The following is a 115,343-nucleotide window of genomic DNA, read 5'->3' as shown; positions in this document are numbered from 1 at the left end:
GCTCGACCAGCCCTCCGGCTGCCAGGAATTTCAGATGATGCGCAAGCGTTGAGGGCGCGATGCCCGTCCGCTCCTGTATCTGCCCGACGCTCAGCCCCGGCTCCCCGGCGCGAACCAGGGTCTTGAGCACCAGCAACCGCGCCTCGGACCCCATGGCGGCAAACCCTGCCGCTGCCGTTTCCCACATCTGCCTTATCTCCATTAAACTAGAAATCTAGTTATATAGTGATGATCTCGCTGTCAAGACTTGCAAAACCGAACCAAACGTAATCCCCTCGGAGCCGAAGACTGTTTTCTACTTTGATTTGATGACGAACCTGCAAGCGGAGCCTTCGGATGTCCGACAAAAGAAATGCCAACCTTCTCGCCACATCGCTTCAATTGCAGGAGGCCGCGGACAATCTGTCGAACCAGACACGCGCGCTCGACACCGTTCGGGACAAGATCACCAAGCTGGAACGCCAGCGGGCCGATCTGATCGAGTCGCTGTTTGGCGGCAAGGACATTCAGGGCAACAGCCTCAACGTCTCGCTGAACCACAAGTTCAAGAACCAGAAGAACGCGCTGCTCAAGAACCAGAAAGAGTTCGAGGCCGCGTTGGGCGCCTATTCCCGGCAACTCACTGAATTTGAAGAGACAATCCTGCGATACAATCATCGCGAGGCCGACGATTTCGCCGATGCCATCTCGGCCCGGTTCTGTTCAGGCGCGCTGCACCGGGCATTCGAGGGAATAGTCAAACGGCTGGTGACCGAGGCGAAGGCCGAACTGCCCGACAGCGATTTCGAGCTGCCGGAGGATTCGCATGACTACATTCCATTTCCGATCCAGAAATATCTGGATGCGCTGATCCGGGTAGATGGTTACCTGTCGCTCGATCCCGATTATGTCGACCCTTCGCTGCGCTATCGCCCCGTGGCGTTTCTGGAAATGGGCTGCGCCACCGGGCGCAACCTGTTGCTGACGAAACTGTCGCAAGTGCTGCTGCTCGACCGTTGCGCCGGGTTCGACCTGAACGATCACCTGATCGCCATTGGGCAGGCCGCACTAGGGCTGGACGACGAGATCTTCGTGGCCGATGCATTCGAATTCGACTACTCGGGCTACGACATCCTGTTCTCTTACCGCCCGATCCGGACACCCGAGGTGCAGGCCGAACTTGAGAAATCCATGGTCGCCTCGATGCGGCAGAACGCCTATCTGATCGCCCCAATGGCCGAAAGCCTAGACCAGTTCCCCGAGCTTCAATGCCTGAACCGCAGCCTGGACATCTGGAAGAAAACCGCCTGACGACCCGGCTGGAATTTCTCCATAAGTCCAGATTGCACTCGGATTAAGGCCAGCATATGGTGGCCGCCATGGGGATTTCAGTCGACACCTTCTTTCTCAAGCCGGACGCGCAGGGCACGCTGCAGGCGCAGATCCAGCAGATGATCGCCGAGGGGATCCTCTCGGGCCGGTTCCATGTGGGCGAAAAACTCCCCTCGTCGCGCAAGCTGGCCACCCATCTGGGCGTCAGCCGGATCACGGTGACACTGGCCTATACCGAGCTTCTGGCCAATGACTACCTGACCTCGCGCGGGCGGTCCGGCTATTACGTGTCCGAGAACGCGCCGATCCCGCCAGTCTATTCGCCGACACAGCGAGGCGAGGAAATCGTCGACTGGAACCGGGCCATCGCGCGGAAGTTCTGTGGCGGTGACGTGCTGCACAAACCCAGCGACTGGCGCGACTTCCGTTACCCCTTCATCTACGGGCAGGCCGATCCGACCCTGTTCGATCACGCCAACTGGCGCCTTTGCGCGGTTCGGGCGTTGGGGCAAAAGGACTTTGCCTCGCTCACCGCCGATTACGTGGATCAGGACGACCCGCTGCTGGTCGAGTTCATCGCCCGCCACACCCTGCCCCGGCGCGGCATCACCGCCCGGCCCGAGGAGATCCTGATCACGCTGGGCGCCCAGAATGCGCTGTGGCTGGCCTCGCGCGTGCTGCTGAGCGGCAACCGCAAGGCCGCGATCGAGGACCCCTGCTATTATGCCCTGCGCGAGTTGCTGCTCCGGTCGGAATGTCAGCTCGCGCCGCTGCGCGTCGATCTGGATGGTCTGCCCCCGGATGCGATCCCCGAAGATACGGATGTGATCTTTACCACCCCCAGCCATCAATGCCCGACCACCGCGACGATGCCGTTCGAGCGCCGCCGCGCCCTGTTGCAGCGCGCGCGCGAAATTGGCGCGATGATCGTCGAGGACGATTATGAGTTCGAGATGGCCTTTCTGGGCGCGCCCTCTCCGGCGCTGAAATCGCTCGATAGGGGCGGCTGTGTCGTTTATGTCGGCAGTTTCTCGAAATCGTTGTTCCCGGGGCTGCGGCTGGGCTACATGGTTGGGTCCGAGCCCTTTATCCGCGAGGCGCGCGCCTTGCGCTCGCTGGTGCTGCGGCATCCTCCCGGCCACATCCAGCGCACTGCCGCCTATTTCCTGTCGCTCGGCCACTACGACGCCCAGATCCGGCGGATGTCCACCGCGCTGCTGGAACGGCGCCAGAGCATGGAAGACGCCATCGCGCGGCACGGCCTGACCATCGCGGGCCGCGGCGCCTATGGGGGCTCGTCCCTTTGGATGAAAGCGCCTGAGCACGTGAATACCTCCCAACTGGCCGAGACCCTGCGCCAGCAAAGCGTGCATATCGAACCGGGCGAGCCGTTCTTCAGCGGCCCGGAACGGCCGCACAATTACTACCGTCTGGGCTATTCCTCGATCCCCACCGACCGCATCCCCGCCGGTATCGAGCGCGTCGCCAAAGCCATTCAAACCGGTTAGCGGCGGATTCTGGACATAACCCGGAAACATGTCTGGCCCTAACGCCCGACTGCCCCTTGCGCCTACACCAAATGCAACACCTCGCCGGAGCCCCGCCCCGGCTTTCATTCATATTGCATGGAGTGCGCCCCAATGAAGATGACGACGGAAGAGGCCTTTGTTAAGACGTTGCAGATGCATGGCATTGAGCATGCGTTTGGGATCATTGGCTCGGCGATGATGCCGATCTCGGATATTTTTCCGGCGGCGGGGATCACGTTCTGGGACTGCGCGCATGAGGGGTCCGGGGGCATGATGGCCGATGGCTACACCCGTGCCACCGGCAAGATGAGCATGATGATCGCGCAGAACGGGCCGGGCATCACCAACTTCGTCACCGCCGTCAAGACCGCCTACTGGAACCACACACCGGTGCTGCTGATCACCCCGCAGGCGGCCAACAAGACCATCGGTCAGGGCGGCTTTCAGGAGATGGAGCAGATGCGCATGTTCGCCGACTGCGTCGCCTATCAGGAAGAGCTGCGCGACCCGAGCCGCGTGGCCGAGGTTCTGAACCGGGTGATCCTGCAGGCCAAGCGCGCCAGCGCCCCGGCCCAGATGAACATCCCGCGCGACATGTGGACCCAGGTGGTCGATATCGAGCTGCCGAAAATCGTCGAGTTCGCCCGCAACGCAGGCGGCGACGACGCGCTGCAGCAAGCCGCGGACATCCTGTCCGAAGCCAAGTTCCCGGTCATCCTGAACGGTGCCGGCGTGGTTCTGTCCGGCGCGATCCCGGCCTCGGCCGAGCTGGCCGAGCGTCTGACCGCCCCGGTCTGCGTCGGCTACCAGCACAACGACGCCTTCCCCGGCTCGCACCCGCTGTTTGCCGGTCCGCTGGGCTATAACGGCTCCAAGGCCGGTATGGAACTGATCGCGAAGGCGGATGTCGTTCTGGCTCTGGGCACCCGTCTGAACCCGTTCTCGACCCTGCCCGGCTACGGTATCGAATACTGGCCGACCAACGCCAAGATCATCCAGGTCGACCTGAACCCCGACCGCATCGGCCTGACCAAGGACGTCACCGTCGGCATCGTCGGCGACGCGAAGAAAGTGGCCGAAGGTCTGCTGGCCCGTCTGGGCGACAGCGCCGGTGACGCAGGCCGCGAGGATCGCAAGAACCTGATCGCCACCACCAAGTCGGCCTGGGCGCAGGAGCTGAGCTCGCTGACCCATGAGAACGACGATCCCGGCACCACCTGGAACGAGCGTGCCCGGGCCGCCAAGCCGGACTGGATGAGCCCGCGCATGGCATGGCGCGCGATCCAGGCGGCGCTGCCGACCGAGGCGATCATCTCGTCCGACATCGGCAACAACTGCGCCATCGGCAACGCCTACCCGTCGTTCGAAGAGGGCCGCAAATACCTGGCCCCCGGCCTGTTCGGCCCCTGCGGCTACGGCCTGCCCGCGGTGATCGGCGCCAAGATCGGCTGCCCGGACACACCCGTTGTCGGTTTCTCCGGTGACGGCGCCTTTGGCATCGCGGTGAACGAGCTGACCGCGATCGGCCGCGAGGAATGGCCCGCCGTGACCCAGATCGTATTCCGCAACTATCAGTGGGGCGCCGAGAAGCGCAACTCGACCCTGTGGTTCGACGACAACTTCGTGGGCACCGAACTGGATCAGCAGGTGTCTTATGCGGGGATCGCCAATGCCTGTGGCCTGAAAGGTGTGGTCGCCCGCACCCAGGACGAGCTGACCGCCGCCCTGAACCAGGCCATCGCGGACCAGAAGAGCGGCATCACCACGCTGATCGAGGCGATGATCAACCAGGAACTGGGCGACCCGTTCCGCCGCGACGCCATGAAAAAACCTGTCCGCGTCGCCGGTATCAACGCCGCGGATATGCGCGAACAGCAAGTGTAATCGACACAGGGGCCGGGGCGCATGACCAAGACACCCATCGAGTTGTTGGCGGCAAGCGCCCCGGCCTCCCGCCCTGTTGTTGCTCTAAGCGAAGGCAGCGATCCCCGCATCGTCGCGGGGGCGCTCGCTGCACATGCGGCCAATTTGGCCGATGTCATTCTTGTCGGACCACAGGCCGAGGTCGAGGCCGCGCTTCAAGCCGAAGGCGCAAGCGCAGGCAATGGCGTCGCGATCCACGATCCCGCCACATCCGACCTGACCGAAGCCTTTGCCGCCGAATACCATGCCCTGCGCAAGCACAAAGGCGTGGACGAGGCCGCCGCGCGTAAGGCCGCAGAGACTCCGCTGGTCTATGCCGCGATGCTGGTGCGGCTGGGCCATGCCACCGGCACCGTCGGCGGCGCCATCCACACTACCGGCGACGTCGTCCGTACCGCGATTCAGGTGATCGGCATGACGCCCGATGCGGGCATGGTGTCGTCGTTCTTTCTGATGTACCCGCCCGAGGACGCTCGTGAAGGCGCGCGGGCGATGCTCTATTCCGATTGCGGGCTGGTGATCGACCCGAACCCGGCCGAGCTGACCTCGATTGCCGCTGCCTCGGCCAATTCCGCCCGCGCCCTGCTGCGCGAAGAGCCCAAGATCGCCATGCTGAGCTTCTCCACCAAAGGCAGCGCCAGCCACCCGGCGGTGGACAAGGTGACCGAGGCCACCGACACCCTGCGCAGCCAGCACCCCGGATTGGAGGTGGATGGTGAGTTGCAGTTCGACGCGGCCTTCGTCCCCTCGGTCGGTGCGCGCAAGTCGCCGGGATCATCGGTGGCCGGGCAGGCCAACGTGATGATCTTCCCCAATCTGGACGCGGGCAATATCGGCTACAAGATCACCCAGCGTCTTGGCGGATACGCCGCCATCGGCCCGGTGATGCAGGGGCTGGCCAAACCCGCCAACGACCTCTCGCGTGGCTGCACTGCCGAGGATGTGACGCAGATCATCGCCGTCACCATCCTGCAAGCCATCGGAACGGAATAACAAAAAACGCCACTGTTCTCAGGAACGGTGTTCCAAATTCGGGCGAAAACCGACATCTTTTGCCCGGACCAACTGACAGGACCCGCCAATGACCCATCAGCAGCCGATCCTCAACACCTCGCCCAAGGTCTCGGACGAGATCCGGCGCACCACCTGCTACATGTGCGCCTGCCGCTGCGGGATCAACGTGCACATGAAGGATGGCAAGGTTGCCTATATCGAAGGCAACCGCGACCACCCGGTGAACAAGGGCGTTTTGTGCGCCAAGGGCTCGGCGGGGATCATGCAGGTCAACGCGCCCTCGCGGCTGAAGGCGCCGATGATCCGCACCGGCCCGCGCGGCTCGGGCGAGTTCAAGGAGATCAGTTGGGACGAGGCTCTGGCAATCGCCGTGGGCTGGATGGAGCCCGTCCGCCACGAGGCGCCGGAGCAACTGGCATTCTTCACGGGCCGCGATCAGTCGCAGTCTTTCACCAGCTTCTGGGCGCAGAGCTTCGGCACCCCGAACTACGCGGCGCATGGCGGGTTTTGCTCGGTCAACATGGCCACGGCGGGCATCTACACGATGGGCGGCGCGTTCTGGGAGTTCGGGCAGCCCGATTGGGACCACACCAAGCTGTTCATGCTGTTTGGCGTGGCCGAGGATCATGACAGCAACCCGATCAAGATGGGGCTTGGCAAGATCAAGAAGCGCGGCGCCAAAGTGATTGGGGTGAACCCGATCCGCTCGGGCTATAATGCCGTGGCCGATGAATGGGTGGGGATCACGCCCGGTACCGATGGCCTCTTCATCCTGTCGCTGATCCATGTGCTGATGAAGGCGGGCAAGATCGACCTGGACTATCTCAGCCGTTATACCAACGCGCCGGTGCTGGTGAACGCCGCCGAAGGACCGGACAAGGGCCTCTTCCTGCGCGATAACGACGGCAAGCCACTTGTGATCGACCGGGTGACCGGCGAGCTCACCGCCTTCGACAAGCCCGGCGTGCGCCCCGATCTATCGGCAACCTACGAAAAGGACGGAGTCACCCACCGCCCGGTCTTCCACCTGATGGCCGAGCGCTATCTGGCCGACGAATACGCCCCCGAGGCTATCGCCGAGCAATGCGGCGTCCCCGCCAAGCGCATCCGCGCCATCGCCGGGGAACTGGCCCGAGTGGCCTTTGACGAGGCGTTTGAGCTGGATCACGAATGGACCGACTTCCGGGGTGAAAAGCATACCAAGATGATCGGTCGCCCGGTCTCGATGCACTCGATGCGCGGTGTCTCGGCCCATGCCAACGGCTTCCAGACTTGCCGCGCGCTGCATGTGCTGCAAATCATCCTCGGCACGGTCGAGGTCCCCGGCGGCTTCCGCTTCAAACCGCCCTACCCCAAACCGGTCGAGGCGCACCCGACCCCGCACTCGAAATCCACGCCCGATACGCCGCTGGACGGCCCTCACCTGGGCTTTGTCCGTGGCCCTGAGCATCTGGCGCTGAAAGAGGATGGCAGCCCGGCCCGGATCGACAAGGCGTTCACCTGGGAAAACCCGATGAGCGCCCACGGCCTCATGCACATGGTCATCTCGAACGCGCATGCGGGTGATCCCTACAAGATCGACACCCTGTTCATGTATATGGCCAACATGTCCTGGAACTCGTCCATGAACACCAAGGGTGTCATGGAGATGCTGACGGATAAGGATGAGAACGGCGATTACAAGATCCCGCATATCATCTATTCCGACGCCTATTCCTCGGAAATGGTGGCCTATGCCGATCTGATCCTGCCCGACACCACTTATCTGGAACGCCACGACTGTATCTCGCTGCTCGACCGCCCGATCTGCGAGGCGGACGCGGCCGCAGACGCGATCCGCTGGCCGGTGATCGAGCCCGACCGCAATGTGCGCGGCTTCCAGACCGTGCTGATCCAACTCGCCAACCGGATGAAGCTGCCGGGCTTCACCAACGAGGACCGCTCGCCGAAGTGGAAGGATTACGCCGACTACATCATCAATCACGAGCGCAAACCGGGCATCGGCCCGCTGGCAGGTTTCCGCGGTGAGAACGGCGACAAGGAAGGCCGGGGCGAAGTGAACCCCGAGCAGCTGAACCGCTATATCGAGAACGGCGGCTTCTACGTGGCGCATATCCCCGAGGGCGCGGATTACTACAAGCCGTGGAACAGCGCCTACCAAGACTGGGCCGTGGGCATGGGCATCTATGATAGCCCGCAACCCTATCTGTTCCAGCTTTACGTGGAACCCATGCGCAAGTTCCAGCTGGCCGCCGAGGGCCATGGCGACCGCCAGCCTCCCGACCATCTGCGCGGTCGCATCAAGGATGTGATGGACCCGCTGCCGATCTGGTACGAAACCGATCAGACCGGCAACGAAGGCTTTACCGTCAACGCCCTGACCCAGCGCCCGATGGCGATGTATCACAGCTGGGGCACGCAGAACGCCTGGCTACGGCAGTTGCACGGGCGCAACCCGCTCTACGTGCCCACCAAGCTGATGCGCGAGCTTGGGCTAAAGGATGGCGACTGGGCCAAGGTGACCTCACCGCATGGTGAGATCACGGTGCCAGTGATGGAGATGGCGGCGCTCAACGACAACACCATCTGGACCTGGAACGCCATCGGCAAACGCAAAGGCGCCTGGGCGCTGGAGGAGGACGCGCCCGAAGCCACCAAGGGCTTCCTGCTCAACCACCTGATCCACGAGTTGCTGCCGCCCAAGGGCGATGGCCTCCGCTGGGCCAACTCGGACCCGATCACCGGTCAGGCGGCGTGGTTCGACCTGAAGGTAAAGATCGAAAAGGCCGCCAACCCCGACGAGATGACCGAAAGTCAGCCCGCATTCGACCCGCTCGAATCCCCGGTCGGCACGGGCCCGAAGAACCTGGCGTGGAAGGTCGGCGAATGACCCCGCTTCTTCTGTTCAAAAATATCCCGGGGTCTGGGGCAGAGCCCCAGTCTGCGCTCACCACATTCGCGGAGGTCTGCTGACATGACCCAGCTCCCCACATCCACCGACCGCAAGATGGGTCTGGTCATCGACCTCGACACCTGCGTCGGCTGCCATGCCTGCGTGATCTCGTGCAAAGGCTGGAACACCGAAAACTACGGCGCGCCGCTGTCGGATCAGGACGCCTATGGCGGCAACCCGTCTGGCACCTTCCTGAACCGGGTACATTCCTACGAGGTACAGCCCGAGCAGGGCGCAGCACAGCTCATCCACTTCCCCAAGTCCTGCCTGCATTGCGAGGACGCGCCTTGCGTCACCGTCTGCCCCACCGGCGCCAGCTACAAGCGGGCCGAGGACGGCATCGTGCTGGTCAACGAAAGCGACTGCATCGGCTGCGGGCTTTGTGCATGGTCGTGCCCCTATGGCGCGCGCGAGTTGGATCAGGCCGAGGGTGTGATGAAGAAATGCACCCTCTGCGTCGACCGGATTTACAACGAGAACCTGCCCGAGGTAGACCGCATCCCCTCCTGCGTGCGCACCTGCCCGGCGGGCGCGCGGCATTTCGGCGATCTGGGCGATCCGGAAAGCGATGTCTCGAAACTGGTCGCCGAACGCGGCGGCATGGACCTGATGCCCGAAATGGGCACCAAACCCGTCAACAAATACCTGCCGCCCCGGCCCAAGGACAAGATCGAGGATCAGATCGACATCCTCGCCCCTCTGCTCGCACCCGTGGCCGATGAGCCCAAGGGCTTCATGGGCTGGCTCGATAAAGCACTGGAGAAACTGTAATGCATCCGGCGCCATCCGTTATCATCTTCACCACCCTGTCCGGCCTGGGCTTTGGCCTGCTGTTCTTTCTGGGCCTCGGTCTTCCGGCCGTGTCCGGCACGGTGGCCTTCATCTTCTTCGCCATCGCCTTCGGCCTGGCGGTTGCGGGTCTGCTGGCCTCGACCTTCCACCTTGGGCATCCCGAGCGCGCGTGGAAGGCCTTCACCCAATGGAAAACCAGTTGGCTGAGCCGCGAGGGCTGGTGCGCAGTCATCGCGTTGGTGGTCATGGGGCTTTATGCCATCAGCGTGATCTTTCTGGACCAGCGCTGGGGCGTGTTAGGCGTGATCGGGTCACTGGCCTCGCTGGCGACGGTCTTTACCACCTCGATGATCTATACCCAGCTCAAGACCATCCCGCGCTGGAACATGAAGCTGACACCTGCGATGTTTCTGTCCTTCAGCCTCGCCGGCGGCGCATTGCTCGCCGGTCAGATGAGGCTCGCACTGCCATTTCTGCTGATTGCAGCGCTAGTGCAGATCCTCTATTGGCGGCAGGGCGACAAGGCGCTGGCGGCCTCGGGCACCGATCTTGGCACCGCCACGGGGCTGGGCAGTCGCGGAACCGTCCGCGCCTTTGAGCCGCCGCATACCGGCACAAACTATCTGCTGCGCGAGTTCGTGCACGTCGTAGGTCGCAAGCACGCGGAAAAACTGCGCGTGATCGCCTTTGCGCTCGCCTTTGTTTTGCCGGTTATCCTGCTTGTGCTTCCGTTCAGCCATTTCTTCGCCTTGCTTGCCATTCTTTCGCATCTGGCGGGCGTGGCAACCTCGCGCTGGCTGTTCTTTGCACAGGCAGAACATGTGGTTGGTTTGTACTACGGAAAACGCTAACATTCACCGGGGCGCTCAAACGAGCGCCCTTTCTTCTACCTGCATGTCACAAAACCGCTGGCTGCGTCGTCCTGTTCCTGAAATCAGAAAAAAGGAACAGAATGATGTCTCAGCGTCTCGATCACTTCACCATCGCCCCGGACCTCTTCAAGCCACTGCTTGAACAGGAAGAGCTGATCAAAGCAAGCGGGCTGGAGCATAGCCTTGTCGAGTTGGTGAAGCTGCGCGCCTCGCAAATCAACGGCTGCGCCTTTTGCATCCATATGCACACCCATGACGCCCGCGCCCATGGCGAAACCGAAGATCGCCTGCATCTGCTGAATGCATGGCGGGAGTCGGCGCTTTATTCGGAGCGCGAGCAGGCAGCGCTTTCCTGGACCGAAGCCTTGACCAGGATCGAAGCAACCGGCGCACCCGATGAGGATTACGACCGTGTTTCGCAACAATTCTCGCCCAAAGAGCAGGTCGCGCTTACCCTGCTGATCGCCGCCATCAATTCCTGGAATCGGATTGCCATCGGCTTTCGCACTCCGCATCCTGTTGCGCAGGAGGTTGATGCCGCGTGAGCGTGAGTTCTCATTCCGACCAGACCGATACGTTCCTGGCAGTGCGACCGCGGCTTTTTGCGGTCGCCTACCGTATGCTGGGCACGGTCAGCGACACCGAGGATATCCTGCAAGAGGCGTTTTTGCGCTGGCAATCCGCCCCTGTTTCGGAAATCCGCGACGCAACGGGGTATCTGGTGCGGGTCACGACCCGGCTGTGCCTTGACCAGTTAAAATCCGCACGCGCCCGGCGAGAAACATATCCCGGCGAATGGTTGCCCGAACCGCTGCTGACCGAGGATTCGACGGAACGGCTGGACCATGATGTGTCCGTCGCGTTGCTGCTCGCGCTGGAACGGTTGACCCCGCTGGAGCGCGCCGCGTTCCTGCTCCACGACGTTTTTGACAGCTCATACGAAGAAGTGGCGGCCGCGCTCGGGCGCAGCGCCGGAACCTGTCGGCAGCTCGCGGCGCGAGCGCGCAAGAATGTGCAACAGGCGCGGCCACGAGCACCGGTGCCCGCCGAGGAGGGTCAGGAAATCACGCTGGCTTTCTTTCACGCGGCCAAGACCGGCGATACCGGCTCTTTGGCCCGGCTTCTTTCAAAGGATGTGCGCCTCATATCCGATGGCGGCGGCAAGGTGATGGCCGCCCTGAACCCGATCAAAGGGCTGGATCGGGTCGTTCGGCTTTTGGAGGGGATCTCGCGGAAAACAGGAGCCGAGCCGCCTCGGCAGTGGCGGCACTGCGTGCTGAACGGCCTGCCCGCAATCCTGAGCCGCGAACCGGACGGCATATTGCAGGCCACGTCCGTGGAAATCCGGGACGGTCTGATTACCCACATCTACGTGACGCGCAATCCGGACAAGACCGCGCATCTGGTGCAGGCGCTGCCCTTGCCTGAATAATGAAAGGCGGCCTGCGCTACACAGATCGCCTTAATGTTCTAAGCAAGCTCCGATCAGAGCAGACCGGCGTGCCCCATCGCCGCGTCAATCGCCGCCTTGGTGACGTCTTCGAGCCCTGTCAGCGGCGAGCGCACCTCTTCCGTGCAAAGACCCAGTTTGCTGAGTGCGTATTTCGCACCGACCAGCCCGGGCTCGATAAAGATCGCCTCGTGCAGCGGCATCAGGCGGTCCTGATACTCCAGCGCCTTGGCATAATCGCCCTCCAGCGTGGCCTGCTGGAATTCGGCGCACAGTTGCGGAGCGACGTTTGCCGTCACCGAGATACAACCCACGCCGCCATGGGCGTTGAACCCGAGCGCCGAGGCGTCTTCGCCCGAGAGCTGGCAAAAATCGATGCCGCAGGCGGCGCGCTGCTGGCTGACGCGGGTGATGTCTCCGGTCGCGTCCTTGACCCCGACGATGCGCGGCAGCCCGGCCAGTTCACCCATGGTTGCGGGGGTCATGTCCACCACCGAGCGACCCGGGATGTTGTAAATGATGATCGGAACATTGGCACAATCGTGCAGCGCGGTGAAATGAGCCACCATACCCCGCTGGGTCGGCTTGTTGTAATAAGGCGTGACCACCAGAGCCGCATCGGCGCCGACCTTCTCGGCGAATTGCACGAATCGGATCGCCTCGATCGTGTTGTTCGACCCTGCGCCTGCGATCACCGGCACCCGACCCGCGGCGGCCTTGACCACCTCTTCGACCACGGTTTCATGTTCTTCATGGGTCAGGGTCGGACTTTCACCGGTGGTGCCCACGGGCACCAGACCGGTCGATCCCTCGCCGATTTGCCATTCCACCAGGTGTTTGAGCGTTTCCAGGTCCAACTCGCCGTTGCGGAACGGGGTGACGAGGGCTGGCATTGAGCCTTTGAACATGAAAAACGCTCCCTAGATATCAACGTGGACGGGCGAGGCCCGCAGGAAATGCGCGTTGGCGGGATTGTGTGTTGATCCCGACGACGCACGGTTTATCGTGAAAGGCTCTAGCCTTGGTTTGTTGGGAAATGCAAGGGATGACGCGCGTTCTGAAGGTCGTTGTGTCCGCGATAATGTGCTGCATGGCCCTGATGGCGCCTGCACGCGCGGATGCGGTGGATGATTTGCGGCAGGCGCTCGCCGAAATGCGGGACGAGAACTGGAACGAGGCGCTGCGCATCGCCGGGCAGCGCGGCTCGGTGGCGCGGGACGTCATCGTCTGGCACTGGCTGCGCAAGGGATTCGGCACCTCGGGCGATGTGCTGGTGTTCCTCGACCGGCGCCCGGACTGGCCCGGACTGGACTGGCTGCGCCGCAAAAGCGAGCCGTCCTTTACCAATGCCGATCCCGACCGGGCGCTGAAATTCTACGCCGACAACCCACCGCAGACCGCTGAAGGCGCGCTGAACCATGCGGTGGCCCTACTGGCCAAAGGGCAGCGCGGCGATGCCGAGGCCGATCTGGTCACAGCCTGGCGCACGATGGCGATGGGTGCCGGGCTGCAAAAGAACTATCTGGAGAACTTCTCGAAACTGCTGAAGCCGCATCACGAGGCGCGGCTGGACCGGATGCTGTGGGACGGCAATCTGATCAGCGCAAAGCAGATGCTACCTCTTGTCAGTGAGGGCCAGAAGAAGCTGGCGCAGGCGCGGATCGGGCTGCAGGAGCGCGTGCCGGGCGTGAACGCGCTGATCGACGCCATTCCGAGATCGCTGATGAACTCACCCGGGCTGGCCTATGACCGATTCGTGTGGCGCGACCGGAAAGAGCTGGACGACAGCGCCATCGACCTGATGCTGGAACGCTCGACCGGGCCCGAGGCGCTGGGTGAGCCGGACAAATGGTCCGAAGGGCGTCGTAGGCTCGCGCGGCTTGAGATGCGGAACGGCGACCCCAAGCGCGCTTATCGGATCGCCTCCCGGCACCATATGACGCCGGAAATGGGCTATGCCTATGCCGATCTGGAATGGCTTTCGGGCTTTCTCGCACTGCGCAGGCTGAACGACCCGGCCACCGCCGTGCGGCATTTCCAGCGCTTCAACGAGGCGGTGCAATCGCCGATCTCCAAAGGGCGCGCGGGGTATTGGCTGGGCCGCGCCTACGCAGCGTCGGGTGACGCGGAGAAGGCCTATGAGGCCTATGCGACGGGGGCTGATTATCAGACCTCGTTCTACGGCCTGCTGGCGGCAGAACAGATCGGGCGGCCCTTCGACCCTGACCTTGCCGAACCTCGCCGGGCGCCGCGCTGGCGCGAAGCGGCGTTCATGCAGTCGAGCGTGCTGGAGGCCGGAGTGCTGCTGCTGCGCGCGGGCGAGCGCGATCTGGCCGAGCGCTTCCTGACCCATCTGGTCGAGGGGCTGGACCAGATGCAGGCGGCACAGTTGGGCGATATGGCGCTTGAGATGAATGAGCCGCATCTGGCGGTTATGATCGCCAAGCGGGCGGCGCGCATCGGCGTGGTTCTGCCCGCCGCCTATTACCCGGTGCATCCGGTGGCCGATCTGCGCCTGCCGATGGCCAAAGAGATGACGCTGGCCATCGCCCGGCGCGAAAGCGAGTTCGACCCGGTGGTGATCAGCGGTGCGGGCGCGCGGGGCCTCATGCAGGTGATGCCAGCCACTGCCAAGCTGGTGGCACGGGATCTGGGCATTCTGGGTGGCTTTCAGACCGGGCGGCTGACCTCGGATTGGAAATACAACGCCAAGCTGGGCGCAAACTATCTTGCGGGTCTGGCTGCAGACTTCAACGGCAACATCGTGATGATGTCGGCAGGCTACAACGCCGGGCCCAGACGCCCGATATCTTGGATGGAACGCTTTGGCGATCCCCGCACCGGGCAGGTGGATATGATCGACTGGATCGAGCACATCCCGTTTTCCGAAACCCGCAACTATGTCATGCGTGTGGCCGAAAGCATGCCGGTCTACCGCGCCCGGCTCGGCAAACCGGCGTTGCCGGTGCCATTCTCGCAGGAACTGGTGGGTTCAACCCTGCTGGCGTTCGCGCCATAGGGTGAACAGCCCGGCGGCCACGATCAACGCCGCCCCCGCCACCACGGCTGGGCGCAGTACCTCGCCAAAGATCGTGATGCCTAGAATCGCGCTCCACAGCAGGTGGAAATAGGCGAAGGGCTGCACGGCGCTGGCCTCGGCCATCTCGTAGCATTTGATCAGCAGCCAGTGACCGGTCACCCCCAGCAGGCTGAGCGCACCCATCCAGTACCAGTCCTGCCGGGCCATCGGCTCCCAGAACCAGATGCCGACGGCGGTCATGGCGACGGCCCCGGCGATGCCGGTCCAGAAAAAGCTGGTCGCCGCACTGTCGCGCCGCGCGGCGTAGCGGGTCAGCAGCGCGTAGAGCGCGAACATGAAGGCCGAGATCAGCGGGATGATGGCCCATGGGTTGAACACGCCCATACCGGGCTGAAGGATGATCAGCACGCCGATGCAACCGACGCCAATTGCGCTCCACCGCCGCCAGCCGACCTGCTCGCCCAGCACCGGGCCGCTGAGGGCGGCGACCAGCAGCGGGTAGCAAATGAACACCGCAAGGCTCTCGATCAGGCCCAGCACGGTAAAGCTATAGACGGCCACGCAAATCTCGGTCACAAGCAGCACGCCACGAAAGACCTGCAACCGGATCTGGCTGGTTCGTGCGGCGGCCCCCAATCCGCCGTGTGCCCGCGCCGCAAGCGCCACCACGAAGGCGGCGAAGAACCAGTAGCGGATCATCACCACCATGTAGGTGTTATAGGCCCCCGCCAGATGGCGTGAGATCCCGTCCTGCAGGGCAAAGACGACGGTGGCGCCGATCATCAGGGCGATGCCCGCCGGAATGTTGTTCTTTTGCGTCACGCTTTGATGGCCCGCGTCATGTGTCTTTTGCGGCCAAAGCCGGGGGAGCGTGTGACGGTAAAACCGGCCTCTTCCAACCCCCGGCGGACAAAGCCCGCTGCGGTATAGGTTGCAGCGGTGCCGGATGGTGCTGTGTGGTTTGCGACCTCGTGCAACAAATCCGACTCCCAAAGTTCGGGGTTCTTGGCCGGAGAGAAGCCGTCGAGAAACCAGGCATCCGCCTGTCCCGCCCATGCGGGCAGGGTTTGGCGGGCATCGCCTTCGATCACCTCAAGCCGCAAGGTGCCTAGATCACAAGCGCCGCCCTGCCAGACGGCCAGAAACCGATGGCTCCACTCGGCCAGTTCCGGAAAGGCGGCCAGCGCGCGGCCCATGTCCGTGGGCGTCATGGGGAAAGCCTCGAAACTGGTGAAGTGCAGGGGACCGCTCTGCCCCGATCGCTCCCATTCCGACCACGCGGTCAGCATGTTCAACCCGGTGCCAAAGCCCAGCTCGGCAATCCGGAAGCCGGGCGCGAACCGCGCCGGCAGGTCGTTGCCCGCCAGAAACACGTGCCGCGTCTCCTCCAGCCCGTTCTGGAGCGAGAAATACGGATCGTCAAAGCGCTCGGACACCGGCACCTTGTCTTCGATCCATGTCAATTTGGCGCGCTGGTCTGCCATCGGGTAATCCTGTAGCTAGAGCGCAATCCGAAAGATGGGAACAGGTTTTCGGGGCAAACTGCGCGTGAGACTGACAATCCGCAACGGCGCGACACTGAACAAGGAAAAGGGGATTGGCAATGGTCGATGTGACGGTGCGCGGAGCAGGGATTTTCGGCTTGTCCATCGCCTGGACCTGCGCCCGACACGGCGCCAAGGTCCGTGTGGTCGATCCCTTTGGCCCCGGCGCAGGCTCAAGCGGCGGCCTGGTCGGCGCGCTGGCCCCGCATGTGCCCGAGAACTGGAATGAGAAGAAGGCGTTTCAGTTCGACAGCCTGATCATGGCCAAGCCGTTCTGGGCTCAGGTCGAGGCCACGGGCGGCGTTTCGCCCGGCTATGCCCGCCTTGGCCGCCTGCAACCCATCGCCGACGACCGCGCGCTGGATCTGGCCCGACAGCGCGAGGGCTCGGCGACTGAGCTGTGGCAGGGTCAGGCCGACTGGCGGGTGGTACCGGTGGCCGATCTCGGCCCCTGGTGCCCCCCCAGCGCGACCGGCTATGTGATCCACGACACGCTCAGCGCCCGCATGCACCCGCGCCGCGCCTGCGCTGCCTTGGTGGCGGCGCTGGGGGTCATGGGGGTCGAAGTGGAGGCCGAGGCCCCGGATGCCGGACAGGTCATCCATGCCACCGGTCTCGCCGGGCTCGAAGAACTCAGCCGCGCCATGGGCAAGACCGTTGGCAACGGGGTCAAAGGACAGGCAGCGCTCTTGCGCTTCGATGCCGGTGAGGCGCCGCAACTCTTTGCCGATGCGATCCACATCGTGCCGCATGGCGACGGTACGCTGGCCATCGGCTCGACCTCGGAACGCGAGTATGACGATCCGTCCAGCACCGACACGGCGCTGGAAGACGTGATCGAGCGCGCCATGCGGGCGGTGCCGGTGCTGCACGGCGCCAAGGTGATCGAGCGCTGGGCCGGGGTCCGCCCCCGCGCCAAAAGCCGGGCGCCGATGCTGGGGGCGCATCCGCTCCAACCCGGTCAGTTCATCGCCAATGGCGGCTTCAAGATCGGATTTGGCATGGCCCCGAAAGTGGCCGAGGTGATGGCCGATCTGGCACTCGAAGGCCGCAACAACATCCCCGACGGTTTCCGGCCCGAGGCTTCACTATGAGCGTTTCGGACGCGCCCCGCCGCATCCTTGCCGACGACCCAAACCTTGCCGGTGTTCTGTCGCTGATCCGCACGAGCTTTGCTTATATGGAGGGCCGGATCGACCCTCCTTCCTCCATGCACCGCCTGACCATGGAAACGGTGCACCAGCAGGCCACCGAGGGTGAGATCTGGGCCATCGGTGCCCAGCCCGACGCCGTGATCTTCCTGACCCCGCATCCCGGATGCCTCTATCTGGGCAAGCTGGCAGTGGCTGAAGCGCGGCGCGGATCCGGGCTGGCGCGGCAACTGGTGGAACTGGCCGAGGCGCGAGCACAGGAGATGGGATTGGATGCGCTGGAACTGCAGACGCGGGTCGAGCTTGTGGAGAACCACGCCACCTTCGCCCGCATGGGTTTTGTCAAAACCGGGGAGACCGCACATCCCGGTTATGACCGGGCGACGTCAATCACCATGCGCAAGCGTTTGGGCTGAGGCGCGCGCCTGCATCACCTGCCGCCCATCCGGGCCGCGCACCCACAAATCCGGACCGTTCCGGCACAGGGTTGCGGTCTCGAAATGCATCAGCGGTGAGGAGGCGCGGAACGAGAATTCGGCCAGCGGCCCCATCAACTCCTCGACCATCAGTATCAACTGCTGCGCCAGCAGCGGGCCATGCACCACCAGCCCGGAATAGCCCTCAACATCACGGGCATAGTCCAGATCGTAATGGATGCGGTGTCCGTTGAAGGTGAGGGCCGAGTAACGAAACAGCAGGGTTGAATCGAACCGCACCTCACGCCGGTCGGTCTCATCTGTACGCGCGGTCGGGGGCACGGGGCGTGGCGCATCCGATGCCGGGTCTTCGCGATAGACCAGATCCTGCCATTCGGTGAGACACAGCGCACCCTCCTGCCAGATCTCGTGCCGCAGGGTGACAAACGCCAAAGGGCCGGTGCGCCCGATCTTTGTGGCGGCACTTTCCAGAACTGAGCGTTTCTCGGCCGGAATACCGGCTCGCAGATCCTGTTCAAAGCGCAATCGCCCTCCGGCCCACATCCGGCGCGGCAGGCCCATATCGGGGATCAGGCCACCGCCGACCCGAGGATGGCCGTCGCGGCCCAGCGTGTCGGGCCGACGCGGTGTCCAGAAATAGAGCTGATGAAAGAACGGCGGCAGCGGAGAGCCCGGTCCGATAGATGCCGACTGCCCCAGCGCCACCTCGAACGCGGCGGCGCGGGCCGGGTCCATCACATCACTTTGACTTTCGGACACCACATCGTCTTTCATGCCGCCGACCCTAGGTAGACCTGCCAAAAAGGACAAGCCATGCCCGCCGTCTCGGCCCTCGACCATCTCGTTCTGACCGTTGCCGACCTTGATGCCACCGTCGCCTTCTATTCCGACGTGCTGGGCATGAGCGCAGTCCAGTTTCACCCCACCGACGGCTCGACCCGCTGGGCGCTGAGCTTTGGGTCGCAAAAGATCAATCTGCACCCGGCCAGCGCGCCATTTGCACCGATGGCCGCGCACCCCGCGCCGGGAACGGCGGATCTGTGTTTTTTGACCGACACCCCGCTGTCAGACTGGCAGGCCCACCTGGCCGCGAAGGGCGTGACCATAGAGGAAGGACCAGTGCCCCGCACCGGGGCAACCGGCCCGATCCTGTCACTCTATCTGCGCGATCCCGACGGCAATCTGATCGAGATCGCCACTGTCGCCAACAGCACTTCGTAAAACTCCTGAATCACCCAGCGCTGCGTGAAATCAAAGATCTCAACGCGCTGGTTGATGCTGGTTGTGTCAGGTTTTTCGCGAAGTGCATCAACGTCCGATCTCGGCCCGCAGCTTCTCCATCAGTGTCTGCAATGTCTGGGCATAGCGGTCACTGGTCAGGTGACCATTCTCGTCGAACGCGTTCGAGCTGTTGGCCAGATGCACCTCGGGGCCCTGCAGGATGCACGGCTGGAACGGCACCATGAAACCGCGCAGTACCATCTGTGCCCGCTCGCCTCCGGCGCGGCCTGCTGCTGCCGACATCACCGCCACAGGCTTGTTCGCCCACGGGCTGCCTGCAGTGCGACTGACCCAGTCGAGCGCATTCTTCAGCACGCCCGAGGGACCCTTGTTGTATTCCGGCGTCGAGATGACCACCGCATCCGCTGCCGCGATCTGATCCGCCAACGCCTGCGCCGAAGCAGGAATGCCATCCGCCGCTTCAAGATCCCCATCGTAAAGCGGCAGGTTCAGATCCGCCTCGATATAGGTGCAAGGCCCGAACAGCCGAGCCGCTTCACGCAGCAGCTTTCGGTTGGTGGCCTCGCGGCGCAGTGAACCGGACAGACCAAGCAGGGTGTGATCAGACATTCGTGCCTCCGAAATACATCATTCCGACCATACCTAGCGGGTGGATGCGCCGAGCCAAACCCCTGACCGCGCGCAAGGCGTGTGGATTTCTGCATATCCTTCCAACCAAAAAAGAGGCCGCATGGTGCGACCCCTTCTCTTCGTCAGTTCTGGTGCGATCACGCGCTGCGCGGGATGATCACGATCTCGACCCGACGGTTCTGCGCCTTGCCCGCCGGTGTCAGGTTCGAGGCGATCGGGTTGTTCTCGCCCTGACCGATGGTCGAGATCCGGCCATAGGTCACGCCGCCGGCCTGCAGGATATCGGCCACCGCGTTGGCGCGGCGCTCGGACAGGCCCTGATTGTACCCGGCATCGCCATCGCTGTCGGTGTGGCCGATGATCTGTACGCTGGAGTCAGGATAGCGCAGCAAGTTCTGCGCCACCCTCTGCAGGTCGGCCCGCAGCGCCGGGCGAACCGTGTAGCTGTCGGTGTCGAACGTTATGTCGTTGGGCACCGAGACCACCAGCCTATCGCCGGTATTGGTGATGGTGATGCCATCATTGGCCAGCTGCTGGCGCAACTCGGCGGCCTGCCGGTCCAGCTGGTTGCCCGCGATGCCGCCCGCTGCGGCACCGATGGCCGCGCCGGCCAGAGCACCCAGCCCCGGGTCGGAATCGTTGGCAATGGCGCCAACCCCGGCGCCGACAAGACCGCCCAGTAAGGCGCCCTGCCTTGCGTTCTGGTTCGGGTCGGTTTGCGTGCTGAGGGTCAGCGGATCGGTGCAGGCACTCAGAACCAGTACAGCGCTCAGACCACTTGCCAGCGCAAATTTCGAAATCGTCATGGATTCACCTTCTGCTCAGGGACCCGGTTGGTTCGGGTTTGTTTCATTCCTGTCCTGTATAACACGGCGGATCAGAGCGGGCTCAAGCAACAATGCGGTGATATCGGCAATTCCCCGCCCAAAACTCAGCCTACTGAACCGTGGGGCCCCATTCCTCCCACCGGTCCTGCTCCTGCCAGATTTCGCGCAAGGTATTGCCCTGCCCGGTAAAACGCATCTCAAGCGGTTCACAGCTCCAGATCCGATCAACCCGGAAATTCCGGAACGCCTGCCGTAATTCGCACCAACCCGCCAGCATGGTGCATTCCAGGTGATAGATGAGCGCCACGGGGCGCACCACGCGGTCTGTCTCATTATCGTCGCCGTCCCGATAGGTCAGCCGCAGCTTGCGCTCCTCCCGGATCGCCCCGCGCAGCAGCGAAACCGAGACGCAGCCCCGCATCGGGTCGTCAGCAGGCGCCCCCCATGGCGCGACCTGCAACCAGTCCGCGGGGTCATGCAGCGCCTCGATCTTGTGGCAAATCCGCTGGGCCGCCTGCTGCAACGCGCTGTCCCCGGTTCGGGCCAGCATCGACAGGCCGACGCGCAGTGCCTCGACCTCTTCGGCATCGAAATTGAGCGGCGGCAGGTCGTAGCCGCGACGCATGACATAACCCAGCCCGGCCTCACCTTCGATGGGCGTGCGCATGGCTTGCAGGGCCGCGATGTCGCGGTAGATCGTGCGCACCGAAACCTCAAGCTGTTCGGCCAGCACCTCAGCCGTGACCGGACCATCAGCGGCGCGCAGAATCTGGATGATTTCGAACAGGCGGGTCAAACGACGCATGGATGTCTCCGTCAAGCTGCTGACAGCCTAGCACACCCCACTGACAACGGGATGTCAGGAGGGCTTGGCCATTATGAGACTGAGCCGAAAAACTGGAGGGAAGCAAAAGATGACCTTCTACGACAACCATGTCCTCATGACCCTGAAATTGGACCGTTGGTCCCAGGATCACTCTCTGCGCGCATACGAGATCGAACGTGAACTGGCGGCTCAGCGCGCACCCCAGCCGGTCAGACGCAGACGGAAGTTCTTGCTGGCTCCGTTCTGGCGGCGGAGTGTGGCCTAGGCCTCGGCCCGCGCTGCCTCATAGGCCAGCATGGCGCGTTTGACGGGCAGGCCCCAGTGGTAACCGCCCAGACCGCCGGACTTGCGCAGGGCGCGGTGGCAGGGGATCAGCCAACTGATCGGATTGCGCCCGACAGCGGTGCCCACTGCGCGCACCGCCTGTGGATTGCCGATGGTCTGCGCGATTTCGGAATAGGTGGTGACATGGCCCGAAGGGATGTGAAGCAGCGCCTCCCACACCTTGATCTGCAGGGGCGCCCCGATGAGGTAGAGCGGGGTCGGTTCCAGCCGGTCGCTGGCACTGCCGAAGGCGCTGAGAGCCCAGGGGCGCAGTCGCATCGGATCCTCGACAAACTCTGCCTTGGGCCAGCGCGAAAACAGATCCTCCATCGCCGCTTTCTCGCCTGTTTCGGCGGCAAAGCCGACACCGCAGATGCCCTTGTCGGTGCCCATCACTATGGCCGGGCCAAAGGGGCTTTCGAACCACCGCCAATAGATGCGCAGCCCCTCGCCCTTGCGGGCGTATTCGCCGGGGCTCATCGCTTCCCATCGGACAAAAAGGTCGTGCAGGCGGCCAGTCCCGGATAGTCCGACGCTGTGCGCCGCCTCAAGCGTCGTAAAACGATCTGCAAGCAGTGCCTTGGCATGGCCCAGCGTCAGATATTGCTGGAATTTCTTGGGCGAAACCCCGGCCCAGCGCGAAAACAGGCGCTGGAAATGCGCGGGGCTCATATTCATCTGCGCCGCGAGTTCCTCGAGCGATAGCGTCTTGTCGTTTTGATCGATCAGCTCGATCGCCCGGCGCATGACGCCATAGTGATAGCCTTCCTCACCGGTTCGAATATTCATGACACACCTCTTTGCGATTTGAGGTCAGTCTACCCCCTGCCCCACCGGGCACGCGACCCGGAACTTGCGCAACCGCATTTCTTCCCGGATCACCCTGACCTATCCTGCCGCCAATCAACGAACATGCATAGAGGTGACAGGGTGATTTCGGCGGCCATAGACCGGACAGGGGCTGTTCTGCTGGATGAAGGCGGGCCAGCCCTGTTTCCCTGGTGGAGTTTCACCAAACCGGTGATCGCCGCGCTTGTGCTGAAAGCCAGTGAACGCGGCCTGTGCGATCTGGACGCTCCTTACGACGATCACCCCTTCACGCTGCGCCAACTGATGCAGCACCGCACCGGGCTGCGGGACTACGGCCCGCTTCCGTCTTATGGCGCGGCTGTGGCAGCGGGTGAGGACCCGTGGCCGGTAGAGCAGGTATTGAGCGAAACTCGCTATCGGGAGCTGGCTTATCCTCCGGGCGAGGGCTGGATGTATTCCAACCTTGGGTATCTGCTGCTGCGCCAATTTCTGGAGCGGCTGCATGATATGCCGCTGCGAGACATCATCGAAACGCAGGTTTGCGCTCCTCTGGGCCTGTCGGCAAAGCTGGCTGAGACGCGAGCGGATTTCGACCGGCTGCTCTGGGACGCGAAAGGCTACCACCCCGGCTGGGTTTATCACGGCTGCCTGATGGGAACTGCGCTGGATGCGCTGCATTTGCTGCAAGCGCTGCTGCATGGCGATGTGCTTTCAGAGGCCAGCAAGGCGCAGATGCAGGCCCATGCGATGAACGGCCCGGCCATTCCCAGTCGGGTCTGGCGCAAAACGGGCTATGGGCTGGGTTTGATGATTGGCGAGGCCGATCCTGTCGGGCGCATTCTCGGGCACGCGGGTTGTGGCCCGTTCTCCGCCAATCTGGTGGCGCATTTCCCGGATGTACCGGACGGGCCGTTTGTGGCTAGCTTCTGTCCGGGCGGGGATGAAACTCCGGCGGAATTTGCCGCCGTTGCTGTCGCAAAACGGCACATCTCCCAGGATTCGTAGGGCCCCTGCGCCTATTTTCAATTGCGGCTCGTTTCGCCGCACGGCATTAAGGCCCGGATGGCAAAGCAACTCGATTATCATACGATCCGCGAGATTTTCACGCGGTTTCAGGCAGCCGAGCCCGAGCCGAAAGGCGAGCTTGAGCATGTCAACGTCTACACGCTGGTCGTCGCCGTGGCACTGAGTGCGCAGGCGACGGATGCGGGCGTAAACAAGGCCACCCGGGCGCTGTTCAAGATTGCCGACACGCCGCAAAAGATGCTCGATCTGGGCGAGGACAAGCTGATCGAGCATATCAAAACCATCGGGCTTTATCGCAACAAAGCCAAGAACGTGATGAAACTGTCGCGTATTCTGGTCGAGGAGTACGGCGGCGAGGTCCCCAATTCGCGCGCGGCGCTGCAATCGTTGCCCGGCGTGGGGCGCAAGACCGCCAATGTAGTTCTGAACATGTGGTGGCGGCACCCGGCGCAGGCGGTGGACACCCACATTTTCCGCGTCGGCAACCGCACCGGCATCTGCCCCGGCAAGGACGTGGATGCCGTCGAACGCGCCATAGAGGACAACATCCCGGCCGATTTTCAGCTTCACGCCCATCACTGGCTGATCCTGCATGGCCGTTATCACTGCAAAGCACGCAAGCCGATGTGCGGCACCTGCCTCATCCGCGACCTGTGCCAATTCGAGGACAAGAATCTATGAAAACCTACCAGCTCGTCGGCATCGGCAATGCCGTCGTGGACGTCATCTCGCAGAGCGACGACAGCTTTCTCGACCTCATGGGGATCGAGAAAGGGATCATGCAACTGATCGAGCGCGAGCGGGGCGAAGTGCTCTATGCCGCGATGGACAGCCGGGTGCAGACACCGGGCGGTTCTGTGGCTAACACCATTGCGGGTGCAGGCGCGCTAGGGCTGGATTCCGCGTTCATTGGCCGGGTCCATGACGACGCTTTGGGGCGGTTCTACGCGGATGCGATGAACGAGGATGGGGTGGATTTCGTGAACCCGCCGGTCGCCGGTGGCGAGTTGCCCACATCCCGGTCGATGATCTTCGTCTCGCCCGATGGCGAGCGGTCGATGAACACCTATCTGGGGATCTCGTCGGAGCTATCGTCGAAAGACGTCTCCAAGGATGTGGCGGGGAACAGTCAGATCATGTTCCTCGAGGGCTATCTGTTCGACAAGGACAAGGGCAAGACCGCTTTCATGGAAGCGGCGCGTGATTGCCACGAAGGCGGCGGTAAAACCGGTATCGCGATCTCGGACCCGTTCTGCGTTGAGCGGCATCGGGCGGATTTTCTGTCGCTGATCGAGAACGATCTGGATTTTGTGATCGGCAACGAAGCCGAAATCCGATCGCTCTATGAAACCGACGATCTGGAAGAAGCATTGACCAAAACCTCGGCCATCTGCCCGCTGGTCATCTGCACCCGTTCCGGCGATGGTGTGACTGTGCTGAGCGAAGGAAAGCGGATCGACGTACCGGTGGAAAAGGTTGTGCCGGTGGACGCGACCGGCGCGGGCGATCAGTTCGCCGCCGGGTTCCTGTTCGGGATGGCAACGGGCCGCGATCTGGAGACCTGTGCCCGCATCGGCTGCGTCTGCGCCCGTGAGGTGATCAGTCATATAGGTCCACGGCCCGAGGCAAACATGCTGGAACTCCTGCGTACGGAAGGGCTGCTGTAGCTGCACCGCTAGGCCCCTTGGCCGGGGCCTGTCTGTCCGACGGGCCCTGTTGCAGGCCGACCCTGTAACGGCTCGCTATCCTGCGAAGGTCTGCGACAAAATCGCGGTCAGCACCTGGGCGTCCGTCTGGCTGAACGCATCCGCCTGATCGCTGTCGATGTCGAATACCGCGATGATATCTCCGCTCGCGTTTCGAACAGGTAAGACGAGCTCGGACCGGGTGGACGAGGCGCAGGCGATGTGGCCGGGGAAGGCATCGACATCCGGCACCAGTTGCACTTCGCCCGTGCGGGCGGCAGCGCCGCAGACGCCCCGGTCGAACGGGATCATCAGACAGCCATGGCCGCCCTGATAGGGTCCGATCTTGAGCAGGCCCGGTTCGGTGACGCGGTAGAAGCCGGTCCAGTCGAACCGGTCGTCGGAATGGTGCACCTCGCAGGCAACCGTGGCCATCAGGGCGATCTCATCGGTTTCGCCTTCGGTCAGCGCGGCGATGGTCTTGGCGAGCGTGTCGTAGTCGGCGGTCATGTCGGTGCCTTTGGTCGAGGTCGGCTGAGGGGGCTGTCTGCCCCCTCTTGACCCAAGGGTCAATTCACCCCCGAGGATATTTTCGAACAGAAGAAGTCATGGGCGTTCGATCGCGATGGCCGTGCCTTCGCCGCCACCGATACAGATGGCAGCGACACCGCGTTTGAGGCCACGCTTTTCCATTGCGTTGAGCAGGGTGACCATGATGCGGGCACCCGAGGCGCCGATGGGGTGGCCCAGCGCACAGGCGCCACCGTTGACGTTCACCTTGTCGCGGGGAAGGCCCATTTCGCGCATGAAGGCCATGGGAACGACGGCGAAGGCCTCGTTGACCTCCCACAGGTCCACGTCATCCTTGCTCCAACCGATGCGGTCGAGCAGTTTCTGCGCCGCCGGGACCGGAGCGGTTGTGAAAAGGCCGGGCGCCTGCGCGTGACTGGCATGGCCCATGATGCGGGCGCGGACGGTGAGACCCCGCGCGTCGGCAGCCTCGGCGGAGGCCAGCACCAATGCGGCGGCACCATCGGAGATCGAGGAGGAGTTGGCCGCCGTCACTGTGCCGTCCTTGCGGAAGGCCGGTTTCAGGGTAGGGATCTTGTCGGGGCGGGCGGATTTGGGTTGCTCGTCGGCTTCGTGAGAGAGGTCGCCCTTGCGGGTCTTGACGGTGACCGGGGTGATTTCGCCATCGAACGCGCCGTTTTCCTGAGCCGCCAGCGCGTTGGAGAGGGATTGCAGTGCGTATTCATCCTGCTCTTCGCGGGTGAACTGGTAGGATTCGGCGCAGTCCTCGGCGAAAGTGCCCATCAGGCGGCCCTTGTCATAGGCGTCTTCGAGCCCGTCGAGGAACATGTGGTCGATCACCTGACCATGGCCGATCCGGGCACCGCCGCGCATCTTGGGCAAGAGGTACGGGGCGTTCGTCATGCTCTCCATCCCGCCTGCGATCATAGTGTCCGCATGGCCCAGCGCGATCTGGTCGAAGGCCATCATCGCCGCCTTCATGCCCGAGCCGCACATCTTGTTGAGCGTGGTTGCGGGCACCCCTTCGCCCAGACCGGCAGCAAACCCCGCCTGCCGCGCGGGGGCCTGGCCTTGCCCGGCGGGCAAAACGCAGCCCATCAAAACCTCGTCCACTGTCTTTGTCCCTGCCCCGGCAAGTGCGGCACGGATGGCGGCTCCGCCCAGTTCCGCAGCCCCAACGCCATCGAACATGCCCTGAAACCCACCCATCGGGGTGCGTGCCGCGCCTGCGATCACAACCTCTTTCATTCGCAAATCCTCCTGATCTCGGGAAGATGAATACCGAATGGTAAGAATTGCCGTCTAGCGTATTTCTACGGAACTCGTGCAATTTGGAGGACCCCGGATATGAGCCTGACCAGTACCGTGACCGGCGATGCGCAGATCATCACGGTCAATGCCGACCGGATCGACGCGGCGATGGCCATTCAGTTTAAGGAGGATATGCGCAGCGAAACCGACGGTGGGCCGGAGCGGGTGATTCTGGATCTGTCGGGGGTCAGTTTCATCGATTCCAGCGGCCTGGGGGCGATTGTTGCGTCGATGAAGCAGCTTGGCGGGGCGCGCAGGCTGGATCTGGCCGGGCTGACGCCGGTGGTGGAGAAGGTGTTTCGCCTGACCCGCATGGACACGGTGTTCAACCTGTTCCCATCCCTTGATGACGCCCTGACCGAAGACGCCGGTTGAAGCGCCCGGGAGTTGAGCGGCGTGGACCAGAACGGATTTGAATTATCCTTCCCGGCGACCGAGGTCGAGGCAAGCGCGGGGATCGCAGCGCTTGCGGAGCAGCTTAGCGAACAGGGGCTGCCCGAAGCCCATGCCGGCGATGTACGGATCGCCCTGGCTGAAGCAATCAACAATGTGGTTGAACATGCCTATGTCGGTGTCGAAGCCGCACAGGTTCAGGTGAATTGCGCCTTGCGGGCAAATTGGCTGGAGATTCGAATCTCGGACACGGGCCTGCCGTTACCGGATAGGCAACCGCCGGAGGGTATTCCCGCAAGCGTTGAGACCGAGTTGCAGGATTTGCCCGAGGGCGGGTTCGGCTGGTTTCTGATCCGCCAACTGGCCAGCGACATCCGGTACGAACGGCGCAAGGGCTTTAATCACCTGTTTCTGAGGTTTGATCTGCTGAGCTCGTCCAATGGTTAGAGGCGAGCCACAATAAGGCCCAAATCGCACCATTGTGCCGCCGCAAACCGATTTCATACATTGACTTGTAGCTCACCAAAGCTTCCCTCGGCGCCAAGCGTCACAGCCCCCACCCAGTGATCGGCGCCGAGGCTACCCTCCCCCAGACATTGTTATTGGACATCCGCGGTTTAGGACCTAACCTCCGCTCGTTTGATTGGGGGAACTGGCACATGCGCGATTTTCACATGCCGGGCCGGTCCGAGGTTCTGGCGACCGAAGGGATGTGCGCAACGTCCCATCCGCTGGCAGCTCAGGCGGCGCTGGATATTCTCAAGGCTGGCGGCAACGCCGTGGACGGGGCGATTGCCGGGGCAGTGCTGCTCGGGATCTGCGAGCCGCAGATGACCGGTATCGGCGGCGATTGTTTTGTGCTGTACAACTGCCCCGGCAAGACAGCGGTGCGCGCTCTAAACGGCTCGGGCCGCGCCTCTGCGGCAGCTACGGCCCAACCATTGCGGGAATGCGGGCTGGCAGACGTACCTTTAGGCAGCGCCCATGCGGTGACCGTGCCGGGGGCGGTAGATGCCTTTTGCCATTTGTCCGAGTCCGAAGGGCGACTGGGCCTCGACGCGCTGCTGCAACCCGCCATTCGCTATGCCGAAACCGGGGTCCCCGTTGCCCCGCGTGTCGCCAGCGACTGGGTACTCGGGGCGCCTACACTGCAGGAGACTGCGCGGGATCATTATCTGGTCGATGGCCATGTGCCGAATATCGGTCAGGTCTTTCGCACCCCCAAACAGGCCGAGGTTCTGCGCCGGATCGCACAGCAGGGCCGCGACGCCTTCTATACCGGTGAAATTGCCGAGGACATGCTTGCCGCGCTCACAGCGCTGGGTGGGGTGCATACAGCCGAGGATTTCGCCGCCACGCGCTGCACGGAGGCCGAACCAATCAGCGGCATCTACAAGGGCACCGAGTTGGTCGAGCATCCGCCCAACGGTCAGGGCGCCACAGCGATCCTAATGCTCAATATCCTGAGTCATTTCGACATCGCCGGGATGGACCCGCTGGGCTCTGAACGAGTTCACATCGAGGCCGAGGCTGCCAAGCTGGCCTATGACGCGCGCAATCGCCTGATCGCCGATCCGGATCATACCACCCGCTTGGAGCATATGCTGGCGCCGGAAACGGCGGCGCGACTGGCGGCGCTGATCGACCCGGCTCGCGCCATGCCTGCCGCTGCACCGCTGACCGAGGCGGTGCACAAAGACACGGTCTATATCACCGTGGTCGACCGCGACCGAATGGCGGTGTCGCTGATCTATTCGATCTTCCACAGCTTCGGCTCGGGCATCGCGTCCGAAAAATTCGGCATCCTGCTGCAAAATCGCGGCGCCGGGTTCACGCTGGAACCGGGGCATCCGAACGAATTGAGCGGCGGAAAGCGGCCGATGCACACGATCATCCCGGGGATGTTGCGCGAAAATGGGCGCATCACGATGCCGTTCGGCGTGATGGGCGGGGCCTATCAGCCCAACGGACACGCGCGGTTTGTCTCGAATCTGAACGATTTCGGGATGGGCCTGCAGGCCACCATCGACGCCCCGCGTGCCTTTGCCGATGGCGGCGTGCTGAAACTTGAGCGCGGCTATTCTGACACTGTCCGCCAGCAGCTTTCGGATCTGGGTCATCGGATCGAGACACCGGACACCGCCATCGGTGGCGCGCAGGCGATCCACATCCGCGAGGACGGCGTGCTTGAAGGCGCCAGCGATCCACGCAAGGACGGCTGTGCGCTCGGGTACTAGGCCGGTGTGCCGGTCAATTCAGGTTGAAATGCAAGGGGTAAGAGCCATCTTGGAACGGTCCGAACATGTCGGGGATGTCGGGATGGTCCACCGGTTCGCCCGAACTGTCGGCGATCAGGTTCTGTTCGGACACATAGGCCACATAATAAGTCTGATCGTTCTCGGCCAGCAGGTGGTAGAACGGCTGTTCCTTGATGGGGCGGCTGTCCTCGGGAATCGCCTCATACCATTCTTCGGTGTTGGAAAACTCTGGATCCACGTCAAAAACCACCCCCCGGAAGGGATGTTTCTTATGACGGACCACCTGGCCCAGATGATACTTGGCTCGCGTCTTCAACATGATTTCAGCCCCCGCGGCTGTTACTAACCCCATGCTACAGCAAATGTCCAACAATTGATCTGAATTCTGGGGAAACAGTCTGTGAACCTCGCCCTTACAGTGCTCGAGATTGTGGCACCGGTGTTCCTGCTTGCAGCCTTGGGCTTTGGCTGGGTCAAGATGGGATTTGAATACCGTATCCAGTTCGTGACCCGTCTGGCGACGACTTTGGCAGTCCCTTGTCTGATCTTTGTGGCCCTCATGCAGACCGAGATCGCGGGGGGCGATCTGACCCGGTTTTCGCTGGCTGTGATCGGCGCGAATCTGGCGCTGACCGTGGTGTTCTGGGTCTTTGTTCGCACCACCGGCCTGAACCGGCGCACCTATCTGCCGCCGCTGATCTTTGGCAATACCGGCAATCTGGGCCTGCCGCTGTGCATCTTTGCCTTTGGGCAGGCGGGGCTGGGATATGCGGTGATCTTTCTGTCGGTCACCGCGCTCTGGTCGTTTTCCTACGGCATCTATCTGGTGGCCGGGCGCGGTTCACTGGGCAAGGTGGTGCGCGAGCCGATGGTTTGGGCCACCATTCTGGGGGCCCTGTTTTTGTGGCGTGGTTGGCAGACGCCGGTGTTTCTGACCAACACGCTGGAGTTGATTGGCCAGATGGCAGTGCCGATGATGCTGATCACTCTGGGTGTCGCCGTGGCGCGGCTGACCACGGGCAAGCTGGGTCAGGCGATCTGGCTGTCGGCGATAAAGCTCGCCATTTGTTTCGGGTTGGGCTGGGGTATCGCCCTGGCCTTTGACCTGGACAAGGTGGCGTTTGGTGTTCTGGTGGTGCAGATGTGCACGCCGGTGGCCGTCACCTCGTATCTGTTGGCCGAGCGGTTCGGGGCGGATTCGGATGCCGTGGCCGGAATGGTCATGGTTTCGACATTGCTGGCAGTGGGCGCGTTGCCGCTGGTATTGGCGCTGGTGCTGTAGCGTTTGTGATTCCCTCAGTCCGCAAAATGCGCTAAACTTGCACAAAAAAGGCAAGAGGCACATGAGCAGATCTCTTTGCGCACTGTTTGCAGTGCTTGTTCTCGCGACCTGCAGTGGCGGGTCCAAGGCGCCGCCGCGTAATCTGGACAATGCGTGCAGCATTGCCCGGGAACGTCCGGATTATATCAAGGCGTTCCGGAGCACCGAGCGGAAATGGGGCGTGCCGGTGCATGTCCAGATGGCGACCATCTATCAGGAAAGCCGTTATCGCGCGAATGCCCGCACGCCGCATAAATACGTGCTGGGCGTGATCCCGATGGGTCGGCAGAGCAGCGCCTATGGGTTCAGCCAAGCGCTTGATGGCACGTGGGAGCAATACCAGCGCGAGACCGGCAAGCGCCGGGCCAAGCGGGACCGTATCCGGGACGCTTCGGATTTCATGGGTTGGTACATGAATAAAAGCTACGAGCGGAACGGCATCCATCCATCGGATACCCGCAACCAGTACCTGGCCTATCACGAAGGTCACACCGGTTATGCCCGGGGCACCTATAACAGCAAGTCGTGGCTGCTACGGGTAGCCAATGACGTGGATGCGCGTGCCAAACTCTATCAGCAACAACTGGCCAGCTGCCGTATTTGATCGGCGGCTGACTCACACGTCCTATAGCACTTCGCGAAATACCTGAATCACCCAAGGCTGCCTGAAATCGGAGATTTTGGGCGCCTTAGGTGATGCCGGGTGCGTCAAGTTTTTCGCAAAGCGCCTTAGCGATCCGACGATGGTTTCCCGCTGGAAAACAGACTCGGATTGAGGCGTGCGCCTTTTTCAAGCTGCCCCAGGATCACCGTCGTCTTGGTGCCTGCGCTGTCATGGACCACCCATTTGCGCAACTCCACCGGATCGGCGGTGAACATCATCTCGATGCGGCCATATTCGGGGTTCTTGGGGTCCTGCGCCGTCACCACAGTCGCGGTGCCATCAAAATCGTGTCCCACCACCATGTTGGCCTGGCGCAAATTCACATTTCTTGCCAGGACAATGGACAGCGGCGTGCGCTTCAGCGGATATTGCTCGGGCGGTTGGTTCGATTTCGGGTCGTGGATGATCACGGTCCCGGCGCGCGCCGTAACCACGCCGCGATCCGGCGGGTCGTATTCGAACCGCATCCGACCGGGCCGCTGCATCCACAATTTGCCGGTGCTCAGCGATCCGTCATCATTGACCTGAGTAAAGGTGGTCTGAACGGTACTCAGCCCGTTCAGATAGTTCGAAATCTCGGACAGGGGCAGCTTGTCGGCGGCCCAGGCGGCGGGCGCCGCCAGTGTCAGGGCGAGAGCAAGGGCAAACTTTTTCATGTGACCTCAGATAAGCACTTTGCCCCGGATTTGAAGCACTCTTACTGCTCGGGGACAAGGATCTCGCGCTTGCCAACGTGGTTGGCCGGCGAAACTACGCCTTCCTCCTCCATCTGCTCAACCAGCCGCGCGGCCTTGTTATAGCCGATGGCCAGTTTCCGCTGGATATAAGAGGTCGAGCACTTGCGGTCCTTGATCACAATCGCGACAGCGGTGTCATAAAGCGCATCCTCGCCATCGGTGTTGCCGCCAGTGTTCAGCCCCAGCACCGCGTCGATATTGTCGGCCTTTTCTTCATCCGGGCCTTCAACGACACCTCCGATATAGTCCGGTGGGCCAAAGGCCTTGAGGTGGTTCACGACCTCTTCGACCTCTTCATCCGACACGAACGGGCCATGGCAGCGAGTGATCTTGGCGCCGCCAGCCATGTAGAGCATGTCACCCTGCCCCAGCAGCTGTTCGGCACCCATTTCGCCAAGGATAGTGCGGCTGTCCACTTTCGAGGTCACCTGGAACGAGATCCGGGTCGGGAAGTTGGCCTTGATCGTGCCGGTGATGACATCCACCGACGGGCGCTGCGTGGCCATGATCAGGTGGATGCCCGAGGCCCGCGCCATCTGCGCCAGACGTTGAATGCAGGCCTCGATTTCTTTGCCGGCGACCATCATCAGGTCGGCCATTTCGTCGACGATGACGACGATATAGGGCATCGCCTTGGGCTCGAATTCCTCGGTCTCGAACACCGGTTCGCCGGTTTCATCGTCAAAGCCGGTCTGGACCGTGCGCGAGAACATCTCGCCCTTGGACAGCGCATCCTTCACCCGGCCGTTGTAGCCTGCAATGTTGCGCACGCCCATCTTGGACATCTTGCGATAGCGGTCCTCCATCTCGCCGACGACCCATTTCAGGGCCACGACTGCCTTTTTCGGGTCGGTCACAACCGGGCTTAGCAGATGCGGGATGCCGTCATAGACGCTGAGTTCCAACATCTTGGGGTCGATCATGATCAGGCGGCACTCTTCCGGCGTCAGCTTGTAGAGCAGCGACAAGATCATCGTGTTAATCGCCACCGACTTGCCCGAACCGGTCGTACCCGCAATCAGCAGATGGGGCATCTTGGCGAGGTTGGCCACGACGGAATCGCCACCGATATCCTTGCCCAGCGCCAGCGGCAGGGCGTGATTGCCATCGCCGAAATCGCGGCTGGCAAGGATTTCGCGCAGCACCACCATCTCGCGATTGTCATTGGGCAGTTCGATGCCGATGACCGAGCGGCCCGGCACGGTCGAAACACGCGCGGACAGGGCCGACATCGAGCGCGCGATGTCATCGGCCAGGCCGATGACGCGGGAGGCTTTCAGGCCCGGCGCCGGTTCCAACTCGTACATGGTGACGACGGGGCCGGGGCGAACGCTGACGATCTCACCCTTTACGCCGTAGTCGTCCAGCACGTTCTCCAGCATCCGCGCGTTTTCTTCCAGCGCCTCGTCACTGAGGTGGTGGCGTTGGATGTTTGACGGGTTGGACAGCAGGCTGAGCGGTGGCAGCTCAAAATCGGCTGCGTTGTCTTCGAAGGACAGGGCGGGCTGCGCCTCAGCCTGCGCGCGGCGCGAGGGTTGCGGCGCGCGTCGCACGGGCTGCGCCACCACCGGCTTGCGCGGTTCGGCCACGGGGATCGACGCGGCGGGCACCGGGCGGGTCACTGGCGCCGGTTCACCTTCGAAGACCGCCTTGGGATCGGGATCATAATCCTGATCGAAATCTGCATCGGGCTGTGCCGCATACTCCGCAGGCTCAGGCTGCATCCATACGGGCACCTCACCGGCTGTCACCGGGGGTTCCGGCGGCAGGCCCGCGGCGGTCAGCGGCGGTTCGGGCGGCAGGTCGGCACTCTGCGTGCTCAGCACCAGCGGATCGGGCCCCCGGCCCCGGCCCTTGGTCAGCGGACGGTCCGGATCGGGCTCGGGCGCCTCGACGCCAGCAGCCAACTTGCGCGAGCGCACGGCGGCGGAAATCTTGGAGCGGATGCGATCCTCGCCTGGCATTTCGTCGATATCGCCGAGCGGCACGGGTTCGATCAATTCCGGTTCGGGCATCGGCTCGGGTCGGCGTATCAGCGCGGGCATGCGGGACAGCAGGCCGCCTTTGGGCTCAGGCTCGGGCATATCGAACTCGGGCGCTTCGATCAGCGGGTCGGCATAGGCGAACTCATCCCCCATCGCGGCCTCGGCCCCCATGGCGCGTTCGGCGGCCCGGCGCTCGGCCCATTGCGCGCGGCGTTGGCGGGCGGCTTGCGCGGTGGCCGAGGCGCTACGTCCCAGCATGGTCATCAGCGCGTCATAGGTCACCACCAGCCCCAGCAGGAAGGCGCGGAAGCCACGTTTGACATCCACCATGGTGAAGCCCAGCACGAAGGCGCCCAGCGCCAGCATCCCCAAGGCCATCATCAGCGACATCAGTTTGACCATGAAATGCGACGAGATCGGCAGCAGCGTCAGCAGCGCGCCCATCACGGTGTCACCGAAGAGGCCACCCAAACCAAAGCTGTGCGTCGCGCGCCATTCGGCGCCAGGAACCAGCGTGGCAGCATAGATCGACACCACGGCGATCCAGATCGGCGCAAAGATCAGCCGCGCCACCGCGCGCTCCTCACCCGCATGGACGGCAAAACGCAGGCCCCAGCCGACCAGCACCAGCGCGATGCCCCAGCTGCCCCAGCCTACGATCATGAACAAGGGCGCGGCGATCGAGGCACCGATCCGGCCCATCCAGTTCTGCACCGGCGCATCGGTCGAGACCATCCAGTTCGGATCGTCCGGCGTATAGGACCCGATCATCCCCGCGGCGGCCAGGCCCAGCAGGATCAGCGCGATGCCGATCAGTTCCTTGCCCCGCTTTTCGATGGCCGCCTGCGTCGTGCTGTCCAGCAGGGGATCGCGGTTGCGCGCGTTATAAGATGCCATGCTACCCTCGTACCTTACCTATAGATGCAGTCGCGCAGCGTGATCAGCCCGCGCCGCAACTCTGTTTTTGGGGCCACCATAGCGGCCCGGAGGTATCCTTCACCCGGGTTCTGTCCCGGTTCACCTTGGGCAAGATAGGCGCCGGGCAATACCCGGACCCCCGTTTCCTGCCAGAGTTTCAATGCCGTCGCCTCTCCGTCATCGACGGGCAGCCACAAGAAGAACCCAGCCTCGGGCGGCATATAGCCCTGAACGCCTGCGAAAATCTCGTCGGCGATGGCGTATTTCTCCTGATAGAGCGCCCGGTTTTCCCGAACATGCGCCTCATCGGCCCAGACCTTTGCCGCCGCCGCCTGCAGGGGCGCGGGCAAGGGCGCACCGGAATAGGCGCGCAGTTGCTTGACCCGCTTGATGGTCTCGGGCCCGCCCGCAATCAGACCCGAACGCAGGCCCGCCAGATTCGAGCGTTTCGACAGTGAATTGAACAGCGTGATCCGCTCGGGGTCTGCACCCAGTTCCTGCGCCACAGTCAGCACGCCGGTCGGAGCGTCGTTGCGGTAGATCTCGGAATAGCATTCGTCGGCGAAGACGCGGAAATCGTACTGCTCGGCCAGCCGGATCAGCTCGGCCCAGTAGTCGCGCGAAGCAACCGCGCCCTGCGGGTTGGCGGGTGAGCAGATATAGGCCACGGCGGTGCGGTTCAGCGCATCCTCGGGCAGCCCGGCGTAGTCCGGCAGGTGGCCCGTCGCGGCGGTGGCCGGTACGAAATGCGGCTCGGCTCCGACGGAAAGCGAGGCCACCATATAGACCTGATAAAACGGGTTGGGACACAGAACGATGGGCTTCTGCCCGTTCTTCTGCTCAGGACACAGCGCCATGGCGGCGTTATACAACCCCTCACGCGTGCCGTTCAGCGCCATGACGTTGGTCTCGGGGTTCAGCATCACGCCATAGCGGCGCGCGATCCAATCGGTGATGGCGCCGCGCAATTCGTCCGAGCCATCGTTGTTCGGATAGCCCTGAAACCCGGCGGCATTTTTGACGATTACATCCGTAACCCAGCCGGGAAACGCATGTTTCGGCTCGCCAATGGTCATATGCACGACCTCACCGCCCGGCTCGTGATGGTCGAGCAAGACGCGAAGACGCGGGAATGCATATGCCGGTAGGTTCGAGAACCGCTCGGGGAAATTCATCACAACTGCCTCAATTACGGGATCATTACCGCCCCGTTTGAGATCAAGTTACAGCCCGCACCCCGCTTCGTCCAGACAAAGCGGTGTCGAAACAGGGGATTGTGGCATTCAGGTCAGCGCCGCTTCGACCGCCGCACCAACGCGCAACAACATCTCTTCGGTGTCAGGCGGGCTGAGCAGCATGAGGCCGCAGGACGGGGTTCCGGTGGGCAAGGTCAGCGCCGCCAACCCCATCAGGTTGCCGATCCGCGTATTGCGCAGGGCTAGCAGGTTTTCCGCGACGAAATAGTCGTGATCGTTCAGCAGGCGCTCCAGATTCGGTGGCGTGATCGGCGCTGTCGGGGCCAGAACCGCATCGAATCCGGCGGTGGCGGCATCCCAGGCCGCTCGGCAGCTTTCCAGCATGGCCCAGGCCGCCACATAATCCGGCCCCGAATAGTTGCGCCCGGCCCGGAAGCGTTCGAGGATTTCCGAGAACATCGCCTCTGGGTTGGCCTCGATCACGTCGCGCCACAGCCCGTAAGCCTCGGTGGTATAAAGCACACCGCTCAGTTCGATCGCGTCCGCAAGCTCGGGCACTTCCAAGGGTACGATCTCGGCACCGGCATCGGCGAGCCGTTGCACCGCGCCTTCATAGACCGTGCCGGGCGCATCGCGCAGGTCGTCCAGCGCGACGGTTTGCAGGGCAGCAAAGCGGCGGCCCTTGAGCGAGATGCCGCGCAGATCGGCAGGCGTTCCGCCTTCGAGCAGCGCCAGCATCTGCGCTGCATCCTCGACCGAGCGCGCCAGTGGTCCCACCGTGTCGAATTTCAGGCAAAGCGGTACGACGCCTTCAAGGCTGATGCGCCCGGATGTGGTTTTCAGACCCACCAGATCGTTCCACGCCGATGGGATACGCACCGATCCGCCTGTGTCGGACCCGATCCCGCAAGCAGCGAGGTTCCACGCCACCGAGGCCCCGGCGCCCGAGGACGATCCGCCGGGCACCGCGGCCTCGTCATGAACGCAGGGCGGCGTGCCGGTGATCGGGTTCAGGCCCAGCCCGGAGAACGCCAACTCGCTCATATGCGTCTTGCCGAGACAGACCGCGCCCATCGCGGTGGCATTGCGCAGCACCACGGCATCGGTGTCCGGCACCCGCCCCTTGAGCAAAGCCGAGCCCGCCTCGGTTCCCACCCCGGCAGTGTCAAACAGGTCTTTCCAGCTGATCGGCACCCCGTCGAGCAGCGACCGGCGCAGGCCCAGCTTGGCACGCTCCTGCGCCGCCTTCGCCTCGGCTCGGGCGCGGTCGTGGGTGACGCGGGCATAAATGCGGTCGCGATGGGGGTGGGCGTCGATGGCGTCCAAGTAGCATTCGGTCAGGTCCACCGCGTCGATCTCGCCCGCGTCGATCCCCCGGCCCAGATCGCTTGCGGTCATCGTCAGCCAATCCTGCATCGCACCCTCCCTCGCGTTTCCCGCGACGGTAGCGACAGGACTGCACATGGACAATCCCGAATGGGCGCGCATATTGCACGTCATGGACAACACATCCGATATCCTGATCGTGGGCGGCGGGCTGAACGGCCCCGCCCTGGCCCTGGCACTGGCGCAGACCGGGCATTCGGTGACGGTGATCGACGCCTTAGCGGAGAAGGTGCGCAAGAACGCCGCCTTTGACGGGCGGGCCTATGCGCTGGCGCTGGCCTCGCAACGGCTGCTGGCGGCCATCGGAGTCTGGGACCGGGTGGCTAAGCATGCCCAGCCGATGCTTGAGATCAAGGTGACCGACGGCCATGCGGGCGCGGGCCCCTCGCCGTTTTTCATGCATTTCGATCATGCGGAAATCGAAGAAGGCCCGATGGGCTACATGGTCGAGGACCGCCACCTGCGCCGCGCCTTTCTGGACGCGATGGCCGAGGAGAAGCGGATCACCCAGATCAGCGGCAAGACCGTGGTCTCGCAAGAGGCCGACGCCACCGGCGTGAGTGTGACGCTGGACGATGGCTCGGATCTACGCGGAGGTCTGCTGGCCGGGTGTGACGGACGGCGTAGCGGCACCGCCCAGCGCGCCGGGATCAAGCGGACCGGCTGGGATTACGGCCAGACCGCGCTGGTCTGCGCCATCGAACACGATCTGCCGCATCACGGGGTGGCGCATCAGTTCTTCATGCCGCCGGGGCCGCTGGCGATCCTGCCGCTGACCGGCAACCGCAGTTCCATTGTCTGGAGCGAACGCACCGAAATGGCGCAGCGCATTAACGCTATGTCCGAAGCCGATTATCTGCAGGTTCTGCGCCCCCGCTTTGGTGACTTTCTGGGCGAGATCCGGCTGCAGGGCGACCGGTTCACCTACCCGCTGAACCTGACCATCGCGAATTCCTTCATCAGTGAGCGAATGGCACTGGTGGGGGATGCGGCCCACGGGATGCACCCCATCGCCGGGCAGGGCTTGAACGCCGGTCTGCGGGACGTAGGTGCGCTGGCCGAGGTGCTGACGCTGGCCAGACGGCGGGGTGAGGATATCGGCGCGACCCTGGTTCTGGAGCGTTATCAGGAGTGGCGCCGGTTCGACACTGCAACACTGGCGATGGCGACAGATGTGTTCAACAGGCTGTTTTCGAACGACAATCCGATCCTTCGGATGGGCCGCGACATTGGCATGGGTATTGTCGGATCGCTACCCGGCCTGCGCCGTGGTTTCGTACGCGAGGCTGCCGGGCTGACTGGAGACCTGCCGAAACTGCTGCAGGGGCGCGCTATCTGAGCCGCTCATCCGCCCTTCCGGGCGTGCTCGCTCAGTCCAGCGTGCGCGCCTCATCCACCAGCATCACCGGGATACCGTTACGGATGGGAAAAGCGAGGCCCGCCCCCCGGGACACCAGCTCCTGCCGCTCGGCATCATATTCCAGCGTGGCGTGGGTCTGCGGACAGACCAGCGCTTCGAGCATGCGGCGATCGAAATCGGGTTGGGTTTCGGTCATTGCAGGGTTTCCTCGTTTGAGCCACCGCGCAGGGCGAACTCGATCAACGTAACCAGCGTCTCGCGCCGGGTGGCCAGGCAAGGCGCCTCAAGCAGGGCCTGTTTGTCCTCGGGGTCGAAATCCAGCAGCATCGACAGCGAATTGACCAGCAATTCGTCGTCGGCATCCTTCAGCGTCTCCCAATCGGTCGAAAGCTGTTTGGCGCTGAAGAACCGCTCGAGCAGGCGCAGGAACCGCATCCGGTCAAACTCCTGATCGGCCTCGGCGCGTCCCAGATCGCGTTCGAACCCGTTCCAACACACTTCGCAACGCCGGTAGGGGGTGAACCCCTCAACCTCGGACCGGACCCGGAACCGGGAAATACCGCTGAGCGTAATCAGATAGCGCCCATCCTCGGTTTCGGAAAATTGGGTGACGCGCCCGGCGCAGCCGATCATGTGCAGCTTGTCGTCGCTGCTCTGGCACGGGTTGGGCTGCACCATTCCGATCAGCCGCTGCGGCGTTTTCAGCGCATCGTCCAGCATCTGCAGGTAGCGCGGCTCGAAGATGTGCAGCGGCAGGCGCGACCGGGGCAGCAACAGCGCCCCGGGCAACGGGAAGACCGAGATCGTATCCGGCAGATCGGCGGGGTGCATCATGTACCCGAGTGTAGCCCTGATCCGGATTTAGGCAAATATCATCGAGCTGAGCTTGCGTCGGCCGTTCAGCACCACCGGATCGTTCGGCTTGAGCGCATCGAAGATGGTGAAAAGCTGCGTCTTGGCGGCCGCGTCGTTCCACTCGCGGTCACGGCGGAACAGTTCCAGCAGTTGCGCGACAGCCTCTTCGACATCGCCATTGGCATGCAGCGCCTGCGCCAGATCGAACCGGGCCTGATGGTCGTCCGGGTTGGCCTCGACCGCGGCGGTCAGATCGGCCACAGGGCCGGCATCGGCGGCCTGGCGGGCTAGCTCAAGCTGCGCATGGGCCGCTTCCAGTTCGGGCGAGGCCGAAATCTCGGCCGGGGCGCCGTTCAGAACCGCTTCGGCCTGATCGAGATCGCCTGTGGCGATGTGGGCGCGCACTAGACCGCCATAGGCGGCGGCGTGCTTTGGATCTTCGCCCAGAATGGCGGCAAAGGTCTGGGCCGCATCGACCGCAGCGCCCTGCTCCAGCATCTCTTCGGCGGCGGCCACGGCATCGGCCAACTGGTCCCCGGGCGCCTCTCCACCGCCTGCAGCGATCGCGCGGTCGACAAAGGCCTTGATCTCGGATCCGGACACCGCACCCTGGAACCCATCGACCGGTTGGCCCTTGTAGAAGGCATAAACCGTCGGGATCGACTGCACTCGCATCTGGCCCGCGATCATCTGATTTTCGTCAACATTGACCTTGACCATCTTCACCGCGCCCTTGGCGGCGGTCACGGCCTCTTCCAGCTGCGGGCCAAGCGTCTTGCAGGGGCCGCACCACGGCGCCCAGAAATCCACGATCACCGGAACCTGCTGGCTGGCCTCGATCACGTCAGTCATGAACGTGGCCTCGGTCGTGTCCTTAATCAGGTCGGGGGCTGAGGCGCCATCTGCGCCGCTTAGAATTTCCATGGCTCATATTCTCCGGTTCGGACTTGGCCTCTATATGCAGCGGCTGAGCTGGGAAACCAAGAGAGGAGTTGATGCTTATTTCGGCTCGTGTGCCTGACCTTACAGATCGAAGGTCGCAAAAACCGGCGCGTGATCGCTAGGTTTCTCCCACCCGCGCGCATCACGCAAGATGCGGCTGGAATGGCCGGAATTCGCGATATCGGGCGTGGCCCAGACATGATCAAGCCGCCGACCCTTGTCCGCCGCATCCCAGTCGCGCGCACGGTAGGACCACCAGCTATAGAGCTGCCCCTCGGGAATGTCCCGCCTCGTGATGTCGATCCAGCCGCCCGCGTCCTGTGTCTCGGCCAGATGCTCGACCTCGATAGGCGTGTGCGAGACGACCTTGAGCAACTGCTTGTGCGACCAGACGTCATCCTCACGCGGGGCAATGTTGAGGTCACCCACCAGGATGGATTTCTCGGGCGTCTCGGCCCGGAACCAGTCGCGCATATCGGTAAGGTAGTCGAGCTTTTGCCCGAATTTCTTGTTCACCTGGCGATCCGGTACATCGCCGCCGGCAGGGACATAGAAGTTATGGATGATCACGCCGTTTTCGAGCCGCCCCGCCACGTGACGGGCATGACCCAGACCGGCGAAATCCTTGTCACCAATATCCTCGATCGGCAGGCGCGACAGGATGGCGACGCCGTTATACCCCTTTTGCCCGCGCGCGATCAGGTGGGAGTATCCCAGCTCGGCAAACGCCTCGGTCGGGATCTTTTCGACCGGCGATTTGCACTCCTGCAGGCAGAGCACATCCGGCGCCTCTTCCTGCAACAGCTTTAGCACGATGGGTTCGCGCAGGCGGACCGAGTTGATGTTCCAGGTGGCGAGGGTAATGGGCATGGCGCGTCTTCCACTGTCGGATTTTCGCGCAGCCTAACGTGAGGGCGCCCGGGATGCCATGGGGCAGGTGCCACAAAAAAGAGGCCGGGCACGAGGCCCGGCCAGTCCAACAGGGAGGTACATGTCATAACCCGGACATGCGCGGGATGGTTGAACTCTAAATATGTGACCAAAGTATCACTTTGATCCAAATCAATCTACCTTTGCATTTAAGAAACCAGCCGATACCCGCCGGATTCCGTCACCAGAAGGCGTGCGTTCGAGGGATCGGGCTCGATTTTTTGGCGCAAACGGTAGATATGGGTTTCCAATGTGTGCGTGGTGACGCCCGCATTGTAGCCCCACACCTCATGCAGCAGCACATCCCGCGCCACAACACCGTCGGTTGAGCGGTAAAGGAACTTGAGGATGTTCGTCTCTTTCTCGGTCAGCCGGATTTTGCGGTCCTCTTCGGTGATCAGCATCTTCATCGCCGGTTTGAACGTGTAGGGCCCCAGCACGAAAACCGCGTCCTCGGATTGCTCATGCTGGCGCAGCTGGGCACGAATACGGGCCAGCAGGACCGGGAACTTGAACGGCTTGGACACATAATCGTTGGCGCCGGCGTCGAGGCCCAGAATGGTGTCGGCATCGCTGTCATGACCGGTCAGCATCAGGATCGGGCTCTTGACCCCCTGCTTACGCATCAGACGACAAAGCTCACGGCCATCGGTATCGGGCAGACCCACGTCCAGGATGACCAGATCGTAAATCGCCTCTTTCGCCCGCTCCATCGCACCCTGACCATCAGCGGCTTCGAACACGTCGAAATCCTCGGTCATCACCAATTGCTCGCTGAGCGCCTCGCGCAAATCCTCGTCGTCATCCACCAGCAGGATCTTCTTGAGCTGAGCCATTTCCCGGTCCTCCTTTGCCGTTTCGCAACACTTGAGCGTGGACTGCTCCATCGGCAAGATATGCTGCAATTCTCTCACGCCCTCGTGTCTGTAGTCCGGGATTTGTTTCACATTTCTTTCAGGAACGACTAGGTAAGGCGCTGAACGTTACAGGATAACAGGCATGAGTCTCATTCCCGACATCACCGAACTCTTGGCGCGGGCGCGGGCCGATCTGCGGATGGGGGTGCCCGTGGTGCTGACCGATGACACCGGGTTCAGCGTGCTGTCGCTGTCGGCCGAGGCGCTCAGTGCGCAGCGGCTGGCGGATCTGCGGGCACTGGGAGGTGAGCCGGTGATTGCGATCACTGTGCGACGGGCCGAAACGCTCAAGGCGCGGGCCTATGACGGCGATCTGGCGCGGGTCCTGATCCCGGCGGATGCGGACCTTAGCTGGGTGCAGGCATTGGCCGACCCGTCCGACGATCTGAACGCGCCGATGAAGGGCCCGCTGATGACCGAGCGGCAGGGCAGCGCCAACCTGCATCGGATCGCCATCGCGCTGACCAAATCCGCGCGACTGTTGCCCGCAGCCGTGGTTCTGCCCATCGAGGACGGGAGCGGCTTTGCCGCAGCACACGGCCTGACCTGCATCGACCACGCCCGCGCCGCGCCGCATCTGACCGAACGCAGCCCGCTGCGCGAGGTGGTGGCCGCACGCCTGCCGATGGAAGTGTCCGAGGCTGGGCGCCTGCATGTCTTCCGCCCCGACGATGGCGGCGAAGAGCATTACGCGGTCGAGATTGGCCGCCCCGACCGGGACAAGCCGGTTCTGGCCCGGCTGCATTCGGCCTGTTTCACCGGCGACCTGATGGGCAGCCTAAAATGCGACTGCGGCCCGCAGTTGCGCGGCGCGCTGGCGCAGATGGGGACCGAGGGGGCGGGTGTGTTGCTGTACCTCAATCAAGAGGGGCGTGGGATTGGCCTGGCCAACAAGATGCGCGCCTATTTCCTGCAGGATCAGGGGTTCGACACGGTCGAGGCCAATCACCGGCTGGGGTTTGAGGATGACGAGCGCGATTTCCGTCTGGGCTCGGACATCCTGAAATCGCTGGGGTTCCGCTCGGTGCGTTTGTTGACCAATAACCCGGCCAAGATCGCTATGATGGAGCACACTGGTATCGCCGTAACTGAGCGCGTGCCGCTCAAAGTCGGCGAAACCGCGCATAACCGCGGCTATCTGGCCACCAAGGCGGCCAAGTCGGGCCATCTGCTGTGAACCCACACGATCTGGTGCTGGCGCCGCTAGGTGTGCGGTTTTACGGGCGGCGGTTTCCCTGCGCCATCGGTAAGGGCGGGCTGAGCGCTGACAAACGCGAAGGCGATGGCGCCACGCCAACTGGCATCCATCGGATCGTAGGCATGCTTTATCGCCCCGACCGGATCACGGCCCCTGCCCCTTGGGCGCGACCCATTGGCCCCGGCGATCTATGGTCGGACGATGTGCGGGACGCGAGTTACAATCGTCTGGTCCGCGCGCCTTATGGGCATAGCTACGAACGGCTGCGCCGCGCCGATCCGCTCTATGATCTGGTGCTGATCACTGACTGGAACTGGCCCGATGCGGTACCCGGGCGCGGCTCGGCGATCTTTTTACACCAATGGCGCCGTCCCGGCTATCCGACCGAGGGTTGCGTTGCCTTCCGTCGCGACCACCTGCGCTGGATCGCGGAACGCATCGCGCCTGGCACCCGGTTGATCATCCCTGAGGTCTGACCCGCTCACCAAAAATGGCCGAACCCACCCGCACATGGGTCGCGCCCAGCGCGATGGCGGATTCGAAGTCGCCGCTCATGCCCATGGACAGGCCTTTTAGTCCGTTACGCTCGGCAATCTTGGCCAGAAGAGCAAAATGCAGCGCGGGTTCTTCGTCAACCGGCGGGATGCACATCAACCCTTGGATCGGCAGATCGAGCGCGCGGCACTCGGCGATGAATTCGTCAGCGTCAGCGGGCATGACCCCGGCCTTCTGCTCTTCCTCGCCGGTATTCACCTGAACGAATAGGTCCGGGCATTTGCCCAGCTCCTGCGCCAGCCGCGCCAGTGTCTTGGCGAGTTTGGGCCGGTCGACCGAGTGGATCGCGTGGCACAGCTCCATCGCCTGCCTCGCCTTGTTGGTCTGCAAAGGGCCGATCAGATGCAGGTCGATCCCGTTGAACCGCTCCATGAAGCCGGGCCATTTGCCCGCGGCCTCCTGCACCCGATTTTCACCGAAACAACGATGCCCCTGCTCCAACACCGCTTCGACCCGCTCGTCGGGCTGAACCTTGGATACGGCGATCAGCTTGACCGATCCTTCGGGACGGCCAGCCGCCTGTTCGGCCTTAGCAATGCGGGCGGTGATGTCTTGCAGCGGCATGGGGCTCCTCAAGTCTGCTTTGCCGGCAGAGAAACACCATGTGGCGGCAAAAGAAAAGGGCAGGTCCGAAGACCTGCCCAAAACCTTGCGGTTTACGTCGACTTAGAAGTCGAAGCGTGCACCGAAGTCTGCGCGGAGATAGTCATCACCTGCAGTACCCGGATCGATGCTGCCGATACCACCACGCAGCGAGGTACCGCCGCCCAGATCGTGGATGAAGCCAAGACCAACATGCCGTTCGTCAGCATCGCCCGAACCGTCGCCATAGGCGAAGGTCACCGTGGTTGCGGCGCCAACTTCATAGGCAGCCGACACACCATAGAAGGTGTCCGAACGGCTAGCGTCTTCGGTTGTACCGGTTGCGTCAGTCACGGTTTCGTCACCAACGAACAGAGTACCCGAGAAGGGACCCCAGTCGCCGCCCAGAGTCAGAACCAGCAGTTCTTCGTTGGCGTCGTTTTCACCGTATGCGATGGCCGCGGTGATGTTGTTGAACGAGTAAGTCGCGCTCAGGTCCCAGCGGTCGCCACGGTTGTCTGCGTCGATCGGAGCGCTGTTCTCATCATACGATGCAGCAAAACCGAAATCGCCAACCGCGTAGTTGAAGAACACACCGTTGCTGCCTGCGCCAGTCGACGAGTAGCCCATGAAGCTATAGTCAACAGCCGAGTACTGACCGACGAAGTTTTCCAGGCCAGGCTCGTTGCCGTAGTAGTTGGCCAAGTTGTCGATTGCGCCAGCCACGTTGCCGACGTCGACACGCAGACCGCCATATGCAACGGTGAAACGTGCACCGTTCAGACCGGCTGCGTTTGCTTCGCCGCTGTCAGCATCTTCGTCAGCCTGCAGACGAACACGGCCCGAGAACTCAACGCCGCCATCGGATTCGGCAACGGCATCGATGTTCAGACGGAAGCGGTGCACCAGGATGGTGTCGGACACGCCGGCGTCGCCACCATTGAGTTCACGATCTTCCAAGTAGCCAAGGCCGAACCGGCCATAACCGCTCATGCGGATGTTTGCGATGTCTGCGGATGCAACGGTTGCAGTTGCCATCAGCGCAGTAGTCGCGAAGAGAACTTTTTTCATCTTGTTTCCCTCGGTTCTTAAGATTCTACTCGACACATGCCTCGTCGCACATGTCTCAGCACGCACACCGTGTCGCTCTTTTTGGGTGGTTTGCGCAAGCTTGCCTTAAATTGATCCCGCCCATTCGCCCGAAATTGGTGCAAGGATGCCACAGTCTTAAGCAGCCCCGGATTGGACAGCCAAGAATACATCCATAAAGAATAGGGTTGTTGCGGCCCAAGGGCTTGTCTAGGAGTAATGCCTGACAAGTTGATCCAAGTAACAGGACCTGCCCGATATGCGCCGGCTGACGATTCTGGGTTTTATTGTGCTGATAACCGCCGTAGCCGCTTGCGGGAATCGGAGGAGCGGCCCGCCCGCCTTTAATGAAAACGTGATCGGTGGGAATCCGGACGACACCTTTGACGAAGATCGCTCGACCATCTGGGACATCTTCGACCGCTCCAATGCCGAGCAAACGACTCAGGTTAACCGCTATCTCTGGGCTGCCACACTGGATGTTCTGAGCTTTCTTCCGGTGCAGTCCGTCGATCCGTTCACCGGCGTCATTGTCACCGGATACGGCACCCCTCCGGGTGGCGGGCGGTCCTATCGCGCAACCGTGCATATCAAGGATCCCGCGCTTGAGGCACGTGCATTGAATGTTGCCCTGCAGTCCAGCGGTGGCCGCGCGGTCAGCCCGGCAACAACCCGCGCAGTCGAGGACGCAATCCTGTCGCGGGCGCGTCAGCTACGCATCGCCGACGGCAGACTCTAGAATCCGGACGAGATACGCTCTATCACCACGCCGGGTTCACACCCGGCGTTTTCATTCACGAAGGACCGCACGATGTCGCGCTACTCCGCCACCGAAATCGAAGCAAAATGGCAAGAGGCCTGGGACAAGGCCGGGATTTTCACTGCGACCCGGCATGGCGACAAGCCCAAATACTACGTGCTTGAGATGTTCCCCTACCCTTCGGGACGCATCCATATGGGGCACGTGCGCAACTACACGATGGGCGACGTGATCGCGCGGCACAAACTGGCGACCGGCCACAACGTGCTGCACCCGATGGGCTGGGACGCGTTCGGGATGCCGGCGGAAAACGCCGCAATGGCCATTGGCGGTCATCCGAAGGAGTGGACCTATGGCAACATCGCCGACATGCGCGGGCAGATGAAGCCTCTGGGGCTTTCCATCGACTGGTCCCGCGAATTTGCCACCTGTGATCCGGAATACTACGGCCAGCAGCAGGCACTGTTCCTGGATATGCTCAACGCGGGTCTTGTCTATCGCAAGAACGCCGTGGTGAACTGGGACCCGGTGGACATGACCGTGCTGGCCAACGAGCAGGTCGAGAACGGGCGTGGCTGGCGCTCGGGCGCGCTGGTCGAGCGGCGCGAGTTGACGCAGTGGTTCTTCAATATCTCCTCAATGTCCGAAGAACTGCTCTCGGCGCTGGATACGCTTGAGAACTGGCCCGCCAAGGTGCGGTTAATGCAGGAGAACTGGATCGGCAAGTCGCGTGGCCTGCAATTCTCGTTCGAGCGCACCGATGCCGCAGAGCCAATCACCGTCTACACCACCCGTCCCGACACGCTGTTGGGCGCGTCTTTTGTCGGCATCTCGCCAGATCATCCGATTGCCAAACAGCTTGAGGCCGAGAACCCGGAAGTCTCTGAATTTGTTGCGGAATGCCGCAAGGGCGGCACCACGGAAGAGGCCATCGAGACCGCCGAGAAGCTGGGCTATGACACCGGCATCCGGGTGAAACACCCGCTGGATCCGAATTGGGAACTGCCGGTCTGGATCGCGAATTTCATCCTGATGGATTACGGCACCGGTGCAGTCTTTGCCTGCCCGGCGCATGACCAACGCGACCTGGACTTCTGCCGCAAATACGACCTGCCCGTGATCGATACGTTCTTTGCACTGGGTGATGATACGCCGGTCGACAAGATCGCTTTCGTCCCCCCCAAGACCGAAAAGGTGCGCTGGGTGGATCATTTCGCCGGTCTGACCGAAGCCACGGGTGATGAAGCGATCAACGCCACCGTGGATTTTGCTGAAAAGGCGGGTTGGGGCGAAGGCGTCACCAAATACCGCCTGCGCGACTGGGGTCTGTCCCGTCAGCGTTATTGGGGCTGCCCGATTCCGGTGGTGCATTGTGACAGCTGCGGTGTGGTGCCCGAGAAGAAAGAGAACCTGCCCATCCGCCTGCCCGATGACGTATCGTTCGACAAACCGGGCAACCCGCTGGACCGCCACCCGACCTGGCGTGACTGCGAATGCCCCTCCTGCGGAGCGCCCGCCAAACGCGAAACCGACACGATGGACACCTTCGTCGATTCGTCATGGTATTTCGCCCGTTTCACCGCTCCCCACGCCAACACACCCACCGATCTGGCCGAGGCGGAATACTGGATGAATGTCGACCAGTATATCGGCGGCATCGAGCACGCGATTCTGCACCTGCTCTATTCCCGCTTCTTCGCGCGGGCGATGCAGATCACCGGGCACCTGCCGAAAAAGGCCATCGAGCCCTTCGATGCACTGTTCACGCAGGGCATGGTGACACATGAAATTTATCAAACCCGCGACGATAAAGGCCGTCCGGTCTATCACCTGCCGGAAGAAGTTTCCACAAAAGCAGTCTATGAAGCCGCGAACGCAACTGTCGAAGCAAGCGGCGATGTAACATTGCCTGCAGTACAAGTTTCGGGCAGCGCTTTGGTAACTAAACCTGACGGGCAACCCAGAGTCGAAAGAGAAACAGGCTTTGTTCTAAAGGCTACCGGAGAAACAGTTGAAATCATCCCCTCGGCCAAAATGTCCAAGTCCAAGAAGAACGTGGTCGATCCGGTCAACATCATCTCAGCCTTCGGCGCCGACACCGCGCGCTGGTTCGTACTGTCCGATTCGCCGCCCGAGCGCGACGTGGAGTGGACAGCCGCCGGTGCCGAGGCCGCGCACAAACACCTGAGCCGCGTCTATCGCATCGCCTCCGAGGTCGCCGCATCGGACAACCCCGCCAATGGCGAGGACGAAGCCCTGCTGCGCGAGATGCACAAGACCATCCATGACGTGACGGTGGGCGTGGAATCCTTCGGATTCAACGCCTCGATCGCCAAGCTCTACGCCTTCACCAACACGCTGGCCAAATCCAAGGCAGGCACCACCGCCAAGCGCGAGGCAGCCAGGACGCTGGCACAGCTCATGTCGCCGATGACGCCGCATCTGTCCGAAGAACTCTGGCAGTTGCTGGGAGGCGAAGGGCTGATCGTCACCGCACCCTGGCCCGTGGCCGACGAAGAGATGCTGGTCGATGACACCGTCACCCTGCCGATCCAGATCAACGGCAAGCGCCGCGCCGAAATCAGCGTGGCCAAGGATATGGACAAGGCAGAGGTTGAAAAAGTCGCGCTCAGCACCGAAGCTGTGCAGAAGGCGCTGGATGGCGCTGCGCCAAAGAAGGTAATCGTTGTCCCGGGCCGGATCGTGAATGTCGTTGTCTGAAGCATGCCGCGCAAAAGTGGGAACCGGTTTTGCGCTATAAGGTATGCTGCGCTGAACGATCCATGCGGGTGGAGAAAATGCAAATGAACGCAACACGCGTGGTCCGCAGAACTCTGCTGATGCTCCCGCTGGCGATAGCCGCCTGCGGGTTCGAACCGGTCTATGCCCCCGGAGGCTCGGGCGCGGCACTAGATGGCAAGGTTCAGGTCTCGGCTCCGAACTCGGTCGAGACCTATCTGCTGGTGCAGAATCTCGAACAGAGGCTGGGGCGCCAGGCGGGCTCGGGAGCCGACTATAACCTGAATGTGCGGCTGAATACCTTCCGTCAGGGTCAGGCCATCACCGCGACCAACGAAACCACCCGTTTCACCATCGTCGGCAAAGTCAGATACACCCTGACCCAGATCGACAACGGCGCGGTCGTGGCCTCGGGTCAGGTGGACAATTTCACTGGCTACTCGGCCACCGGCTCAACCGTGGAAACGCTGGCGGGTGAGCGCGATGCGCGCGAGCGGTTGATGACTATTCTCGCCGATCAGCTGACCACGCAGCTCATTGCCACGGTGGACCTGCCCTCATGAAACTCAGCCCGCGCGAGGCGGACGGCTATTTCGCCAAGCCCGACGCGGGCAAGGCGGGGCTGCTGATCTACGGCGCGGACGCGATGCGGGTGGCGCTCAAGCGGCAGCAGGTGATCGGTGCGCTGCTGGGTGACGGGGCCGAGGAAGAGATGCGGCTGACCCGTATACCGGGTTCCGATCTGCGTGGCGATCCGGCGCTGCTGCTGGACGCGATCAAGGCGGTTGGGTTCTTTCCCGGACCCCGGGCGGCCTTTGTCGAGGACGCCACGGACACCGCCGCCCCGGCGATTCTGACCGCGCTCGAGGATTGGACCCCGGGTGATGCGCAGATCGTCGTCACAGCGGGCCAGCTGAAACCCAGCTCCAAGATCCGCAAGGCTTTCGAGACGCATCCCAACGCCTATGCGGTGGGTATCTATGACGACCCGCCCTCGCGCGCCGAGATCGAGCGGACGCTGGCGCAGGCTGGAATTCAGGCCGTGCCGCGCGATTCGATGGCTGCGCTCACCGATCTAGCGGGCGAGCTTGGTCCCGGAGACTTCACGCAAACCATCGAGAAATTGGCGCTCTACAAGCGCGGCGACGCGTCGGACCTGACGCTTGAGGATATCGACGCCTGCGCCCCGCGCTCGACCGAGGCGGCGCTGGACGATGTGCTTAACGTGGTGGCCGAGGGCCGCACGGGTGAGATCGGGCCGCTGATCCGCCGCCTCCAGGCGCAGGGCACCAACGCGGTCTCGCTCTGCATCGGCGCCACCCGCCATTTCCGCACGCTCTATGCCTGCGCCTCGGACCCCGGCGGCGCGGCGCAGGGCATCGGCAAGTTGCGCCCGCCGGTCTACGGTAAGCGCCGCGACCGCATCCTGCGGCAGGCGCAGGGCTGGGGAGCGCCCAGGCTGGAAACCGCGCTGACGGTGCTGACCGATACCGACCTACAACTGCGATCGGCAGGCCAAGTGGCGCCCGCCATGGCGCTGGTCGAACGGGCGATGATCCGTCTGGCGATGCTGGCCCGCTCACGCTGAGGTGACGTGACCGGGTGTTCCCCTTGACGCCCAAACGCATCGCCTCATCCTTCGATGCGAACGGATCAACAGGGATTGCCGCCATGTACAAGCTTTACGGACGTATCCAAAGCCGTGCTTCGCGGGTTCTGTGGCTGCTCGAAGAGTTGGAGCAGGAGTACGAATTCATCGATGTGGGTCCGCATGACCCGCAGGTGCTGGAGGTGAACCCGTCCGGCAAGATCCCGGTGCTGGTGGATGGCGATACGGTGCTAACCGATTCCTGCGCGATCATGACCTATCTTGCGGATAAACACGGCGCTTTTACCCACCCGGCGGGCACCCCGGAACGCGCCCAGCAGGATTCGCTCCTGCTCGCGCTGGTCGATGAGTTCGACGCGCTGCTCTGGACGGCCACCCGGCACAAGTTCATCCTGCCCGAGGACAAAAGGGTGCCGCAGATCGTCGAGACCTCGAAATGGGAGTTCGACCGGAATTTCCAGAGGATGGGCGAGCGGTTCCGGGGCCCGTTTCTGCAGGGCGAAAAGATGACAATTGCCGATATACTGTGTGGTCACTGCATGAGCTGGGCAAAGGGGTTCGATTTCCCGATGAATTCCGAGACGCTGAGGGCCTATGGCAATGAGTTGCGCAATCGCCCTGCATTCCAACGCATGGGCGCCCTGGCGGAGAGCTGAGCGCGACGTTAGCCAAGGGCAGCCAAGGCGTTTGCGAACGCCTTGAAGCGGTTTGAAAACCGCTTAAGCCGCGTTCAAGCGGCTCGTTCGCCTCTGACTATGCCTGTGCCTGGTCCTGCTGACGCAGCCAGCTTGCAGCAGAGCGGCCCGCCCAGCGACCGGTGGCAAAGCAACCGGTCAGCAGGTAGCCACCCGTCGGCGCCTCCCAATCCAGCATCTCTCCGACGCAGAAGACCCCCGGCAGCGCCTTCAGCATCAGTCCGTCATCAAGTGCCGCGCTTGCCACGCCACCAGCGGTCGAGATCGCCTCGTCTATCGGGCGCAAACCGGCATGACGGACTGGCACCGCCTTGATCAGCCGTGCCAGATCCGAGGCGTCCCGCGGCAGAGGCCGCCCGAACTCCATCAGCAGCGCCAGCCGCCCGGGCCCCAGTTTCAACGCCTTGCGAAGATGGTTCGACAGGCTCGCCTTGCCGCGCGGTCTGGAGAGACGGCGGGCCACGTCCTCAATCGGCAGGTCGGGCAGCATGTCAACGCTCAGCACCGCACCTTCGCGCACCGCCTTGCAGATCGTGTAAACCCCCCCGCCTTCCAGACCCCACTCCGAGATCACCGCCTCGCCCCGGGTCCGCACACCGCCCGCCTGCAGAGCGACATTCTTCAGCGGGTGGCCAAATCTTGATCGCGTGTGCTCCGACCAGTCCACCAGGAGACCCGCATTGGCAGGCGCGAAAGGCGTAAGCTCGACACCCTGCCCCGCCAATAACTGCGCCCATGCACCGTCCGAGCCCAACCGAGTCCAACTCGCCCCGCCCAACGCCAGCACCGTGGCCTGTGCCGCAACCCGCTGCACGCCCTCGGGCGTGTCGAAACGCGGCGCCTCATCCTCCCAACCGGTCCAGCGCCAGCGGGTCCGAATCTGGACCCCCAGCCTGCCCAGCCGCTCCAGCCAGGCGCGCAACAGCGGTGAGGCTTTCATCGCCTTGGGAAACACCCGCCCAGTCGAGCCGGTAAACAGCTCCTGCCCCAAGCCGCGCGCCCAGTCCTGAACTGCTTGGGCATCGAAGTCGGCGATCATCGGATGCAGCCAGTTCTCAGCCGCATCGTAGGCGCGCATCAGATCGTCGAACGGTTCGTCCTTGGTCAGGTTCAACCCCGATTTGCCCGCCATCAGGAACTTGCGCGCGACCGAGGGTTTGGCCTCGGCCACCAGCACCGAGATACCGGCGCGGGCCAGCTCCTCGGCAGCCATCAGCCCCGCCGGTCCGGCCCCGACCACAACCGCTTGCGTCATCCCGTGCGGGTCTCGATCGAGCCCGAAAGCTCCACCACCCGATGCGGATAGGGAATCTCGATCTCATGCTCTTTCAGCGCGTTCCAGATCAGGAACAGTACATCCGACATGAACTTGTTGCGGCCGTCATCAATCCCTTCGACCCAGAACTCGACCGCGAAATCCACCCCGCTGTCGCCGAATCCGCGCAACTCGCAATCGGGCGGAAACGGCTTGTCCAGCACGCCGGGGTGCTTAGCCACCGCCGCCTCGACCAAAGCAGGCACCTTATTGATGTCGGTGTCGTAACTGACGGAAAACGGCGCCTCATACCGGTTGGCCGAGCCGCTGTCCGAGAAATTGACCACGCGGGTGGTGATGAAATCCTCGTTCGGGACCACGATCCAGCGCCCGTCATAGGTTTCAAGGATCGCCGCGCGGGCGCCCATCTTGACGATAATGCCGGCCTCGCCGCCATCGAGTTCGACATAATCGCCCACTGTCGCTTGCCCTTCCAGCAGCAGGATAAGGCCGGAAATGAAGTTCGATGCGATCTTTTGCAGACCGAAGCCCAGCCCGACACCAATCGCACCGCCGAGAACCGCCAGTGAGGTCAGGCTGATGCCCATGATGTTCATCACCAGCAGGAAGGCGACGCCAAATATGCCGATCTCGATGGCCTTGGCAGTCAGTTCGCGCATGGCCGGGCGCATATCCTCCTGCTTTTTCAGGAATTGCGCGGATTGGTCGTTGGACCACCGCCCCAGCCAGAAGATCGCGCCACCCACGACGATGAAGCGCAGCGCGAACAGCAGCGAAAAGGACAGGTTTCCGAGTGGTACGATGGTCTCATCCAACTTGGCCATCACCGGTTCCAGCAGGCCCAGGGCATAAAGCGCGGCGACCGGGATCAGGACGTAGCGGCCCAGAAGCTTCATCAGCGGGTCGGTGATGATCTCGCGCACCAGGATGCGGGCGGCGAGGAACAGGAACACGCGCTTGCCAAAGGCAATCACCGCGCCCGAGCCAAAGAGCGAGCGAGTGACGCTTTCACCAATGCCGGTGAAGGCATAGGCCAGAAGCGGCAGCAGCAGTGGTACGAAAATCAGGATGAACCGGCGCGTCTTGGCCACCGGCCCTTGCTGCTCTTCGGACGGGGTCAGCAAGCGTGTCAGCGGTCCACGCAGCCGCCGCGCCACCAGCAGCGCCGCCAGAAAGGCTACCACCAACAGCGCGAATTGCGACCACGCGGCAGGGCTGGACACCCATGACAGTGCGGTATCACGCAAGCGCAGGGACTGCTCGGTCAGTTCCTGCATAAAATCAAATCCGACTTCCATTGCTCCCTCACGCCAACCCGTTACCATTCGATGCAGTGTCATGTCTGTCTACGACGTGGACGGCAAGAAAAACAGGACCCTAATGACCGAACCGATTTGTCTGCTTTGCGACCGCCCGATCCCCGATGGGTCCGGAAGCCTGCACCATCTGATCCCCAAGCTGAAGGGTGGCAAGGGCGGGCCGACGGTGTTGCTGCACCAGATATGTCACAAGGAAATCCACGCCACGCTGACCGAGACAGAGCTGGCGCGCGACTACAGCACCGTCGAGGCGCTGCGCGCCCATCCCCGGCTGGCAAAATTCCTTGGCTGGGTGCGTAAACGCCCGCCCGGGTTCCGGTCGAAAGTGCCGGGCAAGCGGCGGGTGCGGTGATCAGCCGGGCAGAAGCGGATCACCGAATGCGTCGCTTGCGGCCTCTGTCAAACCTTCGATCTCCATCCCGCGATAGTCAGGCGTCGGCACGAAGCTCGCGCCAGGAATGTGCTGGAATTCCAGCGTGGTGTAGGGGCGCTTCCACAGCCATTCGCGGTTATTGGCTGACCACAGATCGGGATCAGGCGGGGTGTCGACAGTGAACGCGTAGAAGTGCAGGTCAAAGCCGTAGGGTGCGACTTCCTGAATTGAAAGCAGCCGCATGCCCAGCGCTTTACAGCGCGTCTCCTCCGCCGCGATATCGCCGGTGCGCAGGGTGATCTGGCCGATGCAGGCCCCGGCGAAGGGCTGGGCAGGATCGCCTGCACCCCCGGGCCGGTTGCCCTCGAAATCATGTTGCAGCAGCTCGATCACGAACCCCTCGGGATCCGCCAGATGGCACATGTAACCGATATCGAGGAACTGGTGCGGGTCGCTGACCTCGACCCCCTGTTTGCGCAGATAATCGGTGGCTAGATCGACATTGGGCAAGGTGATCCCGATCTTCCAATAACGCTGGCCCCGGTCATGAGTATATGCTCCGCCGCCCGGCATCAGCAGCAGGTCGGCATCTGCGCCGTTATAGCCCACCCGCCAGTTGGCGCCCTGAGGCCGGGCCGTCATGCCAAGAACATCGGCGTAGAACCGGGCCAGCCTTTCGGGATCGGCCACGCGCAGCCGCAACGCTGAAAGTCTCATCGACACATCTCCGCAATACCTACAGCGATCTTGGGCCGGGCGGCCACACTGTCGGCCACCAACTCGCGCGCAGTGGGCATCAGCGCGTCGGGTTCAACGATGCGGTCCACAAGGCCAAAGCCATAGGCCTCCTGCGCCGTGATTTTCTGGCCCGCCATGAAGATCAGCTTGGTGCGCGAAGGCCCGATCAGGGCGGCCATGCGTTTGGGGTCCGAAGGCTGCGGCAGAAAGCCCAGCTTCATCACCGGGTAGAAGAACTTGGCGGCAGGCACGGCGATGCGTAGATCGCAGGCCAGCACCATGCCATTCGCGCCACCCGCCAGCGTCCCGTTCAGTGCAGCGACGGTCAGGCAAGGCAGCGCGGCGATGGCGTTCGACAACCGCTCCCACAGGTCCGAGGTGGCAAGACCCGCCCGCGCCTCGTCCAGATCGGCCCCGGCGCTGAATACGCTGCCAGCCCCAGTCAGGATCAACGCCTTGGCGTCAACCGCGGCCTCAGCGATCCCGGCCAGTTCCGCCAGCATCGCACCGGTCAGCGAATTGGCCTTATCGGGACGGTTGAGGGTGACAATCCACAATCCGTCCTCTTTCACCAGATCGATCATGTCAGCCCGGCCCGCTTGCGGATACCCTCATCCCGCAGCGAGATTTCAGTGCCCAAGAACTCATCCGCATCCGACGAGCACATCCACAACAGCGCCCTTGCAGGCCAGTCGGCTGGGATGTGCGCCTCCCAATCCAGCTGGCTGACCGGGTTGATGCCAGAGGCCTTGATCTCGCGCTGCATCTGGGTGGCAACGGTGCCAGGAGACAGGCCCATGGCACGGATGCCGTGATGCGCCTCTTCCAGATGCACGCAATCGGTCAGCATCGCCGCACCGGCCTTGGAGGCGCAGTAATGGCTCCATGCCTCGACCGGGTTATGGGCGGCCCCGGACGAGATGGTCAGGATGGTCCCCCCGCCGGCTGCGCGCATGACCGGCAGAGCCGCCCGCATCCCGTAGAACACGCCCTTGAGGTTGATGTCGATGACCTGCCCCCATGCAGCCGGGTCCGCGCGCGCGATATGGGCGATGGGCTCGATCGCCCCGGCATTGCCGATCAGCACGTCCAGACTGCCGAAATGCGAGACACAGGTGGCCACAGCCCGCTCGACCTGGGCGTAGTCGCCGACATCGCAGGGCAGCGCCAGAGCGCGCTCTCCAATCTCGGCAGCCAGTGCGGAAATCGCCTGCCCGCTGCGCGCGACCAGGGCCACATTTGCACCGGCTGCGGCAAAAACGCGCCCGGTCTCGGCCCCTATGCCGCGACTGGCGCCGGTGATCAGAACAGTTTTCCCTTGCATATCCATCGTCAAACCCCTGTTGTGACGCCCTTTCCGAAAGTCGTACTTTGCCAAGGGGGAGAAGGTCCAGCCCTTGCCCCCTTGACGCCCGCGCCGCCACACCCGACGATATATGCGACATTGATCAAGAAGGGTTCCCTTATGTCTGTTTTCCTCCGCCGCAGTTGCGGCGCAGTTATTGCCTATGCCGTTGTTTCTCAGAGTGCCTGGGCCGATCTCACAGCCAATGACGTCTGGGCCGACTGGCAGGCGTATCTGGGCGGGATGGGATATGAGGTTTCCGGCACGGCCAGCACCTCGGGCAACGTGACCACCGTTGCCAATGTGTCCCTCGCGATGGACCTGCCGGAACAGGACGGCCAGTTCACCATGAACTTCCCCGAAATGACGATGACCGAAAACGGTGACGGCACCGTCAGCATCGGCTTGCCCGCGTCATTCCCGCTGGTGATTGACGGCACCGCCGATGATGAGGTGTTCAAGGCCGCGCTGACCTATTCCCATGACGGCATGACCATGCTTGTTTCGGGCTCGCCCGAGGACATGACCTACGACTATTCGGCAAGCCGGCTTGGCGTGGTGCTCGACTCGGTCGAGGCGGATGGCGAAACCATTCCCTCGGATGTGGTTAAGGTTGCCTTTGACATGACCGGGGTTGCGGGCACGTCCCGCATGGTCATTGGCGAGAACCGCGACGTCGATCAGAGTTTCACCGCCGATGGTCTGACCTACGATATCGCCTTTGACGATCCCGAATCCGACGATCAGGGCAAGTTCAGCGGCAAGATGGATGCGCTGACCTTCAAAGGCGCCGGGATGATACCCATGGGGATCAACGCGGCAGATTATCAGAGCATGATCGAGGCCGGGTTCAACTTTGCAGGTGCGTTCACCTACGGCGCCGGCAGCTCGGACATTTCGGGCACCGGGGATGGCGAGCAGTTTGGAATGCAAAGCAGCTCACAGGGCGGAACTTTTGAGATTGCGATGGATGCCGACCATATCGGCTATGACATCGCGCAGAACAGTGTCGAGCTGTCTGTCACCTCGCAGGACCTGCCCTTTCCCATCGAACTGGCAATGGCTCAGGCTGGGATCAAGTTCGACGTTCCCGTGCAGGCCTCGGACGAAGCGCAGCCTTTTGCGTTTGGCATGAACCTGACCGATTTCACCATGTCCGACATCATTTGGGGCATGTTTGATCCTGCTGGCGCGCTACCTCGCGATCCGGCAACCATCGCGCTAGACGCAACAGGTACCGCCAAGGTGCTGGTCGATTTCCTCGACCCGACCGTGGCTGAGACGCTGGATGCAACCGAAGCAGCCCCTGGCGAGCTGGAAACGCTGGCGATCAACCAATTGACCGTGTCGATGGTCGGGGCAAAGCTGACCGGGACCGGTGCATTTGAGTTTGACAATTCCAACCTCGAGGCCTTCGACGGCATGCCTGCGCCCTCGGGTGAGGCGAACCTGCAGCTTGTAGGCGCCAACGCGCTGATCGACAAGCTGATCGGCATGGGTCTGATGTCGGACAGCGACGCCATGGGCGCCCGGATGATGATGGGCATGCTGGCCGTACCGGGCGACGCACCGGACACGCTGAACTCGAAGATCGAGATTAACAAAGAAGGCCACATTTCGGCCAACGGTCAGCGGATCAAGTAATCCTCGGCTTAGAAACGAACCGAAAGGCCGCCATCCGGCGGCCTTTTTTTTGGTTGCGATGTGACCATCCGGATTGGTTCGCTTCATGACAAAAAGCGATCCTCGAACACGCGGGTCATCAGCGCCACCATGTAAGCGGTGGAAAGACCAAACGCCAGCAACCCGGTAACAGACGCGAAGGCACCAAATATTCTCAGATTCTCGCCCAGAACGATGTCGCCATATCCCAGTGTCGTGAAGGTCACGAGCGAGAAATAGAGTGCGCTGTTCCAGTCGGGCAGCACCGAACTGAAGACCCAAACCATCGCCCATATCCAGACCTGTATCGTGTGGGTTAGCACGATGAACCCCAGCGCAACCGCAATCGGCGAAGCGGTTTGGATGGTGTGGCCCTTGCTCGCCCATTTCTCGGCCAGCCGTCGAATGACCAGGGTGCACCAGGTCAGCATCACGATCTCGATCACGAAACACAGGCCCAGATACATGCTGCCCCAGAGAATTTGTTGTGACAGTGTCATGCGACCGGCCTCATCTGCTGCTCAATTAAAGTTTGCGCTCAGAATGGACGGAGGTTTCACGAGGAACAAGCCCACAGGGTTGCTCCCGCTGCGGCTGCGGCGAATGGCTCCGCTGTCGGATCCGCGCTGGACACTTTTGTTGCTTGGTACACATTGTGGCTCCACCAAATATCGAGGGCCGGATGCTGCTGACCATCGACCATGTGCACAAGACCTACCCCGGTGGCCGACCGGTGTTACAGGATGTGTCTTTGACGTTGGAGGCCGGGCAGACGCTGGCGCTGACCGGCGAAAGCGGCAGCGGCAAGAGCACGCTTTTGAATCTCGCCGCCGCACTGGATGGTTTTGGCGCGGGCGAGATCACCTTGGACGGTGTGACACTCTCGGCGCTCGATGATGCGGGCCGGGCAGCGCTGCGGCGGGATCGCGTGGCGCTGGTGTTTCAGCAGTTCAACCTTATCCCCTCGCTAACGGTGGCCCAAAACCTGGCCTTTCACGCGCGTCTGGCGGGGCGGCTGGACACCGGCTGGCTGGCCGAGCTGACCGACCGGCTGGGCCTTTCCGATCTGCAATCGCGGTATCCCGAACACCTCTCGGGCGGCCAACAGCAGAGGGTGGCGATCGGACGGGCGGTGGCGGTGCGGCCCAAGCTGCTGCTGGCGGATGAGCCTACCGGCAATCTGGATGAAACCGCCAGCGCGTCGGTGCTGGGCCTGATGCTGGATCTGGTCAAAGCCTCAGGAGCGGCACTGTTGCTGGTCACCCACTCGCCCGAGATCGCCGCTCAACTCGACCGGCGCGCGCATCTGGCGGGCGGGCGGATCGCATGATCCGGCCTGCGGTCCAGGCGCTCTGGTCGCATTGGCGGCGCCACAAGGTGCAACTGGTCACCCTGCTGTGCGGGCTCGCTTTGGCGACCGCACTCTGGTCCGCCGTGCAGGCGATCAATTCCGAGGCGCGGGCCAGCTATGCCCGGGCCAACGCGCAGCTTGCGGTGGGCCAGTTGGACGAATTGCACGCGCCCGGCGGCTCCATCCCCCTGTCCCGCTATGTGGTCCTGCGGCGGGCTGGATGGCAGCTGGCAGCGGTGCTCGAAGGGCGCTTGCGGGTCGGCGGGCGCAGCCTGCGGCTGATGGGGGTGGACCTGCTGAGCTACCCTCCGCTGCCTGCGATTGAAGATGCAGAGCGTGGCAAAACCCCACCCGACCCGGCAGATGCCCTGACCGCGCCGGGGCGGCTGTTTGCCCGCTCCGAGCTGACGCCGTTACTGGCCGCGCAAACCGCCCTGCCGCCGGTGATCGCAAGCGAGGCGGTGCCGCCGGATCTGATTCTGACCGATATCGGCGTGGCCGAACGGCTGCTGAACAAGCCCGGACAGATCACCCGACTGGTGATCCTGCCCGATCAGCCCGTTGGCCTGCAACCACTAGCCGAACTGGCGCCGGAACTGGAGCGCAGGCCGCCCGAGGCAAGGACCGACACCGCGCGGCTGACCGACAGTTTTCACTTCAACCTGACGGCCTTCGGACTGCTCTCATTTGCCGTGGGGCTGTTCATCGTGCATGGCACCGTGGGGCTGGCGATGGCGCAGCGGCGAGGGATGATCCGCACCCTGCGCGCACTGGGTGTCCCGTTGCAGCTGCTGACCTGGCTGATCCTGGCCGAGCTGCTGGTGCTGGCACTGCTCGGCGGCGCCATTGGTCTGATCCTGGGATATCTGTTGGCCGGGGCGCTCCTGCCCGACGTTGCGGTAACCCTGCGCGGGCTCTACGGCGCGCCGGTGGATGGACAACTGGCGCTGCGCTCGGCCTGGGTGGCCTCAGGGCTGGCGATGGCCGTGGGCGGCACGATAATCGCCAGCGCACAGACGCTCTGGCGCCTATCGCGGATGCCGCTGCTGGCCGCCCCCGGCGCGCAGGCGTGGCGGATGCAGGCGGGGTCCGCATTGGTCGGGACCGCTGCCGGTCTCGCTCTGATCGCGGGCGGGATCATGGCCGTGCTTTTGTTCGACGGGCTGGTGGCCGGCTTTGCGTTTCTGGGCGGGCTGCTGATGGGGGCGGCACTGCTGCTGCCGCCGCTTCTGTCGCTCATATTGCGGCTTTGCGCCGAGCGCGCGCGGTGCCCGCTGGCGCAATGGGTCTGGGCGGATATGCGGGCGCAACTGCCGGGGCTGTCGCTGGCGCTGATGGCGCTGCTGCTGGCGCTGGCGGCCAATGTCGGGGTGGGCACCATGGTGTCGAGTTTCCGTCTGACCTTCACAGGCTGGCTGGATCAGCGCCTGACCTCCGAGCTGTACATCACCGCCCGGGACGACCAACAGGGCGCCGAGATCGCGGACTGGCTCAGCCAACGCGCCGATGCGGTGCTGCCGATCCGGCGGACCGAACTGGCGCATGAAACCGGGCCATTGTTTCTCTACGGCATCGTCGATCATTTCACCTACCGTAAGAATTGGCCACTGATCGCGTCGGACCGGGATGTCTGGGACCGGGTTAACGCTGGAGAAGCCATTCTGATCAACGAGCAACTTGCGCGCCGCGCCAATCTCTGGCCCGGCGACCGTCTGACCGTGCTGCCGGGGTGGGAATTGCCGATTGCCGGGGTCTATTCGGATTACGGCAACCCGACGGGTCAGGCCATCGTCTCGGTGGCGCTTCTGAACACACATGTTCCCGGCACCTCCAATCGCCGCTTCGGTGTCCGGGTCGCGCCCGGGAAGGCTTCGGATCTGGCACAAGCGCTGCGCACCCGGTTCGAGTTGCCGCCCGGCGCGGTGATCCATCAGGCCGCGCTCAAGGCGCAGTCGATGGTGATTTTCGAAAAGACCTTTGTGGTGACTGCCGCCCTGAATATCCTGACGCTGGGTGTGGCCAGCTTTGCCATCCTGACCAGCCTGCTGACACTCTGGACCCAGCGCCTGCCGCAATTGGCGCCGGTCTGGGCGCTGGGGCTGACGCGTGCGCAACTGGCGCGGCTGGAGCTGATGCGCAGCGTGCTGCTGGCGGCGTTGACCGCGCTGCTGGCGCTGCCGCTGGGGTTGCTGCTGGCCTGGGCACTGCTGGCGGTGATCAATGTCGAGGCGTTCGGGTGGCGGCTGCCTATGTATCTGTTCCCACTGGATTGGGTCCGGCTGCTGGTGCTGGCCCTGTTAGCCGCCGCTCTGGCGGCCGCGATACCGGCGCTCCGGCTACGGCGGCTGCCGCCCTCGGACCTGCTAAGAGTGTTTGCCAATGAACGTTAAGGCCCTCGCCCTGCTCCTGTTCCTGCCCATCGCCGCGATGGCGCAGGGCTTTGCCGGGCTGGGCACTGGGGCCGAGGGCTTTGCCGTGCCGCAACGCGGCTACGAGTTCGACTTTCCTGCCGATCACGGCCCCCACCCGGCGTTCCGTATCGAATGGTGGTATGTGACGGCGACGCTCACCGGCGAGGATGGCCGGGACTACGGCATCCAGTGGACCCTGTTCCGTTCGGCGCTGAAACCGCATGAGGCCGAAGGCTGGCAGAGCCCGCAGCTCTGGATGGGGCACGCCGCCGTCACCACACCCGACTACCACCGCTTTGCCGAGCGCCTGTCGCGCGGAGGGATCGGGCAGTCAGGTGTCACCGCCGCGCCATTTTCGGCCTGGATCGACGACTGGCAGATGACGGGGCCGGATTTCGACGACCTGACCCTGACCGCTCGCGGCGCCGATTTCAGCTATAACCTGTCTCTGAGGGCCGAGGGACCGCTGGTTTTTCACGGCGAAAACGGGTTTTCCGTGAAATCGGCGGACGGGCAGGCCAGCCATTACTACTCGCAGCCCGCCTATGCGGTGACCGGAACGCTGCACCTGCCCGAAGGCGGTGTCGTGGTGACCGGTCAGGCCTGGCTGGACCGTGAATGGTCCTCGCAACCCTTGTCCGAGGATCAGACCGGTTGGGACTGGTTCTCGCTGAGCTTCGACACCGGCGCACGGCTGATGGCGTTTAGCCTGCGCGGCGGGCGTGGGGATTTCACCTCGGCCACCTGGATTGCAGCTGACGGTTCGACCACGGCGCTGCCCGATGGGGCCATCATGGCCGAACCGCTTGAGCAAACCGATCTGGAAACCCGCCGCGTGCCGACTAAGTGGCGGCTGAAGGTGCCCGCCTATGATGTGGATGTCACCGTCGCGGCCCTTAACCAACGCGCTTGGATGGGCACCCGGTTTCCCTATTGGGAAGGCCCGGTTCACATCACAGGCAGCCATACCGGGCGTGGTTATCTTGAGATGACCGGATACTGACCGGGAACCCGCGCACTGAGGTGACGCAAGGGCAATTCCACCTCAACTGTTGCAATACGTGCAAAGGCCCGAAAAGATACGCGCCATGATGGCTGGCAACACAGCCGACCGTCTCTCAGGAGACGGGAGAACAATAAAACTGGGAGAGAAGTACATGACTTTCAAACATCTTCTTCTGGCGGCCAGCGCCACCGCGCTGATGGCCGCCGGAGCCTCGGCCGAGACGATCCGCTGGGCGCGCGCGGGTGACGCGCTGACGCTGGATCCGCATGCGCAGAACGAAGGCCCGACCTCTGCGCTGGCGCACCAGATCATGGAGCCGCTGGTGATGCGCGACATGACCGGCGCGATGGTACCGGCGCTGGCCACCGAATGGGGGCCGTCGGAAGAGAACCCTAATATCTGGGTGTTCAAGCTGCGCGAGGGCGTCACCTTTCATGACGGTGCCGAATTCGACAGCGAGGATGTGGTGTTCTCGCTCAACCGCGCGATGACACCGGATTCGGATTACAAGGAACTACTGGCTTCGGTGAAAGAGGTGCGCGCTGCCGACAAGTACACCGTCGAGATCGAGACCAACGGGCCAAACCCGATCATGCCCAACAACCTCACCAACATGTTCATGATGGATAAGACCTGGGCCGAGGCCAACGGCGCGGTCAAGGTGCAGGACTATGAGGGCGGCGAGGACACGTTTGCTGCCAAGAACGCCAACGGCACCGGACCGTACAAGCTGGTCAGCCGCGAACCGGACGTAAAAACCGTTCTGACGATGAACGAGAACTATTGGGGCAAAGACGAGTTCCCGATGGCTGTGACCGAGATCATCTACACTCCGATCCAGAACGCCGCGACCCGGGTTGCCGCGCTCTTGTCGGGTGAGGTGGACTTTATCCAGGACGTGCCGGTGCAGGATCTGGGCCGCGTGGCCGGAGCCGACGGTCTGGATGTGCGCACCGCGCCGCAGAACCGGGTGATCTTTTTCGGCATGAACCAGGGCGATGAGGATCTGGCCAACGACAATGTCGACGGCAAGAACCCCCTTGCGGATGTCCGCGTGCGTCAGGCCATGTCGATGGCAATCAACCGCGATGCCATCAAGCAGGTGGTGATGCGCGGTCAGTCGCAGCCCGCGGGCATGATCTCGCCCCCGTTTGTCAACGGCTGGGACGAGGCGATGGACAGCTCGTCCAAGACCGACATCGCCACCGCCAAGGGGCTGATGGAGGAAGCGGGCTATGGCGACGGGTTCTCGATCCAGCTCGACTGCCCGAACGACCGCTACATCAATGACGAGGCGATTTGTCAGGCCGCCGTCGGCATGCTGGCGCAAATCGGGGTCACGGTGAATCTGGATGCCAAACCCAAGGCACAGCACTTCCCGCTGATCAACAACCTTGAGACCGATTTCTACATGCTGGGCTGGGGTGTTCCGACCTACGACTCGGAGTACATCTTCAACTTCCTAGCCCACACCAAGGGTGAGAAATACGGCTCGTGGAATGGCACCCGCTTCTCGAACCCCGATCTCGACGCCAAGATCGAGGCGCTGGCATCCGAGACCAACCTGCCCAAGCGCGATGAAATGATCGCGGAGATTTGGCAAGTGGTGCAAGACGAACAGCTTTACATCCCGATCCACCATCAGGTGCTGAACTGGGGCATGAAGTCGAACGTGGGTACCATCGTGGCGCCGGACGACACCGCCAAGTTCAAGTATTTCACCATGAACTGAGCCTGATCACAGGCAAGGTAAGAATGGGCGGCGCGCAGGTGCCGCCCATTTTGGTTTTCGGCCACGCAGCATCAGTCTGTCGCTAGCAGCCAAGTTCTCGCGCCATGTCGCACGCTGCTTTTGCCGCAGCTCAACGAGATGAGCGCACCTGACCTCACCATTCTTTTCAGGCCCAGGGGCTTGCAGGACGGATGAGGCGCGGCTAGGTCCAAATCAAGGAAACGGAGGCCCCATGACCCGGACACCCGAAGAGATCAGCCAAGCCCTGCTGGACGCCGCCCGCAAGGCGGGGGCTGAGGCCGCCGATGCGATCGTGATCGAAGGGTCATCCGTTTCGGTCGAGGTGCGCGGCGGGGCGCTGGAACATGCCGAACGCTCCGAGGGCGCCGATCTGGGGCTACGGGTGTTGCTGGGCAAGCGGCAGGCCATCGTGTCCAGCTCGGACAGCCGTCCCGACACGCTGACATCCATGGCCGAGCGAGCTGTGGCGATGGCAAGGGAGGCGCCCGAGGACCCGTTTGCCGGGTTGGCCGCTGCGGATCAAGTGGCCCAGGACTGGGACGCGGACGTACTGGAATTGTTCGACGCCTCCCCCGAACCCTCCGCCGAGGCGCTGATGCAGGATGCCCTGACCGCCGAGGCCGAGGCCATGGCAGTCGAGGGTGTGACGCAGGTGTCGGACGCCGCGGCGGGCTATGGCGTGCACCGGGTGCATCTGGCCGCCACCAACGGGTTTTCGGGCGGGTATGCTCGGACCAGCCGCTCAGTCTCCTGCGTGGCGATCTCGGGCACTGGCACCGGCATGGAGCGCGACTACGACGGCGACAGTCGCACCTTTCAATCGGATCTGCGCAGCGCTTCCGAGATCGGTCGGAAAGCGGGCGAGCGGGCGACGCAACTGGTCGGCGCCCGGCAGCCGGCGACCGGCAGCTTTCCGGTTCTGTTCGATGAACGCATTTCCTCTTCGCTGATCGGTCATCTGGTGGCCGCCGCCAACGGCGCAGCGATTGCGCGTGGCGCCTCATGGCTCAAGGACAGTTTGGGAGAGCAGGTGCTGCCCGAGCATCTGTCGCTGATCGAAGACCCGCATCGCCCACGCATCGCCGGCTCGCGCCCGTTCGATGCCGAGGGGCTGCCGACCCGCCGCCGCGCGATTTTCGAGAACGGGGTTCTGACCGGATGGACGCTGGATCTGTCCAGCGCCCGCAAGCTTGAGATGACCTCGACCGGCAACGCGGCGCGCAGCGTGTCCGCACCGCCCTCGCCCAGCAACTGGAACCTCGGCCTGACGCAGGGCGACAAAAGCCGCGCGGACCTGCTGCGGGACATGGGTACCGGGCTGCTGGTCACCTCGATGATCGGCTCGACCATCAACCCCAATACCGGCGACTATTCGCGGGGCGCCTCGGGGTTCTGGGTCGAGAATGGCGAGATCACTCATCCGGTCAACGAATGCACCATCGCAGGCAATCTGCGCGACATGCTGAAACGGATCGTCCCGGCGAACGATGCGCGCACCTATCTCTCGCGCGTCGTCCCCTCGCTGCTGATCGAAGGGATGACCCTTGCCGGCAACTGACCTGCCCCTACTCATCGACGCCGCACTCGAGGCCGGGCGCATCGCCACAAGGTACTCGGGGCGCACGGCGCAGCGCTGGGACAAACCCGGGGACGCGGGCCCAGTGACCGAGGCCGATCTGGCCGTGAACACCATGCTCGAAGACCGGCTGCCGGGCGCCCGTCCCGGCTATGGCTGGCTCAGTGAAGAGACCGAGGACAGTACCGACCGGCTGGCTTGTGAGAGGGTATTTATCGTCGACCCTATCGACGGCACCCGCAGCTTTGCCGAAGGGTCCCGCACATGGGCGCATTCGCTGGCGGTGGCGCAGGGCGGTATCGTGACAGCGGCGGTGATCTATCTGCCGCAACGCGACCTGCTCTATGCCGCCGCCACCGGCCAGGGTGCCACGCTGAACGGCGAACCGATCAAGGTCTCGCAGAAAGCGACGCTGGCTGAGGCCGAGATACTGGCCGCAAAACCCAACCTGGACCCACGACATTGGCGGCAGGGTAGCGCGCCGGATTTCGCGCGCGCGTATCGCCCGTCACTGGCCTATCGCATGGCGCTTGTGGGACAGGGGCGGTTCGACGGAATGCTGACCCTGCGCCCCAGTTGGGAATGGGATATCGCCGCCGGCGACCTGATCCTGCGTGAGGCGTTGGGACGGTGCACGGATCGCACCGGGCAGCCCCTTCGGTTCAACAATCCACACCCCCGGCTGAACGGGATCGTCGCTGCGGGAACGCGCGTGCACCAGCAGTTGAGCGACGCGCTTGACCCCGCTGGAACCGGCATTCCCGGAACCGCAAAAACTTGACCTCGTTAATGAAAACCGTAGGTTGCCGGCAACCCCGCACCTCTGCGGGACTGGAAGGAGCGATCATTGACCCATCGCGCGCACCCTGCCCTTGACGGCACGTGCGACGCCCCGCTTGCGGGCACCGATGGAGGTACGCTTGCCGACGGCCAGAAGGCCGGGCTCACCTTACAAACCCGGACAGGGGCGGGCTGATCCCGTGGCGCGGTCTCGCTCACTCAGCCTCGCGGCCTACCGCGTGTTGTCGTGGCGCGGCGCGCCTCAAAACGGCGATGGGGCGCCGCAACGACCCGATGGAGAGCTTCTGTGGGTGCATGTCAGCGAGCGCGAGCGTCTTGCGCCGTTGAACGACCTGTGCCGCCGCCTGCTGGCGCAACGGGCAGAGCTCTCGGTGCTGTTGACCGGGCCCTCCGACGCCGACTTGGGCGAGTGGGGCGAAAGCTGCTCACCCTTGGTTCCGCTGCCGCAGGACAACGCAGGCGCCGTGCGCGGGTTTCTCGATCATTGGCGGCCCGAAATGGGGCTATGGTCCGGTGCGGGTCTGTTGCCCAACCTGATTTCAGACGCGGCGGGCCGGGATATCCCGATGGTGCTGCTTGAAGTCGATACACAGGAACTGGTCCCGCATAAGCCACGCTGGCTGCCCGATCTGCCTCGACAAACGTTGGAGTGTTTCGAATCCATTCTGGTCACGAATGACGAAACCGCCCGGCAGATCCGGCGGCTAGGCGTGATGTATGCCAAGGTCGCGATTTCGGCGCGTCTGCGCGTCAGCTCGAACCCCGCCCCGTGGCCCGAGGACGAATTGATCGAAACCAATCACGCGCTTGCAAGCCGGCCCGTATGGCTGGCCGCCTGGGTTCAGGACAAAGAGTTCATATCGGTCCTGACCGCTCATCGTCATGCATTGCGGCTGCTCCATCGGATGGTGCTGATCCTTCATGTCGCCGACGGCGCCGAGGCTGATCCGCTGCGCAAGAGGCTCGAGACAATGGATTTGCGTTGCGCCAATTGGGATGCCGGCGATGAGATCGAGGACACCACGCAGGTGATCCTGACCGCCTACCCCGAGGACTTGGGCCTATGGTACCGGGTGTCGCCTCTGACCTTCGTCGGCAGTTCACTGGAACCCGGCCCCGGCGGCAAGGATCCGCTAGTGGCGGTGGCTTTGGGCTCGGCGGTGATCCACGGACCCAATGTTGGCGAGCATGCGGACATATACAAGCGGTTGGCCGATGCCGGAGCGGCGCGTCAGGTCCGAACCGCCGAAGAGTTGGGCAAGGGCGTGGTCGAGCTGCTGTCGCCCGATCAGGCGGCCAGCGTGGCTCTGGCGGGCTGGCAAGTGGTCAGCGAGGGCGCGCAACTGACCGATCAGCTGATCGACATGGTGCAGGACCGGCTGGACAGGCGGAGGGCCGAACATGCGGGCACCTGAGTTCTGGCATACCGGCCCGGACCGCCTGGACTGGCGCGCCCGGCTGTTGTCACCACTGGGCAAGATCTACGCCCGTGCCACGGCTCGGCGGCTGGCTTCGGGCGCCGAGTTCCGGGCGCAGGTGCCGGTGATCTGCGTCGGTAACCTGAACGCAGGTGGCACCGGCAAGACCCCCACGGCGATATGGGTGGTGGAACAGCTGCGCGGCGCCGGGCACGAGCCGCATGTGGTCACACGCGGCTATGGCGGTTCGCTCGACGGGCCGGTGCAGGTCGATCCAGGGCGACACAAGGCCGACCAGGTGGGCGACGAGCCGCTGCTGCTGGCCGCCTTTGCCGAGGTCTGGGTCGCCAAGGATCGGGCCGCCGGTGCGCGTGCGGCGGCACAGGGCGGGGCGACTGTGATCGTGTTGGATGACGGGTTTCAGAATCCTGCCGTGGCCAAGGATTTCTCGCTAATCGTGGTGGATGCGGGCCAGGGTTTCGGCAACGGGCTGTGCCTGCCCGCCGGACCGTTGCGCGAGCCAGTCGATATCGGATTGCGGCGGGCGCATCTGGTGCTGTCGCTGGGAGACGAGGAGGCACAATGCGCGTTTTCTGATGTCTGGGGCGTGCGGTTGACCGTGCCTCACTCCACTGGCGAGGTGCGCGCATTGCAGACCGGGATGGACTGGAGCAGCACGCCGGTTCTGGCCTTTGCGGGCATCGGCAACCCGGCCAAGTTCTTTCGCACCCTGCGCCAGCAGGGCGCTCAGGTGCTACGGGCCGAGGCGCTGGACGACCACCAACCGCTGACGACTGCAATGATGACCCGGCTGGAGAATGAGGCGAAGCTGCTTGGCGCACAGATGGTGACGACCGAAAAGGACGCGGTGCGCCTGCCACCCGCATTCCGCAGCAAGGTGATCACCTTGCCGGTGCGCCTGCATGTGCCCGAGGCGGAGAAGGTACGCGCGATGATGCTGGCAGCCGCGCCTGCGCCTTAGCTGTCTTCGCCCAGCTTCGGCGCGGGCCGGTGCAGAGCCAGGTCCGCATCCGAAAAGACAAAGGGTGAGCGCACGCCCGGCACCCCGTCCAGCTCGATCTGCATCCCGCGCGCCACAACCTGCGGATCGGCCATCACTTCGTCCAGTGTGTTGATCGGCCCGGCGGGGATGCCCTGCGCCTCACAAGCGGCGAGCAGATCGAGCTTGGCCCATTGCGCCGTCGCCCCGTTCAGCCGCGCGATCATCACCCGGCGATTGGCCAGCCGGTCCTTGTTGCGCAGAAACTCGGGCGCCTCTGCCATATCATCGAGGCCCAGCACCCGGCAGAGCCGCTGATACTGCCGGTCATTGCCGGTGGCGATGATGATATGCCCGTCGTTACAATCGAAGACTTGATAGGGCGCGAGGTTCACATGCGCGTTGCCCATCCGCTCCGGCGCCTTGCCGGTGGTCAGATAGTTCAGCGCCTGATTTGCGGTGACGGCCACCGCCACGTCCAGCAGCGCCATATCCACATGCTGCCCGCGCCCGGTACTCTCACGTTGGTGCAGTGCCGCCAGAACCCCCGCAACCGCGTAGATACCGGTAAAGACATCGGTGATCGCCACACCTGCCTTTTGCGGCTGGCCATCGGGCTCACCGGTGATCGACATCAGCCCGGACATACCCTGAATGATGAAATCATAGCCCGCACGGTGCGCATAAGGCCCGGTTTGGCCGAACCCGGTGATCGAGCAGTAGATGAGGCGCGGGTTGACCCGTTTCAGGCTGTCATAGTCCAGCCCATATTTCTTCAACCCGCCGACCTTGAAGTTCTCGATCAGGATATCGGCATCCGCCACCAGCTCGCGCACTTGCGCCTGCCCTTCGGGGGTCGAAAAATCCACTGTGACCGAGGCCTTGCCCCGATTGGCCGAATGGTAATACGCGGCCGAGACATCTTCGCCCCGCGTCACAAACGGAGGGCCCCAGGCGCGGGTGTCATCGCCTGCGGGCGATTCCACCTTGATGACCTCGGCGCCCAGATCGGCAAAAGTCTGGCCGGCCCAGGGGCCAGCCAGAATACGTGCCAGTTCGATGACTTTCAGACCGGCAAGCGGTGCCGTCATCAGCTACCCAGTTCCGCTTCGATCAGTTTCTTGAATTCGGCATAAGACTGGTTATCCACTTTCTTGCCGTTCATCACGAAGCTGGGCGTCGCGTTGATTCCATCACGCTCGGCGTTTTCCTGATACCAGGCGACCAGCGTCTGCGCCCGTGTAGCGTCCTGCAGACAGGCATCCAGCTGCTCGTTGCTGATCCCGGCCTTCAGGCCGATCTTGCGCAACGCAGCCACGATCTCGGACGGACCGCCCGCGCGCGCCCAGTTGGACTGTTCCTTGAAGATCAGATCGGTCAGGCCAAAGAACTTGTCCGGCCCGGTGCAGCGCGCCACCATCGAGGCCCACAGCCCGTAGCGGTCAAAGTAGACCTCACGGTAGACGAATTTGACCTTGCCGGTGTCGATGAAATCCTTCTTGAGCTGCTTGTACGGCCCGTCATGGAACGACGCGCAATGCGGACAGGTGAACGAGGCGTATTCGATGATCTCGACCGGCGCGTCGTCTGCACCCTGAACCATCTCGACGATGGTCGAGGTGTCGATATCGGCCTCTTGCGCCTCGGCACTGCCGATCAGCGGATTGGCAGGCGTGTTCGAGGGCGACTGAGTCAGCCAGTAGGCGCCTGCCGCCATGGCGACGGCCGCACAGATTACGGTTGCAAAACGGGTCATTCTCAGCCCTTTCTCAGCGTTTTTGCTTGGATAAAACGTTGCGGCCCAGACGTTCAAGGGCAGAGCGCAGATCGGTGTCGTGCACGTCTCCGGCGGCCTTGCTCGCCTCGGCGGCAATTTCGGGTGCGATTTCGGGTTTTGCCGGTTTCGGCTTGTGTTCGAAACTGGCCTGCCCCTCGGCAAATCCGGTCGGAGCGGTCTGGGTGATGCGCACGCGGCTGATGGCGTTGTAGCCGTAGACGGCGTTCACCTTGGCGCGTAGCTGTTCCTTCTGCATTTCCAGCATCGGCGCCTGCGGCCCGGTGGTCAGCACGGTCAGCGTGGCCCCGAACCCGCCGCGCCCATAGCCCACATTGACGGGCCGCGCGATGGCGGCGATGTCCTGCCCCACGACCTCTGCCCAATGTGTCAGCAAACGCGACACCGCAAAGCCCCGGCTTTCCCCGGCACGCCGGATCTGGTCGTTGAGCAGCGTCGCGGTGCGTTTGAACCCGCGGGTGGTGGAACGTCTGGGCGGCATCTGGTTTCCGACTCCTCAGGCGCTATTGTAGTGAGCGTCTGGCCGGGTGCCAGCGAAACCCGACGGGCAGAGGAATAAAACTTGCGTGACGACGTTGAATTCGATGTGAGCGGGGCGCTGCTGGGCTGGTACGACCTGCATGCGCGTAAGATGCCGTGGCGGGTGGGCCCGGCGGACCGTGCGGCGGGTGTGCGGCCCGATCCCTATCGTGTGTGGCTGTCCGAGGTCATGTTGCAGCAGACCACTGTTGCGGCAGTGCGAGACTATTTCCAGCGCTTCACAGCCCGGTGGCCCAGGGTCGAGGCGCTGGCCGCGGCACCGGATGAGCACGTGATGGGCGAATGGGCCGGGCTTGGCTACTATGCCCGCGCGCGCAACCTGCTGAAATGCGCACGGGTGGTTGCGCGGGAGCACGATGGGCAGTTTCCCGACAGCTACGATACCTTACTGACCCTGCCCGGCATCGGCCCGTATACCGCCGCCGCCATCGCTGCCATTGCATTTGACAGACCCGAGACCGTGCTGGATGGCAATGTCGAGAGGGTCACGGCTCGGTTTCATGACATTCACGAGCCCCTACCCGGCTCGAAACCGCTGCTGAAACAGTATGCCGAGGCGCTGACACCGGCGATCCGTCCCGGAGATTACGCGCAGGCGGTGATGGATCTAGGTGCCACGATCTGCACCCCAAAATCCCCCGCCTGCGGCATATGCCCTCTCCGAGAACCGTGCCGCGCGCGGCTTGCTGGAACGGCGCCTGAACTGCCGAAGAAGAGCCCGAAAAAGCCCAAGCCAACCCGCTATGGATACGCCTATCTTGCCCGCCGGGCCGATGGGGCGGTGCTGCTGGAGCGACGGCCTGACAAGGGCCTGCTTGGGGGCATGCTGGGCTGGCCGGGCTCGCACTGGTCCGAAACGCCGGTCGAGATGCCGCCTTTTGAGGCGGGCTGGCAGGTTCTGACCGGCGAGGTTCGCCATACCTTCACCCACTTTCACCTGATCTTGCATCTGCGCAGCGCGGTTCTGCCCGACGATCTGGAACCGGACGGGCTGCAGATCATCGGCAAACACGCGTTCCGCCCCTCGGACCTGCCGACGGTGATGCGCAAGGCCTATGATCTCTGGCGCGGCCAATAGACCGGTGGGCACTGACTGAAACTGAGAGTAAACTGCCGCCGCAAAGCTCTGGAACAAAACGATGATCGCATCCGAAACCCTGTCGCGCTGGCAAACCGCCCTGCCCTTCTGGATCTCTCTGCTATTGGTCCCGCTGATCTGGCTGTCGGCAATGGCGGGCGGCTGGTGGCTGGTGCTGGTGCCGCTGTCGACTTGGTGGGCCTTCGCCGTGCTGGACGGGTTGACCGGACCCGAGTTGCAGAACGCGGACCCTGACACGCCGGACGACGATCTGCACTGGTACATCCTGCTGACGCAGATATGGGCTCCGATCCAGTTCCTGACCCTGTTCGGCCTGATCTGGTATGCCGCCCACAGCACGCATCTGGGAACGGTCGAAAAGATCGTGCTGTTTTTTGGCATGGGGGTGCTGTCGGGCACGATCGGGATCAATTACAGCCATGAGTTGATGCACCAGAAGGGCCGGACCGAGCGCTGGCTGGGCGATATCCTGCTGGCGATGGTGCTCTACTCACATTTCCGGTCTGAGCATCTGCTCGTCCATCACCGCTATGTCGGCACCCCGCGCGACCCGGTGACGGCGTGGTATAACGAGGGGTTTCACCGCTTCTATCCACGAGTGCTGCGCCAAAGCCTGCACTCGTCCTTCCGCGCCGAGCGCGAGAAACTGGCCCGCAGGGATCTGCCGTGGACCGATCCGTCAAACCCGTTCTGGCGCTACTGGGCGCTGCAGGGCGCGATGCTGCTGCTGGCGCTGCTGATCGGTGGCTGGGCCGGGTTGGGCCTGTTTCTGGTGCAGGCGGGCACCGCCATCTGGCAGCTTGAGCTGGTGAACTATGTAGAGCATTATGGCCTGACCCGCAAACATTTGGGGGACGGCAAATACGAGCATGTCCGCCCCCGGCATTCGTGGAACTCGGCGCAGAAGGCCTCGAACTGGCTGCTGATCAACCTGCAACGGCACTCGGACCATCATTACAAACCCGACCGCCGGTTCCCGTTGCTGCAGAATCACACGGATGATGCCGCGCCACAGCTGCCTTACGGCTATCCGGTGATGACCATTGCGGCGATGATCCCGCCGCTCTGGCGCGGCGTGATGAACCCGCGCGTGCGCGCCTGGCGGCGGCGGTACTATCCCGAGATCACCGACTGGCGGCCCTACAACAAGGCCGCCAACGCTCTGCCGCGTCAGAGCCCGTCGCGGTAAATCGCATCCTCCGGCAGTAGCGAACGCGTTATGCTTAGCAAACGCTGTCTCGCCGATGCCTTCGGGTTCACAATTCCGATCAAACGCGACCCGTTTTAGGGCCGTTTCGGCGCCCGCGCCATCCCGTCCCCGCGCAACGGAATCTCGATCCCGGGCGCAAAAACGCTGGGATCGCTGGCCGTGCGCAGCCGCGCTTTGACCGCCTCGCTTGTGGCCGGGAAGCCGCTGTTGGCGGCGCGCTGCCACCACAACGCGGCCAGTCCGGCGACATGCGGCGTTGCCATGCTGGTTCCATTCAGCGCACGCAGGCCGCCACCGACATTGGCCGACAGCACGTTTACCCCCGGCGCGCTGACCGTCGGGTTGGTGTTCGAGAAATCGGCGATCCCGAACCCGGCACCGGTGTTCGGAGACGCAGCACCCACCGAGACGATCCCGCGCGCAGCCGCCGGTAGCGAGGCGCTGACCTCCAGATCTGGGTTTACGTCACGCAGCGACTCGTTCCCGGTGGCCGCACACACGACGGCGCCACCATTGAACGCAGCCCGGGCCGCCATCAGGTCCATGATCCGGTCAAACACGCGCAGGTTCATCCGATACGCCTCAAGCGCGATCGACGCGGCAAGCAGCTCCGGCACGTCCTGTTCGATGAGCCGTTCGACCAGCCCTGGAAAGTCGAAGCCAAGCGACATCGAGAGCACCTTGGCATTGTTGTCCGAGGCCCAGTTCATTGCCTGAAACAGCCAGTCCGACTGCCCGCTTCCATCGTTGCCCAACACCTTACCGATCAGGGCATCCGTCACGCCCGGCGCCACACCGATGCGAGTGCCGTCCACGTCGCGGCCAAAGACGGTTCCGGCACAATGGGTGCCATGGCCCTGCACATCGCCATTCCCCGATCCGGTAAAATCCCGCTCGATCAGGTTCACCCCGGCGAACGCCGCATGGCCCGCGTCGATGCCGGTATCAAGCACGCAGACCCGAACACCGGACCCGTCCTCGGCTGCCGTGTCGGCCCCCACGGCAGTCACACCCCAGGTCGGTTCAGCCCCGGCCGGTGCCTCGCCTTCTGTCGGTTCGATCAAACGGGTGGGCATCGATCGGGCCATTTCGACGACTTCGGGATCGGCCTGCGCGTCTCGGATATCCGTCCCTTCCAGAGATTCGACGCTCAGCTCCGGCTCGGGTGCGTCGCTTGCTGCAAGGTTTCTGGGACCGAGGCCTTCCTCAAATGTCCGGCCAACATTCTTGTTGCGCAGAATAATAAAGTCGCTCATGGCGCTCTCCTAAAATCATCAAAAATAAATTCAGAAGGTCAGCATACCAGAAAACCCGGATCGCGTCTCACTATGAAACTCAGCCCACCGCGGTGTGAGCGAAGGCTTGCCTCAATCCAGAGACCAGACAGTCATCGGCGCCTCCAAACCCCGAACGGCCTGGTTTTCGTGAGACTCAAAGCCCGTTAGCAAATCTGCCTCTTTGGCGGATTCCGCCAGTGTCTGCGTCCGGATTGCATCGCTGATGACAACGCGCGCCTGCAAGTCACGGGTCGTGGCCTCAAGCTTGGCGGCTACGTTCACCGCATTGCCGATCACCGCGAACTCCAGCCGGTTGGCACCGATGTCACCGAGCACCACCTGACCGTAGTGCAGCCCTATTCCCGCCTGGATTTCGGGATCACCTGCGCGCCGCCGCTCCAGGTTCCAGCGTTCGATGACGTCGACCATCGACCGGGCGCAGGCCAGCGCGTTGGTGGCGTCCCGCTCGCCCGCGACCGGCGTGCCGAAGGTGGCCATCAGACCGTCGCCCAGATACTTGTCCAGGGTACCGTGATGTCGGAAGACTTCTGTCTCCATCCTGGCGTGAAAGCCGCGCAGCAGTTCGATAACCTCATAGGCGTCCCGGTTCGCCGCGAATTTGGTGAAACCCACGATGTCGATGAACAACACGGCGATATTCTCTTTACGGACCTGTTTCAGCGGCTCGTCATTCTGGCTCAATTCATCCACCACATTGGGCGAGAAATAGCGCGAGAGATTTGCCCTTTCCCGTTCCAGCCCGGCATTGGTCATCAACAGGCGGTTCAGCCGCCGCATCGACACGCCGAGGGTGACCGCGACCATCATGAAGACGATGACCTGTTGAATGCGTTGCGGGATCATGAAGCTGTTGGGATCGAGAAACTCTGCCACGTCGGGAAACCCGGCAAAGGCCTTGGACACCTGCTCGCTCAGTCCCGGGATGGGTGTGGCAAACCACCATGCGGCGATCCAGCCGATGGTCCACATGCCAGCGGTCCATGACCCGATGGCAATCACGGTGCGCCACGAATAAGCCAGCGTCCCAGCGGCCAGAATGATGAAAAAATATTGGAAGTTATCGAACCGGTATTGCATCGCCAAGGGCCGTACATCGTCGCTGAAGGGGTTGGGGACCACCATTCCCAGCGTCATGATCAACAGATCGAAAAAGATCAGCAACAACTCGACCCGCGACTGCCCGACCCGGCCCGCCCGACGGATCAGCCAGCCATTGGCGCAGATCAGGGCCAGGATGAAGTGATAATACAGAACGTCCCAGTTCGGGTTGAGATAGACGAGAAGGACCGCGGTCAGGCCCATCGCGATCCAGCGCGCGCGCACCGCCAGTTCCAACCCCTCGCGCTTGTGCCGTTCAAGCGCGGCCTCGGTGTATTTGTTGTCCAGATCGAACTCGTCCGGCTGGGTCAGAAAGAATCTGCCGGACCTCGGCTGGGCCACGCTGGTATCGGTCATGCCTCGGGCTCCCTCGTGTCATGACAGAAGATAGGGATCATGCTGCCACCCAACACCCCTGTGCTGCAAAGTAAATACCATTCTGGATGGGGGTACGCTTGATTGCCGTGATGTTGGAGTTTTCCAAAGCAAGAAAGGCACGGCACTCCTAGAAGCAACGCAGCGTTTCCGGCGCGGCGATGATCGGATGCACACCTCAGCGGGGCTTTGTTGCACAAATCGGGTTTTGAGCGGATTTCCCCTTACCCGAGACGGACTTATGCTACAGGCTCTGTGACGGGTATGCCAATAGCCGTGTAACGGTTGAGCACGACAATCCGGACCTGAAGCTCAGCGATCTGCCGATCAAAGTCGTGTGCCATGAGGCCTTGGCCAAGCAGTTTGACGCAGTTCATCTTTGTCTCTGCGCGGCTTCGTCGGTGATATCCGCTCAACTTTCGTCACAATGCCCGTCCGAGATATTTGCAGGCTCTTACGGCTTCGTTTCGCGCGATGGCGCCCGCCGTGGTTGGGTTCCAAAGCTGGGCATTTTTGCGCGGTGGGATGATGGCAGCGGCTCCCCGAGCAGCAATCACATTGTGACATCTTCGCGTGTCGTAAGCCCCGTCAGCGGTGACGGTGGCAATCTCTTGATCCGGTGGGATTTGCTCCAGCAGGTCGGGCAGCATTGGGGCATCGCCGATGTTGCTTGTCGTGACACCAACCGCGCGGATTTCCAGGGTTTCCTCATCCATTGCGAGGTGAAGCTTGCGCCACAGGCGTTTCTTGCTCCCGCCATGCTTACGCGCGTTCCATTCTCCTTCACCCTCAGCCTTGATCCCGGTCGCATCAATCAGCAGATGCAACGGCCCAGTTCCGCCACGATATGGGATGGAGACGCTCAACGTCTTTTGACGACGGCAAAGGGTGCTGAAGTCTGGCACTTTCCAGCCGAGCCCTGCCAGCCGCAGCAAGCTTTCGACGAAGCCGGGGTCTGGCGAAGCGGCATCCCAAACAGCACCTTCAATGTGAGGCAAACCTGGATCGCGGCATCGCTGTACTCCGGTTGATGCCCGCGCTTACCGGTTGCGGGCGGGCACCATTCCATCTCGGGATCAAGCCAGATCGAAAGTGAACCGCGTTGCTTCAGCGCGGTGTTGTACGAAGGCCAGTTCTTGGTCTTGTACTTCCTAGGGGACCAACTGCTCATGCCACCTCAGCTATCACGCTGGATTCACACAGTGAATCCCATCGGCCGATTTGTGCAACAAAGCCACCGCAACTGCATCGTCGGGCAACAGCGCATAGCGCCGATACCAGCGAAAGATCAAACCGACGCCGATAATGCCCTGACGCCAAAGTTCCGCAGCCCGCAAGGCCCCCATACTGGCCGCGCCGAAGACGGGAATGCCCTGCGACAGGGCCCAGAGTATTCCCGATGGCGCACGGTAGGGGCGTCTTTGAAAATCCCGTCGATCAATGCAATGGCTGGCGGAGCACTCGCGCAGGCACGAAAGATATCGCCCTGACCTGCCGGAGGCCGAAAGTCAGCCTCAACTATTGTCCGGGCTTCGTCCAAACCCAGGCTGGGTCCAAGAAACACCACGGGACGTTCTTCACTGTGAGTTCCGGGCTGGGTCATGGCTGTGGTGCAATCCTCTGGGGGTCCGCGATCAGACTCGGCGCAACGACTCTGGTGATGGCAAGCGGCAGATCAGGATCCCAAAAAAGTAGCACCGCAAAGACAGGTCCCACCTGAGAGGAAAGCTGGCGCACGCTCATATTCTGGACGGGTTTTTCTGCGGCCAGTTTAGCTGCGCCAGGCCCATGGCGCGCCCATTCCGCTTCCAATTCGATCCGGCTGTAGCCGTGCGCATATAACCTCTGAGTAATGTCCCGCGGACCCCGGAAATGACCGCGAGACGGGCTTGCACAACCTCAGCCAAAGCGGCCGCTATCGCGGCATGCGGACAGGCTCGCGCGGCATATCCGGACGCCGGTAACGGCAGCGACGAGGCACCCGACGCCTCCATTATGGATGCGTGGATCACGCAGGCGCTATCATTGCACGACAGATTTCTCACAACCACGCGCATCCCCAATTCCGCAAGGCGACACAACAATGGGCCATAGGCTGAGTGCGTTTCATCCAACGCAAATCTGTCGGCCCGACCCAAAAACTCACGCCTGATCCGTGCATCCGCTTCGATGCACTCCAATAACCCGTGCATCAGCGCAGCGCCCAGAGTCGCACCGGCCCTCAAGCCAATCGAATGACGCAATATCGGTGCAGCCTCTGCCGCTGCACCCAGTGAGAAATTCGTGCAGATCAGGTCCCGCGGCACCGCCGCCGGTTCGTCGTTCGCAAGATCCCAAGCCGCGACAAACGGGGTCTGATCCGTTGGCCACTTGGCACCCGGCGCCAGGTCCGACCACAGCCCCGTATCCCCTGAAGGGACCAACGGCAGCCGGTCCAGATTCTCACCCGCCGCCATCTCCAGACACTCCAGAACTGCGCCTATTGCGGCGCCCTCCGGGCTTTCGGCCTTTCCCTGCGTAACTGCATTCGATCGCGCCCAGGGCCGCACGGCCTGCATTACCGGAAAGCCAATCCGATCCAGCCCGGTGATGTCGGCAACGCGGCTGATCCCGAAGCGGTTGAGATGTGGGCGGAGCCGGCTCCAGTATCTCCCTGGTTCGAGACCGTGGGACGGATCGCCCTCCAATGCCGAGGACAACACGATTGGGGCGACCGGATCAGATTCCCAGCGCATTGGCGACCTGCCGGCGCAGCCTGCAATCTGAGACGTGACCAATCTTTTCGGCCATTGTCGCGACCTGATCCGATGGGATCGCCAATCCCAGGTCAATCCGAGCTGAGAGATTACGCAGGGCCAGCATTTGCGCGTTTTGGGCTTGCGCGATCTGAAAGCCCTCATCGAGTGCGGCTTCGGCAGCTGCACCATTGGTCAGAACGGCCTTGCGGCGCAGCAGCTCCGGCAACCAGAAGGTCAGACCGGTTGCCTTTGCGTCAGCAATGTCATCCTCAAGTCGCCCGACCGCGCGCGAGGACGCTCCGCCATGGGCCCGCACTTCCGCTGCGATGTCCGCATAAAAAGGCGTGTCCTCCAAAACACCGAACCCGTGCAGTGCGTGCAAACCTTGTTCCACGGCCTCGATGTCGGCATCACCGCCGTTCCTGACCCGCGCCCAACTCCGAAAGATCTGTCGTTTTGCGGCGATGACCGGGACCGCATCGGCCTGCGATATGGACTCGATCTTGGACAAAACCCGGTCAATTCCTGATGGATCCCGATTGAAGAACGCAACCTGCATCGCGATGTCCAGCGCGTGCAGGCGTGATGGCAAATGCCCAGTCTCGTCGGCCCATTCCTCGCACGCTTGAATGGATTGCGCGCTCAGGTCCAGCTGGCCGGTCAACCACGCGCTCAACGTGCGCTCGCCCAGCCCGCACACCCGGGCATCATGGCCATATTTATACCGCGAACGCTGTGCTGTTTCGGTGTCATAGAGCGACAGGCCATCAGTAATCGCTGTCAAACAGCGATCATGTGCGCCACCGTCAAACAGCGTCGCCCAGCCACAATGCAAGGCCTGTAGCCTGGACTCTCTGTCGGCATCCGGCGTGACATCTCGTATCAGAATTTCGGATCGCCGCGTCTGCTCGATCAGGTCACCGGCAGTGAACCACCATCCCCAGAGTACCGGGAAGAAAGGCGCACGCTCACTCGCGTGGACAGCAAAATATAGTTCTTTGCCAGTCTCATACAAAGCCGAAGCCGACCGGTGGCCATCAAGCAAGGTGACCAGAGGCCCCAGTAGCGAAATCGTTCTAAGCTGGATCAGATCCCGCTTGCCGCTCTGGTCCAGCTCCGCAGATAGCGCAAGAACACGTTCCAGCATTGAACGCGGAGCACGCAGGGCAGAACGGCGCAACGCATCTTCAGCCACCTGCAACAACAGTTCCAACCCCCGGATTGTCCGCTCTGCGGCCAAACAATGCTCAGCCAGCAGGATATCGGGAACATCCCGAGCCAGCGGCGGTTCGCTATCGACCAGATCGACAACCTGCCCGTGCATACCTCTGCGGACCGCGCGCAACTGGCTGTCATAAGCCACATCCCGCATCAAGGGGTGGCGGAACGTATAGTTGTAGCCGTTGTTTATCGCCTCCTGCAAACCATGGTCGGTCAACCGCTGAAGGTCTGCGTCCAACTCCTGCGTGGTGTAGGGCGGACTCAGCCGTGACAGCAGGCGATAGGGGTATTCCCGACCCAGCACGCTGGCCACCTGCGCCGTGCGCTTTGCTCGCCCGGCAGATTCCCAGAAGGTCCCGCAGGCTCATCACATTCGCGCCGCTGATATCCGTCAGATGCCCGTTCGCTGCCTCCGGATCAGACGCATAAGCGGTGAGCTCCAACAGAAACAGAGGATTCCCATCCACCTTTTCCACGATCCAATCGCATGTGGCCCGAGTTAAAGCGCCCGGCGCGGCAGCCTCTATCAGCGCATGTGCTTCCTTGGCGCCAACAGGCGCTAATGAAAGGTCCGAAAACGCCTCCAACTCGCCATTCAGATTTGCCTCGGGTCGCGAGGTCGCCAAGATCAGGATCGACCGTCCCCCGACATCGCGCCCGAGCCGTCGAAGAACGGCAAGAGTGACCTCGTCCGCCCAGTGCAGGTCTTCGGCCAGCATCAAAAGCGGCTGTGCCTCGGCCAGACCAAGAAACCCGTCGGCTACCGCGGTCACTATGGCCGCACGGCGTGTTTCGGGACCGAGCGATATGTCATCTTCAAGGGTTCCGATCCGCTCGGCGGTACGGACGGCTGCATTGGCAAGCGCGGGGTCTTCGGCCTCCTCATGTGCCCGGTCATACATGCGAATGATCGAAGAAAGCGCCTCTCCCTGGGTTCGGGGCTGGCACTGCAACAGGATTGTGTGGCATTCGCCCAAATGGTTGGCAAGTTCCGAAACGATCCGCGATTTGCCCACCCCCGGCTCACCCTCGATCAGGATTGCCGAGCCGTCACCCTTGCGTGCAAGCGCCCAAGCCGCCTGCAACTGGGCAACCTCATCCACACGGCCGATCAGCGGGCTTGAACTGTCCCGATCCCGTTGAAATCGTGATTCTGCAGGACGCATTGCAACAGGGCGCCATGCCCGGGTCACATCCGGAAACCCTTTCAGGTTTAGATTATCCACGGGCTGATAGTCGATGGCGCGGCACATCATTGCGTGGGTCGACTGGCTGACCAATGCCTGATTGACGCCCGACGCGGATTCCAAACGTGCCGCGAGATTGGGGCGGCCCCGATGGCACCCAGACGACCGCCGACGGCGGGGCCAGAGTCATCGGACAGAACGACCACTCCCGTTGCAACCCCGATACGAATATTGGGAGCACCAGATATTCCCGACCGCGCGTCAAGAAGCGCGAGTGCTGACTGGACCGCCGACAGCGCAGCGTCTTCGCTGCTGATGGGATATCCGAAATGTGCAATCCCGCCGTCTCCCATGATCTGTTCCAGGGACCCGCCATGCTCGGACAGGATCGAGCGGGCGGCCACATGGATCAGGTTCAAGGCCGCGCGCAGTTCCTCGGGATCGTTGTTGTCCACAAGCGAGGTGGAGCCGACAACGTCATAAAACAGCACCGTTAGCTGGCGCCGCTCCCCCGGATCTTCGGGCAAGGGCACCGATTTCTCGGCGCGTTTCCCGAACAGCGACATTCAATACCTCCCCCAAAATGCCACTACCTTGCCGTCAAAAAAAAATGCAAAAAGACAAACGAAACATTTCCGGGCATCCCAACGCTGGCCCAGTAGGCAGCGTGCCCCAGGCTTCCATCGTCAAGCAGTCTTCGGAACTGGCGCCGAGTATCGATTGCCGACTTATATGGCTAGGCTTCCAGGCGCTAGCCACGGCCTCGGCCAAACACTGTTGCCAAACGGTTTATTCATTCGAACTGGCTTCGAAGCATCCTGGATACAGACCCGCCAGGAATCTGCGGATCAAAGCCCCTGCACCTTTGCGAGAAAAGCCCTGCATGTCGGTCAGATAATTCACCCACATACCTTCCAGCAGGGCCAACGTCCCGCTGGTGGCATCGTCTGCCAAACCCGGATCATGTCCGCTTCGCTCCGCGATTTCCCTGAACGCCCTTCGCAAGGTATCGACCAGTTTCTCATCCTGGGTACTGCTGTAACTGGCAATTCCCGGGTGAGAGCTCGCGATCCCGCGGAAGGCGTGCCAGATTTTGGTACTGCGGGGGTTCAGCAAGACTTCGGACAGGTCGGCCTCGACCACAGCCATTACCCGATCTTCGGGTGATGCATCCGGGCCAAGGTCGGTCAACCGGTCCATTTCGGCATAGTATTCGGCGCTGAATTGCTGCGCCGCCGCGGTCAGCAGATTGTCCTTTCCCCCAAAATGCAAATGGATCATTCCCCGCGACAGACCAGAGCGCTCGCAGATGCGGCTGACCGAGGTGTCGGTTATTCCAATGTCGGCGATCGTGTCGAGAGTCGCCTTGATCAGAAGCTGTTTGTTGGCCTCGGGATCGCGCCTTGCGCCACGCTTTCTTCCCTTTGTGCCTTCTACTTTTTCCAATGATTCCATTTGCTTGACGTCTTTTCAGAGGGCTAGTTCACGGGAAGATTGACACGAAAGGCCTTTCTGGCGCAACATTAAATGGACGATCGTCCATTAAGAACTCGTGAAAATTGGGAAGGGAGGTTGGGTGATCTTTCGAAGCGAGACATCCCGCGGGTATGCCCTCAGCACGCCAGCCACCGCTTACGTGGGCTTTCTGGTGGCCGCGCCTTTGGTGATCCTGATCGCTTATTCCTTCTGGACCCAGACCTATGTGACGCTCGACAAAACCCCGACCCTGAAAAACTACCGCGACGCCTTTGCCGACCCGCTGGTTCGCCACCTGATGCTGCGGTCGATCTGGATTGCCGGGGCGGTTACCGTTGCAACCGTCGCGCTGGCCTATCCCATCGCCTATTTCATCGCGATGAAGGCACGGAAAAAGACCATCTGGCTTCTGCTCATCACCATTCCGTTCTGGTCCAGCTACCTCCTGCGCGTTTTCGCCTGGAAACTCATCCTCGGGTTCAACGGTGTGATGAATTCGGCGCTGCTGGGGCTTGGTCTGATCGACGAGCCGCTCGGCTTTCTCCTTTACAATGAGTTCGCCGTGGTGCTGACGCTTGCCCACGCCTGGGCACCTTTTGCGATCCTGCCGATCTATGTCTCGCTGCAAAAGATCGATCCGAGTCTTCTGGAGGCCGCCACCGATCTCGGGAATAGCCCGGTCCAACGCTTCATGCGGGTGACGTTGCCGCTGACAATCCCCGGCATCATTGCCGCCTGTCTGATCATCTTCATCCCGACCGTTGGCGATTATGTGACCCCGGCGCTGGTCGGCGGGTCGGATGGCAAGATGATCGCCAATCTCATTCAGGTGCAGTTCGGGGCTGCGAACAACTGGCCCCTCGGCGCCACGCTGTCATTGATCGCGATGCTCTCGGTCGGCTTCGTCGCTATCGTCTTTGTCATCACCGGCACCCGGTTGGGAAGGCGGATCAGATGAAGCGTCCCTCGACCCTGACAACCTACGCATTCCTGTATCTGACCTTCTTGTACCTGCCGGTTCTCTTCCTGCCGCTGTTTTCGTTCAACAGCGGAACCATCGTGGCCTTTCCAATAAAGGGCTGGACATTGGACTGGTACCGGAAGCTGGGCGAGCAGGACACGCTGATTCAGGCGCTTTGGAACTCGCTTGGCGTTGGCATGGTCGTTGCGCTTCTGTCCACCGCCATGGGTCTTTTTGCCGCCCGCGCCTTTGTACGATATCGTTTCCGGGGCCAGCGCGCAGCCGAGGGTCTGGTGATGCTGCCCCTGGTCATCCCGGGCATCATCGTGGCCTCCTCCATGCTGGTCCTGTTTCTGTTCCTCGGCCTCAAGCCGTCCCTGCTGACCGTCACGCTGGGCCATACCTTCCTTGCGCTGCCCTTCTCGGTCTCGATCCTGAAATCCGCCTTCGATGACTTTGACGCGTCGCTGGAGGAGGCATCTTACGATCTTGGTGTCGGCGTATTCGAAACCTTCCGCCGCGTGACGCTGCCGGTCGTCGCCCCCGGCATTGTGGCCAGCATGCTGGTCACCTTCACCGTTAGCTTCGACGAGTTTGTCCTGGCCTTTTTCCTGTCCGGCAACCAACCGACCCTGCCTGTCTATATCTGGAGCCAGATCCGCTTTCCCGCCAAGCTTCCAAACGTTCTGGCGTTGGGCTCGATCCTGCTGCTCACCTCGGTCCTGCTTTTGGTCCTGGCCGAGTATTTCCGCCGCCGTTCTTCCGCCCAAGAGGTCCGATGACTGAAAAAAACATCATAGAGCTCAGGGGCGTCGAAAAGCGCTATGGCAGTTTTGTAGCCGCCGGAGGGATCAACCTCGATCTGAAAGAGGGCGAGTTCTTCTCGCTTCTCGGTCCCTCGGGATGCGGCAAGACCACGGTTTTGCGGATGATTGCGGGCTTTCAGGAACCGACCGAGGGCACCGTACTGATTGACGGTCAGGACATGGAGGGCGTGCCAGCAAACAACCGCCCGACAAACATGGTCTTTCAAAGCTACGCGATCTTCCCGCACCTGAATGTCGGCAACAACGTAGCCTATGGTCTGCGTGGCCGAGCGCCCAAGGCCGAGATCGACCAGCGTGTGGCCGAGGCGCTGGACATGGTCGAATTGGGCGGTCTTCAGAATCGCGGCGCCAACGAATTGTCAGGCGGACAGCGGCAAAGGGTGGCACTGGCCCGGGCACTGATCATGCGGCCCAAGGTGCTGTTGCTGGACGAGCCCTTGTCTGCGCTCGACAAGAAACTTCGCGAACAGATGCAGTTTGAAATGCGTAACCTGCAGCAATCTCTTGGCATCACCTTTGTCATGGTCACCCACGACCAGTATGAGGCAATGACCATGTCCGATCGCATCGGGGTCATGTTCAATGGGCGGCTGAAGCAGGTCGACACGCCAGCCACCCTTTATGCCCGCCCCTGCGATCAGGAAGTGGCCAGCTTTATTGGCGAGATGAACATATTGCCAGCCGAGTTGCTGGGCGAGAACGGCGATACGCTCTCAATCAAAGCCGCCGCTTTCGGTCACATGGAGATCGACAGAAACCCCAATGTGCCCGCCCGCGCCCGAGAGATGAGTATTGGCATTCGACCTGAACAGTTGGAGATCAAGGCCAAAAAGCCCGAGGACTATCCCGCGACGGTTCAGGGTACGGTCAGCAACGTCGCCTTCTATGGTGAGAACATCCACTATCACATTCTCGTCGAAGGCGCCCCGCAGCCAGTGTCGGTGTCGGTCCCCAACTATTTTCACACGGTCGATTTCAACCGCGGCGATGCGGTTTGGCTGGGGCTTCAGGGCGCCAGCGTGATCGATCTCGGCAAGGACACAGAATAAAGACAATGGGAGGATAGAATGAAACTTCAGGGACTTGCAGCCTTTGCATGTGCGATGGCCATAAGCGCGGGAAGCGCCAGCGCCGGCGGCGCCGATCTGTCGGTATTCGATTGGTCCGGATACGAAGATCCAGGCTTTTTTGCCAGTTACATGAAAAAATATGGGGATGAGGCACCGAGCTATTCCTATTTCGGAAGTCAGGAAGAGGCCTTTACCAAACTGACCTCGGGTTTCACCGCCGACCTGGCTCACCCCTGTTCGGACGCGGTTCGGAAATGGGTCGCAGCCGACCTGATCCAGCCGCTGGACGAAAGCAAGCTGACCAACTGGACGGACGTGCTGCCCGAGATCAAGAAAGTGGATGCCATCGTTCTTGACGGCAAGCTCTACATGCTGCCGTTTGAATGGGGGAATACGGGCCTTATCTACCGCACCGACAAGATCTCGGCGGACGATATCTCGCTGCAATTGCTGGCTGACCCGGCCTATGCGGGCAAAATCGCCATCCCGGATGCCGCGTCTTCCGCCTATGCGCTGGCTTCGCTCGCCACCGGAAATGCCGACAATTACACCAACCTCAGCGATGAGCAGTTCAAGGAAGCATCGGACTTCCTGCGCTCGATCCACCCAAACATGCGCTTTTACTGGTCCGATGCCGGTCAGATGGATCAGGCCATGACCAGTGGTGAGATCGAAATGGGCTGGGCCTGGAACCAGTCCGAGCTGAACCTGATCTGGAACGAAGTGCCCGCCGCCATGATGCGTGACGTGGACAAGGGCATCGCCACCTGGGTGTGTGGCTACGTGCACCTGAAATCTTCGACGACGCCGGTCGATCAGGTCTATGACCTTCTGAACGCGCTCACCGATCCCGCCAGCGGCCAGTACATCATCGACAACTGGGGGTATCCGCATTCCAACACCAAAGCGTTTGAAATGGCCGATCAGGCCAACATCGAAGCCTATGGTTTCACCGACCCGACAAGCTTTTTTGAGGGCAGCCTGTTCTTTGACGCGGTGAACCCCGAGCTTGAAGCGAAGATGCTGGCCGAGTTCGAGCGGATCAAAGCCGGCTTCTAGAACATCAACTCTTTTCCGGGGCCGTTCGGCGCCCCGGAGCCAAATACAGGAAAACGCGTGAACATGTCAGACGCGAACCCATACGCGCTGCTTTTTGAGCCGGTCCGGATCGGTCCGGTCACGGCCAGGAACCGCTTCTATCAGGTGCCTCACTGTACCGGGCTGGGGCACGTCCGGCCGCGCGCCGATGCCGCTGTCCGAGGTATGAAGGCGGAAGGTGGTTGGGCCGTGGTTTCAAATCAGGAGACCGAGATTCATCCGACGTCTGACCTGTCTCCTTATGCCGAAGGGCGGCTATGGGATGAGCGTGATATCCCTGCATTGCGGCTAATGACGGATGCGGTGCACGCGCATGGAGCACTGGCGGCCATCCAACTGGCGCATAATGGCAATCACGCGCAAAACCTGCTGACCCGCGCGCCGGTTCTTGCGCCTTCCGAGATGTCCATCGACACATCACAGCCCAAGCAGGCGCAGGCCATGGACAAGGCCGATATCCGTGAATTCCGCCGCTGGCATCGCGACGCCGCCTTGCGCGCAAGGGATGCCGGGTTCGACATCATCTATGTCTATGCCGGGCACAACATGACATTGGCCCACCACTTCATGCTGCCGCATATGAACCAGCGCAGCGATGAATATGGCGGATCGCTGGAAAACCGTGTGCGCCTGACTCGCGAACTGCTGGAAGATACGCACGAGGCCGTCGGCGGTAGTTGCGCCGTGGCGTTCCGCTTTGCCATTGATGAGATGATGGGGGCCGATGGCATGCAGGCCGCGGAAGAAGGCCGTGCCGTGGTCGAGCTTTTGTCCGACCTGCCGGACCTGTGGGATGTGAATGTGGCCAACTGGTCCAACGACAGCGCCACGACACGGTTTCAGCCGGAAGACGGCTATCAGAACGCGTTCCTGTCCCACGTCAAACAGATGACCCGGAAACCGGTGGTCGGCGTCGGCCGCCTGACCTCGCCCGATATGATGCTGTCGATGGTCAAGAAGGGCATTGTCGACCTCATCGGCGCCGCGCGGCCCTCCATCGCGGACCCATTCATCCCGAAAAAGATCGAAGAAGGTCGGGTCGACGAAATCCGCGAATGCATCGGCTGCAACATCTGCGTGTCATCTGACAATCTGGGCATCCCGATCCGCTGCACCCAAAACCCGACCATGGGCGAGGAATGGCGGCGCGGCTGGCATCCTGAGATCATTGCGCCGAAAGAGAGCGACGCGGAAACGCTGGTAATCGGCGGCGGTCCAGCCGGTCTCGAATGCGCCATGCAACTGGCAAGACGCGGGTATCAGGTGACTCTGGCTGAGGCGTCCTCCGAATTTGGCGGGCGTGTCGCGAAAGAAAGCAGGCTTCCCGGCCTCGCCGCCTGGTCGCGTGTGGCAGACCATCGCCTGAACGATCTGAAACAGCGGGGCAATGTTCAGCTGTTCACCGACAGCCGGCTTGATGGCGAGCAAGTGGCAGAACTTGGCATCGAACATGTCTTTGTCGCCACCGGCTGCCATTGGCGCAAAGATGGGATTGGGCGAAGCACCCAACGCCACCCTACCATAATCGCGTCCGATGCCGAAGTGCTGACGCCCGATGACATCTTGAACGGCACGCTGCCCCCGGAAGGCCCGGTGACGATCTATGATGACGACCACATCTATCTGGCGGGCGTGATTGCCGAAAAGCTGGCAACCGCCGGATATCAGGTGATCTTCGTCACGCCTGAAAGTCTGGTCTCAGCCTACGCCGTCAACACTCTGGAGCAATCCCATATCCAGGCCCGGCTGATCGAGCTTGGCGTCGACATTCGCTGCAATCAGGTGCTGACGGCCTTGCAAAGCGACGTGGCGCGTATCGGCTGCGCCTTCACCGGTCGCGAAACCGATTTCCCCTGCGCCTCAACGGTTCTGGTCACCGAACGCCGCCGCGAGACGGCTCTTTACAACACGTTGAAAGGGGCTGGCTTGAAAACCCTGGAACTCATCGGCGATGCCGCGTCACCCGGGCTGATCGTCGATGCGGTCTTTGCAGGCCACCGCGCCGCCCGCGATTTCGAACGCCCCAAGGCAGAAGCCGACAAGGATTGGTTTCGCCGTGAAATAATCGACCTGGCAGAGGATGCGTCATGAACAGCACAACCGAAACACCCCGTTCGCGGCGCCGCGGTGGCGGTGGACGCGCCGCACGTATTGCCGTTCAGCAGGCAACAACCGGAAACGAGGCCGTGCGCGGCGGGCTCAGCGGCGGGCGCTACAAGCCGCTGACACAGCGCGACATGGAAAACATCCACAACGCCGCGCTCACCGTTCTGGAAAACACGGGCGTCACCGACCATTTTTCTGAGCTCCTGGACCTCGTGCTGCCCAAAGGGGCGGTGCTGAACGACCATGGTCGCCTGTGCTTTCCCCGCGCGCTGATGGACGACATCCTCGCCGGCGCCGCAAAGGAGTTCTACGTCTACGCCCGGGGTGAGCGTGAAGGCAAAGATGACATGCACTGCACGGCGGAAAGCGTCTATTTCGCAAACTCGGGCACTGCAGTCACGACCTTTGACTACGAAACCAGGTCCTATCGCCCGTCCGATCTGCGTGACGTCTATGATTTCACCCGGCTGGTGGACCAGCTCGAAAACATCCACATGCTGGGCGACACGGTGCTTGCAACCGATGTGGTCGACGATTTTACCCATGACATGAACGTCGTCTACGCAATGCTTGCCGGTAGCCAAAAGCCTGCCTGCCTGACGTTCCGTGATCGCAGCCATATCCCCTATGCCATCCGCATGTTCGACCTGGCCCAGGGCGGCGAGGGCAGCTTCATCAAAAAGCCCAGTGTCATCTTCGGCGGATGCCCGATCGTTTCGCCTCTGCGGATCGGCAAGGAAAACATGGAAATGCTGATCGACACCGCCAAGCTGGGCCTGACCGTCGATCTGGCCGTGCCACCGCAGGCCGGGGCCACGGCGCCGGCCACGCTTGCGGGCACGCTGGTGCAAACCGTGGCCGAAACGCTTGCCTGTTTCGCTATCGTCAACCTCGTCACGCCCGGCTGTCCGGTTTGCTTCGCCGCCTGGCCGTTCATCACCGACCTGCGCAGCGGGTCCTTCACCGGCGGCAGTGGTGAACAGGCGCTTATCGGGGCCGCGGCCATTCAGATGGGCAACTTCTATGGCCTGCCCACATCCGTGGGTGCGGGCATGACCGATGCCAAAATCCCCGACGCGCAATACGGGCTGGAAAAGGCGCTGACCTTCACGCTCGCCGCCCACGCCGGGGCCAATCGCCTGTGTGAATTCGGAGGCATGATCGGCAGCCTGATGGGATGCAGCTTTGAAAGCATGGTCATTGATGACGAAGCGGGGGGCATGATCCTGCGCTCTCTGCGCGGCATCGAGGTGACCGATGAAACCATGGCCGTGGACGTGATCCACCAATGCGCCATCGATCCGGGCCATTTCCTCGGCAACCCACACACGCTGAGCTACATGAACAGCGAATTCGTCTACCCGCGGCTGATGGATCGTGAGCGCACCGACACATGGGAAAACGAAGGCAAAACCGACCTGCTGGAGCGGGCCCGCGACAAAGCAACCACAATCCTGAACAGCCACTTCCCGAACTACTTTGGCGCGGCAGATGCTCAGGTCCGCGAAGAGTTCCCAATCGTCATGACAGCGCAAGAAATGGCGGCACCTCGTGGATAACACCGACGCCAAACAATGGGACAACGATCACTTCCTGCATCCGTGGGAGGGGATGGAAACCCTTGGCCGGAACGACAGGACCCTTGTCGAGGGGGCAAGCGGCATTTACTTGGTGAACGACAAGGGTGAAAAGCTGATCGACGGCCCGGGCGGCATGTGGTGCACGCAGATTGGCTACGGTCGCGAAGAAATGGCCCAGGCGATGGCTGAGCAGGCGCGGCAACTCGCGTATTTCTCGCCCTTCAGCAACACGAACTCCACCGCCGCCCGTTTCGCGCGAGAGATCGCCAAACGCGCGCCGGGTGATCTGAACCATGTCTTTTTCACCACCGGCGGCTCAACCGCGGTCGACACGGCAATTCGCTTTGTCCAGTTCCGCAACAATCTGCTTGGGCGGCCCGAGAAAAAGATCATCATCTCGCGCCAGAAAGCCTACCACGGCAGCACCTATCTGGCCGCCAGTGTCAGTGGAAAGGAACGTGATCGTCTGTGGCTCGACAAGGCAGACGATCTCACGCATTTCCTTCCCGACGTGAACCCGCTTTACCGCGCAAAAGATCAGACCGTCGAAGACTTTTTGAACGATAAAGTCGCCGATCTGGAAAACGCGATTCAGACACTGGGCGCCGACAAGGTGGCCGCCTTCATCGCCGAACCCATCCTCGCCTCGGGTGGCGTCATTGTCCCGCCAGCGGGTTACCACAAGCGCTGTCTTGAGGTCTGTCACCGCCACGACGTCCTCTACATCTCCGACGAGGTCGTCACCGCCTTTGGCCGTCTGGGCCACTGGTTCGCGTCAGAGGATGTCTTCGGCATCAAACCCGACATCATTACCTGCGCCAAAGGTCTGACGTCGGGCTATTCCCCGATGGGTGCGCTCATCGTCTCGGATCGGCTGATCGACGATGTGGCGGGGCGCGACGCAACCTTTTCCAACGGGTATACTTATTCCGGCCACCCGGTCAGCGCTGCCGTGGGTCTCAAAAACATGGAGATCATCGAGCGGGAAGGCCTCCTCGACCATGTGCGCCAAGTGACACCCGTCTTTCAGAGCCACTTGCAGGAGCTCTCACAGATAGACATCGTCGCAGACACCCGCGGAATGGGGTTGATGGGCTGCGTGCAATGCTCTGAGTCCGGCGATGCACAAAGCGATCTGGCGCGAGATTATCAGCTTGGTGCGATGATCGATGCAGAATGTCAGAAACGCGGGCTTATCCTGCGTCCCATCGTCAACATGTGCGTGTTCTCTCCACCGCTGATCATCAGCGAAGCGGAGATCCACCAGATGTTTGATATTCTGAAAGCAGGGATCACAGCAGCGATGAATGCCGTCTCAGCAGTCTGGCAAACATAGTATTTGTCTGAGTGCCGGTCACCCTTCACTCTCTGTCCGCACTGTAGTTAGCTCTCAAAAAGCGACAGGCTCCGTCGCTGAGGCCGCATCATAAAGCCTATTCAGCCGGATAGGTCTCCAGCAATGGCTTAGCGTTCTTTGCGTGCCTGGTAACGAGTTGCTTCTGTCGTCGGCCTTGAGGAACAGGGATCGCTGGCGCCGGGGCAAAAGCCCCATCCTCCAACTCAGGCAAGAGCGTCAGGATCTCCTGCCGCGCCTCAGGCGACACCGCTTTCAGAGCCTCGGCACCGGTATAAAGGCTCTCCGCCGGAGCATCCTCTGCAAAGATCACCTCGTGCCGGTCGAAAAGAAAATGGAAATATTCGACCTCTTCGACGTCCTCATCGACATAAATACCCGGAAGCTCGGACAGTTTGATGGCCGCAACCAATACATCCCGGGTGCCGAACATGTGCGCCGCGATCTTCGATGACACCAGTAAGCGGTGTTGGCGGGACACCAAAAGGTCCCGCCTCGGCAGACCGCCACCCAGGGCGCCTGCGGTGACCCGGACAGGGCGCAGTCTTTCCACCTCGCCACCGGCTTGGCTCAAATCAATACGCTTGGATCCGATCCAGCGAATCGGCTGCATTCCCCGATCCAGAGTGCAGACCAGATCGCCAGGTTGAAGATCTTCGACCCGCCGGTTGCCCTGCGCGGTCCGGATCAGCGTTCCCTTGGCAAAGCACACAAAATCAGTTGCCGCACGGTCAGCGGACAATCCGGAGATGTCAAAATCCCGGATCACAGAATTGATTGTCAGGCTTTGAATGGGTGCCGCGGTCAGAGCTGCCTGATCGGCGTTGTTCGTTGATTCCGGAGCCAGGTAGAGATTGCCATCGGTATCCTGCATCAAAACGGCAGAAATCACCGCCGGCGGCGTGCCGTCGGTATAGGTGATGGTCGCATTGTAGAGCACAGCCGAGTCAAAGGTCTGCGCCGGCCCGCCATTCAAACTGAACGTGTCATTGGAAAGATTGTTATCGGTGTCGTAAACGCCTGCGTTACCGCCGGAAAAGTTGACCGGGGTCAGCGTGCGCTGATTTCCAAAGGCCAGCGGATCTGCGGCGGACCCGAATGTCAAACCTACCAGGCTTGCCGCATTTTCCATGTCATCGTTGCCCTCGGTCGGATCGATATCCGCAAACGTGCCGAGGAACATAACTTCGAAGGTCGTCGGCATCCTTATGCCTTTCTTGACTTTGGTTAGAAGAAAACCGTCAGATTTGAATGTTTCGAGTTGGTTGCAAGCTAACTCCAACACAGAAGCGCCGTCAACAGATGCACTGGTCTGTATGGAAAGCCTTGAATTAACACGTCCAGGCGACATGCGAGGCGTAAAACAGAGACTGCCATTTGGGTGGAAAGAAGGGGAAATTCCGGCCAATCGCATGAAGACGCTCGGTGGTCTATCACTTTACGGGCACATCCGAAGCACTCAGGCTTCCAAGCTCAACAGATTTATGGTGGATTTGATCCCCCAACATGCCAGGGGCCAACAGCTCGAACGCGCGGAACGGCGCGAAGGCCGCAACCGTCAAACTCGTGTTCGAGCTGGCTGCCTTAAACCTCAAAAGCAGCCGTTCATTTCCATCGCGCCGCGCATAAACCGCCTTCCAATCGATCAGTCCCGACTGTCACGCACAAAGCGGGACACTTCACCTGCCCACATCAGGCGCCCAATGTGCGGCCGCCTGTACCTAAACTTCTATTCAAAATTGGCTCTAAGGGATGTAGCGAAGCATCATCGTATCAGCCGCGCATATGCGGAAAGCGATGATCTCAACATCCTCGTCTCGCACGTTCTGTATCAAACGCGTCCGAAGATCACCTATTCGCTCCCGTGCACCATACGAATAACCGATCGACATCAACATTGCGCGATACAAGTCGAGGTCATTCGGTTTCGCCGGGATCGTCTGCAGACCGAAATTTGGAGATGGCACAGTCCTTCCCGAACCCTGCGTCGTACGGGAAAGTTTCTCCTGAAGATCATTGAGCAGATCGGTCTTTCCGCATCTGGTGGGCCCAAGCAGCGGGATGACAGCGCCTTTTTGATGTCGCGCCAAATCAACAGCGCTGAGCATTTCATCGAAGCATTCGTCATATGCGTGATGCCGGATCCTGATATCCAAAATGCTTGGATCAAACGTGCCGGTCATTTCCTGTTTCTCCGTTCAATTTCGGGCAATGATTCTGGCCGCTTGAGAACGGTTCGAGACCCACTTGAAATCTCACTGACGGCCCGTTCGATTTCTTCCAGCGCTGGCGGGGCAGTTTTCGAGTTTTCGATAATCTCAGCATCCCGCATGCGTTGAACGTGTTGCTTTTGACGTTGCTTGCGTTTCGTTCCTGTAGGTTTGTCTCCGTGGTGGTGCTTTTTCGCAATCGCTGCCAGAACCTTCTGCCCTGAAAGATATTCATCGAGTTCAGGTGTCATGGTTTTACGAATACGCTTAAGCTCATGAAGAGAGATCGCCGGCAGGTCTTCTTCTTTGGCCGGGACGATAAGCATCGTATTTTCGGTTGGGTGGATGACCCCAATCGCGCGTATATCGGTTGGGTCATACCGGATCGCAAGTTTTTGGCCATCACCGAGATCATCGAACAGCTTCCTGAGCCCGCTTGATGAGTACTGGATGCGCTCGAATTCAATCCCATACCGGTGTAATACGCGCGTTTCATGGCCACCAAAAAACATCTGGTTTATTTGCTCGGGACTTGGCGGATCCGGAACGAAATACTCTTCGCTCAAACGTTGCGCGCACTTAAGTGGACTTTCGGTGGCCCTGATGGCCGACTCAATTCTACGCTGTGGGGTCGTCGCAAAAACATCATGGCGCCATCTCTGCAAAACAACTTCCAACTCTTGAAACGAGAGCCGTGCTTCTCGCATTCCCTTCTTTATGCGATCTTTGCCCGTCAATTCAGACGACACGGTGGCTCCGGGCAGAGTGATCAGGAACGAATTCATCGTCCTAAAAAACCGTTCTATGAATGGTTTTCTATGCGGGTGACCAGGTAGGTTTGGGTTCAATTCAAAGGAAGCAGCCTTGATTGCGCTTTCAATGACATCACCCGAATTCTCGGAACCTTGGTCCGTCACAACCTCCAGCGGGCGACCATAGTACTGAAACCTGTTGGTGATCTCGAACGCGTCAAAGAACTCGGCAGATTTGGGCTGCATCATTTCCTTTAACGTCTGGACCGTCAGTACAGATGATGGCTCCTTGATGCTGAGCTGCATACCTACACACTGCCCCGAAGCGCAATCAATGGCCGCACAGAGCCATGGTCGAACAGCGGTGTCCGCTTCGTCCACAACGACAAAAAGGTCGACTTGCGTGCAGTCCATTTCGACACGCTCGAATGGTCTCTCCACCCGGGCAAATCGCCCCGCCTGCAAGAGCCGCATTCTGGCCTCATGGCCGCCGATGCGAGATTTCACAACATCTGAATGCGGCAATTCGCGAATAATGCGATCAACAATCTTTTGGCCATGCGACTGGGGTTCAATGCCTTGGCTGTCGCAGCGTTCGAGGTAAACGGCCCGCGCGTCCCTCCAAACGGCTTTTGGCGTCTTGCGGTCGGTTTTCTTGTATTGCTTCTCGAGGATATCGAGGACGATCTCTTCAAAGAGCGCATCGTGACGCGTTGTCCTGTTGCCTGATCGGTAGCGACCGTCCTGAAGTCCTGCGTCGCCGCGCTCGCGATGTGCTTTGATCCATTTCTGGATAGCGCGAGCACCAGGAAAGCTTTCTGCATGTTTGGCGAAACGCTGGTCTTTGAGGAACCGCTCTCGCATCAACGCGATGCGCTTTTCCCAAGTGAAACCATCATTCCCCAGCTTTTTAGCCATGCTGATGACTTCAGAGCGAAACTCTGCGTTTAGCCTCTCTTCACCGCTCCTATACCGACCTGATGGCTGGGCCTCTTCGAGTTCTTCAACGTTGCCAAGTGAAATGTGCAACCGAAAATCTGCGTTGGATATTTCGTGTATGATGCCTTCCGGTGACTTGAGTTGCACGGCAGGTCGCCCAACAATTCGACCAATGACTTCGTGCTGAACTCCATCTATGACGATCCGGCGCCCGTCATACTTTTCAATCAGGTCCGTCATAGGCTTAGGATCTCAAGGTGGGCAGTACTGCCACCCGCTGCCCAAAGATATGTCTTCGGTTTGATTTCGTGGATCTGGATGTCACATCTGAGAGCGCCGCTCAGAATGGATCCGATGATGTCACGCTTACGCAGGCCGGTCGCTTGCATCGCGTCGACAACAGTAAAGGGACCCACTCCAAGTTTGGCGACCGCGTTCAACACAGGCGGGGTCAGAACACAATCGGCGTGAAGGCGCAGCAGCTTCACGTTATACGAAAGGGCTGACGTGATGACTTCGTCGGTCACCAAAAGAAGCCGGTGCCCAAAAAGAGCCAATCGTGCAGGTAGCTTGAGGCAGTCAGGATCTTTCGCGATAACCCAGTTGGATTTCGTCTCAACGAAAACCTGATCTCCGCAGTTGAGCGTGAACAGTAAATCGGGGGTATAAGCGCGTGGAGACTTGCCGGACCCTACGTATTCGCGCGTCAAATCATCCTTCGTTCCATAGATCTTACCCGTGTCCAAATCGAACGTGACCGGTTGGGGCGCGATCTCCCTCACCCGCGGGTCGATCATGCCCAAGTACACTGCGGCCGATTCCAAACTGCTCTCGGTCTGAACCATGCCAGCGAGCTTCGGCCCAGACAGGTAATTGGCCTTTTGGCTCTTGCCGCGCTTGTGAATTCGGCGGGCGGGGGTTTTTGCATCTGGGTCGATCTTCATTCCTCGGCAAATGCATCTACGACGCTTCGAGATCAAGAATTTAAGGTCATATTTTTCAGAGCGTTAGTAATCTCTCGCGGAAATTTTCGACCGTTTTTCTTCCGTCAGTCCTCACACGCGTTTGATTTCAAAGAAGAAGGACTTTTGAAAATTTTTAGCTTCAAAAACAGCAAATTGTGTGATTTTTGACGCACTCTTGCACTTTTCGAACTCTGTTCGTGTCGAAACCTAAAAAAATCGCTTCGCGCTGGTTACTCGCAACGCCCCCCGGTACCGATGATTGGACCCACTACATCAATCGAATTCTGGGAACTGCCTCCGCCTCAGCGCAAGCCGGTCGGCAAAGCGCTCGTCAAGCTTCAAGAGGAGTTCATTGAGGTAGGCCTTGTCTCCCTCAATGTCTTTGATGGCAACAGCAACCTGTGCCGCGAGCGCCTTCGCCAGATTACCCAAGGGGCGACGCAGTTCTGTGGTTTTGGGATCCGATGCCGCCGCAGCGACCGCCGCTCGCGCAGCCCAATCTGCCACTGCAAGGTATTCAAGGACACGTTTCTGCTCTGTCTCGTCTTGGGCAACTTGCAACGTTTGTAACGCCCGCGCGGTTCCGAAATGCTGATTGAGCAACCTTCCAACCAGACGTGGCCAGTCGTAGCTGCCCTTGGTGTGAATCGGCAGGATTTGATTTGGTAATGCTTCCCCTCGGATTGGTTGAGCGTGCGAAAGCAGGATTTGCAGTAGTGCTCGCAGCCGGACGAGCTCGGCGGTAGTGATTGGCCTGCCTTTCAGAGACCGGCATCTTTCTTCGAACGCGTCGACGGCCTCTTTCATCTTCTTTGCTGTCGCCACGGCCCGTTTCGTTGCGTTCGCGGGCTTATAGGCAATCTCTGGCTGCATAGGTTTTGTATTTTCTTCCGGAGCCTCGGGTTCTGTCACACGGAAATCCATGGCGGCGATGGTATTCAGCTCGCGGTCTTCGTCGGCATTCAAGTCGACACCGACAAGGCCGATAATCCGGTTCAACGCGACACTCAGCGAGTTGGCTGCGCTATCATGGTGTGTAGACAAAGATCCCGAAAATACACTGCCTTGCATAATCGCTCTGCTGCGCGCACGAACGAATTCCTCATAGGTCAGGACGGCATGCTGCTGGTCTTCGGACACCGGGGAGGGCGCAGTCATGGCTTTGGGCAGATTGCCGTCGTTCACGCTCGCCTCATCAAATTCGAGGGCTTCAAGTTGGTTCAAGGTCTCAATCAGGATCAGGTCTTCGTTCATGGTCTCGGCAAGGGTATCGATCAGCGACTTCTTTCGGCCTTGTGCCGGAGGCAATGTGCGTACTGAAAGGACGTCGAGGTCGATAATCTGGACCGGCGCAGAAACTGAGCCGTCCGCGTAACGGACTACACCAGATCGGGGTCGGCGTGTTTCAACGTCCACATGCCATTCCATGTTGTCCCCCCGGGTGAGGTCGATTGGCTTGCCGAACTCAGAGCCATCCCTATCCAGTAGGGCGATGGCAGCAGGCTTTCGCATGGTTTTGCTCGTGGGGGGAGTCCAAGCGATCCGTCCCGACTGCAAGATCAGGGTTCCACCATCGACGAACTTATCTTCATTAGGGCTTTTTATGGCAGCGAATGCCAAGTCGTGCAAATCCTGCATCTGCAAAGGCCTATTGCGGTAGGTTTCAAGACCGAGTGCAGCAAGCGCAGTACCGGACGGAACGCGTTTATATATTCCCGCCTCTGCATTGCCGCGGGCTACTGTTGGCCCAAGCAAAGCTGGTAAAGTGCAGTTCATGCTACCGGATATCACGTGATCCCAGGATCGCCCCTGCGCAATGATCAGTTTTGCATGGACGAAACGCTTGTTGTCGGAAGCAGCAACCCGAAATAGCTCAACGTCAGTCAACCGAGGCAATTCGGACTTCGGAAAATATGTAGTGTCTGCATCAATCAGCAGATCCGCGGGTGGCATTCCCAGATTCGCACGTAGGCGTGACAGTCCCTCGAGCTTCATATCCCAATAGGGCGATATAATGACCATCCGATCAATCGGATCACTTCCAATGTTCGTTGCGATTTGGTCGACTATTGTCGCATTTACACGATCTGTCAGCAGCGCAACTTCCGGCTCTGTATCTTCGGATGGCAGAGGGTTTTCGATCGCGTCTCGCAGCCAGGACGCAGAGCGAAGCGCCCTCTGCATTGCGGTCGCGAACCAAAGATCGCCCGGGGGAACCTTGCTGCGGATATAGGACAATGCATCGGCAAAATGGCCGGCATTGCCGGGTGCCTCTTCGTTGTAGTTTAGGTTTGCGATCAGTTCCTTGTTGCCGCCAAGACCCAGAGCAGTGAGGTTTGCGGACCCGACCAAAAGCCTGCCCTTTTTTGCTCCGATGAGAAGCGTGATCTTGGGGTGGAAAGCGCCCGGAGCATCTGCCTTGATAAGGTGGTAGCTGCTACCTGCGAACTGTGGCGACCCGAGTTCCGCGAAGCTCTGATTGGCCATCTGCCGGTCGGCGAGGATCACGATGTTCCGACATTTTGCCCCCCGTAGTTTCGAAAAGGGCACGTCCTCGAACGCCTGCGCGCCGAAGGCATAGGTCGTAAGGAATGCCGAGTGAAATCCGCTTTCGGCAAAAACGTCAAAGTACTTCATTCGACATCAGTTCCGCGCGGCCGAGAGCAGTCAGGCCAGTGTCATCGATCAGCTTCACGTCCCGGAGGAACTTCATCGCCTGCTCCAGGCGGGGGCTGCTTGGTGAAACCCGAAATCTATCCCTGTATCGCAATAGTCCCTCTTCGGGCTCAATCAGGAAGGTATAAGCTTTCTGGTTGCGAAACTTGCGTGACGCCACCCATAGGTGGCGTTTCAGGACACGTTCACGGATCATTGCATCCACGACGCTTTGGGCATCGTCGTGTGCTCTTGCTTCCAGAAAGCGAACCTCTGTCCTCAGGGAATGGAAGTGATCAGGTGCATCCAACGCATTATCTAACAACTCGCCGAAGGCTGCCGCCTTTTTCGCAAGGGCCGCTATGAGCACCAGGACAGCTTGCATCCGTTCAGAACGATCACCGGACGCACGCGCTTCCATCATAGTATCATCAGCAAGTCTCGCGGAGGCGGCAGGCTCGGCCTTCTCCACGAGGCCAGTAGAATACTCTACCCAAGTCATCCCTTTGGGCACGTCGGCCAAATCGAGTAGCTCAGCAACGAGCGCTCCCAAGGTCATTCGTCGCATCTCAGCGCCTTGCAAAATGTCCAACGCAAGATCAAGGGTGTTTTCGTAGGCGAGGCGCATCAGATCGCAGGCTTGATACAGGGCCCACATATCGCGGACGTCATCGGTATCGGAGTCATATCGCACCTCCTGCTTTCCGGCACCAAACCACTCCCATTTCACCGCCTCGGCGTGGGGAACATCGTTCGCCACGGCGATGAGCTGGAGTAACATCCGCGCAGTGGACCGTCTCAATTGGTCCGATACAGATGCAGACGAGACTCGGCCCAGAAGAACCTCGACCAACAGCGAATGCTCCTTACTGCCGGCAATGACCGAAGACGGCTTCATCGGCGCCAACCTATCGAGGTCTGGGAGAGACACCGTACCGGCTGCCACGCGCCCCAAGAACAGAACAGCCAAGTCACCGATTTCCTCAGCAAAGGCGTTTGCCAGTGGGAGCGCACGGTCTGTACAGACCGAGATTGGGTTCTGATCGTCACCTAACGTGATGAGCCCCATCTCGTACATCTGCGTCGCATAGATGCCACCGAAGGCACCACCTTTGTTCCGCAAGTAACGCTGGGCGAGGTCCGCTTCCGGATCAGCTCCCACCGAGAAGTCGATGTTAGCGGCTGAATTATCGGGGACGCTGGAAAGCTGCCTATGCGCCCAATCGATCCCTGCAACCCCCAACTCAGTGCTGCCCCGGGCAGCGATAAGGGCAAAAAGGGCTTCACAGCGACGCTGAAATCGCCTGAAAGCCGCGGGATCGGTGTTTCTATTCTCCTTGGCGTAGACCTCGAGCATCCAGACAAAGAAGGCATAGTACCTGAATCGCAACGTGATGGTGCTGATGCCTGGAAGAAGGGATTGATAAATCACCTCTATTGGCCGCTGCATACCAAGAGGGTCAAGGCCACCATCTTGGCCGAGTTCAGTCCATTCGGGGAACCCCGATCCCAAATCCTTCATCTTCAATTCACCGCGTTGAATCCAATGAATGGACGATGGAGACAACCTTGATCTTACGCAACCAAAAGATGACGTCCAAACTGGGCAAGCAAATGCAAATTGTGTCCCGAAGTGAGGCGCTATCAAACTCGTTGACAATTCGACTTCCACTGTTGGCCGGGGTGCCTTTGTGGCGACAGCCATTGTTTGGAATCCGCCCAACGTCCCAAGGTATTAGATGGCCCAAACCAGCCATTCAGAATGACCTGCGATACCGCGGTGCTACTTCCCGAAAACGGACAAAAACTAAATTCAAAAAATTGCCTTGTTAATTGGAACCAACCCGACAGGACCTTATCCAGATTTTTTTGATCGCCATCGTTTGTGGCTTTGCAACCAATGGGTTCAGTCATCACTTCCCGCCCGGGTTGTGCATAGTCTCAAAAAGGTATTCTCTAACTGCAGTGTTTGAATGGTTGCGCATCACAAATGAACGGTCGACATACCGAGTTACTTTCCAATTGTCTGTCCATCGATTTGGAGGTGGATCCAAAAACCGCGAAGGTATTTGCCTTTGCAGCCGTCCGAAACGATGAGCAACCTGCTTTGAAGTCGAAATCCAGCGCGCTGGAGAAAGATCTCGACCGCCTGGAAGAGGCTATCGCAGGTGCCCCACATCCGATTGGTCACAATTTCCTGCACCACGATATGGAACACCTAATTGCCGCCAGACCACGTCTGACCCAGATCATGCGGGCACCAATTGATACACTGTGGCTGAACCCGCTGGCCTTCCCACGCAACCCTTACCACCATCTGGTCAAACACTATCAGGACGGGCGGCTGGCTGCAGGGCATATCAATGATCCAGAACTTGACGCCCGGCTTGTTTTTGAGGTTTTCGCTAATCAGCTCGATGCCTTTCAAAACCTTGCCGACAGCGAACCAGATGCACTCGTAGCCTATCATTTCCTGACCACTCGAACGGAACAATCGGAAGGGTTCGATGCGGTTTTCAAATACCTAAGAAAAGCCAATTGCCCGCCGCAGGATGAAGCCCTTGCCGCCATCCGTCGGATGCTGGACGGTCGGGCTTGTAGTAAACGGGTCGAACAGACTCTGGGAAGGCTTAGCAATCCCCGAAACGGATGGCCTATGGCCTATGCGCTATCCTGGATCACCGTAGCGGGTGGGGACTCGGTTATGCCGCCATGGGTTCGGGCGCAGTTTCGCGAGGCATCTCTGATTGTTCGGCATCTCAGGGATACGTCCTGCAAAGATCCCGCCTGTCAGTGGTGTGCTGAACAGAATGACCCGGTCCGTGCGCTGAACAGGTGGTTCGGGTTCGACAGTTTCCGCCCACAGCCTGTGGACCCAGATGGTCGCCCTCTGCAGGAACGCATTGTCGATGAAGCCATGTCCGGAACAAGCCTGCTCGGCATCCTGCCAACAGGTACTGGAAAGTCCGTGTGTTATCAGGTGCCCGCTTTGTCGCGGTTCGACAAAATCGGGGCGTTGACCGTGGTCATTTCACCGTTGGTGGCGCTGATGGCAGATCAGGTTCAGGGTATGGAGCGCGTAGGCATTTCCTGTTCCGTGACTGTGAATGGTCAGATGTCCATGCCCGAGCGACAAGACGCCCTGGACAAGGTCCGCATGGGCGATGCGGGCATTTTGATCATCTCGCCCGAGCAATTGCGCAGCACATCAATCCGGTCGGTATTGGCTCAGCGCGAAGTTGGACTGTGGGCAATTGACGAGGCTCACTGCGTGTCGAAATGGGGTCATGATTTCAGGCCGGATTACAGATATCTGGGAAGGTTCATCAAAGAGTTCTCGGGCGATCAAGCCCCTGCCCCAATCCTATGTCTCACGGCCACCGCCAAACCAGAGGTCGTCGCCGATATCGTCGAGCATTTCCAGTCTCGCGCCGGGGTCAAGCTGCTCTCCCTTGATGGTGGCGCATCTCGGAAAAACCTGACATTTGATGTCAGGCCTACCACTAAGAACAGCAAACTGACCGATGTACTGAACGTGATCGAAGAGCTACTGCCCGCTGAGGGCCGATCCGGCGCCGTAGTCTATTGCGCGACGCGCAAAGAGACCGAGCGCGTCGCCGAGTTTCTAAAATCACAAGGTATGGACGCGGCACATTTCCACGCTGGACTTGGATCCGATGACAAACACGACGTCCAGGAACGCTTTCGGGTCGGAGACCTGCGGGTGATCGCGGCCACCAACGCTTTTGGCATGGGCATCGACAAACCCGACATCCGGCTGGTGGTGCATGCAGACATCCCAGGGTCCTTGGAAAACTACCTGCAGGAGGCTGGGCGCGCCGGACGCGACCGGGAAATCGCCGATTGCGTGCTTCTGTACACAGGGGATGATGTAGAACGCCAGTTCAGGCTGTCCGCGGGTTCGCGTTTGGCACGGCATGAAATCGGAGCCATCCTTAAAGCCCTTCGCCGGATCGACGAACGCTCACGCAAAACCGGCAAGATCGTCGCCACTGCGGGTGAGATTGTCCGGTTCGAAAAAGATCAAGAATTTGAACGGGACAGCGCGACTGATGACACACGAGTCAAGACGGCCGTATCTTGGCTTGAAGAAGCAACACTTGTTTCGCGAGAAGAGAACCGTGTTCGTATTTTTCCTTCGTCGCTAACAGTCCGCACACTGGACGAGGCGAAACAACGGCTTGCGGATGCGGAGATCACTCAAGCGCATCGCAAACAATTGCTGGCCATCGTGCAGCATCTGATTTTGGCCCCGGCGGATGAAGGGGTCTCAACCGATCAGCTTTGCGGCGTCAGCGGTTTGACACCCGGCGCACTGACCAAAGCGATGGCCGATCTCGAAAGCTTTGGCATCGCGCGCAACGACGTTGCGATGACGCTCTTCATCCACGTGGGTGTGGCGCAGTCTTCCTCCGGGCGCCTCACCGAGGCCGCAAACCTGGAACGGGATTTGATCGCGTCGATGCGAGAGCTGGCACCGGATGCGGACAAAGAGACTCGAATACCGCTGAACCTTCAGGAAACCTGCCAGCATCTGCGCAATCAGGACCACGCCGATGCGCGCCCCGATGTAATCGACAAACTGATCCGGGGCATAGCTCGGGATGGCAAGGGGCAGGATGGAGGCACCGGTAATATCCGCTTGCGCAAAATCAGCCGAAACACTCTAAACGTGACGCGGATAAGAACGTGGGAAGTCATTGCCCAAACCGCTGAGGTTCGGTGGCAAGCTGCCGGGATTCTTTTGAAGTTTCTGACGGGTCGAATCGACAAAGGCGCGCGCGGCAAAGATCTGCAGGTCGAAACTACCGTAGGTGACCTTCTGGCGCAGCTCACACAGGATGCCGTTCTGAAATCCAGCGGTCTGCGGGATATGACCAAACTGTTGGAACGCTCCCTGCTTTGGATGCATGAACAGGGCGTTTTGACACTGGGGAAAGGGTTGACCGTATTCCGCCCCGCCATGACCGTATTCCTCAATCCCGAAGGTGGTCAGTTCACGCAGTCGGACTTCCTCCCTCTGGAAGATCATTACGCCGAACAGACGCTTCAGACCCATGTTATGGCAACTTACGCGGAAACCGGCCTCGAGAAGATCACAGACGCCGAACGCCTATCGGAGGATTACTTCCTGCTCAACAAAGAGCAGTTCATGAAACGTTGGATGCCGGGCATGGCACGAGAGGTCAAGCGACAGACAACCAGCAAGTCCTGGACCGCCATTGTCGAAGATCTGGGCAACAAGGTCCAACAGGACATTGTTGCGGACGATCGGGACCAGACCAATGTGTTGGTTTTGGCGGGTCCCGGATCTGGGAAGACCCGTGTTTTAGTGCACCGGATCGCTTATCTATTACGGATGAAGCGCGAAGACCCGCGCGGTATCCTGGTACTGGCCTATAATCGCCATGCCGCTGCCGAAATCCGTGTTCGCCTACGAGCGCTGGTGGGCGATGATGCGGCGGGGGTTACGATCTCGACTTGCCATTCGCTTGCGATGAAGCTGGTTGGCGCCAGTTTTGCGGGGGTTCAGGCCGCGACAGAAGACTTCGACAATGTCATTATGGAGGCGGTGCGCCAGCTCAACCCCGAAGGCCTTACAAAAGCCGAAGCAGAGGCGCAGCGCGAGAGCCTGATTCAGGGGTTTCGCTGGATTTTGGTGGATGAATACCAGGACATTGGCCCGGAGGAATACGCGCTCATTTCCGCCGTGGCCGGTCGTTCTCTGGAAGATGCCGAGCTTAAACTTAGCCTGTTTGCCGTGGGCGATGACGACCAGAATATCTATGCTTTCAACGGGGCTTCCGTGGATTTCATCCGCAGATTTGAAGAGGACTATAAGGCCAGACCATCTTTTCTGATCGAAAACTACCGGTCGACAGCACATATTATCGAGGCCGCCAATCAGGTCATATCCAAAGCGCCTAAACGCATGAAAATGGATCACCAAATCACGATCAATCAGGCGCGGCTCTCTCAACCCAGCGGCGGGCGACTGGAGGGGAAGGATTCCGTTGCCCATGGCCGAGTGCAGTTGCTGGACGTCCCACCTGGCGCTATGCCGCAATCTGCAGCAGCAATCGACGAGCTGATACGCCTTTCTCGCCTGGACCCCAATTGGAACTGGTCCCGCGTTGCTGTGATTTCCCGAGACTGGAAATCACTGGATGCAGTTCGGACCTATGCCGAAGCACAAGGTCTGCGCGTGGATATGGCCAACGAAGACCTTCCAAATGTTTGGCGACTTAGGGAGACCCAACGTCTGGTGTCCGGGCTGCGCGAAAAACATGGCGCACTTCTGGGTATTCAGGATATCCTCACGGTCCTGAATGTTCAGTCTCGCAACAAATGGGTGGATTTGCTGGCAGAAGGTGTGGCGGAACTGGCCCGGGAGTTGGGCACCAAAACTATGCCGATACCTGACATCATTGAATGGATCGCGGACTGGTCCCGGGATACACGCGGTGAACAACGTGGACTGCTGTTGCTGACGGCGCACAGGGCCAAAGGCCTTGAGTTTGACCATGTCGCCATTCTAAACGGCGGTTGGACGCGAGTCTCGAAAGAGGAGGATAACGAAGCGCCTCGTCGCCTATTCTATGTGGCAATGACCCGCGCACAGCAAAGCCTCACAGTGCTGACATCCGGAACGCACCCCTTTCTGAAAACGGGTTCAGATTCAGTTCTTATCAGGCATGTGACGCCCGATCTCGGCGAAACCTCTTTGCCTGCAACAAAATACCAGATGCCCGCGCTCGATATTGTAGATTTGTCGTTCGCCGGTCGCCAAAGGGATGCACATGAAGTCCACAACGCCGTGCGCACAGCGAATGTAGGGGACACCATTTCCCTTGTGTTTCAACAACCTCATTGGGTTTTGCTGGACGCCCAAAAACGTGTTGTCGGACGTATGGCCAAATCGTGGAAGCCACCCGGCGGGCATGTATTTTCCACTGGGCAGATCGGGGCCATCATCAACTGGCGCAAGATCGATAGTGGCGAAGGCTACGCCCACTACCATCGGCACGATAGTTGGGAGACCATACTACCAGAGTTGATCTTCCGACATGAGAATGCCAAAGCCTCGCATAGTCAGCCGACAACAACAGCCCGAGAGGATGATCAGACGGACCTTGTCAGGGACAATCCATATCGACAAACGGCCGACCCTGCCGCAAACGCATTGGATACCTCGGTTCCAGAACCACAAAAGATCGATAGTCCGCCGGAACTCGACCTCAAAGCACTCATCCGCAAATCTATTGACGACACACGCTCCTGGGGTGAGCTTTCGGCAGCGTTGAAAGATAAAGATATAGCGCTGGCTGCAAAGGGAGGCGGCCTTGTGGTCAAAAACGCCTCAACCGGCGAGGAGATCAGAAAATTATCTGCGCTTGGGCTCAAATATATCGATCTGATCCGCCACTATGGCGCAGGTTTCCCTGATCACCCTGCCACATGGTTGGTCGAGAAAGCGTTAAACGACAATTACGTTCCCAAAGGCCCAAGACCCAGGAAAGCCAGAAACCGAAAAAGAAAATCGGGCGATGGCGACGATTTTTCGCTGATTGAGGACTGATGAGTTGGGTCAATATGGAGCGTTTCGGTGGTGTGCAGACGGCTCGTACCCGCCACTCATTGCCCAGATTACGCAATAGCGCTGCTCCATCAAAGCAGACATTGAATAGAGTAGATGCAAACGCACCTCTATTCCGTACTGTTCCTAAGACAGGATAACGACTACAACGTCTTAAACGTTTGAATTAGGCAAAAGAATTCGAGTAGAGGGCTGCAGATTCCTGGCGAGATTCACATTCCCCGCAGGCTTCGCAATGGCGACATGATCATTCCAGAAGCCGAGCTTCTGGCGGCGCCCGGAGTCGTGATCCTGCTTGCTGAGCCCGGCGCGGGGAAAACTGCGCTATTGGATAGTATTGCTGATCGGGTCGGGGCAAGTCGCGTCCGAGCCAGTGCTTTCCGACCGAAAGCGCAGTGCACTGGATCGACTTTGGTAATCGACGCCTTTGATGAAGTGGCGCGGATCGGTGATGCGCGCGTCTTCGACATCTTGCATCAAATTCGCGATGCTGAACCGGACAAAGTCCTGCTCTCCAGCCGATCCGGCGAATGGGAAGATGCCAAAACCCGGCTCGTAGGCGACCTTTTTGGAGTTAATCCGCACGTGGTTCGTCTCGTCCCGCTGGAGACTGACGAACAGCGGCGTCTCTTCGATCATTTTCATGCCGATTGGTCATTTGACGCATTTGCAGAAGATTTAAGCCGGTTTGACCTCCATCACCTTCTCGGTAATCCAGAGTTTCTGCGTCTGTTCGCCGGAGCCTATGTCGAGGCCGGGGGCCAGCTTCCGTCACGCTCAGTCGTCTTCACGCTGGCAATCGAGCACCTCGCCAGAGAAGTGAACCCAAACGTGCCTACCGCAGGTGCGCCAGCCCGACACAGACGAATTGCCTGGGCAAACGAAACCTTTGCAAAACTACTCCTGTCGGGAGCAGACGGTGTCGCAGTTGGAGACATCGCCGAAGATGACCTGCATCCGCAGTTTGAAACTATTGGGCTCAATGGCGACGGTCCGGTATCCACCCTATCAACCAAGCTCTTTCGGCCCGGAGCCGAAACCAATCAGCACGAACCCGTGCATAGGATCGTTGCCGAATACGGCGCGGCGCGGTACCTCGTTAGTCTCATCGACGATCCCGCAGCGCGGCTAAACCTGTCGCGGTGCATGGCGCTCATCGCTCCGAACGGTGTGGTGCGCGATGATTTGCGCGGTTTGTTGGGATGGATGGCTGCGCATGGCTCGCAGGCGGTTCAGGACACTGCCATCGAACTTGATGCCTACGCGGTGTTGTCGAATGGTGATCCGTCAAGACTGACATCGACCTCTCGCATCGCTCTTCTCGGTGCGTTGTCCGCGCTTAACGCGGACGACCCTTACTTTCGGCGAAGTGACAGATGGCGCACGTTCCGCGCAGCGGGATTTTTCACACCGGAAATACTGGAAGCCCTCCGGCCAATCCTTGCCCAAGAAGATCACGGACATCTGCGGGGGCTTTTGCTCGAACTGCTGGTAGGTTCTTCGGTCGTGCCCGATCTACGAACCGAGCTTGAAGCCATCTTGTTTGATGCAAATGCAAGCACAGGCCTGCGTTTTGATGCCCTGTCCTGCCTACTGAACGATGACCGGTATGATCAAACAGACGCTCTTCAAAGGCTTGTTGCCGACGGCACATCCGACGCACTCAGGCTCTCATCAGAAATCCTGATGTTCCTCGGACCCCAAGCCCTTTTTGCCGACGTCGTCGCCACACTCAGAGCCGCGGCTGCGCTCTACCCAACAGATGGGGGCGGTCGCCGCTCAAGGACATTCGAAGATGGGTATTTCCTGAAGCGCCTCTCGCGCGGATTTAATCAGGCGACGTGTGTCCGGCTGCTCGACGATCTGACGGCCGGGTTGCAATGCACCTGCGGAAATGACCGGCATGCCTGCCATTGCCGGGATGGCGTGAGTAAGATCGTGGGAATGCTCCTTGACCGCTTTTTCGAGTTGTCTGCGGGTCCCTACGACCCAGACCAAATCTGGGGTTGGATCCGCAGCTTGCACTACCACGGTCAAGTGGGCACGGGACAAAGCCGCGCGGTAGAAGTGCTACAGGGAGATGACACCTTGAGGCGGGCGCTGCATGAGCGTGCCTTTGCCGGGCTCACCGGCCGAGACGAGATATTCAATGTGCTCTTCGATGTGATCGGACACTACGGGCACTCAGGCTTGAATCTTTGTGAAGGTGACGACCGCCATCTGGTGGATCTCGCTTTCCAGAATGACAACCGGGCTCTATGGGGCCGTTTCATCAGCGGCCACCGCTACTTTGGGGAAGCGTCGAGCCGGGGGCCAGACGAGTTTCGGCGTTACTGCCGCGAGCAGGCGCTTGAAAAGCCTGTTCTCATGAGAGAATGGGCTTGGTTGAACCGGGCAAGGCGAGAGAGTTGGCGGGAACAACGACCAAGGCGCTATAGATTCGAAGCGCGCCGACGACGACGCGAGCGGCGGATTAAGGCTGCAAATACGGCCTTCTTTATTGAAAATAGGGACCAAATTGAACGCGGCGAGAACATTGGATGGACCCGTAGTGTTGCCCGGGCCTACCTCATTCAACCCGACAATCTGCCAGAGGTCACCCATGATCTCTTCGACCCAGAAAACACCCTCCGGCAGTGCCTTGTAAGCCTGTCCGATCACTGCCCAACGATTAGGGACGTTGGTGCAGGAAATGCCAGAGGATGGGTTCAGATCTTTCTCGCTGGTGCACTCGCCGAGTATCGGGCTTCAGGTACACTGGACGCGGTGGCGCCGGAAGTATTGCTTGCGATCCTGCCAGACACAGGCGGCTACGACACTTACGCAGAAGGTGAACATGAAGCTTTCCATGCCGAAGTGCAGCGACAGATCCAGCTCTCTCCCGATGAAAGCGAGGCCTATGCACGGGCCTATCTTGAACCTTCTCTGGAGGCGGCTAACGGGTTTTTTGATCTTCATATCTTGCACCGCGAGCCTGTGCTCAATCATCTGAGAGCCACACTGCCGCTCGAGTGGCTTCAGAGATTTCCGGAGCTTCCCATCCAAACCCTGGAGTCACTCTTCGATATGGCTGCAAGTTTTGGAGACCGCGACGCCCTTCTGGCGTTGATCCGTGACCGCTGTGCAGGCCTGGACGAAGGGGTTTTGCTCGACGGGCTCGAAGAGCAGCGGCAATTCTGGTTCTTGCGCGACTTTTGGTTTGCCCAGGACATCGACCCGGCGGTCTGGGCCTACATAGCGCGTAATCCGGACTTTGTCTTTTGGTTCGAGAACCTTCGAGACCACGGTCGAAATGGGGAAGGAATCTGGTCGATGATGTCCGCCGCGAAGATAGAGCTAATTCAGCTTGCCTATCGGCCACATTGGCCTGTCACTCCTCTTCCATCGAGCTGGGGAACAGGCAGCCCGAGAGGAGAAACAGCTTATCGGTACCTAAGAGACTCTTTGTGGCAAATTGGCCTTAATGAGCCGAATACGGCATTGCCGGTAATCGAAAGACTGCTCTCACAAGATGTCATGGCTCCGTCCTACAATGATCTTCGCAGCATCCGCGCTGAGCTTCGCCGCAGGTTGGCAGTGGCGACTACGCGTCCCGGACCTGCCCAGGTCGCAGAGTTTATCGACGCAGGCTTGCCGGCCAGCGTTGAGCAAATGCGCAGTCTTGTTGTGGAGCTTTTCGATGAGCTACAGAGAGACGTTCTGGCGGGTCACACTGGGCTCAGAGATCAGTTCTACGACGGTGGGGCTCGGCTGAATGAAGTCCAGGGAATGGCGCGCGTCGCAGCATGGCTGCGACCCCGTTTGACACCTATGGATATCCACGACGTGGTGGAGCATCAACTCGAAGAGAGAAACAGGTGCGACCTCACAACGACGCGCATGGTCAATGGCGCTCCACGGATGCTCGTCATTGAGGGCAAGGGCCAATGGCACCGTGATCTTTTTGGAGCAGCTGCAACGCAATTGGCGGATCGATATGCCATGCATCCGGACGCTGATGAACAGGGGGGCTACCTTGTTCTTTGGTATGGTTCTCAAGAGGTCGTCGCAGGATCAACAGGTCATAACTATCATTCTGCCTCAGAGCTCCAAGCTGCAATCGAAGCGCATTTGCCGGACGATTTGCGGGGCCGGATCGACGTTTTCGTGCTGGATGTTTCGCTGCCAAATCGGATATCTGCCTCGGCGAGTTCTTAGAATTGAGGAAATAACTGAGCCCTTACAAGAAATGTGGATGATCGTCTGCTTTGGCCGCAGGCTATTGTATCTCTCGTATCTGCAGCGAAATTCAGCTTCGCCGCTCGCAATCGATATTGGGATACAGCCCCGCGAGAAATTTCAAGCGAGGATTGGATCTTTCCTTTTGCAAGATTGCGTCGGTGTTATTTGTGGCTACTCCCAAAACTAACCACAGTAGATTCGCGAACGATTGTGGGCATCACGAACGATTATGGGAAATCCTACAACCAATTAAAAATCCAGGTTCTCCACGCTCAGCGCGTTTTGCTGGATGAATTCGCGGCGGGGTTCGACCACGTCTCCCATCAGCTTGGTGAACAAATCGTCTGCCTCGACCATGTCGTCCACGCGCACCTGCAGCAGCGTGCGCGCGTCCGGGTCCAGCGTGGTTTCCCAGAGCTGGTCGGGGTTCATTTCGCCCAGCCCCTTGTAGCGTTGCAGCGAGAGACCCTTTTCGCCCTCTTCCAGAATGGCGCGCAGAAGATCCAGCGGGCCGTGGATGGCCTGAGATCGGTCGCGGCGAATGAGGATGGCGGGGGAATTGTAGACCTCCTGCAGGCTCTGGGTGAAGCTGCCGGTCTTGCGAGCCTCGCCCGAGCGCAGCATCGGGCCGTCCAGCGTGCGCACCTCTTCCACCCCGCGCAGGATGCGGGCGAGGCGGATGCCGTGATCCTGCGTGATCCGGCCCTGCCAGCCGCGCTCGTATTCCAGCGCGATCAAGTCCAGACGGGCGGCGACTTTGTCGGCGACGCCTTGCAGGTCGGCATCCACCGCACCGGGCACAAAGGCGCCTGCGACGGCGGCCTGTTCCAGAATGTGGCGTGGGTAATGGGTCGGGAAAGCGTCCAGCACGCGTTTCAGTTGCCGTGCCTCGTCGACGACGCGGGTCAGGTCCTGGCCGATGATTTCTTCGCCCGAGCCCAGCTTCAGCACCGCGCCCTCAACACCTTGATTGATCAGATAGTCGTCCAGCGCCGCCTGGTCTTTCAGATAAACCTCTGACTTGCCGCGCGACACTTTGTAGAGGGGCGGCTGCGCGATGTAGAGGTAACCGCCCTCAATCAGCTCGGGCATTTGCCGGTAGAAGAAGGTCAGCAGAAGCGTGCGGATATGCGCGCCATCCACATCCGCATCGGTCATAATGACGATCTTGTGGTAGCGCAGCTTTTCGATGTTGAACTCATCCCGGCCAATGCCGGTCCCGAGCGCCATCACCAGATTGCCGATCTCCTGAGACGACAGCATCCGATCGAACCGGGCGCGTTCCACATTCAGGATCTTGCCGCGCAAGGGCAGCACCGCCTGCGTGCGCCGGTCGCGGCCGGTTTGCGCGGAACCGCCCGCCGAGTCCCCTTCGACCAGAAACACTTCGGTTTTGGCAGGGTCCTTTTCGGAACAGTCCTTGAGCTTGCCAGCGAGGTAGTTGACATCCATCGCCGTCTTGCGCCGGGTCAGTTCGCGCGCCTTGCGGGCGGCCTCGCGCGCCAGCGCGGCCTCGATGATCTTGCCGACGATCTGTTTGGCTTCGTTGGGGTTTTCCTCGAACCACTCAGCCAGCTTTTCGTTCACCAGGCTTTCGACCGCCGGACGCACCTCGGAACTGACCAGCTTGTCCTTGGTCTGGGATGAAAATTTCGGATCGGGCACCTTGACCGACAGCACGCAGGTCAGCCCTTCGCGCGCGTCGTCGCCGGTAAAGCTCACCTTTTCCTTCTTCGCGATGCCCGAAGACTGTGCGTAGTTGTTGATCGTCCGCGTCAGCGCACCCCGGAAGCCCGCCACATGGGTGCCGCCATCGCGCTGCGGGATGTTGTTGGTAAAGGGCAGCACCGTCTCGTGGTAGCTGTCGTTCCACCACATGGCAATTTCCACGCCAATATCGTCGCGATCGCCCTTGATGTAGATCGGCTGGTCCATCACGGCGGTCTTGGAGCGGTCGAGATACTTGACGAATTCCTTTACCCCCCCCTCGTAGAACAGCTCGGTCTCCAGCCGCTCGGCGGGGCGCTCGTCGATCAGAATGATCCGCACGCCCGAGTTCAGGAAGGCCAGTTCGCGTAGGCGTTTTTCAAGCGTCTCAAACGCGTATTCGAGGTTCGAGAACGTGTTGGTCGAGGCCAGAAACCGCACTTCGGTCCCGGTGCGCTCACCACATTCGCCGACAACGGTCAGGTGTTCGGTTGTCTCGCCGCCTTCAAAACGGGCGACATGTTCTTTGCCGTCGCGCCAGATCCGCAGTTCCAGCCAGTCCGACAGGGCGTTCACCACCGACACGCCGACGCCGTGCAGACCGCCCGACACCTTGTACGAGTTACTGTCGAACTTCCCGCCCGCATGCAGCTGGGTCATGATGACCTCGGCGGCGGACACGCCTTCCTCCTCGTGGATTCCCACCGGAATTCCGCGCCCGTTGTCGCTAACCGAGACGCTGGAATCGGCATGGATTTTCACCGTCACATGGTCGGCATGACCGGCCAAGGCCTCGTCGATACCATTGTCCACGACCTCGTACACCATATGGTGCAGACCCGAGCCATCGTCGGTGTCGCCGATATACATGCCCGGCCGTTTGCGAACGGCCTCCAA

General features: G+C 61.2%; 98 protein-coding genes and 1 pseudogene (2 of these 99 only partly in view). 50 read left to right on the top strand and 49 right to left on the bottom strand.

Features of this window, described 5'->3' with window-relative positions; all coding sequences use genetic code 11:
* On the bottom strand, positions 1 to 187 hold the 5' portion of the coding sequence (locus GOX53_RS14440) for a helix-turn-helix transcriptional regulator (protein ID WP_171177508.1). 122 nt of this gene lie to the left of the window's left edge; only the first 187 of its 309 coding nucleotides appear in the window; it begins with the start codon at positions 185 to 187; the stop codon falls past the left edge of the window.
* Between the two features lie 149 nt (positions 188 to 336).
* Here GOX53_RS14440 and GOX53_RS14435 point away from each other — a divergent pair, with 149 nt between their 5' ends.
* The 9 genes from GOX53_RS14435 (at position 337) to GOX53_RS14395 (ending at position 11,826) form a co-directional block, all read left to right on the top strand.
* Entirely contained in the window at positions 337 to 1,290 is a 954-nt protein-coding gene (locus tag GOX53_RS14435; protein ID WP_171177506.1) for a class I SAM-dependent methyltransferase, read from the top strand.
* Positions 1,291 to 1,358: 68 nt separating this feature from the next.
* Positions 1,359 to 2,819, top strand: a complete 1,461-nt coding sequence (locus GOX53_RS14430; RefSeq protein WP_171177504.1) for a PLP-dependent aminotransferase family protein — start codon at positions 1,359 to 1,361, stop codon at positions 2,817 to 2,819.
* Between the two features lie 132 nt (positions 2,820 to 2,951).
* Entirely contained in the window at positions 2,952 to 4,724 is a 1,773-nt protein-coding gene (gene xsc / locus GOX53_RS14425) for a sulfoacetaldehyde acetyltransferase (protein ID WP_171177502.1), read from the top strand.
* Between the two features lie 21 nt (positions 4,725 to 4,745).
* Complete coding sequence (gene pta, locus GOX53_RS14420; protein WP_171177500.1) at positions 4,746 to 5,756, top strand: phosphate acetyltransferase; 1,011 nt, start codon at positions 4,746 to 4,748, stop codon at positions 5,754 to 5,756.
* Positions 5,757 to 5,844: 88 nt separating this feature from the next.
* A complete protein-coding gene (locus GOX53_RS14415) occupies positions 5,845 to 8,667 on the top strand; it encodes a molybdopterin oxidoreductase family protein (RefSeq protein WP_171177498.1) in 2,823 nt (940 codons plus the stop codon).
* A gap of 84 nt (positions 8,668 to 8,751) precedes the next feature.
* A complete protein-coding gene (locus GOX53_RS14410) occupies positions 8,752 to 9,501 on the top strand; it encodes a 4Fe-4S dicluster domain-containing protein (RefSeq protein WP_171177496.1) in 750 nt (249 codons plus the stop codon).
* Positions 9,501 to 10,373, top strand: coding sequence for a DmsC/YnfH family molybdoenzyme membrane anchor subunit (locus GOX53_RS14405; RefSeq protein ID WP_171177494.1), 873 nt, complete (start codon positions 9,501 to 9,503; stop codon positions 10,371 to 10,373). The genes GOX53_RS14410 and GOX53_RS14405 overlap by 1 nt, the downstream gene beginning before the upstream one ends.
* A gap of 104 nt (positions 10,374 to 10,477) precedes the next feature.
* Positions 10,478 to 10,939, top strand: coding sequence for a carboxymuconolactone decarboxylase family protein (locus GOX53_RS14400; protein ID WP_171177493.1), 462 nt, complete (start codon positions 10,478 to 10,480; stop codon positions 10,937 to 10,939).
* Positions 10,936 to 11,826 carry a sigma-70 family RNA polymerase sigma factor gene (locus GOX53_RS14395; protein ID WP_171177491.1) on the top strand — a complete coding sequence of 297 codons (891 nt, stop codon included), beginning with the start codon at positions 10,936 to 10,938 and terminating at the stop codon, positions 11,824 to 11,826. Before GOX53_RS14400 ends, GOX53_RS14395 begins: the two co-directional genes overlap by 4 nt.
* A gap of 53 nt (positions 11,827 to 11,879) precedes the next feature.
* On the opposite strand, the gene dapA is transcribed toward GOX53_RS14395, so the two are convergent.
* On the bottom strand, positions 11,880 to 12,752 hold the full coding sequence (gene dapA / locus GOX53_RS14390) for a 4-hydroxy-tetrahydrodipicolinate synthase (RefSeq protein WP_171177489.1): 873 nt from the start codon (positions 12,750 to 12,752) through the stop codon (positions 11,880 to 11,882).
* Between the two features lie 137 nt (positions 12,753 to 12,889).
* Between dapA and GOX53_RS14385 the strand changes: the two genes are divergently transcribed.
* Positions 12,890 to 14,863, top strand: coding sequence for a lytic transglycosylase domain-containing protein (locus GOX53_RS14385; protein ID WP_171177487.1), 1,974 nt, complete (start codon positions 12,890 to 12,892; stop codon positions 14,861 to 14,863).
* On the opposite strand, the gene GOX53_RS14380 is transcribed toward GOX53_RS14385, so the two are convergent.
* Together GOX53_RS14380 and mnmD are read right to left on the bottom strand one after the other, a co-directional pair.
* Positions 14,837 to 15,667, bottom strand: a complete 831-nt coding sequence (locus tag GOX53_RS14380; protein ID WP_171177622.1) for a DMT family transporter — start codon at positions 15,665 to 15,667, stop codon at positions 14,837 to 14,839. The genes GOX53_RS14385 and GOX53_RS14380 overlap by 27 nt on opposite strands.
* Positions 15,668 to 15,702: 35 nt before the next feature.
* The gene (gene mnmD / locus GOX53_RS14375; RefSeq protein WP_171177485.1) at positions 15,703 to 16,368 is read right to left on the bottom strand and encodes a tRNA (5-methylaminomethyl-2-thiouridine)(34)-methyltransferase MnmD; all 666 of its coding nucleotides are present in this window, start codon (positions 16,366 to 16,368) and stop codon (positions 15,703 to 15,705) included.
* 119 nt (positions 16,369 to 16,487) lie between these two features.
* Here mnmD and GOX53_RS14370 point away from each other — a divergent pair, with 119 nt between their 5' ends.
* The gene (locus GOX53_RS14370; protein ID WP_171177483.1) at positions 16,488 to 17,522 is read left to right on the top strand and encodes an FAD-binding oxidoreductase; all 1,035 of its coding nucleotides are present in this window, start codon (positions 16,488 to 16,490) and stop codon (positions 17,520 to 17,522) included.
* A complete protein-coding gene (locus GOX53_RS14365) occupies positions 17,519 to 17,995 on the top strand; it encodes an N-acetyltransferase (protein ID WP_171177482.1) in 477 nt (158 codons plus the stop codon). Before GOX53_RS14370 ends, GOX53_RS14365 begins: the two co-directional genes overlap by 4 nt.
* On the opposite strand, the gene GOX53_RS14360 is transcribed toward GOX53_RS14365, so the two are convergent.
* The gene (locus GOX53_RS14360; RefSeq protein WP_171177480.1) at positions 17,966 to 18,790 is read right to left on the bottom strand and encodes an acyl dehydratase; all 825 of its coding nucleotides are present in this window, start codon (positions 18,788 to 18,790) and stop codon (positions 17,966 to 17,968) included. The two genes, GOX53_RS14365 and GOX53_RS14360, sit on opposite strands and share 30 nt — an antisense overlap.
* A gap of 39 nt (positions 18,791 to 18,829) precedes the next feature.
* Here GOX53_RS14360 and GOX53_RS14355 point away from each other — a divergent pair, with 39 nt between their 5' ends.
* Positions 18,830 to 19,237, top strand: a complete 408-nt coding sequence (locus GOX53_RS14355; RefSeq protein WP_171177478.1) for a VOC family protein — start codon at positions 18,830 to 18,832, stop codon at positions 19,235 to 19,237.
* An 87-nt stretch (positions 19,238 to 19,324) separates the two neighbouring features.
* Here GOX53_RS14355 and GOX53_RS14350 read toward each other — a convergent pair whose 3' ends face one another.
* The 4 genes from GOX53_RS14350 to GOX53_RS14335 all read right to left on the bottom strand — a co-directional run bounded on the left by GOX53_RS14350 (position 19,325) and on the right by GOX53_RS14335 (position 22,654).
* Complete coding sequence (locus GOX53_RS14350; protein WP_171177476.1) at positions 19,325 to 19,867, bottom strand: NADPH-dependent FMN reductase; 543 nt, start codon at positions 19,865 to 19,867, stop codon at positions 19,325 to 19,327.
* A gap of 158 nt (positions 19,868 to 20,025) precedes the next feature.
* Complete coding sequence (locus GOX53_RS14345; protein ID WP_171177474.1) at positions 20,026 to 20,694, bottom strand: OmpA family protein; 669 nt, start codon at positions 20,692 to 20,694, stop codon at positions 20,026 to 20,028.
* A 130-nt stretch (positions 20,695 to 20,824) separates the two neighbouring features.
* Entirely contained in the window at positions 20,825 to 21,520 is a 696-nt protein-coding gene (locus GOX53_RS14340; protein ID WP_171177472.1) for a YafY family protein, read from the bottom strand.
* Positions 21,521 to 21,802: 282 nt separating this feature from the next.
* Positions 21,803 to 22,654, bottom strand: a complete 852-nt coding sequence (locus GOX53_RS14335; RefSeq protein WP_171177470.1) for a bifunctional helix-turn-helix domain-containing protein/methylated-DNA--[protein]-cysteine S-methyltransferase — start codon at positions 22,652 to 22,654, stop codon at positions 21,803 to 21,805.
* 141 nt (positions 22,655 to 22,795) lie between these two features.
* On the opposite strand from GOX53_RS14335, the gene GOX53_RS14330 reads away from it, so the two are divergent.
* The 3 genes from GOX53_RS14330 to GOX53_RS14320 are packed head-to-tail and all read left to right on the top strand — an operon-like array spanning position 22,796 to position 25,368.
* Positions 22,796 to 23,680, top strand: coding sequence for a serine hydrolase domain-containing protein (locus tag GOX53_RS14330; protein ID WP_171177468.1), 885 nt, complete (start codon positions 22,796 to 22,798; stop codon positions 23,678 to 23,680).
* Positions 23,681 to 23,737: 57 nt separating this feature from the next.
* Positions 23,738 to 24,382: an endonuclease III gene (nth, locus tag GOX53_RS14325; RefSeq protein ID WP_171177466.1), complete on the top strand. Its 645-nt coding sequence runs from the start codon at positions 23,738 to 23,740 to the stop codon at positions 24,380 to 24,382.
* Positions 24,379 to 25,368: an adenosine kinase gene (locus GOX53_RS14320; protein ID WP_171177464.1), complete on the top strand. Its 990-nt coding sequence runs from the start codon at positions 24,379 to 24,381 to the stop codon at positions 25,366 to 25,368. The genes nth and GOX53_RS14320 overlap by 4 nt, the downstream gene beginning before the upstream one ends.
* A gap of 75 nt (positions 25,369 to 25,443) precedes the next feature.
* Here GOX53_RS14320 and GOX53_RS14315 read toward each other — a convergent pair whose 3' ends face one another.
* Both GOX53_RS14315 and GOX53_RS14310 read right to left on the bottom strand, forming a co-directional pair.
* Positions 25,444 to 25,896 carry a GAF domain-containing protein gene (locus GOX53_RS14315; RefSeq protein ID WP_171177462.1) on the bottom strand — a complete coding sequence of 151 codons (453 nt, stop codon included), beginning with the start codon at positions 25,894 to 25,896 and terminating at the stop codon, positions 25,444 to 25,446.
* A gap of 96 nt (positions 25,897 to 25,992) precedes the next feature.
* Positions 25,993 to 27,165 carry an acetyl-CoA C-acyltransferase gene (locus tag GOX53_RS14310; protein ID WP_171177460.1) on the bottom strand — a complete coding sequence of 391 codons (1,173 nt, stop codon included), beginning with the start codon at positions 27,163 to 27,165 and terminating at the stop codon, positions 25,993 to 25,995.
* Between the two features lie 99 nt (positions 27,166 to 27,264).
* Between GOX53_RS14310 and GOX53_RS14305 the strand changes: the two genes are divergently transcribed.
* The 3 genes from GOX53_RS14305 to GOX53_RS14295 all read left to right on the top strand — a co-directional run bounded on the left by GOX53_RS14305 (position 27,265) and on the right by GOX53_RS14295 (position 29,858).
* The gene (locus GOX53_RS14305; protein WP_171177458.1) at positions 27,265 to 27,603 is read left to right on the top strand and encodes an STAS domain-containing protein; all 339 of its coding nucleotides are present in this window, start codon (positions 27,265 to 27,267) and stop codon (positions 27,601 to 27,603) included.
* Positions 27,604 to 27,624: 21 nt separating this feature from the next.
* Positions 27,625 to 28,068: an ATP-binding protein gene (locus GOX53_RS14300; protein WP_171177456.1), complete on the top strand. Its 444-nt coding sequence runs from the start codon at positions 27,625 to 27,627 to the stop codon at positions 28,066 to 28,068.
* A 212-nt stretch (positions 28,069 to 28,280) separates the two neighbouring features.
* The gene (locus GOX53_RS14295; protein WP_171177455.1) at positions 28,281 to 29,858 is read left to right on the top strand and encodes a gamma-glutamyltransferase family protein; all 1,578 of its coding nucleotides are present in this window, start codon (positions 28,281 to 28,283) and stop codon (positions 29,856 to 29,858) included.
* Between the two features lie 13 nt (positions 29,859 to 29,871).
* Here the strand turns inward: GOX53_RS14295 and hspQ are convergent, their stop codons facing one another.
* Positions 29,872 to 30,198: a heat shock protein HspQ gene (hspQ, locus tag GOX53_RS14290; RefSeq protein WP_171177453.1), complete on the bottom strand. Its 327-nt coding sequence runs from the start codon at positions 30,196 to 30,198 to the stop codon at positions 29,872 to 29,874.
* Between the two features lie 81 nt (positions 30,199 to 30,279).
* Between hspQ and GOX53_RS14285 the strand changes: the two genes are divergently transcribed.
* Together GOX53_RS14285 and GOX53_RS14280 are read left to right on the top strand one after the other, a co-directional pair.
* On the top strand, positions 30,280 to 31,161 hold the full coding sequence (locus GOX53_RS14285; RefSeq protein ID WP_171177451.1) for an AEC family transporter: 882 nt from the start codon (positions 30,280 to 30,282) through the stop codon (positions 31,159 to 31,161).
* 61 nt (positions 31,162 to 31,222) lie between these two features.
* The gene (locus tag GOX53_RS14280; protein ID WP_171177449.1) at positions 31,223 to 31,804 is read left to right on the top strand and encodes a lytic transglycosylase; all 582 of its coding nucleotides are present in this window, start codon (positions 31,223 to 31,225) and stop codon (positions 31,802 to 31,804) included.
* A gap of 125 nt (positions 31,805 to 31,929) precedes the next feature.
* On the opposite strand, the gene GOX53_RS14275 is transcribed toward GOX53_RS14280, so the two are convergent.
* From GOX53_RS14275 to GOX53_RS14260, 4 genes are all read right to left on the bottom strand, one after another.
* Positions 31,930 to 32,520, bottom strand: coding sequence for an outer membrane lipoprotein carrier protein LolA (locus GOX53_RS14275; RefSeq protein WP_171177447.1), 591 nt, complete (start codon positions 32,518 to 32,520; stop codon positions 31,930 to 31,932).
* Positions 32,521 to 32,561: 41 nt separating this feature from the next.
* On the bottom strand, positions 32,562 to 35,483 hold the full coding sequence (locus GOX53_RS14270; protein WP_171177445.1) for a DNA translocase FtsK: 2,922 nt from the start codon (positions 35,481 to 35,483) through the stop codon (positions 32,562 to 32,564).
* Positions 35,484 to 35,497: 14 nt separating this feature from the next.
* Complete coding sequence (locus GOX53_RS14265; protein ID WP_171177444.1) at positions 35,498 to 36,679, bottom strand: aminotransferase class I/II-fold pyridoxal phosphate-dependent enzyme; 1,182 nt, start codon at positions 36,677 to 36,679, stop codon at positions 35,498 to 35,500.
* A 108-nt stretch (positions 36,680 to 36,787) separates the two neighbouring features.
* Entirely contained in the window at positions 36,788 to 38,116 is a 1,329-nt protein-coding gene (locus tag GOX53_RS14260; RefSeq protein WP_171177442.1) for an amidase, read from the bottom strand.
* Positions 38,117 to 38,162: 46 nt separating this feature from the next.
* On the opposite strand from GOX53_RS14260, the gene GOX53_RS14255 reads away from it, so the two are divergent.
* Entirely contained in the window at positions 38,163 to 39,425 is a 1,263-nt protein-coding gene (locus GOX53_RS14255; protein ID WP_254446567.1) for an FAD-dependent monooxygenase, read from the top strand.
* 31 nt (positions 39,426 to 39,456) lie between these two features.
* Here the strand turns inward: GOX53_RS14255 and GOX53_RS14250 are convergent, their stop codons facing one another.
* The 5 genes from GOX53_RS14250 to GOX53_RS14230 all read right to left on the bottom strand — a co-directional run bounded on the left by GOX53_RS14250 (position 39,457) and on the right by GOX53_RS14230 (position 43,009).
* Entirely contained in the window at positions 39,457 to 39,642 is a 186-nt protein-coding gene (locus tag GOX53_RS14250) for a Trm112 family protein (RefSeq protein ID WP_171177438.1), read from the bottom strand.
* Positions 39,639 to 40,280, bottom strand: a complete 642-nt coding sequence (locus tag GOX53_RS14245) for an LON peptidase substrate-binding domain-containing protein (protein ID WP_171177436.1) — start codon at positions 40,278 to 40,280, stop codon at positions 39,639 to 39,641. Before GOX53_RS14245 ends, GOX53_RS14250 begins: the two co-directional genes overlap by 4 nt.
* Before the next feature lie 27 nt (positions 40,281 to 40,307).
* Positions 40,308 to 41,225, bottom strand: a complete 918-nt coding sequence (gene trxA, locus GOX53_RS14240) for a thioredoxin (RefSeq protein ID WP_171177434.1) — start codon at positions 41,223 to 41,225, stop codon at positions 40,308 to 40,310.
* Between the two features lie 99 nt (positions 41,226 to 41,324).
* Positions 41,325 to 42,113: an exodeoxyribonuclease III gene (locus tag GOX53_RS14235; protein ID WP_171177432.1), complete on the bottom strand. Its 789-nt coding sequence runs from the start codon at positions 42,111 to 42,113 to the stop codon at positions 41,325 to 41,327.
* A 209-nt stretch (positions 42,114 to 42,322) separates the two neighbouring features.
* Positions 42,323 to 43,009 carry a response regulator transcription factor gene (locus tag GOX53_RS14230; protein ID WP_171177430.1) on the bottom strand — a complete coding sequence of 229 codons (687 nt, stop codon included), beginning with the start codon at positions 43,007 to 43,009 and terminating at the stop codon, positions 42,323 to 42,325.
* Positions 43,010 to 43,172: 163 nt separating this feature from the next.
* Here GOX53_RS14230 and ribA point away from each other — a divergent pair, with 163 nt between their 5' ends.
* Positions 43,173 to 44,267 carry a GTP cyclohydrolase II gene (gene ribA / locus GOX53_RS14225; RefSeq protein WP_171177428.1) on the top strand — a complete coding sequence of 365 codons (1,095 nt, stop codon included), beginning with the start codon at positions 43,173 to 43,175 and terminating at the stop codon, positions 44,265 to 44,267.
* Positions 44,264 to 44,764, top strand: a complete 501-nt coding sequence (locus GOX53_RS14220; protein ID WP_171177426.1) for a L,D-transpeptidase family protein — start codon at positions 44,264 to 44,266, stop codon at positions 44,762 to 44,764. Before ribA ends, GOX53_RS14220 begins: the two co-directional genes overlap by 4 nt.
* Here the strand turns inward: GOX53_RS14220 and GOX53_RS14215 are convergent.
* The gene (locus GOX53_RS14215; RefSeq protein ID WP_171177424.1) at positions 44,748 to 45,407 is read right to left on the bottom strand and encodes a YggS family pyridoxal phosphate-dependent enzyme; all 660 of its coding nucleotides are present in this window, start codon (positions 45,405 to 45,407) and stop codon (positions 44,748 to 44,750) included. The two genes, GOX53_RS14220 and GOX53_RS14215, sit on opposite strands and share 17 nt — an antisense overlap.
* 102 nt (positions 45,408 to 45,509) lie before the next feature.
* Entirely contained in the window at positions 45,510 to 46,496 is a 987-nt protein-coding gene (locus GOX53_RS14210; RefSeq protein ID WP_171177422.1) for a porin, read from the bottom strand.
* Positions 46,497 to 46,773: 277 nt separating this feature from the next.
* Between GOX53_RS14210 and GOX53_RS14205 the strand changes: the two genes are divergently transcribed.
* The 5 genes from GOX53_RS14205 to GOX53_RS14185 all read left to right on the top strand — a co-directional run bounded on the left by GOX53_RS14205 (position 46,774) and on the right by GOX53_RS14185 (position 52,278).
* Positions 46,774 to 47,253 (top strand): DUF3576 domain-containing protein, encoded by a 480-nt coding sequence (locus GOX53_RS14205; RefSeq protein ID WP_171177421.1) that lies wholly within the window; start codon positions 46,774 to 46,776, stop codon positions 47,251 to 47,253.
* 72 nt (positions 47,254 to 47,325) lie between these two features.
* Entirely contained in the window at positions 47,326 to 49,995 is a 2,670-nt protein-coding gene (leuS, locus tag GOX53_RS14200) for a leucine--tRNA ligase (RefSeq protein ID WP_171177419.1), read from the top strand.
* A gap of 83 nt (positions 49,996 to 50,078) precedes the next feature.
* Positions 50,079 to 50,576: an LPS assembly lipoprotein LptE gene (gene lptE, locus GOX53_RS14195; RefSeq protein ID WP_171177417.1), complete on the top strand. Its 498-nt coding sequence runs from the start codon at positions 50,079 to 50,081 to the stop codon at positions 50,574 to 50,576.
* Complete coding sequence (gene holA / locus GOX53_RS14190; protein ID WP_171177415.1) at positions 50,573 to 51,601, top strand: DNA polymerase III subunit delta; 1,029 nt, start codon at positions 50,573 to 50,575, stop codon at positions 51,599 to 51,601. Before lptE ends, holA begins: the two co-directional genes overlap by 4 nt.
* Positions 51,602 to 51,684: 83 nt before the next feature.
* Entirely contained in the window at positions 51,685 to 52,278 is a 594-nt protein-coding gene (locus GOX53_RS14185) for a glutathione S-transferase family protein (protein ID WP_171177619.1), read from the top strand.
* Positions 52,279 to 52,375: 97 nt separating this feature from the next.
* On the opposite strand, the gene GOX53_RS14180 is transcribed toward GOX53_RS14185, so the two are convergent.
* Positions 52,376 to 53,572, bottom strand: coding sequence for a TIGR03862 family flavoprotein (locus GOX53_RS14180; protein WP_171177414.1), 1,197 nt, complete (start codon positions 53,570 to 53,572; stop codon positions 52,376 to 52,378).
* Positions 53,569 to 54,870 (bottom strand): mechanosensitive ion channel family protein, encoded by a 1,302-nt coding sequence (locus GOX53_RS14175; protein ID WP_371810316.1) that lies wholly within the window; start codon positions 54,868 to 54,870, stop codon positions 53,569 to 53,571. The genes GOX53_RS14180 and GOX53_RS14175 overlap by 4 nt, the downstream gene beginning before the upstream one ends.
* A 103-nt stretch (positions 54,871 to 54,973) precedes the next feature.
* Here GOX53_RS14175 and GOX53_RS14170 point away from each other — a divergent pair, with 103 nt between their 5' ends.
* Entirely contained in the window at positions 54,974 to 55,264 is a 291-nt protein-coding gene (locus GOX53_RS14170) for an HNH endonuclease (RefSeq protein ID WP_171177618.1), read from the top strand.
* Here the strand turns inward: GOX53_RS14170 and GOX53_RS14165 are convergent, their stop codons facing one another.
* The 3 genes from GOX53_RS14165 to GOX53_RS14155 are packed head-to-tail and all read right to left on the bottom strand — an operon-like array spanning position 55,265 to position 57,353.
* Positions 55,265 to 56,002, bottom strand: coding sequence for a VOC family protein (locus tag GOX53_RS14165; protein WP_171177410.1), 738 nt, complete (start codon positions 56,000 to 56,002; stop codon positions 55,265 to 55,267).
* On the bottom strand, positions 55,999 to 56,607 hold the full coding sequence (locus GOX53_RS14160; protein WP_171177408.1) for an enoyl-CoA hydratase/isomerase family protein: 609 nt from the start codon (positions 56,605 to 56,607) through the stop codon (positions 55,999 to 56,001). Before GOX53_RS14160 ends, GOX53_RS14165 begins: the two co-directional genes overlap by 4 nt.
* Entirely contained in the window at positions 56,604 to 57,353 is a 750-nt protein-coding gene (locus tag GOX53_RS14155; RefSeq protein WP_171177406.1) for an SDR family oxidoreductase, read from the bottom strand. Before GOX53_RS14155 ends, GOX53_RS14160 begins: the two co-directional genes overlap by 4 nt.
* A gap of 135 nt (positions 57,354 to 57,488) precedes the next feature.
* Between GOX53_RS14155 and GOX53_RS14150 the strand changes: the two genes are divergently transcribed.
* Positions 57,489 to 59,012 carry a DUF2125 domain-containing protein gene (locus tag GOX53_RS14150; protein ID WP_171177404.1) on the top strand — a complete coding sequence of 508 codons (1,524 nt, stop codon included), beginning with the start codon at positions 57,489 to 57,491 and terminating at the stop codon, positions 59,010 to 59,012.
* 83 nt (positions 59,013 to 59,095) lie between these two features.
* Here GOX53_RS14150 and GOX53_RS14145 read toward each other — a convergent pair whose 3' ends face one another.
* Positions 59,096 to 59,530: a potassium channel family protein gene (locus GOX53_RS14145; RefSeq protein WP_171177402.1), complete on the bottom strand. Its 435-nt coding sequence runs from the start codon at positions 59,528 to 59,530 to the stop codon at positions 59,096 to 59,098.
* 182 nt (positions 59,531 to 59,712) lie between these two features.
* Here GOX53_RS14145 and GOX53_RS14140 point away from each other — a divergent pair, with 182 nt between their 5' ends.
* The 8 genes from GOX53_RS14140 to lpxK all read left to right on the top strand — a co-directional run bounded on the left by GOX53_RS14140 (position 59,713) and on the right by lpxK (position 70,328).
* Positions 59,713 to 60,360, top strand: coding sequence for an ABC transporter ATP-binding protein (locus tag GOX53_RS14140; RefSeq protein WP_171177617.1), 648 nt, complete (start codon positions 59,713 to 59,715; stop codon positions 60,358 to 60,360).
* A complete protein-coding gene (locus GOX53_RS14135) occupies positions 60,357 to 62,771 on the top strand; it encodes an FtsX-like permease family protein (protein WP_171177401.1) in 2,415 nt (804 codons plus the stop codon). Before GOX53_RS14140 ends, GOX53_RS14135 begins: the two co-directional genes overlap by 4 nt.
* Positions 62,761 to 63,795 (top strand): lipocalin-like domain-containing protein, encoded by a 1,035-nt coding sequence (locus tag GOX53_RS14130; protein WP_171177400.1) that lies wholly within the window; start codon positions 62,761 to 62,763, stop codon positions 63,793 to 63,795. The genes GOX53_RS14135 and GOX53_RS14130 overlap by 11 nt, the downstream gene beginning before the upstream one ends.
* A 154-nt stretch (positions 63,796 to 63,949) precedes the next feature.
* Entirely contained in the window at positions 63,950 to 65,530 is a 1,581-nt protein-coding gene (locus GOX53_RS14125) for an ABC transporter substrate-binding protein (RefSeq protein WP_171177399.1), read from the top strand.
* 232 nt (positions 65,531 to 65,762) lie between these two features.
* Positions 65,763 to 67,109 (top strand): TldD/PmbA family protein, encoded by a 1,347-nt coding sequence (locus GOX53_RS14120; protein WP_171177398.1) that lies wholly within the window; start codon positions 65,763 to 65,765, stop codon positions 67,107 to 67,109.
* Positions 67,096 to 67,908: a 3'(2'),5'-bisphosphate nucleotidase CysQ gene (locus GOX53_RS14115; protein ID WP_171177397.1), complete on the top strand. Its 813-nt coding sequence runs from the start codon at positions 67,096 to 67,098 to the stop codon at positions 67,906 to 67,908. Before GOX53_RS14120 ends, GOX53_RS14115 begins: the two co-directional genes overlap by 14 nt.
* Positions 67,909 to 68,107: 199 nt before the next feature.
* Positions 68,108 to 69,343, top strand: coding sequence for a 3-deoxy-D-manno-octulosonic acid transferase (locus GOX53_RS14110; protein WP_371810309.1), 1,236 nt, complete (start codon positions 68,108 to 68,110; stop codon positions 69,341 to 69,343).
* A complete protein-coding gene (gene lpxK, locus GOX53_RS14105; RefSeq protein ID WP_171177395.1) occupies positions 69,330 to 70,328 on the top strand; it encodes a tetraacyldisaccharide 4'-kinase in 999 nt (332 codons plus the stop codon). Before GOX53_RS14110 ends, lpxK begins: the two co-directional genes overlap by 14 nt.
* Here the strand turns inward: lpxK and GOX53_RS14100 are convergent.
* Genes GOX53_RS14100 through GOX53_RS14090 form a run of 3 tightly spaced genes read right to left on the bottom strand, consistent with a single transcriptional unit; the run spans position 70,325 to position 72,622 of the window.
* Positions 70,325 to 71,437 (bottom strand): CaiB/BaiF CoA-transferase family protein, encoded by a 1,113-nt coding sequence (locus GOX53_RS14100; RefSeq protein ID WP_171177393.1) that lies wholly within the window; start codon positions 71,435 to 71,437, stop codon positions 70,325 to 70,327. The genes lpxK and GOX53_RS14100 overlap by 4 nt on opposite strands.
* A complete protein-coding gene (locus tag GOX53_RS14095) occupies positions 71,437 to 72,102 on the bottom strand; it encodes a DsbA family protein (protein WP_171177391.1) in 666 nt (221 codons plus the stop codon). Before GOX53_RS14095 ends, GOX53_RS14100 begins: the two co-directional genes overlap by 1 nt.
* Before the next feature lie 13 nt (positions 72,103 to 72,115).
* A complete protein-coding gene (locus GOX53_RS14090) occupies positions 72,116 to 72,622 on the bottom strand; it encodes a DUF721 domain-containing protein (RefSeq protein ID WP_171177389.1) in 507 nt (168 codons plus the stop codon).
* Positions 72,623 to 72,703: 81 nt separating this feature from the next.
* Here GOX53_RS14090 and mutY point away from each other — a divergent pair, with 81 nt between their 5' ends.
* Both mutY and GOX53_RS14080 read left to right on the top strand, forming a co-directional pair.
* Complete coding sequence (mutY, locus tag GOX53_RS14085) at positions 72,704 to 73,759, top strand: A/G-specific adenine glycosylase (protein ID WP_171177387.1); 1,056 nt, start codon at positions 72,704 to 72,706, stop codon at positions 73,757 to 73,759.
* A gap of 61 nt (positions 73,760 to 73,820) precedes the next feature.
* Positions 73,821 to 74,969: an alkane 1-monooxygenase gene (locus tag GOX53_RS14080; RefSeq protein ID WP_171177386.1), complete on the top strand. Its 1,149-nt coding sequence runs from the start codon at positions 73,821 to 73,823 to the stop codon at positions 74,967 to 74,969.
* 95 nt (positions 74,970 to 75,064) lie between these two features.
* On the opposite strand, the gene GOX53_RS14075 is transcribed toward GOX53_RS14080, so the two are convergent.
* From GOX53_RS14075 to GOX53_RS14035, 9 genes and pseudogenes are all read right to left on the bottom strand, one after another.
* On the bottom strand, positions 75,065 to 76,246 hold the full coding sequence (locus GOX53_RS14075) for a S8 family serine peptidase (RefSeq protein ID WP_171177384.1): 1,182 nt from the start codon (positions 76,244 to 76,246) through the stop codon (positions 75,065 to 75,067).
* 111 nt (positions 76,247 to 76,357) lie between these two features.
* Positions 76,358 to 77,743, bottom strand: a complete 1,386-nt coding sequence (locus tag GOX53_RS14070) for an adenylate/guanylate cyclase domain-containing protein (protein ID WP_171177381.1) — start codon at positions 77,741 to 77,743, stop codon at positions 76,358 to 76,360.
* Between the two features lie 257 nt (positions 77,744 to 78,000).
* Positions 78,001 to 78,932, bottom strand: a pseudogene (locus GOX53_RS14065) (IS5 family transposase).
* Positions 78,933 to 78,945: 13 nt separating this feature from the next.
* A complete protein-coding gene (locus GOX53_RS30295; RefSeq protein WP_371810315.1) occupies positions 78,946 to 79,203 on the bottom strand; it encodes a TfuA-like protein in 258 nt (85 codons plus the stop codon).
* 297 nt (positions 79,204 to 79,500) lie between these two features.
* On the bottom strand, positions 79,501 to 80,496 hold the full coding sequence (locus tag GOX53_RS14055) for a YcaO-like family protein (RefSeq protein WP_171177379.1): 996 nt from the start codon (positions 80,494 to 80,496) through the stop codon (positions 79,501 to 79,503).
* A complete protein-coding gene (locus tag GOX53_RS14050) occupies positions 80,480 to 81,712 on the bottom strand; it encodes a hypothetical protein (RefSeq protein ID WP_171177377.1) in 1,233 nt (410 codons plus the stop codon). Before GOX53_RS14050 ends, GOX53_RS14055 begins: the two co-directional genes overlap by 17 nt.
* A 139-nt stretch (positions 81,713 to 81,851) precedes the next feature.
* Positions 81,852 to 83,030, bottom strand: coding sequence for an AAA family ATPase (locus GOX53_RS14045; RefSeq protein ID WP_171177375.1), 1,179 nt, complete (start codon positions 83,028 to 83,030; stop codon positions 81,852 to 81,854).
* Positions 82,973 to 83,473, bottom strand: a complete 501-nt coding sequence (locus GOX53_RS14040) for an adenylate/guanylate cyclase domain-containing protein (protein WP_171177373.1) — start codon at positions 83,471 to 83,473, stop codon at positions 82,973 to 82,975. Before GOX53_RS14040 ends, GOX53_RS14045 begins: the two co-directional genes overlap by 58 nt.
* 223 nt (positions 83,474 to 83,696) lie before the next feature.
* Positions 83,697 to 84,362 (bottom strand): TetR/AcrR family transcriptional regulator, encoded by a 666-nt coding sequence (locus tag GOX53_RS14035; protein WP_171177372.1) that lies wholly within the window; start codon positions 84,360 to 84,362, stop codon positions 83,697 to 83,699.
* Positions 84,363 to 84,486: 124 nt separating this feature from the next.
* Here GOX53_RS14035 and GOX53_RS14030 point away from each other — a divergent pair, with 124 nt between their 5' ends.
* The 7 genes from GOX53_RS14030 (at position 84,487) to GOX53_RS14000 (ending at position 93,361) form a co-directional block, all read left to right on the top strand.
* Positions 84,487 to 85,341, top strand: coding sequence for an ABC transporter permease (locus GOX53_RS14030; protein WP_371810314.1), 855 nt, complete (start codon positions 84,487 to 84,489; stop codon positions 85,339 to 85,341).
* Complete coding sequence (locus GOX53_RS14025) at positions 85,338 to 86,126, top strand: ABC transporter permease (protein WP_171177368.1); 789 nt, start codon at positions 85,338 to 85,340, stop codon at positions 86,124 to 86,126. Before GOX53_RS14030 ends, GOX53_RS14025 begins: the two co-directional genes overlap by 4 nt.
* Positions 86,123 to 87,220, top strand: coding sequence for an ABC transporter ATP-binding protein (locus GOX53_RS14020; RefSeq protein WP_171177366.1), 1,098 nt, complete (start codon positions 86,123 to 86,125; stop codon positions 87,218 to 87,220). The genes GOX53_RS14025 and GOX53_RS14020 overlap by 4 nt, the downstream gene beginning before the upstream one ends.
* 18 nt (positions 87,221 to 87,238) lie before the next feature.
* On the top strand, positions 87,239 to 88,300 hold the full coding sequence (locus GOX53_RS14015) for an extracellular solute-binding protein (RefSeq protein WP_171177364.1): 1,062 nt from the start codon (positions 87,239 to 87,241) through the stop codon (positions 88,298 to 88,300).
* 63 nt (positions 88,301 to 88,363) lie between these two features.
* Positions 88,364 to 90,430, top strand: coding sequence for an FAD-dependent oxidoreductase (locus GOX53_RS14010; protein WP_171177362.1), 2,067 nt, complete (start codon positions 88,364 to 88,366; stop codon positions 90,428 to 90,430).
* Positions 90,427 to 92,004, top strand: a complete 1,578-nt coding sequence (locus GOX53_RS14005) for a trimethylamine methyltransferase family protein (protein WP_171177360.1) — start codon at positions 90,427 to 90,429, stop codon at positions 92,002 to 92,004. Before GOX53_RS14010 ends, GOX53_RS14005 begins: the two co-directional genes overlap by 4 nt.
* A gap of 52 nt (positions 92,005 to 92,056) precedes the next feature.
* Positions 92,057 to 93,361: an aminotransferase gene (locus GOX53_RS14000; RefSeq protein WP_254446571.1), complete on the top strand. Its 1,305-nt coding sequence runs from the start codon at positions 92,057 to 92,059 to the stop codon at positions 93,359 to 93,361.
* Between the two features lie 97 nt (positions 93,362 to 93,458).
* Here the strand turns inward: GOX53_RS14000 and GOX53_RS13995 are convergent, their stop codons facing one another.
* From GOX53_RS13995 to GOX53_RS13965, 7 genes are all read right to left on the bottom strand, one after another.
* Positions 93,459 to 94,793 carry a Hint domain-containing protein gene (locus GOX53_RS13995; protein WP_254446566.1) on the bottom strand — a complete coding sequence of 445 codons (1,335 nt, stop codon included), beginning with the start codon at positions 94,791 to 94,793 and terminating at the stop codon, positions 93,459 to 93,461.
* Positions 94,794 to 95,124: 331 nt separating this feature from the next.
* On the bottom strand, positions 95,125 to 95,562 hold the full coding sequence (locus GOX53_RS13990) for a TniB family NTP-binding protein (protein WP_171177356.1): 438 nt from the start codon (positions 95,560 to 95,562) through the stop codon (positions 95,125 to 95,127).
* A complete protein-coding gene (locus GOX53_RS13985) occupies positions 95,559 to 97,520 on the bottom strand; it encodes a Mu transposase C-terminal domain-containing protein (protein WP_171177355.1) in 1,962 nt (653 codons plus the stop codon). Before GOX53_RS13985 ends, GOX53_RS13990 begins: the two co-directional genes overlap by 4 nt.
* A complete protein-coding gene (locus tag GOX53_RS13980) occupies positions 97,517 to 98,224 on the bottom strand; it encodes a hypothetical protein (protein ID WP_171177353.1) in 708 nt (235 codons plus the stop codon). The genes GOX53_RS13985 and GOX53_RS13980 overlap by 4 nt, the downstream gene beginning before the upstream one ends.
* Positions 98,225 to 98,518: 294 nt before the next feature.
* Positions 98,519 to 100,882 carry a hypothetical protein gene (locus tag GOX53_RS13975; protein ID WP_171177351.1) on the bottom strand — a complete coding sequence of 788 codons (2,364 nt, stop codon included), beginning with the start codon at positions 100,880 to 100,882 and terminating at the stop codon, positions 98,519 to 98,521.
* Positions 100,869 to 102,422 (bottom strand): hypothetical protein, encoded by a 1,554-nt coding sequence (locus tag GOX53_RS13970; protein ID WP_171177350.1) that lies wholly within the window; start codon positions 102,420 to 102,422, stop codon positions 100,869 to 100,871. The genes GOX53_RS13975 and GOX53_RS13970 overlap by 14 nt, the downstream gene beginning before the upstream one ends.
* A gap of 122 nt (positions 102,423 to 102,544) precedes the next feature.
* Positions 102,545 to 102,814 (bottom strand): hypothetical protein, encoded by a 270-nt coding sequence (locus GOX53_RS13965; RefSeq protein WP_171177348.1) that lies wholly within the window; start codon positions 102,812 to 102,814, stop codon positions 102,545 to 102,547.
* 76 nt (positions 102,815 to 102,890) lie between these two features.
* On the opposite strand from GOX53_RS13965, the gene GOX53_RS13960 reads away from it, so the two are divergent.
* The gene (locus GOX53_RS13960) at positions 102,891 to 108,500 is read left to right on the top strand and encodes a RecQ family ATP-dependent DNA helicase (RefSeq protein ID WP_171177346.1); all 5,610 of its coding nucleotides are present in this window, start codon (positions 102,891 to 102,893) and stop codon (positions 108,498 to 108,500) included.
* Positions 108,501 to 108,761: 261 nt separating this feature from the next.
* Complete coding sequence (locus tag GOX53_RS13955) at positions 108,762 to 112,715, top strand: hypothetical protein (RefSeq protein ID WP_171177344.1); 3,954 nt, start codon at positions 108,762 to 108,764, stop codon at positions 112,713 to 112,715.
* Between the two features lie 273 nt (positions 112,716 to 112,988).
* Here GOX53_RS13955 and gyrB read toward each other — a convergent pair whose 3' ends face one another.
* A protein-coding gene (gyrB, locus tag GOX53_RS13950) for a DNA topoisomerase (ATP-hydrolyzing) subunit B (RefSeq protein ID WP_171177342.1) crosses the window boundary here: on the bottom strand, positions 112,989 to 115,343 show its 3' portion. The gene runs 63 nt beyond the window's last position; the window shows 2,355 of its 2,418 coding nt (coding positions 64-2,418); the start codon falls outside the window, past its right edge — the gene reads right to left on this strand; it ends in the stop codon at positions 112,989 to 112,991.

Origin of the sequence: Ruegeria sp. HKCCD8929 (assembly GCF_013031405.1) — a bacterium.
Lineage (GTDB): Bacteria > Pseudomonadota > Alphaproteobacteria > Rhodobacterales > Rhodobacteraceae > Ruegeria.
Note: the sequence above shows the minus strand (reverse complement) of the source record. Positions and strands in the feature narration are given on the sequence as shown.

Bases quoted from the DNA above. Each gene is read 5' to 3' on its own strand.
- GOX53_RS14145 (WP_171177402.1), bottom strand. From the start codon at position 59,530: ATGACACTGTCACAACAAATTCTCTGGGGCAGCATGTATCTGGGCCTG.
- GOX53_RS14015 (WP_171177364.1), top strand. From the start codon at position 87,239: ATGAAACTTCAGGGACTTGCAGCCTTTGCATGTGCGATGGCCATAAGC.
- GOX53_RS14005 (WP_171177360.1), top strand. From the start codon at position 90,427: ATGAACAGCACAACCGAAACACCCCGTTCGCGGCGCCGCGGTGGCGGT.
- GOX53_RS14310 (WP_171177460.1), bottom strand. From the start codon at position 27,165: ATGAAAGAGGTTGTGATCGCAGGCGCGGCACGCACCCCGATGGGTGGG.
- GOX53_RS14245 (WP_171177436.1), bottom strand. From the start codon at position 40,280: ATGATGCACCCCGCCGATCTGCCGGATACGATCTCGGTCTTCCCGTTG.
- GOX53_RS14215 (WP_171177424.1), bottom strand. From the start codon at position 45,407: ATGCCGCTGCAAGACATCACCGCCCGCATTGCTAAGGCCGAACAGGCG.
- xsc (WP_171177502.1), top strand. From the start codon at position 2,952: ATGAAGATGACGACGGAAGAGGCCTTTGTTAAGACGTTGCAGATGCAT.
- GOX53_RS14080 (WP_171177386.1), top strand. From the start codon at position 73,821: ATGATCGCATCCGAAACCCTGTCGCGCTGGCAAACCGCCCTGCCCTTC.
- GOX53_RS14280 (WP_171177449.1), top strand. From the start codon at position 31,223: ATGAGCAGATCTCTTTGCGCACTGTTTGCAGTGCTTGTTCTCGCGACC.
- GOX53_RS14035 (WP_171177372.1), bottom strand. From the start codon at position 84,362: ATGGAATCATTGGAAAAAGTAGAAGGCACAAAGGGAAGAAAGCGTGGC.
- GOX53_RS13980 (WP_171177353.1), bottom strand. From the start codon at position 98,224: ATGAAGATCGACCCAGATGCAAAAACCCCCGCCCGCCGAATTCACAAG.
- GOX53_RS14435 (WP_171177506.1), top strand. From the start codon at position 337: ATGTCCGACAAAAGAAATGCCAACCTTCTCGCCACATCGCTTCAATTG.
- GOX53_RS14340 (WP_171177472.1), bottom strand. From the start codon at position 21,520: ATGCGTCGTTTGACCCGCCTGTTCGAAATCATCCAGATTCTGCGCGCC.
- GOX53_RS14385 (WP_171177487.1), top strand. From the start codon at position 12,890: ATGACGCGCGTTCTGAAGGTCGTTGTGTCCGCGATAATGTGCTGCATG.
- GOX53_RS14205 (WP_171177421.1), top strand. From the start codon at position 46,774: ATGCGCCGGCTGACGATTCTGGGTTTTATTGTGCTGATAACCGCCGTA.
- GOX53_RS14430 (WP_171177504.1), top strand. From the start codon at position 1,359: ATGGGGATTTCAGTCGACACCTTCTTTCTCAAGCCGGACGCGCAGGGC.
- GOX53_RS14320 (WP_171177464.1), top strand. From the start codon at position 24,379: ATGAAAACCTACCAGCTCGTCGGCATCGGCAATGCCGTCGTGGACGTC.
- GOX53_RS13965 (WP_171177348.1), bottom strand. From the start codon at position 102,814: ATGACTGAACCCATTGGTTGCAAAGCCACAAACGATGGCGATCAAAAA.
- GOX53_RS14040 (WP_171177373.1), bottom strand. From the start codon at position 83,473: ATGTCGCTGTTCGGGAAACGCGCCGAGAAATCGGTGCCCTTGCCCGAA.
- GOX53_RS14100 (WP_171177393.1), bottom strand. From the start codon at position 71,437: ATGACGGCACCGCTTGCCGGTCTGAAAGTCATCGAACTGGCACGTATT.
- GOX53_RS14350 (WP_171177476.1), bottom strand. From the start codon at position 19,867: ATGTCTGATCACACCCTGCTTGGTCTGTCCGGTTCACTGCGCCGCGAG.
- GOX53_RS14020 (WP_171177366.1), top strand. From the start codon at position 86,123: ATGACTGAAAAAAACATCATAGAGCTCAGGGGCGTCGAAAAGCGCTAT.
- GOX53_RS14180 (WP_171177414.1), bottom strand. From the start codon at position 53,572: ATGACGCAAGCGGTTGTGGTCGGGGCCGGACCGGCGGGGCTGATGGCT.
- pta (WP_171177500.1), top strand. From the start codon at position 4,746: ATGACCAAGACACCCATCGAGTTGTTGGCGGCAAGCGCCCCGGCCTCC.
- GOX53_RS14125 (WP_171177399.1), top strand. From the start codon at position 63,950: ATGACTTTCAAACATCTTCTTCTGGCGGCCAGCGCCACCGCGCTGATG.
- GOX53_RS14000 (WP_254446571.1), top strand. From the start codon at position 92,057: ATGGAAACCCTTGGCCGGAACGACAGGACCCTTGTCGAGGGGGCAAGC.
- GOX53_RS14255 (WP_254446567.1), top strand. From the start codon at position 38,163: ATGGACAATCCCGAATGGGCGCGCATATTGCACGTCATGGACAACACA.
- GOX53_RS13985 (WP_171177355.1), bottom strand. From the start codon at position 97,520: ATGACGGACCTGATTGAAAAGTATGACGGGCGCCGGATCGTCATAGAT.
- GOX53_RS14025 (WP_171177368.1), top strand. From the start codon at position 85,338: ATGAAGCGTCCCTCGACCCTGACAACCTACGCATTCCTGTATCTGACC.
- GOX53_RS14380 (WP_171177622.1), bottom strand. From the start codon at position 15,667: ATGATCGGCGCCACCGTCGTCTTTGCCCTGCAGGACGGGATCTCACGC.
- GOX53_RS14160 (WP_171177408.1), bottom strand. From the start codon at position 56,607: ATGATCGATCTGGTGAAAGAGGACGGATTGTGGATTGTCACCCTCAAC.
- GOX53_RS14400 (WP_171177493.1), top strand. From the start codon at position 10,478: ATGTCTCAGCGTCTCGATCACTTCACCATCGCCCCGGACCTCTTCAAG.
- GOX53_RS14140 (WP_171177617.1), top strand. From the start codon at position 59,713: ATGCTGCTGACCATCGACCATGTGCACAAGACCTACCCCGGTGGCCGA.
- GOX53_RS14305 (WP_171177458.1), top strand. From the start codon at position 27,265: ATGAGCCTGACCAGTACCGTGACCGGCGATGCGCAGATCATCACGGTC.
- GOX53_RS14360 (WP_171177480.1), bottom strand. From the start codon at position 18,790: ATGAAAGACGATGTGGTGTCCGAAAGTCAAAGTGATGTGATGGACCCG.
- GOX53_RS14130 (WP_171177400.1), top strand. From the start codon at position 62,761: ATGAACGTTAAGGCCCTCGCCCTGCTCCTGTTCCTGCCCATCGCCGCG.
- GOX53_RS13995 (WP_254446566.1), bottom strand. From the start codon at position 94,793: ATGCGATTGGCCGGAATTTCCCCTTCTTTCCACCCAAATGGCAGTCTC.
- dapA (WP_171177489.1), bottom strand. From the start codon at position 12,752: ATGTTCAAAGGCTCAATGCCAGCCCTCGTCACCCCGTTCCGCAACGGC.
- GOX53_RS14410 (WP_171177496.1), top strand. From the start codon at position 8,752: ATGACCCAGCTCCCCACATCCACCGACCGCAAGATGGGTCTGGTCATC.
- GOX53_RS13955 (WP_171177344.1), top strand. From the start codon at position 108,762: ATGATCATTCCAGAAGCCGAGCTTCTGGCGGCGCCCGGAGTCGTGATC.
- GOX53_RS13990 (WP_171177356.1), bottom strand. From the start codon at position 95,562: ATGACCGGCACGTTTGATCCAAGCATTTTGGATATCAGGATCCGGCAT.
- GOX53_RS14210 (WP_171177422.1), bottom strand. From the start codon at position 46,496: ATGAAAAAAGTTCTCTTCGCGACTACTGCGCTGATGGCAACTGCAACC.
- GOX53_RS14355 (WP_171177478.1), top strand. From the start codon at position 18,830: ATGCCCGCCGTCTCGGCCCTCGACCATCTCGTTCTGACCGTTGCCGAC.
- GOX53_RS14265 (WP_171177444.1), bottom strand. From the start codon at position 36,679: ATGAATTTCCCCGAGCGGTTCTCGAACCTACCGGCATATGCATTCCCG.
- GOX53_RS14295 (WP_171177455.1), top strand. From the start codon at position 28,281: ATGCGCGATTTTCACATGCCGGGCCGGTCCGAGGTTCTGGCGACCGAA.
- GOX53_RS14370 (WP_171177483.1), top strand. From the start codon at position 16,488: ATGGTCGATGTGACGGTGCGCGGAGCAGGGATTTTCGGCTTGTCCATC.
- GOX53_RS14165 (WP_171177410.1), bottom strand. From the start codon at position 56,002: ATGAGACTTTCAGCGTTGCGGCTGCGCGTGGCCGATCCCGAAAGGCTG.
- GOX53_RS13975 (WP_171177351.1), bottom strand. From the start codon at position 100,882: ATGAAGTACTTTGACGTTTTTGCCGAAAGCGGATTTCACTCGGCATTC.
- GOX53_RS14010 (WP_171177362.1), top strand. From the start codon at position 88,364: ATGTCAGACGCGAACCCATACGCGCTGCTTTTTGAGCCGGTCCGGATC.
- GOX53_RS14315 (WP_171177462.1), bottom strand. From the start codon at position 25,896: ATGACCGCCGACTACGACACGCTCGCCAAGACCATCGCCGCGCTGACC.
- GOX53_RS14120 (WP_171177398.1), top strand. From the start codon at position 65,763: ATGACCCGGACACCCGAAGAGATCAGCCAAGCCCTGCTGGACGCCGCC.
- trxA (WP_171177434.1), bottom strand. From the start codon at position 41,225: ATGGAAATTCTAAGCGGCGCAGATGGCGCCTCAGCCCCCGACCTGATT.
- GOX53_RS13970 (WP_171177350.1), bottom strand. From the start codon at position 102,422: ATGAAGGATTTGGGATCGGGGTTCCCCGAATGGACTGAACTCGGCCAA.
- GOX53_RS14335 (WP_171177470.1), bottom strand. From the start codon at position 22,654: ATGAATATTCGAACCGGTGAGGAAGGCTATCACTATGGCGTCATGCGC.
- GOX53_RS14185 (WP_171177619.1), top strand. From the start codon at position 51,685: ATGTACAAGCTTTACGGACGTATCCAAAGCCGTGCTTCGCGGGTTCTG.
- GOX53_RS14075 (WP_171177384.1), bottom strand. From the start codon at position 76,246: ATGAGCGACTTTATTATTCTGCGCAACAAGAATGTTGGCCGGACATTT.
- nth (WP_171177466.1), top strand. From the start codon at position 23,738: ATGGCAAAGCAACTCGATTATCATACGATCCGCGAGATTTTCACGCGG.
- GOX53_RS14365 (WP_171177482.1), top strand. From the start codon at position 17,519: ATGAGCGTTTCGGACGCGCCCCGCCGCATCCTTGCCGACGACCCAAAC.
- GOX53_RS14275 (WP_171177447.1), bottom strand. From the start codon at position 32,520: ATGAAAAAGTTTGCCCTTGCTCTCGCCCTGACACTGGCGGCGCCCGCC.
- GOX53_RS14270 (WP_171177445.1), bottom strand. From the start codon at position 35,483: ATGGCATCTTATAACGCGCGCAACCGCGATCCCCTGCTGGACAGCACG.
- GOX53_RS14345 (WP_171177474.1), bottom strand. From the start codon at position 20,694: ATGACGATTTCGAAATTTGCGCTGGCAAGTGGTCTGAGCGCTGTACTG.
- leuS (WP_171177419.1), top strand. From the start codon at position 47,326: ATGTCGCGCTACTCCGCCACCGAAATCGAAGCAAAATGGCAAGAGGCC.
- lpxK (WP_171177395.1), top strand. From the start codon at position 69,330: ATGCGGGCACCTGAGTTCTGGCATACCGGCCCGGACCGCCTGGACTGG.
- holA (WP_171177415.1), top strand. From the start codon at position 50,573: ATGAAACTCAGCCCGCGCGAGGCGGACGGCTATTTCGCCAAGCCCGAC.
- ribA (WP_171177428.1), top strand. From the start codon at position 43,173: ATGAGTCTCATTCCCGACATCACCGAACTCTTGGCGCGGGCGCGGGCC.
- GOX53_RS14090 (WP_171177389.1), bottom strand. From the start codon at position 72,622: ATGCCGCCCAGACGTTCCACCACCCGCGGGTTCAAACGCACCGCGACG.
- GOX53_RS14095 (WP_171177391.1), bottom strand. From the start codon at position 72,102: ATGACCCGTTTTGCAACCGTAATCTGTGCGGCCGTCGCCATGGCGGCA.
- GOX53_RS14260 (WP_171177442.1), bottom strand. From the start codon at position 38,116: ATGCAGGATTGGCTGACGATGACCGCAAGCGATCTGGGCCGGGGGATC.
- GOX53_RS14415 (WP_171177498.1), top strand. From the start codon at position 5,845: ATGACCCATCAGCAGCCGATCCTCAACACCTCGCCCAAGGTCTCGGAC.
- GOX53_RS14135 (WP_171177401.1), top strand. From the start codon at position 60,357: ATGATCCGGCCTGCGGTCCAGGCGCTCTGGTCGCATTGGCGGCGCCAC.
- GOX53_RS14070 (WP_171177381.1), bottom strand. From the start codon at position 77,743: ATGACCGATACCAGCGTGGCCCAGCCGAGGTCCGGCAGATTCTTTCTG.
- GOX53_RS14405 (WP_171177494.1), top strand. From the start codon at position 9,501: ATGCATCCGGCGCCATCCGTTATCATCTTCACCACCCTGTCCGGCCTG.
- GOX53_RS14230 (WP_171177430.1), bottom strand. From the start codon at position 43,009: ATGGCTCAGCTCAAGAAGATCCTGCTGGTGGATGACGACGAGGATTTG.
- hspQ (WP_171177453.1), bottom strand. From the start codon at position 30,198: ATGTTGAAGACGCGAGCCAAGTATCATCTGGGCCAGGTGGTCCGTCAT.
- GOX53_RS13960 (WP_171177346.1), top strand. From the start codon at position 102,891: ATGAACGGTCGACATACCGAGTTACTTTCCAATTGTCTGTCCATCGAT.
- GOX53_RS14055 (WP_171177379.1), bottom strand. From the start codon at position 80,496: ATGCGCTGGGAATCTGATCCGGTCGCCCCAATCGTGTTGTCCTCGGCA.
- lptE (WP_171177417.1), top strand. From the start codon at position 50,079: ATGAACGCAACACGCGTGGTCCGCAGAACTCTGCTGATGCTCCCGCTG.
- GOX53_RS14175 (WP_371810316.1), bottom strand. From the start codon at position 54,870: ATGCAGGAACTGACCGAGCAGTCCCTGCGCTTGCGTGATACCGCACTG.
- mnmD (WP_171177485.1), bottom strand. From the start codon at position 16,368: ATGGCAGACCAGCGCGCCAAATTGACATGGATCGAAGACAAGGTGCCG.
- GOX53_RS14235 (WP_171177432.1), bottom strand. From the start codon at position 42,113: ATGCCCATTACCCTCGCCACCTGGAACATCAACTCGGTCCGCCTGCGC.
- GOX53_RS14250 (WP_171177438.1), bottom strand. From the start codon at position 39,642: ATGACCGAAACCCAACCCGATTTCGATCGCCGCATGCTCGAAGCGCTG.
- GOX53_RS14170 (WP_171177618.1), top strand. From the start codon at position 54,974: ATGACCGAACCGATTTGTCTGCTTTGCGACCGCCCGATCCCCGATGGG.
- GOX53_RS14150 (WP_171177404.1), top strand. From the start codon at position 57,489: ATGTCTGTTTTCCTCCGCCGCAGTTGCGGCGCAGTTATTGCCTATGCC.
- GOX53_RS14155 (WP_171177406.1), bottom strand. From the start codon at position 57,353: ATGGATATGCAAGGGAAAACTGTTCTGATCACCGGCGCCAGTCGCGGC.